Here is a 115,343-nt window from a genome sequence, read left to right as displayed (position 1 = left end):
AGGGCGACATGCTCGGGGAAATCGTCGGGGAATGCCATAAGGAAGGCATTGGCGTCGCCGCTTATTTCAACGTAGGTATCGATCATGAGATGGCCAGAAGGCGCCGGGACTGGACGGTCGTCAATAAGGAAGGACAAGTGATAGGGGGCGACCGCACCGGCAACTTTTTCCGCCTCATGTGCTTGAATTCGGGCTACAAGGACTATTTGCTCGGGATGATCCGGGAAGTGGTGGAGCGGTATCCGATAGACGGCGTCTTTCTCGATTGTCTCGTAACGAATCCATGCTACGGGAACGAATGCCAGGAGGAGCTGCAGGCTTGCGGCAAAGACCCGTTGGACGACCATGCGGTTGAGGCGCTGACGAGACAAAAGGTTATCGATTTGTGCTGGGACGTCAAAAAAATTACCGGAGACGACATCCTGCTTCTGCCGAACGGACTGGGCCATATTCATTGCGACGGACTGGGCTCGCATATCGAGATCGAATGCCTGCCCGGGGCGTGGGGCTATGATTACTTCGCCGCTCAAGCCGCCTACTCGCGCACGCTCGGCAAGCAGGTGCTGTATATGACGGGAAGGTTTCATGCGAGCTGGGGAGATTTCGGAGGGCTGAAGAGCAAAGCTTCCCTGGAGTACGATTGCTGGGATGCGATCAGCAATGCGGTTGCGACCTCGGTCGGCGATCATATGCATCCGCGCGACGGGCTCGATCCGGCTGTCTATAGGCTTATCGGCGAGGTGTACGCGGACATCGAGCGGTATGAGCCATGGACCGACGACGCTCGGGCCGCGGCCGAAGTCGCGGTCGTGCTTCCGGCCGGAAGCGACCTTGGCGCCAACAATCCGAGGTTTCCGAAAGGGCAAAAGGTGCTGTATGCGGCGGCCAGGATGCTCGGCGAATTGAAGTATGCCTTCGATATCGTCGAGGAGCGGAGCGATTTCTCGTCGTACCGGGTTATCATTTTACCGGATGAAGTTACGATAACGCCTCTGCTGAAGGAGAAGCTGGAAAAACACCTCGCCGCGGGCGGCGGTATTATCAGCACCGGCATCTCCGGACTGGACGCCGGGCGGACGAAGTTTGCGCTCGACGACTGGAATATGGAATACGCAGGTACCGACACGCGCAATGCCTCTTACTTCAAAATGCTGGAAAGCTCCACGCGGTTCGATCCTGATTTTACTTACGCCGTATACAAGCAGGGGATTGTACTGAAAGAAAAACCGGGCGCCGTCGCCGTCGCCGCCGACTATGACGCGTATTCGAACAAGCATTGGGACGGCTTCCACGGCTACTTCTACACGCCGCCCGCCCGTGCCTCCGGCGCTCCGGCCGTCTTGCGCTCCGGCCGGATCGTGCAAATCGGTTTCCGGCTGTTTCTGGGCTATGGCGAGAATGCGTTTCCGGAATATAAATATTTGCTGCAGCATTGCCTCGAGCAGCTTTTGCCGACGCCTCTCATCCGGTGCGAGGCAATCCCGTCGACAGCAAGGGTTACCGTTACTCATAAAGACAAGATGGACATCGTGCACGTAAAGACGACCTATCCGGAGCTGCGAGGCAAATACAATGTTATCGAGGAGCATAATGTCGTGCACGGCGGCGTCGTCAGCATTCGCGGAGAGCAAGTGCGCAGCGTCTATGCTGCTCCCGATCGAAGACCGGTTCACTACGACATTGTCGACGGATATACACGCATCCGGCTGCCGGAAATTCCGGGCTACCTGATGGTAGTCGTCGAACGCTAGCCTATAAAACGAAGAAGCGGACTCTCCATTCGGGAGGTCCGCTTTTGTTCGTTTAAGACTCCGATTTGCCGCCCAGCAAATGCTGCATTTTGCCGAGCAGTCTCGTCCAATCGACGGGCTTCGTGTCAAAGTCGTCGCAGCCCGCCTTCAAGGCGCGCTCCCGGTCGCCGGACATCGCATGGGCCGTCAGCGCGATGACCGGGATATGCCCGGTCGAGGGCGATCGCTTGATTTGCCGCGTCGCTTCCCAGCCGTCAATCTCGGGCAGACTCATATCCATCAGGATGAGATCGGGAAGCTCGCGCGACGCCATCTCGATACCTTGCCGGCCATCGATCGCCTCCATCACCTCATAGCCTTTGCGCAGGAGACGGCGGCTCAACATGTCGCGATTCATTTCGTTATCTTCTACCAGCAATATTTTGTGCATAGGAATTACCTCGTTCGTTTACTTGCAGGAGCAGCCCGATATCAACGAACTAATTTCCTGCAGCAGTTCCTGTTTGCTGAACGCGCCCTTCTGGATAATTTTCGATACATATCCGTTCAGGCGCAGCCGGTCTTCCTCGGTAATATGCTTGGCCGTCACGACGATGACGGGGATCGAGGACCATTTCTCGTGCTTGCGCAGCCGGGTGACGAACTCGAAGCCGTCCATCTCCGGCATCATCAGGTCGAGCAGGATGAGCTTGGGGGCGGAGATTTCCAGTCTCTCCAGAGCGATGCGACCGTTTCCCGCGCTGCCGGCCGTGTACCCTTCCCGCTCCAACAGCTTCGTCATCATCTCGCCGGTCGTTTCGTCGTCTTCGATGACGAGAATGGACCCGGCTTCCGGATCCGGCATATATTTGGACAACACCGGAACAAGCCTTTCGCGCTGAATCGGTTTCGTCAAAAATTCCGAGGCTCCGAGCGCATAACCGAGCGACTTGTCGTTCGTCATCGAAAGCATCATGACCGGAATATCCGCCAGCTCGGGATCGTTTTTGAGCGCGGTCAGCACGGACCATCCGTCCATGCCTGGCATGAGCACATCGAGCGTAATCATGTGGGGATGCCATTCCTTGGCAAGGCGCAATCCTTCCTTGCCGTTCATAGCCGTAGCGATTGACCATTTCTCTTTGCCCGCGTACCATTTCATCAGATCGATGATGGCCTGGTCGTCATCGATGACGAGCAGTTTGCAAGAGCCTCCCTCGCCGAAGGAGGAGGGGGAATGCAGCTCCCGCACGTCTTCAAGCGGATCCGTCTGCTTGGGCAGCCATACGTTGAACGTACTGCCCTCGCCGTATACGCTCTCGACCGATATTTTGCCGCCCATCATTTCGCAGAACCGCTGACTGATGGCCAAGCCGAGCCCGGTTCCTCCGTATTTGCGCGTCGTGGAGGAGTCGCCCTGCGTAAACGCCTGAAACAAGCTGTCCAGCTGCTCGGACGTCATGCCGATACCGGTATCGGCGACCGAGATCAGGAACCCTCTGCGATCGCCTTTCATTTGTCGGGATACGCTTACGCGGATCGTGCCGTTAGTCGTAAATTTACTGGCGTTGCTGAGCAGGTTGAGCAAAATTTGCCTAAGCTTCGTAACGTCGGTATTCGTGACGATATCGGGGACCGCATCGACCTCGAGCCGATTATTGTTTTTGACCAGCAGCGGATGGACGGTCGTAAGCACGTCGTGAACGACAGCGGACAAGTCGCAGCGCTCGATGAACATGTCCATCTTGCCCGCTTCGATTTTGGACAGATCGAGTATATCGTTTATGAGCGACAGCAAATGCTTGCCGGCGGTATTGATTTTCTCCAGATCGCCGGCGATCGCCGTATCGCCCGAATCCTCGGCGTCCTCGATCAGCATTTCGCTGTATCCGATAATCGCATTGAGCGGCGTACGCAGCTCGTGGCTCATATTGGCCAGAAATTGGCTCTTGAACAGGCTGGCCTCGATTGCTTCGTCGCGCGCCTTGGCCAGCTCGGCCGTCCGTTCTTTGACGAGCTCCTCCAACGAATCGTTGAACTTCTGGAGCTCCTGGTTGGCAATGAATATTTCCCGCGTCTTCTGCTCGGCGATTTTCTCCGCTTCCTTGCGGGCGCGCTTCTCGCGTTCAAGCTGCCTGCGCAGCACCTCGATATCGCTCACCGGCTATCACTTCTCTCTGGTCAATGTAAATCGTGCGGCTGTTCCTTGTCCGTCGGACAAATCTTCGCGCAGAATCGCGATATTCTCCTCATAGTGCCGGGCGCAGCCGATCAGCAGCCCTTCGGCCAAATCGGCGAAGGGGCGGGAGGAGCGATAGATCAGGATGAGCGTATCCGGTCCGGGAGTCTCGTATTCGAAGCCGGGAAGCTCCGCATCCGGATACAGCTTCCGGACTTCGACATGGATATATTTGTCTACCGACCGGAGCAGCTCGAACGCCGTTGCGGCCTCATCGATGAACTGAGGATGCATCTCGACCAATTGGCCGAACAAATATTCGCCGAACGTCCGGACGAGATCGGATACCGGTATCCCCGACTTTTCGCTGAGCTTGACGACGAGCCGGATCATTTCCCCGTGGTCGTAGGTGCCGACGGAGGTATAGCTGCCGCCCGACGGGAGATCGCTCGTTTCGATCATATGGTCGACCATATCGACGGAAAACTTCTCTTCCACCATTTCGAGAAATGTCGTGAATACCATACCTTTCATGAGCAGGTACCTACCGTTCTATAATTTTCAAAAAGGCGTCCACAATTTCCGGATCGAAGTGGGCTCCCCGCTGCTTGCGGATTTCCTCAACGGTTTCTTCTTTTGTCCACGCCTGCTTGTAAGGGCGCTGATGAGTCAAAGCATCGTAAAAATCGGCGATGGCGACGATTCTGCCGGCAAGCGGAATGTCGCTTCCCTTCAGTCCGCTCGGATATCCGCGTCCGTCCCAACGCTCGTGATGGGTAAGCGCAATCACTTTGGCTACCTGCAGCACCGGAAACAGACTGCCGTCCAGAATGCTCGCCCCGATGCCGGCGTGGGTTTTCATTTCCTCGAATTCTTCCTCGGTAAAGCGGCCCGGCTTCAACAAAATACGATCGGGAATGCCGATTTTGCCGATATCGTGAAGCGGGGAGGCGAGCCGGATCAGCTCGGCTTCGCTAGCAGGCAGCCCCAATTCCCGGGCGATCATGCCCGACAATTGGCCTACCCGCTGGGTATGCTGCTCCGTAACGTCGTCCCTGTATTCCGACGTCCGGCCGAGAAGCTCCAATATTTCGAATTTGGCCTTCTCCAGCTCGCTCGTTCTTTCTTTTACCCGGTCTTCCAGCTGCGCATTATGGTTTTGCAATTGCAAATGGAGGTAGCGCGTCTTAAGCAGATTGGTGATGCGGAGGACGACCTCCGACTTGTCGAACGGCTTCGTCAGAAAGTCGTTTGCGCCGCCGAGCAGCGCTTTTTGTTTGGCTTCGCTCGAGACGTCCGCGGTCAGCACGAGAATCGGCAAATATTGCTGCTCCGGAATTTTGCTTCTTAACAGCTTGAGTGCGGTAAAGCCGTCCATCTCGGGCATATGCAGATCCAGCAGGACGATATCGGGAGCCGATTCGTCGTATAGGGAATCGATCAACAGAGGGTCCGTCGTCGACCGCCAATTCTCAAATCCGGCCCGGATCAATATTCGCTCCAAAAGGCTCACGTTATATTCTTGGTCGTCCACGATAAGAAACTTGGCGCCGCGTATCCATGCGTCTTCCATATGAGTAAGGCTCCTTACGGTCCGGTTCCGGCTTGTATGAGGATAGAACCGGATCTTGTGTCGGTTGTTCGTGTCGTTCTATGTATGTTCGGACCCGATAAGGATATAGTTCTCCCATCCTAATCGTGATGGTCTTTAGCTAGGTTATCCTATTGGATTCCTTAGTGTCAACAACCGTCAAATAGGCATAAAGACGCGATTTATCCGCGAATCTTGGCCATGCTACGCCGCTCTCGCCCGTTGGCAGAAACCCATTTTTTTCCCTTGCGGAACGGCTTGTCGAAATAATGGGAAATAGGGTGCGGGATGTGAGGTTTTTTTCGGGGGGTGGTTTTATAATGGAAGAAGAATCACGGATACGGCATAACGTACAGATTGGGATTGCGATGAAAAATAAACGTTTTCTTGTGATGCTTTGCTGCATTTTCGCCTATTTGCTCCTGAACGGGATCGTCGCCGCCCAACTGCTATTTCCTCCCCGCGAGTTTCCCCAGGCGGTCGGTGGAAGTCTGGACGCGATTGCTTGGGATTTTCAGAACCGGGGAGCGATCCCGTTGCGCGGCGAATGGGAGTTTTACGACGGTCGGCTGCTTGGTCCCGACGATTTCCGGAACGATCCGGCTCTGGCTGCGGGACGCGAGCTCGTTCGGGTGCCCGGGAACTGGAACGGCTTCGTAGCCGGAGGTCGATCGTACGGTTACGGGGCCGGGACGTACCGATTGACCGTTCGGTTGGCGCAGCCCGAAGTATACAGCCTGCGGGCGAAAAAAATCCGCTTGTCCAGCCGCATCTATTTGAACGGGGTCGATAAGGGGGGGAGCGGGACGCCGGCGTTGACGGGATCCGGCTTCGTCGCGAGCAACTTGCCGTTTCTCGGGACGGAGAAGCTGGAGACGGGCTCCGTGGACATTATTATCCAAGTGGCGAACTTCGTGTATTCGAACGGAGGTCTCGTCCAGACGCCCGAATTCGGCTTCGCCTCGGATGTGGCGGACAACCGGGACAAATCGCGGATGATCGATATGGTCCTTATTACGGTCATGCTGACGTTCGGCTTGTATTTCGCCGGGATGTTCCGGCAATGGCGCCAAGAGCGGTATTTGATGCATTTGAGCTTGTTCTGCCTGTTCACCGGTCTGTATTTCACGATCGACAACGAGATTGTCGCGGTGATGCTGTTTCCGGCGTTTCCTTTCGAATGGCTGCAAAAAATGTTGTATTTATGGTCGATCCTCGCTTCGTTTTTTTTCAGTTTGTACGTATACCGCTGCATCGGCGAGGAGGAGCGTGCCGCGCACCGATGGCTGCGCCGTATTTTATACGTTTATATGGCGTTGATCGTGCTTGTCCCCAATTCCGTCCTATCGTACGGTTTGCTGCCGAGCATGTTCATGCAGACGGCGATTTTCCTGCAGATCGTGTACGCCCTTATAAGCAGCCGGAGCAAAGGGACGCCGGGAACGTCCTATGTCGTGCTCGGCGTGCTTTTTATGATCATCAATATCGTCGTCTGCCAGTACCGTTATTTGTTCGCCATCGAAGCTCCGGTCTATGTCGCGGTGACGCCGCTGCTGCTCGTATTCTCGCAAGCGCTCCTGATGTCTCTCAGGCTGCAGCAGGCATTTCTCGAGAAGGAACGGCTGTCCAGGCAGTTGATCGCATACGATCGGCTGAAGGACGAGTTTCTGGCCAAGACGTCTCACGAGCTCAGGACGCCACTGCACGGCATCGTCAATTTGTCGCAAACGATGCTGGATGACGTATCGACGGCGCTGGATCCGAAGCATCGCGAAAACGTATGGCTGCTGAATTCGGTCGGCCGGAGACTGGCCGGGCTCGTTCACGACATTTTGGACATGTCCCAAATCAGGCAAGGTCGGCTTCATATGAATATGACGGCAGTGGATGTACGGATGACGGTCCGTTTCGTCATGGACATGCTTCTCGTCTTTCATACGAACAAGCGGGTCGTCGTAACGTGCGAGCTCGGGGAAGACGTTCCGCTCGTGCGGGCGGATGAGAACAGGCTGCGGCAGGTGCTGCACAATTTGCTGGAAAACGCCTTGAAGTTCACCGATCGGGGAACGGTGCGCATTTTCGCCGATCGGCGCGGCGATCGGCTGGCCATTTCCGTGTCCGATACGGGCAGGGGCATACCGGCCGGGCAGCGGGAACGCATTTTTCGACCGTATGAGCAGCACGGGACGGATGATGGACCTCGAGTCGGCGGCATCGGTTTGGGACTCAGCATTACGAAGCAGCTCATCGAGCTGCAAGGGGGAGAGCTGGAGCTGAAATCCGAGGAAGGCGAAGGATCATGCTTCACGTTTACGCTGCAAATCGCCGGAGGCGGTCAAGCGGCGTCCGCCTCTACCGCTCTTCAGGCGCAGACGGATGTCGCGGGTATTTCCATGGCGATCTCTCTCGAGAGCGGGAAGCGGGGCGAAGCGACCGTACTGCTGGTGGACGACGAGCTGTCCAATTTGAAGGTGCTGATCGATATCGTATCCTCGATGAACTTTGCGTATAGAGCAGTGCACAGCGGAGAAGAAGCTCTGGCTAAGCTGAAGCATGCCCCTTTGCCGGACATCGTGCTGTTGGACGTCATGATGCCGCATATGTCGGGCATCGAAGTGTGCCGGGAAATCCGAGTCCTCCATGGCGTAGCGGAGCTGCCGGTCCTGATGCTGACCGCTTCCGGACAGATCGGCGATATGGTGGCTTCGTTTCAGGCGGGGGCGAACGATATTTTGCAGAAGCCGTTCGAGCCGGCGGAGCTGAAAGCGAGAATGCAATCGCTTCTCTATATGAAGCAATCGGTCGAACGGGCTTCGCGCAAAGAGCTGGACTATTTGCAAGCGCAAATTACGCCCCATTTCCTCTACAACAGCCTGAATGCGATCATGGGACTCAGCTATAAGGACATCGACAAGCTGAGAGAGACGCTACTTAACCTGACGACTTATTTGAGAGCCAAATTCACGTTTACGTTCGACGATCAATCGATTTTGCTCGAGCGGGAGCTCGAACTGGTGCAGGCTTATGCCGCCATCGAGCAGTTGCGCTTCGGCAGCAGACTGCGCGTATGCCTGCATGTGGATGAGACGCATACGTTCCTCCTGCCCCCGCTTACGATTCAGCCGCTCGTGGAAAATGCGATCCGGCACGGTATCGGGCCGAAGCTGGCCGGGGGGACCGTCCATGTTACGGTACGGCGGGCAAACGGTTGCATTCAAATAAGCGTGGAGGACGATGGGGCGGGAATGACCCCCGACACGTTGTCCATGCTGAAATCCGGAGCCGGCAAAGGGGTCGGTATCGGCAATGTGAACCGAAGGCTGCAAATGCTGTACGGGCGGAAGCTGGAAATCGCCAGCGAAATCGGTAAAGGAACGATCGTCAAATTTACGCTCCCGGAGGAACCGCATGATTAATGCCGTTTTGATTGACGACGAGGAGATTGCCCTCGATTTGCTCGAAATATTGCTTGCGGAAATAGGCGGCGTTACCGTCTCGGGAAAATTTCTCCATGCAGCCGACGCTTTGAACCATATGGCGGTTTCGGACGTGGATCTCGTTTTTCTGGACATCGAGATGCCGGGAATGAACGGTTTATATGCCGCTGAGAGGCTGGCGGCGATCCATCCTTCCGTGCAAATCATTTTCGTCACCGCTTATCACGAATATGCCGTCGATGCCTTCGACGTCAACGCGATGGACTACTTATTGAAGCCATTATCGAAAATGAGGCTGGTCAAAGCGCTTGAGCGATACGGGAAGCGGCAGGAGCCGCACCGGGCCGATGCCGCCGAGCATCCGGCTGCCGAGCGGAACGATTCGGCCGTGCTTGCGCCGCTGCGCCTGCGCGTTCTGGGCAGCTTGGAATTGTTCGGCGCGGGGGATAGCTTGGTGGCATGGCGCACGAAAAAAGTGAAGGAGCTGTTCGCCTATCTTTGGCATACCCACGGCGAACCGGTGCATCGCCACCGGATTTTGGCCGATCTGTGGCCGGATACCGAAGCGGTGCGGGCGCAGCAAATATTTCATACGACGATGTATCATTTGAGAAGCCTGCTGAAAAAGCTCGGTTTTCCGAACGCCATTTCGTTCGCCGACGAGAGGTATGTGATGCGGACAGACTGCGTGCATAGCGACGCCCAGACGCTGATGATGCGGTTGCGCAAGCCCGGCAACGAACCGATCGGAGATATGCTGGCTTTGTACCGGGGCGATCTGCTGGAAGCGGAGGCTTACACTTGGGCGGTTCCGCTGCGCCTGCAGCTTCGGGCCGACTATGTGCGGCTGCTCGAACGGAGCGTGCGCGCGGCGACCGACGAGGATCAGGAAGCGATTTGGAGAAAGCTGATCGCGCTCGAGCCTTACTCTGAAATGTATTACGACGAGATGCTCCATCTGCTGGCGGGGAGGGGGGACATCGCTGCGATCCGCAAGCTGTATGAAGAGCTCAAGGACCGATTGAATAAAGAATTGGGCATGCAGCCTTCCGCGCGGATCAGGAGCTTTATGGAGAAATTCGGGCAGTGAGGGCGCGCCTCGCGATTGGTTTGAGAAGCTCCCTTTCGTTTGCCTTTTCGGGATGAAGCGGCCGCGGGGGGCTTTTTTGCTGCTCGCGACCGAAATGCCATCCGGATACCGCCGGGTGCGGGAAATCGGTTCGTTAATCGATATGGCAACGTTAAAAATTTGTAAAGCGGGCTTATGATGAGTCGGGATAAGGGTCTAAAGCCGGCGACGCAAATCAATATCGATTATTTCCCGCTCGATACCGGTAATCGGTCGGGGAGTGCCCCGTGTGAGTCTTATATGCCCGCGAGAAGGCGTACAGATCCGGATAGCCGACGGACAAGGCGATCTCTCCGATCGAAAGCTCCGTATCGCGCAGCAGCTCATTCGCCCGATCCATTCTTAGCCGGAGCAAAAACTTCTGAGGCGATACGCCGATCGTCTTGGCAAAAACGTGAGAGAAATGGGTGCGGTGGACGCCGACCAATTGGGCCAGCTGCTCGATCCGGAGCGGCTCCGTGTAATGCAGGCGCAAATATCGTACCGCCCAATCTAGCCAATCTCCTTCAGCGAAATTGCCGGACTCCGCCTCCTCGGGAACATCCGCTTCCAGCAAAGCGAAGAGGTGGTGAATGAACGCATTCAGCTTCAATTTACCGACCGGCTTGCCTCCGATGAACGATTCCGTCTGCTCGAGCGCCTTTCCGACAGGGCGGCTAATCCCATTATGCCGATAAGGCCGTTGCCGCGTAATGCCGGCCATTTCCAGCATGGCCTCCGTCTGGGGGCCGCTCATCGTCAGCCAGACCATTTCCAGCGGCGGCTTGCCGGAGGCGGTGCGGTACTTGCACGAAATATGCGGATACAAGCAAAATATATCGCCTTTTTGCAGAGATACTGGGTTTCCGTTATATTCCAAGAGGGCGGACCCGTTGATAATAAAATGAAGGCCGAAGCATTCGATTTGTTTCGGTCCGACCTCGTAATTCGGCTTCGCTATATTTTTGCCGGCCCTTACGAGCCAGACGCCCCCGGATTTTTCGAACCCGGAAGGAACGTTGAACCAGTAATCCGCGTATTCGGTGGCATACTCCCGCATATCCGTTCGACTCTCCCGACCCTACATTTTGATAAATACATTATGGTATTTCCTTCAGGTCGGATGCAAGCTACATTGGAGTTATGACTGGCGGATATGGACATACAATGTCGGGAGGAGCTGACTGTAGTTGAAACGACCTAACATTTTGCTCATTACGAGCGATCAGCAGCATTGGAATACGCTGGGGGCGGGCAATCCCGAGCTGAAGACGCCGAATCTGGATCGGCTGGCCGACGAAGGAACGACCTTCACGCGGGCTTACTGTCCGAATCCGACCTGTACGCCGACTCGCGCATCGATTATAACGGGGATGTACCCGAGCCAGCATGGCGCCTGGACGCTCGGAACGAAATTGCTGGAGGACCGGCATACCGTCGGCGAAGATTTCCGCGCAGGCGGCTACAAAACCGCTCTCGTAGGCAAGGCGCATTTTCAACCGACCCGGGCGACGGAAACCTATTCATCGCTGGAATCGATCGGTATTTTGCAGGATTTGGAGTATTGGCGGAAGTTTAACGGACCGTTCTACGGCTTCGATCACGTGGAGCTGGCTCGGAACCATACGAACGAATTTCTCGTAGGACAGCATTACGCGATCTGGATGGAGGAGAAGGGCTGCTCGAACTGGAGAGAGTACTTCTTGCCGCCTACGGGCACGATGAAGCCGACGCTTCACAAATGGGCCATTCCGGAGAAGTATCACTACAATACGTGGATCGCGGAACGTTCCAACACCTTGTTGGAGCAGTATAAGCGGAGCGACGAGCCGTTTTTCCTCTGGTCCAGCTTCTTCGATCCGCATCCCGACTATCTTGTGCCGGAGCCGTGGGATACGATGTACGATCCCGACAGTCTGACGATTCCGTCCGTTACGCCGGGCGAGCATGACCGCAATCCTCCCCACTTCGGGCTGACGCAGCTGGAGAAGCCGGACTTTACTCATCTGAAGGAAAGTGGCTTCGGGACTCACGGCTACCGGTCGCATCTGCTGCCTGAGGACGAGCGGAAGAAGCTTGTCGCGACGTACTATGCGATGGTCAGCCTGATGGACAAGTATATCGGCAGCATACTCGATAAGCTCGAGGAGCTCGGCTTGGCGGATAATACGGTCGTCGTATTTACGACCGACCACGGACATTTCTACGGGCAGCACGGGCTGCAATACAAGGGCGGATTCCACTACGAGGATTTGATCAAGCTGCCCTTTATCGTCCGCTATCCGGGATATGTCCCGGCCGGGAGACGATCGGGTGCGATTCAATCGCTTGTCGATTTGGCCCCGACCTTCTTGAGCCTTGCCGGCATCGAGGTGCCTTGCGCCATGACGGGTGTCGACCAGAGTGCGGTTTGGCAAGGTGCCGAAGAGCGGGCGCGCGATCACGCCCTATGCGAATTCCGTCACGAGCCGACGACGATACACCAGAAAACGTATGTAGGCGAGCGATACAAAATTACCGTATACTACAACCAGACATACGGCGAGCTGTTCGATCTCCGGCAGGATCCCGGGGAAATCCGCAATTTGTGGAACGAATCGGATTACGCTTCGTTGAAATCGGAGCTGCTGCTGAAATATATATGGGCCGAGCTCGGCAAAGAATCGATGCCGATGCCGCGCATCTCCCATGCCTGACGAGCTTTGTGAACAAAAGCGGCCCCGTTTTCCCGGGTAAAGGGAGAACGGGGCTTTTTGCAATCGGGACTTTATTGCGACAGTGTCCGGAAATCGTCGACCCGGTGAAAGGTCAAATAGTTGGCGTTATGGAAATTGTGAGCGCCGTTGATAGCCGTTCTGGAAGCTACATAAATGTCGTCGCCGCTGAAAATCCAATCGACGTATTGGAAGCCGACCTTCTTGGAATCTTCCGGCCACCCATTGTCGTCATAGTTGAGAATGTCCTTGACGATATGCCAATTTTCCAAATCGTCCGAATTGACGAGAGTCAAAATGTTTCGTTGTCCGTTGTTCGGCCCCTTGACCCGGTTGACGAGCGACCAGTATTTGGCCGAGACCGGATCGTGATACACGGTAAACTTGGACAAATTGCCGTAGAAGTCGATGACCTTATGAAATACGAGAGGCTCGGCCGGCCGGTCCGTGTCGGCTGCAAGCATAATGGCCCGCCCGAAGCTCGGCGTACAACCGTTCGTCTGGTAGCGGAGCAAGTTGACGAGCGTCCCGTCAGGCTTGACTACCGCGTTTCCTTCGAGCAGCCCCGCTTTGTTGTCGCCTACGACCGCTCCAGGCCAATTCGGGTCGTAAGGGAGGAACGGCATGATCGTCCAGCTCGCCGAATCCAACAGGTCGGCATCGGCCGGTACGGATACGAGACCGGAGGCATGGGAGCCCGTCGACCAAGACCCGTAGTCGATGCCGGTCCACAGCCTACCCTTGTACTCGATAACCGGCATAGGCGCCTTGTGAGGACCGCCTTTCTCGCGGCTGCCGGCTTCGATCAGGACGGACGGCTCGCTCCATGTTTCGCCTCCGTCGTCCGAACGGCCGATCAGAAGGGCGCCGTACTCGGTGCCGGTCGCGATCATATACAGCCGGTCGCGGTGCAAGAACAGCTTGCCCCAGAAGCACGGATACAGGAACGTCACGTATTCCCACGTAACTCCTTCGTCGCGCGAGCGAAGCACGACGCTCGTATTTTGCCCGGCCAAGCCCCAGTAAATGTCGTGGGAGGCAAGCAAATTCCCGTCGGGAAGACGGACGATCGACGGACTTGCGGGCGAACGGCCGGAGAAGCCGAACGTATAGTCTTCGGGATGGATATAATTGATAACCGTCCCCGGTACGGAACCGGGACGAAACAATCGGGTCGGGCTGACCGACGGCTCCGTGCCAGATTGCGGGTCGCGACCTTCCACGAATACCTCGTAATCCGCGCCGTTAACGAGACCGGATATCGTCGTGCTCCCGAAGGAAGCGCTTAACGACACTCGCTGTGCCGAATCCGGCTCATTGCGCAGCCTGTATTCGAGTACGTACGTCGATGTCTTCGCCTGTGCGTCGTCGAAGTCTTTCCAATCGATCGTCAAGCTTCCGTCGCCGGGAGCGAGGCGGATGACATGCAGCGAGCCGTAATCGCTGCCCTCGTTTGCCACCGTATACAATTGTCGGGGGTCGTTCTGATTCCATGCCGTTCGAATCGCTTGTTCCAAAAGTAACATACTCCCTTCCAAATTCCGTTATTTGTTCCTCAATAAAGAACGTTGTTCAGAATATCTAATCCCAGAATAAGGGATGGTTGAACAGGAAGCAATACTTTTTTTTGCGGAACGACCGGAAATGCGTTAAGATACTAGAAGGGAAGTCAGAACGGAGTATCCGTATAAGGAACGGCGTTTCCCGGTTTCCAAACTATGGCGAAGAGGTTGGTATGATGGCCGAAGAAATCAAAGTAAAATCTTTATATAAAGCGCTGCGCATTATGGATTGCTTTACCGTCCAAAGTCCGGAGCTCGGAATTACCGAGATCAGCGAGCATCTCGGGCTCTATAAGAGCAACGTGCATAACATCGTCGATACGTTCGTGAAGGCGGGGTACCTGGAGCAAAATCCGGAGAACGAGAAGTACCGGCTCGGGATCAAAATATTGGAGCTCGGGAACGTCATCTCGAGCAATATGAACATACGCAGAACGATGCTGCCGTATATGCAGGAGCTTGCGGATTATTCGAACGAGACCGTATATCTTGGCATGCCTAGCGAAAGCGAAGTCATCTATCTCGATTCCTCCTCTCCGAAAAATCAACTCTCGACGAGATCGATGCTCGGCGTCAAAGCGCCGTTGTATTGTACCGGCATCGGCAAAGCGATGATGGCCTTTATGCCCGCCGAGACGGCCGGTGCGGTATGCGCCAAAGGATTGAAGAAATATACCGACCAGACGATTGCGGAGCCGGAGGCGCTGCTTGCGGAGCTGGCGGCTATCCGCTCCCGGGGCTATTCGATCGACAATATGGAGCACGAATACGGAATCAAGTGCGTCGGCATGCCGATTCTGAACCAAAAGAAGCAGGTTGTAGCAGGCATTAGCGTATCGGGTCCGTCGTTGCGGTTCGATGAAGACAAGATCCGGGACTATGCCTTGAAGCTTACGGGAATCGTCCAGTCGATCGAAGGAAAAGTATAACCCGGCGGCCTGCCGTATCGGGAGTTAAACATTAAAAAAGTGTTGTAATCGTTTGAACGATGTAATAAAATAAATGTGATAGATATGGAACAATGTTCTCCAACCAAGAACATATGTTGCATATTTTTTTGGTAGATTACTAGAACGTTGTTCTGTAATTAAGAACTCGCGCGATGCGCAGAACACGCAATCATGATCGGGAAACGGGGAACGAAAATGAGCCATTCGATTCAAAACGGCGTTTGGCCGACGATGATTACTCCATTTACTTCGTCGGGCGAAGTCGATTACGCGGCATTGGAGCAATTGGTGGAATGGTATATCGGTATGGGCGTTCACGGCTTGTTCGCCGTATGCCAGTCGAGCGAGATGTTCAAGCTGTCCTTGGAGGAACGAGTGGAGATCGCCCGTTTCGTCAAGCGTCAGGCGGCGGGGCGCGTTCAGGTGATCGCTTCGGGCCATGTATCCGACGCATTCGAGGATCAGGTCGCCGAATTGCGGCAAATCGCCGCTACCGGAGTGGATGCGGTCGTCTTGATCAGCAACCGGCTGGCCAAGGAGGACGAAGGCGATGAAGTATGGAAAACCGCCGCAAGCAAGCTGCTGGAGGCGATTCCGGACGTGCCGCTCGGCATTTACGAATGCCCGTATCCGTACAAAAGGCTGCTTTCTCCGGAATTGCTCAAATGGTGCGCGGATACGGGAAGATTTTGGTTCCTGAAGGACACGTGCTGCGACCTGCAGCAAATGAAAGCGAAAATCGATGCGGTTGCCGGGAGTGCGCTGAAGCTGTTCAACGCCAATTCCTCCAGCCTGCTCGCTTCGCTTAAGCTTGGCGCGGCCGGATTTAGCGGCGTCATGGCCAACTTTCATCCCGACCTGTACGTGCGGCTTACCGAACGGTGGAAGGAAGACGAGACGGCCGCCGAACAGCTGCAAGCTTATTTGGGAGTGGCATCGCTGATCGAGCTGCAGTACTACCCGGTCAATGCCAAATACCATTTGCAGCAGCTGGGCTTGCCGATTACGACCGCAACTCGCGTCAAAGACGACGCCGGGCTGAAGGCAAACCACAAAATCGAAGTCGGACAGCTCGAACTGTTAACGAATGTCGTACGTACTTTGCTGGTGAGCAGCGAAGCGGGCGAGGTCACGGCAGGACTGAAATAATACTATGCATGACGGATAACGCAAACGGAAGCCCGCTTCGGGCTTCTTTTTGTTTTTTCCAAATCCTTAAAGTGTTGTTATCGATGTTTAGTATTCGTTATATATTGAGAAAATAAGTTCGGGTAATCTGAATGTGGGTCCATTATTCCACTACTGGAGGGTCAAGATGAAACATACAAGCAAACGTTGGATGGGTACCGGCATTGCCGTTATATTGACGACGGCCATGGTTACCGGTTGTGCGGGCGGCGCCAAAAACAACGCCGGAGACGGGACGCAAGGAGGCGGCGCGGGAGCGGGAGCGAAGCCGTTCGAGGGCAAGAGCATTACGCTCGTTACGGCCAACCATCCGTGGGGCGACGCGATCAAGCCGTTGCTGCCGGAGTTCGAAGCGGCTACCGGCATGAAGGTAAACGTGCAAAGCTTCTTCGAGGATCAGCTTACCCAGAAGCTTACCGTACAGTTCACGGCCGGCTCCGCTACGCCCGACGTGTTCATGTATCGCCCGCTGCAGGAGGGCAAGCTGTTCTATAAGAACGGTTGGGTAAATCCGCTGGACGAGTATCCGCAAAAAGACGCGAGCTACGATTTCAACGATTTCTCCAAATCGGCGATCGGCTCCGTGACCGTTGACGGCAAGCTGGCAGGCATTCCGATCATTACGGAGCAGGAAATATTGTATTACCGCAAAGACTTGCTGAAAAACGCCGGCCTTGAAGTGCCGAAGACGATGGACGAGCTGATGGCCGCCGTGAAAAAGCTGCATGACCCGTCCAAGGAAATGTACGGCTTCGTAGCGCGCGGACAGCGTTCGCCGCTCGTAACGCAAGTATCGTCCTTCCTGTATTCGGAAGGAGCGGACTTCATGAATGGCGACAAGGCGACGATCAATACGCCGGAAGCGGTCAAAGCGTTTACGACTTACGGCACGCTGCTGCGCGATTTCGGCCCTCCGGGGGTGCTCAACATGTCTTGGCCGCAGGCGTTCGGTATTTTCGCTCAAGGCAAAATCGCTTTCATGACCGATGCCAACTCGCTGTACGGCAACGTGACCGACAAAGAAAAATCCAAGGTAGCCGATCAGGTCGGATTCGCCATGTTCCCGGGAGGCAAAGCCGGATCGAAGCCGTATAGCATCACCTCGTGGGGGCTCTCGATGAACGCGAAGTCGGCCAACAAGGATGCCGCTTGGGAATTCATCAAGTGGGCGTCGAGCAAGGATGTCGTATTGAAAACGCAGCAAGCCGGCAATCCGGGAGCGCGCGCATCGATTTGGGACAAGGCGGAAGGCACGACCGGCTTCCCGGCCGAGCTCGTTCCGATCATTAAGGAAAGCGCCAAAGTGGGCGTCGACCACGACCGTCCTGTCGTAATCAGCGTCGGCGAAGCACGGGATGCCGTAGGGGAAATCGTCCAGCAGGTGATGGCCGGCCAGACGAACATCCAGGATACCGCCAATAAAGCGAACGCCGCGCTCCAGACGATTGTGGACAAAGACAAAACCAAATAAAAATAAAGCTTAACAAGAACGATGATGGGGAGGGTCATGCGATGGCCCTTTTTCATCATCCTCCAAACGTTTCGACAGAAGAGGGTGAGAACTTCGATGCAATTTAGCTGGTTCGATCGAAATTTGAAATGGATTTATACGCTCCCCGCAGTGCTGTTCGTGCTGATCATGATGCTGTTCCCGATCATCTACACGGTGAGGATCAGCTTCTTCGAATGGAGCATGTCCGCCACGACGCCGCCGAAATGGGTCGGCTTGGACAACTATATTGCGCTTCTGCATGACGGACGGTTCTGGCATGCGGTCGGTGCGACGTTTTATTTCACTTTCGTGGCGCTTGCGGCCGAAGTCGTGCTGGGCGTGGCCATCGCCGTATTGCTGGCGCGCCAATTCCGCGGCAAAAATATCGTGAAGACGGTGTTCCTGCTGCCGATGGTGGCGACTCCGGTCGCGATGGGGCTAGTGTGGATGCTCATCTACGAGCCGACGATCGGCGTGGCCAACATGATGCTGAAATCGCTCGGGTTCGAGCCGCTGCTGTGGCTGGCCTCGACGAGCCAAGTCATTCCGTCTCTCATAATCGTGGACGTCTGGGAGTGGACGCCGATGATCTCGCTGATCGTGATGGCGGGCATCTCTACGCTGCCGAGCGATCCTTACGAGGCGGCCGACGTCGACGGAGCAAACGGCTGGCAGAAATTCACCAACATTACGCTGCCGCTGCTAAGGCCGACCATTCTCGTAGCGGCCATGCTGAGGCTGATCGACGTGCTGAAAACGTTCGATATCATTTATGCTACGACTCAGGGCGGACCGAATTTCGCTTCGGAGACGCTTAATTTGTACGGTTATGTACTCGGGTTTCAATACTTCAAGCTCGGTATGGCCTCGTCGCTGCTCGTCCTGTTTTTCCTGCTCGTCATGGGGCTGACACTGTTTATGATTTGGATGCGGAAACGATTGGAGGTGGCGTCATGAAGAAGAACAAAACGCTTACTATCGTGCTCGGCTTGTTGACGCTCCTCGTGCTGTTCGTTTTCGCGTTTCCGTTCCTGTGGATGCTGATCGCATCGTTCAAGACGCAAGCGCAAATTATGTCTACGGAAAATTTCCTGTTTTTCAAACCGACGGCGAAAAACTATTCGAGCGTATTCCGGGAATACGATTTCATGAAGTTTATCGTGAACAGCCTTGTCGTGGCCGTAGGCTCGACGGTGCTGTCGCTTATTCTGGGACTGCCGGCCGCTTATGCGATCGCCAGACACCATCTGCAGAAGCTCGGGCTCGTCATTTTGGTCGCACGGATTATTCCGGGGATAACGTTTTTGATTCCGTGGTTCATTTTGTTCTCGAAAATCAATTTGGTCGACACCTATACTGCGCTCATCTTGAGCCATATGCTGGTCGGTCTTCCGTTTATTATATGGATCATGATCTCCTTCTTCGAGGCACTGCCTACGGAAATCGAGGAAGCGGGCCTGATCGACGGCTGCAATCACCATCAGGTGTTTCTGCGCATCATTATGCCGATATCCGGCCCGGGTGTCATTACGTCGTCGCTGCTTTCGTTCATTTTCTCCTGGAACAATTTCATGTTCTCGATCATTTTGGCCGGGGACAAGACGAAGACGCTGCCGATCGCCGTATTCAACTTCATGTCCTACTCCGAAATCAACTGGGGCGCCCTGATGGCCGCCGCCTGCATCATTACGCTGCCGGTGCTGATCATCGCGCTGCTGGCCCAGCGGTATGTCGTCAGCGGCTTGGCCGCCGGCGCGGTTAAAGGCTGATCAAGGCGGTGAAGGTCAAGGTCAATATATTCGGGAGAATATTGATCCTGGTCATATTGCTCCTGATTCCTATCATCGTGCTGTACAGCTACTCCAATCGGATCGCGGGCAACGTCGTAGGAGAACAGATCAAGTCCTCCGGCTTGAATCAGCTTACGTTTTTCCTGTACCAATTTGATTCGGTCATAGAAAATTTGTCCATGTTTCCGGTAATTTTGGGACAAGACCCGCATCTCCGGGAGTACCTGGACAAGACGGGAGCTCCTCTGCCGGACGTGCTCGCCGAGCAAGCCCGGATAACCGGGAAGCTCGGCTTGCAAAGCGTATCCAGCGCATGGTCCAACGATTTGACGGTCGTCATACCGGGTCAGTCGAAGGTGCTGTCTTCGAATATTTATGTAAACGGGAGCTCGCAGTGGTCGTGGGACGGGGCGGTCCGGAGCGTTTGGACTTATGAGGAGGACCGTTCACGCGGCCATCCTACGGGTTCGTTCATACGCGAGATCGCCGAGCCGGCGAACGCGAGAAGGGTCAATCAGGCGATTTCGCTATTCCAGGTGCGGTTTCCCGTGCAAAATATTCAAGAGCTGCTCGATTTGTACAAGAAGGATAAAGCGGGCGATCCTTTCCTGTATAGGCAGGGCCAGGACCCGATCCGGACGAGCACGCCAGACACGGCGACGATGCAGCCGATTATTATGGCGCTGGACAATCTTGACTTGAACGAGTCCGGACAGGAGCGTGTTGGTATCGAAGGACAGCAGGTTTTGGTCAGCTATGTGCGATCCGGACAACTGGGAGGCTGGTATTTGGTCGACTACGCCCCGGTCGGCAAAGTGCTCGCTCCGATTACGCAGACGCGCAACCTGTTCTATATTTCCGTCGGGCTTTTGCTGCTCATGAGCGTGCTGGCTTCGTTTTTGCTATACCGCAACGTACAAATTCCGATCGTCAATATGGTCCGCGGCATGCAGAGATTGCAGCTTGGGGATTTGACGGCGAGAATCGGCTACCGGGCCAAAAACGAATTCGGCTACTTGATCAGACGGTTCAACGAAATGGCTGAGCAAATCCAACTGCTGGTCGAGGACGTGTACGTCGAGAAAATACGCTCGCGGGAAGCGACCTTGAAGCAGCTGCAATCGCAGATCAACCCCCATTTTCTGTACAACTCGCTGTTTTTCATTATCAATTCGGCGATGCTGGACGATCGCGATTCGGTCGTGGCGATGTCGCAGCATTTGGCGGAGTATTACAGGTATACGACTCGCGTGGACAATCAGACCGTTACCTTGAAGGATGAGCTCGGGCTGATCGGTCATTATCTGGAAATTCAAAATATGCGCATGCATAGAATCGAGTACGAAATTGACGTTCCGGACTCCATGATGGAAGAAATCGTACCGCGACTGATCATCCAGCCGCTCGTGGAAAATGCGATCGTGCACGGAATCGAGCGAAGAACCGAAGGCGGACGCATAACGATATCACGGGAGCAAGACGAGTCGTACAACCGGATCATCGTTCAGGATAACGGAGCGGGCTTGACCTCAAAAGAGCTGCACCGGCTGCTGGCAGGCTTGCAGGAGCCGATGACCGACCGCATCGGACGCGGCACGTGGAACGTGCACCAGCGTCTATATTACAAATTCGGGGAAGGCTCGGGCCTGACGTTCAGCGAAGTGCCGGAGGGCGGCTTGAAGGCGGTACTGACGTGGAATCGCAAGCACAATGCGAAAGATCCCGCGGTCCTTGGGACGAAGGGGGCGGAAGGAGATCGTTCAGCTGTTGATCGTGGATGACGAAATCCACGTCGTGGAACGTTTTTCCACGACGATCGATTGGGGCGGGATCGGCATCGAGCACGTATACGGCGCTTATTCCGGCGAGAAGGCGCTCGCTCTGCTCGATCGTTTCTCCATCGACATCGTCATCACGGATATCCAGATGCCCGGCATGACGGGCTTGCAATTGATCGCGGAAATTCAACGGCGTTGGCCGAAGACGAAGTGCATTCTTCTCTCGGGCTACTCGGACTTCAACTATGCGAAGGAAGCGATTTTATACCGGACGGAGGATTACCTGCTGAAGCCGGTGACCGAGCAGGCTCTGATCGAAACGGTGCGGAGGGTGATGGAAAAGCTGCGGCTGGAATGGGAAGAGGTCGTTTCCAGACAGCGGCTGGCCTCCGCGCTGAAGGAGCATATGCCGACTCTCAGAGGCAGCTTGCTGGGAGATTTGCTTCAAGGGCGCAAGCTTGCAGGATCGGCTCTCGGAGACAGCATGCAAATGCTCGGTCTGGAGCATTTCAACGACGGGAAGTCGTTCGCCCTTATGATGATCCGGCTGGAGGAATACTTTCTCCGATACGACGCCCACAGCCTGTCGCTGATGGAATACGCGATCGGGAATATGGTGGAGGAGCTGTTCGGCGACCGGCTGGACAGCTGGTATACGAAGGATGCCCACGATTACTTGGTATTCGTCATGACCGGCAAGGAAGGTTCCGTCTGGACGACGGACGACTCCACCTGGTTCGAGCGGACTGCCTCCACGCTGCAGACGGCTGTCAGCAACTATTTGAAGGGAAAAATATCGATTCTCGTCAGTCCGTGGGGCTCGTTCCCGACCGATTTGTCCGACCTGTACGGCCGGTCGGTGGCCGCGTTTCGCCAGACGATCGGGGGAGAGAAGGAGCTGTTCGTCCGGCTGCGGGACGATCCCGGGCGGAAGGACGTTCAGCCTCTGCCGAGCCTGTACGAGCCGCCCACGCTGATCCATCTGCTCGAAGCGGCCCGATGGGACAGCATCGAGGAGAAGCTTGCCCATCTGTTCGGGGAATTGGAGAAGCGGGGCGCGGAATCGCAGGAGCAACTGCTAGAGGTATACTTCAGCATCGCCTCCGCTTATGCCTACATCGTTCATAAGAGCGGGCGGAGCTTGCCCGACCTGATGGGCGAAGATTACGACAAGATGATCAAAGGAATCCCGTACCGCTCCTTGAATCAGCTCAAGGAATGGACGATCGGCACATTGAACCGGATCCGCGACGATATGAATCGGGAGACGAAACATTCGCGCGATTCTCTCATCAACGACATTCGGACATTCGTCGAGCAGCACATGGCCGAGGACGTATCGCTGCAATCGATCGCGGACCACGTCCATCTGCATCCGGTATACGTATCCAAAATATACAAGCTGGAGACGGGCGACAATTTGAGCGATTACGTTCACCGTGTCCGGATGGACAAGGCGGAATATTTGCTCAAGCACGGACAGAGCAAAATATACGAGATCGCGGCGCTGCTCGGCTACTTGCGTCCCCATTCGTTCAACCATGCGTTCAAGAAGCAATTCGGGATAACGCCGCAGGAATACAGGGACCGCTACTCCTAGATGGTCCTAATAGCTCACGGATAGTGAACCGAATTTGCTTATTAGTGAACCTCATTTCGTTATATGGCCCATTCCATGGACCATTGGAGGAATAGTGAAACTCTCGGTAAATATGAAATGAGGCTCACTATTCGCTGAATCCACCTGTATGGCTTACGATTAGCGCAATGAGGTTCACTAATAGCGAAGTTTGGTTCAAACGCAGATAGACAATAGACAGGCAAGAACAAGGGATTCCTGGAGTCATGGAATAACTGTGCAGCTATGCGCAGCTTCGCATTTTTTTCGCAAAGCTTTGGGTATTGCTACCATTTGCATAGCTTATATAGTAAGGTTGTGAGAGCGGGGTCGGCAGCTTGCTTCGCCGGCCGTGGCGCGGATTCAAGCCAATTTTTAGCAGGGGAGACAAGTCTGATGAAAATAACGAAGTTGGAGCTTTTCAAAGTTCCGCCCAGATGGCTGTTCCTGAAAATCGAAACGGACGAAGGCATTTCCGGATGGGGAGAGCCGGTCGTAGAAGGCAAGGCGGATACGGTGCACGCGGCCGTGACCGAGATGAGCGAATATTTGATAGGCAAAGATCCGATGCGCATCGAGGATATTTTCCAGGTGCTGTACCGCGGCGGTTTCTACCGTGGAGGGCCGATTTTGTCCAGTGCGATTTCGGGAATCGAGCAAGCTTTATGGGACATCAAGGGCAAGTTTTACAACGCTCCCGTGTACGATTTGCTTGGCGGCGCCTGTCGCGATAAAATCCGCGTCTACTCGTGGATCGGCGGAGACCGGCCGAGCGACGTCGGCGAAGCGGCCAAGCGTCAGGTGGAGGCCGGGTTTACGGCGGTGAAGATGAACGCGACGGAAGAGCTGCACTATATCGACTCGATTGTCAAAGTGGAAGCGGCCATTGCCCGGATCGCCGCGGTTCGCGAAGCGGTCGGCAAAGAAGTCGGCATCGGCATCGATTTCCACGGACGGGTCCACAAGTCGATGGCCAAAATATTGGCGAAGGAGCTCGAGCCCTACAAGCCGATGTTTATCGAGGAGCCGGTGCTTCCCGAGAACAACGAGGCGCTGAAGGAAATCGCCCGCTATACGTCGTGTCCGATCGCGACGGGAGAACGCATGTATACCCGCTGGGGCTTCAAGGAGCTTCTCGCCCAAGGCGTCGTCGACATTATCCAGCCGGATTTGTCCCATGCCGGCGGCATTCTCGAGACGCGCAAAATCGCCGCGATGGCCGAAGCGTACGACGTGGCCGTGGCGCCGCATTGTCCGCTCGGACCGATTGCGCTCGCTTCCTGCCTGCAGCTCGACACCTGCTCGCCGAATGCCTTTATCCAGGAGCAAAGTCTCGGTATCCACTACAACAAAGGCTCGGATCTGCTCGACTATTTGAAGGATCCTTCCGTATTTGCCTACAAGGACGGTTTTGTCAGCAATCTGACCGCCCCCGGGCTAGGTATCGAAGTCAACGAAGAGAAGGTGCGGGCTATGGCGGCCATCGGACATACGTGGAAAAATCCGGTGTGGCGTCAAGACGACGGTACGGTTGCGGAATGGTAGGGCTTGGACAGCGGCCACTTCGACGGCCGCTTGTTTTTTGTCGCCGAAACTGGGCAAACAGGTACGAATTGGAAGAAGCCGTGTCGATCGCGGCTTTTTTTCTATTTCAGCATAATTCGCGTACAGAAATGCTGTATCGCCTGATCGGTGCAGGCTGACGGCCCTTGCAGGCGCTTGCGAGACCGCGAATCCATAAATAGCGGAACTGGCGTATGTTATTGACCCGAATCCCCGTGTCGACAATAAAATAACGGAAAACAGTTCCTCTACTCCGCTGTTCACGATCATTTTCACCCCGAAAAGTTGATATAACGGCAGCCTGTTCCGTTATATTCAGGAGTGCAACGGAGTTCGGGACAATAACGGAATCCAGTTCCTTTATTCACGGACAACGTGTTGCAAGCGCCTCATCGAAAGGCTTCCGGGTTATTCGCGGATTAGGCTGGCGCAGCTTTTTTGCGATTATCGCCAGAACTGGCCGGAGGACGGGGGCAACCCAAGTATGCCATCTCGGCTCAGCGCTGTCGGACTGGCATGTCGAACGTTGTGTCACATCAACAGCGTACAAAAAAATTACGGCTTTTACTAAAGAATCCGCATTCGATCCTATATACAATTGGAACAGAAGGGAAGGTTGATTCATTACCGACAAAAGGAGCGTGGTCAGCAACCATTACTTGATGGCGCTTACATGATGGCGCCGAACCAGCGGAGTTATCGCCGATACAAGCGACAGGTTTGGAGGAGAACGAACATGACGGTATGGAATAGGAAAGCGGCAAGCGCCGCCTTGCTTGCCGCGGTTATTGCCGTGACGGCAGGCTGCAGCAAAGGGGATTCAGATGCCGAAAGCACCTCTGACCCGGCAAAGTCTACGGAAGCGGGCAAGGAGCCGGTCACTTTAAAAATCATGTGGTTCAACACGTTGGTGGCGAAAGAAGCGGTGGAGCAGTTCATCTCCATCCCCGTCAAGCAGAAATATCCGTATATTACGATCGAATTCATGGACGTCAAGACGGGAGCCGCCCTGCCCGATTTGATTACCACGGGGCAAAGCATACCCGATATCGTCATTACCGACTATTCGAATTTGTCCACCGCGATCGATCTGAAATATCCAACCGACCTGAATGAAGCGTTGAAGAAGGAGAAGGTCGATCTGAACGGTCTGGAAGCGAGCCCGCTTGACGGAGTAAGGGCGCTCGGCGCACAGGGGGAGCTGTACGGTCTGCCCTTCTATATGGACAAATACATGATGTTTTACAACAAAGATATTTTCGATCGATTCGCGATTTCGTATCCGACGGGAGAGATGAGCTATACGGATCTTATCGGCTTGGCCAAAAGGCTGACCCGGTCTGAAGCGGGCGTACAATATTTGGGTTACAGGTGGGCCGACTTATATACATTCGGCTTCCAGTTGGGGTTGCCCGTCATCAATGCCCGGACCGGGAAGGCAGACCTGCAGTCGGACGGCTGGAAACGCGCGCTTTCCATGATCAAGGAAATGGTCGATACGGGCATCGACAATAAAATTACCCACGAGCACTTCTTCAAAGAAAAACGGCTGGCCATCTATCCGCAATGGATGGGAGCCGCTTACGGTCTCATCGCGCAGGAGGGCGGAGCCTTGAACTGGGACATCGCAGCCATGCCGTATTCCTCCGACCAGCCTAAAACGTCCGGACCGACCAAACCGATCTATTTGCTGGCATCCGCAGCCGGCAAACACAAGGAGCAGGCGATTGCCGCGATTTCTTATGTGGCGACTTCGCCCGAAGTGCAGATGCTCCTCTCGCAGAATGGAAGAATCAGCGTATTGAAGGATAAGGCGATCCAGCAGCAATTCGGCACGAAGCTGCAGCTGCTGCAGGGCAAAAATGCGGGTGCCGTATTCAAATATCCGTTCGGCAAGCTTCCGAATACGACCGCATACGAGTCCCAGGCTTGGAACGGATTGGACACGGCACCGGTCGCCATCATCGGGGGGACGGATGTCAACACCGCACTGCGTGCCGCGGATGAGAAAGCGAACAAAGACATCGATACCTACAGGAGCGGCAGAAAGTAATGGATATCGGTTGACAAATGCTGCGCTAATAGGCATGAAGCGGGGGTCACGATGTGGCTCCTTTTTGCATTTGGAAAAATCCGTTCAAGCGTACAGGAGAAGTCGGGTCATCCTATGAAAAAACCTTGTGTTGTAATGTATGTAATGAGATTTAATTTACATTGTGATGTACTTAATTAGTGTTGACTGTAGTTATGTGATGTCTTATATTTATATTGGGCAAACGTTTTCATTGTTATTAATGCTCTTTATGAACATAAAAGTACATCACAACGGACGTAGGTATTGAGAATGGGGAATTACATACGGAAGCGTCCGAATGGAAAAACGAGGTGTCGCAAAATCATGAAAGCAAAACCGACGAGCAAGCAGTTCCGGCTCGAGCTGGAACGGGTGGCCGACGAATTGCGAGAAGATATCGAGAACGGCACGTTTCCCGCCAATTCGTTTTTGCCGCCCGAGTCGGCATTGGCGAAACGGTTCCGATTAAGCAACAAATCGGTGCGCAAAGGGATGGAGAAGCTGGTGGAGGACGGCTTGATCGAGAAAATGCCGCGGGTAGGCAACCGTGTCATCGCGCAGCGCGCGAGAGTGTACTTGACTTTGGCCTGCACATATTCGATCGAGCGGGATTTTTGCCTGAACAGGCTGCTTGACGATTTTCACCTGCTGCACCCGTGGATTCGCGTAGACGCCGTTCCTTACTCCGATTTGTCTCAGTTCTACGGCGAAGGCGAACGACGTCACGCGGATGTATTCGCCATAGATTCGACGCAGTTTCAGGAGCTGAGAGAAGACGGACATGTGGCGATGCTGGAGCCGCTATGCGACTCCCCGGAGGCGTTTCCGTTCCTGAACGAAGCTTTCCGGGCGGACGATCGCCAGTATGTGCTGCCCTCCATTTTCACGCCGATCGTGTTGTGCTACAACCGCTCGCACTTCAAGGAATGCCGGCTGCCCGAGCCGCACGGGGGATGGACGTGGGACGATTTGGCAAGAAGCGCGGCCGTCTTGTCCGGGAGCGGGAACCGGCTCGGGTTCTGCTTCCATATCCTCTCCGAAAACCGTTGGCCGTTGTTTCTGGTGCAAAGCGGCGGGCGCTTCGAATGGGATGGGGGGCGTTTGCGCGATCTCCGAGGCACGATGCTGCTGGAAGGAATGAAGCTGGGCAAGCGGATAATACGCGACCGAGACATCTTTCCGCTCTATTTGTCCGAGAACAACGACGAGATCAACGCCCTGTTCACGGAAGGCAAAGTATCGATGATTCTCACCAGCTATATGGGACTGAACGAGTTCCGGAATGCCGGACTCGAGTATGATATTTCGCCCGTACCTTATATGGGCGAGCCGCGAACGCTGGCGATGGCCATCGGATTCGGGATGAGCCGGGAGTCCGGCAACAAGGAAGCGGCCCGCATCCTGATCGACTATTTCGGCTCCGAACGGGCACAGAAGCTGATCAAGACCAATACGTTAAGCGTACCGGCGCTGCAGCATATTGAAGCGCCCTTCGACCCGGCGATTCACGTTCCGAGCCGGTATCCGCTGTACCGCGAAATCGTCGCATCTTACCGTTTGCACAGCGAATTGAACGTTCCGTGGCGGATGAATCGCATATTGGCCGGACAGTTGAAGGCGTACTGGGCAGGGCTCCTGGATGATGACGAATTGTGCGACAAGCTGACCGAGAAATTATCGGTACGGGAACCGGAGACGGCAGACAAGTAAACCGGCACAGCGAGTAAGACGGCGCGTTCTTGCCCACCGCACGCCAAACCGAGCGGATTGCCGGGGAAGAGGGGATACGGATGAGCTTCCAATCGACAAAAGTACTGTATATCTCGAGGTGCAAGTACCGGTTTGAAAGCCATGTCGTCAATCACTGCCACAACTTCCATCATATTCTGTACGTCGTCGGCGGCAGCGGGACACTGAGCGCCAACGAGATCGCTTACGGCATGAACAAGCACGATTTGTTCGTGATCCCGCCTGGAATGTATCACAGCTTTCTCTCGGATGCGTCCCATCCGCTCGGCACGATCGAAGTGAAGGCGCTTGTCGGCGATCCCCAATTGGAGGCTTATCTCGAGCCGATGTCAATCCGGATAGAGGCGCCGCAAGCGAAGATCAAGCTGCTCCTGGAAGCGATGCTGGACGAGGCGACCTATTGCCGGCCGCAATATAAAGAGATCATAACGGCGAATTTTATCGAGTTTATTTTGAATATCCGGCGGTTATACAGCATGGAGGCGGAGACCGGGGACCCGGAGTCCCGGAATAGGGAAGGCTTGCCCGGGGAACGGGAGTCGTCGGAGAAGCTGCTTCCGGCTAAGGCCGAAGCGGGCGATGACCTTGCCGGCAGGGTGATCCGGTACATTCATGCCAACTATGACAGCAAAATCGTGTTGAAGGAGCTGGCCCGGAAGCTGACGGTAAGCAGCGCTCATCTATGCCGCGTATTTTGCGACAAATACCGGTTGTCGCCGATGCAATATTTGAACAATTGGCGGATTCACGAAGCGAAGGAGCTGCTTAAGAACACGGAAATGTCGATTACGGAAATTTCCGCCAAAGTCGGTTTTCAGAGCGTTCACTATTTAAGCCGCCGCTTTGCCGCGAGAGAACGGATGTCGCCGCTGCAGTACAGACAAAAAATGAAGGAGATCGTCGAGCTGCGGATCGAGGACAAATTCGAAATAATCGACCATAAGATCGTCATACACCGGTAACGCAAGCGTGATGTTCTTTCGTACCCGACATTTCCGCGCCGCATCCCCGGGAAAGCCGAAATCGGCTTTCGTCGGGGCTTTTTTTTGCCCGGAACAGATCAACAACGTACAAAAAAAATACGCGTTTTACTAAAGAAACGTCCGCGGATGGTTAATATAATGATTTTGCAAGCGTAACGCGGAAGGCGCGAAACGGCGTCGTGCGCTTATGAGAGGAAACGGGAGGATGCTGGAGCATGAACTTGCGAGCAGGAGTAGCCAAGATCGACATTACAACCGGCATGCAAGGGGTCGTTATCTCCGACCCGCTGTACGCCAAAGCACTCGTATTGGATGACGGCTCGACGAAGGCGGTCATCGTGGCCATGGACGCTCTGGCGATAGGCGGTCTGGGCGATATTAAGGACGACTTTATGCCGAAGCTGCGCCGCCGCATCGAGAACGAGCTGCATATCCCCGGCGGCAGCGTGATGGTGAACGCTTCGCATACCCATCCGCAAGGAAGACTGCTCTGCGACGATGCCGAGCAGGTCGATCGGACGTTCGAAGCGGTGAGGCAAGCAATGGGGGCCATGGCGGAGGTCCGAGTCGGCTGGGGCGTCGGGCACGAGGATCGGATCGTCGTAAACCGGAATCTGAAAATGAAGGACGGCAAGCATTGGTCGATCCGCTATGCCCATCCTTGTCCGCCGGACGAGGATGTATCGGGTATCGGACCGATCGACCCCGACATTGGCGTAATCCGCATAGACCGGCTGGACGGACAGCCGCTGGCCGTCGTTTACAATTTTGCCTGCCACCTGCTGATCGGCGTCCCTGATAGAGGAGTTACCGCCAATTTCCCGGGCTTCGCGTCGAAGGTGATTGAGGAAACGCTCGGAAACGGAGCGATGGCATTGTTTCTGCAGGGGGCGGGAGGCGACATTCTCGAGCTCTATTTCAAGGATGTCAACCGACCGCGAAATTGCGAGCCGATCGGCACGATGCTCGGACTCGCCGCGTTGAGGGCGGCAAGAAGGATCGAGACCGGGAACGCGCGTCTCAGCGTGCTGTCGGAGACGATCCGGCTTCCGAGAAGAGTCGATATTCCGGAGCGGATCGCCGAGCGGTTGCGGGATCAGGCAGAGCTTCTCGCTGCGATGCGGAGCACGGCACTGAACTTCAAGACTTTTCTGCCGATGTACTTGAAGTATGCGCTTCATCCCGATTATCCTTCGGATTATGGCTATCGGTATATGCAGGAGGCGCAGATCGGCGCGAATGAGCTTGTTGCGATGGATGCGCATAACAGAGGCAATATCGAGCGGTACTTAGGCAATATTCACAAGATGGAGAAGCTGATCCGGATTCAGGAGGATGTGGCTACGCTCAAGCACCATCTCGAGCTGAACGAGGAAGCCGGCGAGCCGGACATTCCCGCGGAGGTGCAAGGGATCAAAATCGGGGATGGCGTACTGATCACGGCTCCGGCCGAGCTGCTGATCGAGGTCGGCTTGAAGCTGAAGGCTTCGTCGCCATACGAGCATACTATTATCTCGGCATTTACCAATGGCTACATGCACTATGCTCCTCCCGTCGAGCATTACGGCAAGGGGGGCTACGAAGTGACGGAATGCTTGCTGGCGCCGGAATGGCAGCGGGCTTATGAGGATAAGGCGAACGAAATTATACGAAGGCTGTAGTGCTCATCCGGCGGCATCCCGGTCTGAGTGGGGCGATTCGAGCGCTGCCTGCCAAGGTCGGGACGCTTTCTTATGCACATGATCCGAAAACGGAGGATGCTATGGATCGAATGTGGACTGCACGATGGATCACCGATCACGTATTCGGCGACCTGCTTCCCCATGATATTTATCGCAAGGAGTTGGCCCCCGACAGCGGAAAGGCGCATGACGCGGAGCTGTACAACCGCCATATGCTGGCGAGGCGTACCTTTTCGCTGGACGGAGATTTGTCTCATAGTTATCTGGATATTACCGGCGACGACTACTATAAGGTTTACATCAACGGCCGATACGTCGGACAAGGTCCGGCGCAAAGCAACTATTTCCACTATTACTACAACCGTTTTCCCGTAACGCCGTATTTGCGCCAAGGCGTAAATGCGATAGCGGTCCACGTCTATTACCACGGAAAGATTTGTCACGCGTATAACAGCGGAGATGGCCGACAAGGCTTTATCGCCGAGCTGAAGGTCGGGGACCGGATGGCGGTCAAGTCGGACCATACATGGAAGTACACGATTACGAACGAATACGGTCGGGGGAGCGCTATCGGCTACGATACGCAATTTTTGGAGCATATCGACAGCCGCCTCGCGGAGCGGGGTTGGAGGGAAAGCGATTTTGACGATTCGCACTGGTATTCGGCCATGGAGCGCGAGCGTGACGATCATCGGCTATTTCTGCAGCCGACGCCGCCTCTATCCGTGTATGAGACGACTCCGGTGCGAGCTTCGGAAATTGGGGGAGGAGGCTACCTCCTCGATTTCGGTCGGGAAATTACCGGCCAGGTTCGTTTGCGGGCGAAGGGCGGCGAAGGGCAGGTCGTCGAAATCCGCTGCGGCGAAGAGCTGACGGACAACGGCCGCGTCCGTTATGAGATGAGGTGCAACTGTACATATAGGGAATATTGGACCTTGTCGGGGCGGGAATACGACGAGCTCGAATTGTACGATTACAAAGCGTTCCGTTACGCGGAGCTGCTGCCGGAAACGGGCGTCTCGCTCGATACCCGCAGCTTCTCGGCGGTTGTTCGGCATTATCCGCTCGATGACGACGCAAGTCTGTTCGAAACGTCGGATTCCCGCTTGGACGCGGTATGGTCGATATGCCGCAACGGCGTCGTATGCGGTTCCCAGGAGACGTATGTCGATTGTCCCTCGAGGGAAAAGGGGCAGTATTTGGGAGACAATACGGTCATCACGCATGCTCACGCATATATCGCGGGGGATTTGCGCTTGTACCGCAAATCGCTTCACGATTTCGCCCTGCTGGCGATGCGCGTATGTCCGGGCTTCATGGCGGTAGCTTCCGGCAGCTATATGCAGGAAATCGCCGATTTTTCCTTGCAATGGCCGATGCAGTTGATCCGATACTACAAGCATAGCGGCGATCTCGACTTTTTGCGGGAAATGTACCCGATAGCCGGGAACATGCTGCGGCATTTCGAGACGTTTCGCCGGGAGGACGGTCTGCTCGCGCAAGTGTCCGACAAATGGAATTTGGTCGATTGGCCGGAGCCCTTGCGCGACGGATACGACTTCGATCTCGGGCCTCCGGCCGGCAAAGGCTGCCACAACGTATTGAACGCGTTTTATTACGGTGCCATGTCCGCCGTATCGGAAATCGAACAAATTTTGCATGGAGCGTGTTCGGAACGACTGGCAGCCCAAATGCTGCGGACGAAATCCTCTTTCCGCAAGGCGTTTTATGACGAAGCCGGAAAGTTGTTCGTCGATGCGGAAGGCTCGGAGCATTCCTCCCTGCATGCCAATGCGCTGCCGCTGTTGTTCGGGCTCGCGCCGAAGGTGGCGGTACCGTCGGTAGTCGCCTTCATTCGCAAAAAACGGCTAAGCTGCGGCGTATATATGGCTTATTTCGTATTGAAAGCTCTTGCGGAAGCCGGAGAAACCGATTTGGTATATGAGCTGATCACTTCGGACGATCTCCATTCCTGGGGCACCATGCTGAAGGAGGGGGCGACAACATGCTTCGAAGTATGGTCCAAAGACTTGAAGCCGAACGCCAGCCTATGCCACCCGTGGGCAAGCGCGCCGATCCCGGTGTTGATCGAACAAATCGTCGGGCTGAAGCCGGCGGCCCCGGGGTGGAAGCGGGTGGCGTTCGCCCCCCGCATACCGGCTGCTCTTCACGAGGTCAAGCTGGCATTCCGCGTACCGACCGGACGAATTACGTTCGAGTACGCCGGCGGGCGGATGAAGCTAGAAGTTCCCGAAGGCGTCCCGGTCGTGCGGAGGCGTTGACTTATTTTTTCAACTCCGAAGGGGCTTTCCCGTAGGCACGACGGAACAGCCGGGTGAAATAAACCGGCTCCATGCCGATGTAGGCGGCGGCTTGACGAACCGTCATGCCCGGATGTTCGGACAGCAGCAGCGCCGCCGTCTTCAGCCGGACCCGCTGCAGGTAGTGCATCGGGGTCATGCCGAGATCGCGACGGAACAGCCGGTTCAGATGCTTCGGCGAATAGCCGACGTGGGAGGCCAGCTCGGTCATGGACAGGTCGCGGTGCAGATGGTCGTGCAGGAAACGGACGGCGCTGTCCACCGAGTCGCGGTAGCGGGCTCCTTTTCCCGAACCGTCTGCATGGGGCGCCTGCCGAGCCGCTTGCTTCTTCACTTCGGCGCAAAAACAAAACAGCTGCTCCATGGAGCTCCACGCATCGAAGTGCGGACCGGAATGGGACCATACGCCTTCCAGCAGCTCCAGCAGCCTTCCCATGTCCCCGAGCCGCAGCCGGTAAGGGTCGTTGCCGAATCCCCAGCTTTCCAATACCACGCCGCGGTTCTCCACGAAAGTCACATAACCGACGAGCCACGGCTCCGGACCTTGCGGAACGTATTCGTGCGGCAGATCGGCAGGGATATACAGCATCGTATTGGAATCGACCGTGTCCCATTTGTCCTGACCCAAAGGTCTGAACTGGCCGGCTCCCGAAAAGGTCAAAAAAAGCTGATTGGCGGAAAAGCCTTTCATCCGGGTAATTGCGGTCTGAACTTCCGTGCCGACCGTATAAACGCTGAACGGAACATCCTCCCCGGCCGGGTGCAGATTCGTTCGCAGTGCGAGCATTTTCATGCGCGTTTTCTCCATTATGTCCTTTTTGTACGGCATGTTGTCCGTTTTGGACGCTATGAACCACCAGTATAGCACAACTATAATGGGGTCATGGAGTGCAAATACGGTCGCGGGCAAAAGCGGCAAGGAGAGATGATTGATGATCCGGATCGACAAATATTGGGAAAACCCGGGCATTCTGCATAAGAACAGGGAGGCGCCTCGGGCGCATTTCATTCCATACGGGGACGTTGCTTCCGCCAAGGACGGCAAAAGAGGCCGCTCGCCTTTCTACCGGACTTTGAACGGAGCATGGAAGTTCCGCTATGTATCCAGCGTCCGTCTGGTAGAAGACGCGTTCTATGAGGAGCATGCAGGGGCAGGACATTGGGACGATCTGATCGTGCCTTCCTGCTGGCAGACGAACGGCTACGACCAGCTGCACTACACGAACATCAAATACCCGATCCCATTCGATCCGCCTTATGTGCCGGACGAAAATCCGGCCGGCCTGTACGTCCGGGACTTCCAAATCGGCAGCGAATGGAGCGGCAAGGACAAGTTCGCCGTGTTCGAAGGCGTCAATTCGTGCATGTACTTGTGGCTGAACGGAACGTTTGTCGGCTACAGCCAAGGCAGCAGAGTTCCGGCGGAGTTCGATCTTACCCCTTATATACGCGAAGGCCGCAACCGGATGGCCGTAATGGTGTTGAAATGGTGCGACGGCACTTATTTGGAGGATCAGGATTTATGGAGACACTCCGGCATTTTCCGCGACGTATACTTGCTCGCGCGAGATCGGATCCGTATCCGGGATGTGTTCAACAGACAGGAGCTGACGCCCGACCTCGCGCAGGCGGCGCTTCGCGTGGAGCTCGAGACGACGGGGCGGCTTGCGATTAAGGCCGAGCTGATGGACGCCGAAGGCAGTACGGTCGGCTCGGCCGACGCGGCCATTGAGGGACAAGGGACGATCGAGCTGTCCATTGCCGACCCTGTGCTGTGGAATGCGGAAGCGCCGTATTTGTACGAGCTGTTCGTATATGGAGGCGAAGAAGTGCTGCGGTTCCCGGTAGGGCTCCGTCGGGTCGAAATCGGCGATGGCGTGTTCCGGATCAACGGACAGCCCGTCAAGTTGAAAGGCGTCAATCGCCATGACTCCCACCCGTCGCTCGGACAGACGATTCCGATCAGCCATATGAGAAAAGATCTCGAGCTGATGAAGCGGCACAATATCAATACGATCCGAGCCTCCCATTATCCGAACGATCCGCGATTTCTCGATCTGTGCGACGAGTACGGCTTCTACGTGATCGACGAAGCGGACCTGGAATGCCATGGGGTCAGCTTGGCGTACAGCGGAACCGAAGGGGCGTTCCATAAACTGTCGGCCGATCCCGACTGGCGGGACGCCTTCGTGGAACGGGCGGTCAGAATGGTGGAGAGGGACAAAAACCATCCGTCGGTCATCATATGGTCGATGGGCAACGAGTCCGGCTATGACGGCAACCATATCGCGATGGCCGAATGGACGAGGAAAAGAGACGGTTCGAGGCCGGTTCATTATGAAGGAGCCGCTCCGCATTACAAAGGCAGCGGCGATGTGGACAGTCTGGACATGGAAAGCCGCATGTACGCTTCCGTTCAGGCGATCGCCGAGTATGCCGCCAACGAAGAAAACAAGAAGCCGCTGTTTCTGTGCGAGTATTCCCACGCGATGGGGAACGGCCCGGGAGATTTGGCGGACTATTGGGACGTCATCTACGCGAATCCGAAGCTGATGGGCGGCTGTGTATGGGAATGGTGCGACCACGGCATTCTAACCGCCACGCCGGAAGGCGTTCCGTTCTTCGCATACGGCGGAGACTTCGGCGACAAGCCGAACGACGGCAATTTCTGCATCGACGGTCTCGTCTCTCCCGACCGCAAGCCGCATACGGGGCTGCTGGAGCTGAAGAAGATTATTGCGCCGATTCGCATCGAAGCCGACAATTTGGCCGACGGCAAATTTAACGTAATCAACTTGTACGATTTCATCGATCTGAGCCATGTCGTGCTCCATTGGGCCGTGGAACGCGACGGCATGGTGGTGAGCCAAGGAGACGTATGGCAGCTTGACGCGAAGCCCCATGGCACGCAGTCGGTGACGATTCCTTACGGAGCTTCATTAACCGGATCGGGACATCCGTTACTCACCCTATCTTTCCGGTTGAAGCGGCAATTCCGTTGGGCGGATTTCGGGTACGAAATCGCCTTCGGGCAGTACGAGCTTCCGATAATCGCCTCTGTGAATGCGGGACCGGGAGGAGGAAGCGTGAGAGCCGTCCGTACGGCGGAAGAAGGCGGCTTGCTGACAATCGACGGCTTCGATTTCCGCCATTCGTTCGATCTGCGGGAAGGGACGTTTGTGCAAATAACGAAGCACGGGGTCCGTATGCTGCATGCACCCGCGCAGTTTGCCATCTGGCGGGCGCCGGCCGACAACGATATGTATATCAAGCGGAAATGGCTAGAGGAAGGCTATGACCGGGTACGGATGAAGGTGTACGAATGCACTTGGTCGAGTTCGGATGACGAAGCCGTGGAAATCGACGTCAAGTTCTCCCTTGGCGGATATTTCAAGCTGCCCCTGCTCCATGGTCGGGCGGTATGGCGAATAGACGGAACGGGACAAATCGTTCTCCGCGCGGATATCGAGGTCAGGGAAAATCTCGACTATTTGCCCCGGTTCGGCTTGCGCCTCGTCATGCCGCAAGGCAACGAAGAAGTGGAATATTTCGGACTCGGACCTCACGAGAGCTATATCGACAAACGGCATAGCGCAAGAAGAGGCAAGTACGCGCTGACCGTCGACGACATGTTCGAGCCGTACATTATGCCGCAGGAGAACGGCTCCCGCTACGGAACGGAATGGGCGATCGTCTCGAATGAGCAGGGGATGGGACTCCGGTTCGCGTCTTCCGGCGGATTTTCGTTCAATGCCTCCCACTATACGGCCGAGGATTTGACCGCGGCGACGCATGCCCACGAGCTGGTCAGGCGCAAAGAAACGGTCGTTCATCTGGATTACAAGATGAGCGGAGTGGGCTCCGGCTCTTGCGGTCCGCAGTTGGCGGAGCCGTATCGTTTGAAGGAGAAGCGGTTTCCGTTCGAGCTCGTCATACGGCCTTTGTTCAAAGAGGACGAATAGCATCTTGGGTTTATGTACGGGTCGAGTCAGGCCCGTACTTTTTTTGGTATTTTGACGGCCGAGGCGCCATATGGCCGGAGCAAGAAATCGAGGTCGGTTAAACTCGGGTAGGCCGGCCATCGGATTAACGCGAGCGCGTATTTTTCGGATATGGCCCTGGCTGCGCGAAATAAGAAGCATGTTGGAGAAGATGGGGGAAAATGCATCGCTAATCGTCCGTGTTGTCGCCATAAGGCCCCTCCCCCCCTTCGGGCAATCTTCACAACTACCGGTCCGTCAATTAAAATGAGTAGGAAAATGTTGGAGTCGACGTGTAAGGTACAAGGGGGGAAGAGGCGTGATAAACGCTGGGGGTTCAGATGACGGAACGAGTAAGAAGAAGCTGGTTAGGCGGTATTTGCAGTTCGTCAAGCCGTATCGGTATTATTTGTACGTGATGTTCGGGCTGGGACTGCTGCAGTATAGCGTGCCGCTCGCAAGTCCGTGGCTGACGAAAATTTTGATCGACGATGTGCTGCCTCAGAAGGATACGGGGTGGACCTTGAAGGGCGTCCTGCTTATTCTGGGATCGTTGTATGCGATGAACCTGATCGTTTCTTTTCTCAAAAATCATGTGGCCGCCAAAATGGGAAGCCGGATGGTGGCAGGCATACGAAGACAGCTGTACGGGCATATGCAGCAGATGTCGCAGCGTTTTTACGATAACCGTCATGTCGGCGGACTTTTGAACCGAATCGTCAACGACGTGAATGGAGCTCAGAACTTGATCGGAACGACGGTAATCAATATCGCGTTCGACTTGATCATGGTTATTTTTGCTGCCGTCTTTCTGTTCACGCTCAACTGGAAGCTTGCCTTGCTGGCGCTCTGGATATTGCCGATCTACTATTTGACCTTCACGAATATGAATGTCCGGATCCGTTATGCTTCACGGGCCGTCAATCGCCAAATGGAACGGATATCGGGCATGCTCGTCGAGCGCATATCCGGCATGAAAATCGTCCAGTCGTTCAACCGCGAGCAAACGGAGCTTGCCCGATTCGATAAACAGACCGAACGTCACATCAACCATTCGCTGGCAGCCCAGCTGCTGTCCAATATGCTCGGTCGGACCAGCGAGTTCGTCAATTACTCCGGTACGATCATCACATGGGCGGTAGGCGGCGCGTTCGTGCTGACCGGCCATATGACCATCGGGGCGCTCATCGCGTTTCTCGCCTACCTGGGACAGCTGTACGGGCCGATTCAGCGGTTTGCCGACGTCAATGTGACGATTCAGAACTCGCTTACGAATATCGAGCGCATTTTCGAGCTTCTGGATGTGGAGCCCGATGTGAAGAACGCGGACAATGCGCTGCCGATGAAAAGCTGCGAGGGAGATATCCGGTTCAAGAACGTCTGCTTCACTTACGAAACCGAGGTGCCTCTTCCGAGAAACGAAGAAACCGGGCACGATCCCGATCTGATAGAGCGGCAGAAGCCGCAAAAGCCGTTCTACTGGCTCCCGGCCCAGACGAACACGCCTCCGCCTCCGACGACGATCGAGTCGCGCAAGGCGCTCGAAGGGATAAGCTTCCATGCGAAGCCGGGGCAGGTTGTCGCGCTGGTAGGTCCGAGCGGCGCGGGGAAATCGACGCTGATCAATTTCATCCCCCGTTTCTACGACGCCGACCGCGGCGCATTATATCTTGACGGCAAGGACATCAAAGAATACGATATACACGATTTGAGAAAGCATATCGCCGTCGTGCTGCAGGAAAATATTTTATTCTCCGGAACCGTGTACGACAATATCGTGTACGGCCGGCCCGACGCGAGCAAAGAAGAAGTGATCGAAGCGGCGACGGCGGCGAACGCCCATGATTTCATCATGACCTGGGAGAAAGGGTACGATACGGTGCTGGGCGAGCGGGGAATGAGGCTGTCGGGCGGACAAAGGCAGCGGCTTGCGATCGCGCGCGCGCTGCTCAAGGATCCGCGGATTCTGATTCTCGACGAGGCGACCTCAGCGCTGGACGCCGAATCCGAAGCGGTCGTGACCGAAGCGCTGGATCGGCTGATGAAGAACCGGACGACGTTCGTCATTGCCCACCGATTGGCAACCGTAGTGCGCGCAGACATGATTTTGGTCATGAATAACGGACAAATCGCCGAATCCGGTACGCACGAGCAGCTGCTGCTGCGCGGCGGATTGTACCGGGAGCTGTATGAGAAGCAGCTGAAGGCGATGCGTCCCGAAGGGCTGGAGCTGGCCGAACGGTCGATCTCCTGAACGGGGTAAACGAATTTATTGGAAACCAGGGAGGATAACGGATGAAGAAATTGCGTTGGGGCGTACTTGGAACCGGCAACATCGTAGGAAAAGGGGGACCGGCCCTGCACCGGTCCGAGAATGGCGAATGGCTCGGCGTAGCCGGCCGTACGATCGAGAACAGCCGCAAGGCCGCGGATACTTACGGGGTTCCCCGGGCGTATGCCGGATACCGGGAGCTGTTGGACGATCCGGAGATCGATGCGGTTTACATTGCGCTGCTCAACCATGTGCACAAGGAGTGGGCGCTCGAGGCGATCAAGGCGGGCAAGCATGTACTGATGGAGAAGCCGTTCGCGCTGAATACGGCGGATGCCGAGGAAATTATCGGGCTGGCCAAGCGGCACGGAGTGCGCGTAGAGGAAGCGTTCATATGGCGTACGATGGAAGGGCACCAATACGCCAAGGAAGCGATTCGCGGCGGAATGATCGGCGAGCCCGTCTTTTTCCGCGGCAGCTTCTCCTTTCAGGCGGCCCAGACCAGCACGCGGTTGAACGAGGCTTGGGGGGGCGGCACTTTATACGATGTAGGCTGCTATTTGGTATCGTGGAGCCGCTTCCAGTTCGGGGAGGAGCCGGAGTTTGCGGATTCCCGGATGTATCGTGCGGACGGGAAAGGCGTCGACGTCCGTTTCGCGGGGACTCTGCTGTTCCCGAGCGGCGGGACTGCCCACATGACGGCCGCCCTGGATATGCCGTACAGCTGCGTCTATCAGATTTTGGGCACAAAAGGGGAGCTTGAGGTCAAGCAGTCCGCGAATGCGCAATCGGTAACGCTTGAAGTGACGGTTAACGGCGAGTCCAAATCGTTTACTACCGACCGCGTCGCTCCGTTTTGTCTGCAGGCCGAGCGGTTCGCCGCTTATGCCCTCGAGGGGGACCTGGCAACCGACAGCGAACAGTCCATTCTTGCGCAAGCTCGCGCGATGGATGCTTTGTTCCGATCGGACAAGGAACGCGCCAGAATCAAGCTGTAAGTCCGGAACGGCTTTTTTCCTTCACACAATCTTCACAGTTTCGCTCCTATAATAAACAAGTCTAGTTCATGTATTCGACGGATGAAGGCCAGATGATGGCAATTACTTTAGCTCGCAGCGGGAAAGGTAGCCGCTCAAGGGGGAGACAGCGTGAAAAACGCGGGTGACTCACAGGAGACGATCGACCAGGACAACAAGAGGCTCGTGCGCCGGTACTTGCAATTCGTGAAGCCGTACCGGTACTACTTGATGGCGATCGTCGCCCTGGGCCTGCTGCAATTCGTAGTTCCGCTTACAGGTCCGTGGTTGACGAAAATTTTGATCGACGACGTACTTGGGCAATCGGATTCCGGATGGACGCTGCAGCGTGTCGTAACGATTTTTGCCAGTCTGTATGCACTCAGCGTCGTTGTGACTTTTGCCCGCAACAATGTCATGTCGCGGCTCGGCGCCCGAATGGTGGCTGGAATTCGCAGGCAGTTGTATGAGCATATCCAGAAGCTGTCGCAGCGGTTTTACGACAGCAGGCAGGTCGGCAGCATTTTGTCCCGGGTGATCAACGATGTGAACGGGGCGCAAAACTTGGTCGGCTCGAACGTCATCAACGTGGCTTTCGATTTGATCATGGTCGTATTCGCCGCCTGTTTTCTGTTTTCCTTGAGCTGGAAGCTGGCTCTGTTGTCCTTATGGATACTCCCGATTTATTATTTGACCTTTACGAACCTGAACGTGCGGATCCGGTTCGCTTCCCGGTCGGTCAACCGGCAGATGGAGCGCATATCCGGCGTGCTCGTGGAGCGCATATCGGGGATGAAGATCGTCCAATCGTTCAACCGCGAGCAGACGGAGCTGGCCCGGTTCGACAAGCAGTCGGACCAGCACGTGAACCATTCGATGTCCGCTCAGATGCTCTCCAATACGCTGGGACGGATCAGCCAGACGGTCGGATACTCGGGTACGCTTATAACGTGGTCCGTGGGCGGAGCACTCGTATTGAAAGGCCATATGACGGTCGGCTCGCTCATTGCTTTCAACGCGTACCTGGGTCAGCTATACGGACCGATCCAACGGTTCGCCGAGGTGAATGTGACGATCCAGAATGCGATGACGAACATCGAGCGGATTTTCGAGGTGCTGGACATCGAGCCCGATGTGAAAAATGCCGACAATCCGGTCCGAATCGGGTCGTGCAAAGGCGACATCCGCTTCGAGAATGTCTCCTTCACTTACGAGACGGAGCTTCCCGTGCCCAAAGACCCGAAAGCCGTGTTCGATCCCGATATTATCGAACGGCAGAAGCCGCCCAAATCGTTTTATTGGCTTCCGCCAAAGACGAAGCCGGACCCGCTGCCGACTACGACCGAATCGAGAATCGCGCTCAAAGGGATCAACTTCCACGCCAAGCCCGGACAGGTGATCGCGCTGGTCGGTCCGAGCGGAGCGGGCAAGTCGACGCTGATCAACTTTATACCGCGATTCTACGATGTGGACGAGGGTGCCGTATACTTGGACGGCCGCAATATCAAGGAGTATGACATCTACGATTTGCGCAAGCAAATAGCGGTCGTGCTGCAGGACAATATCCTGTTCTCCGGCACAGTCTATGAGAATATCGCTTACGGGCGTCCGGATGCTCCCATGCAGGAAGTATACGAAGCGGCCAAAGCGGCCAATGCTCACGATTTCGTCTCGAAATGGGAGAAGGGCTACGATACCGTAATGGGCGAACGGGGTGTGAGACTGTCCGGGGGACAGAAGCAGCGGCTCGCCATCGCCAGGGCGCTGCTCAAAAATCCGCGCATTCTCATACTCGACGAAGCGACCTCGGCTCTCGACGCCGAGTCCGAAGAGCTCGTTACAGAAGCTCTGAACAATTTGATGAAAAACCGTACTACGTTCGTTATCGCCCACCGGCTGGCCACCGTCGTGCGGGCCGATCAGATCATCGTAATGGATAACGGAGAAGTCGCCGAAGCGGGAACTCACGAGCAGCTGCTGAGGAAAGGCGGCTTGTACAAAGATTTGTACGAGAAGCAATTGAAGGCGATGCGTCCCAAAGGGATGAAGCAGATGCTGCTGTCATAACGGATCGGCCGAAAGCCGTCCGGAAACAACTATGTTTCCGGCGGCTTTTTTTGCTTTAATAAAGTAGACGGCCGTAGTAAAAATATTTGACAATGATAATCATTATCACTTAAACTGATTGTAGATTGCGATCGCAGCCATTCGGAAACAATGGAAAGGATGCAGCGTTCGCGGTTTCCGTATGAATCGCAGCAGGCACTGCTACATAGAATGGAGGAATCGCCATGGAATACAGAATCGAGAAAGATACGCTCGGGGAAGTACAGGTACCCGCCGACAAGCTGTGGGCCGCGCAAACCCAACGCAGCTTCGAAAATTTCAAGATCGGCACGGAGCGGATGCCGATCGAGCTTATCCGCGTATTCGCCATGCTGAAGAAAAGCGCGGCTTTGGCCAACCTGAAGCTGGGCAAGCTGGGGGCCGATAAAGCCGAAGCGATCGTCTCGGCCGCGGATGAAATCATAGCGGGACAATGGGACGACCACTTTCCGCTTGTCGTATGGCAGACCGGCAGCGGCACTCAGTCCAACATGAACGTCAACGAAGTCATTGCCAACCGCGCCAACGCTATACTCAAAGATAAAGGAAGCGACGCGAAAATTCATCCGAACGACGATGTGAACAAATCGCAAAGCTCCAACGATACGTTCCCGACGGCGATGCATGCGGCCGCCCTCGTCGCCATCGAAGACCGGGTGCTTCCGGCGATCCAAAAGCTGAAAACGACGCTGCGAGCCAAAAGCGAATCGTTCCGCGATATAATCAAAATCGGCAGAACCCATCTGCAGGACGCCACCCCGCTGACGCTCGGACAGGAAATCAGCGGCTGGCACCGGATGCTCGAGAAGACGGAATCGATGATCCTGGAAAGCTCGAAGTCGCTCTCGGAGCTGGCGATCGGCGGGACGGCAGTCGGAACGGGGATTAACGCGCACCCGAGATTCGGAGCTTTGGTCGCGGAAGAGCTGGGCAAGCAGACGGGCAAAACGTTCGTATCCGCGGATAACAAGTTCCACGCGTTGACCAGCCATGACGAGCTTGTGTACGTTCATGGCGCGCTGAAGGCGCTGGCCGCCGATCTGATGAAAATCGCCAATGACGTGCGCTGGCTGGCAAGCGGACCGCGCAGCGGGCTCGGTGAAATCTCGATTCCGGAAAACGAGCCGGGCAGCTCGATTATGCCGGGGAAAGTGAACCCGACGCAAAGCGAAGCGATGACGATGGTCGTTTGCCAGGTGATGGGAAACGATGCCGCGATCGGCTTCGCGGCAAGCCAGGGCAACTTTGAGCTGAATGTATTCAAGCCGGTCATCATTTACAATTTCCTGCAATCCGCCTGTCTGCTGGCCGATGCGATCCATTCGTTCCATGACCATTGCGCCTTAGGCATCGAGCCGAACCGTGAAGTTATCCGTTCTCATATGGAGCGATCGCTCATGCTCGTAACGGCGCTTAATCCGCATATCGGGTACGAGAATGCGGCGAAGGTCGCCAAGACGGCGCACCTGGAAGGATTGACGCTGAAAGAAGCGGCAATCCGGAGCGGGCTGCTGACCGAGGAGCAGTTCGACCGATTCGTCCGTCCGGAAGAAATGATCCATCCGAGGGGGGATTGAACGGGCATGTGGAACGCGCTCCCGATTACGCGGGATTTGTACGGGTTTCAACTGGAGCACAGCTATTCCAAGCCGTGGACCGCTACCGTTACGGTCAACGAATCGATAGACGGCCTCGAGCTGGCCGCCGACGTATTTTTGTTCGACCTGAAAGGAAGCGACGCATACGAGCAGCTGTTGGAATCGATACGCCGGTTTTCCGTCAACCTGAAGCGGGATAAAGGAAAGCATACGTGCCAGCTGACGTTTCGCTGCAAAGGGATAACGGATGAGGTGCAAGGACTGCCTCTGCCTGCGGAGAGCCTGGAGAACGGATATTTGCTCGTCGATTTGGAATTTTCGGAAGAGCTGTGAACATTCACGAGTCCATATAAGCAGGTCGGGCAAGCTTACGCTGCCCGACTTTTTGCCGTTTCGGGTCCGTGGCGTTATTCGTGCGCAAATGGTAGAATTAAAAAGACAGGTATGCAGCATGGATTGGGAGGGAATACGATTGGAATCTGCGGAAAATGCTACGGTGCTTATCGTCGAGGACGATAACGAAATTCGCGAGCTGCTTCGGCTCTACTTGATTAAACACGGCTACCGCACGGTTGAAGCGACGGACGGCATTACCGCTTTGCGCCAATTTGAAACGGCACGGCCGAACCTGGTCCTTCTGGACATTCAGCTGCCGGGTGTCGACGGACTGGAAGTATGCGAGCAAATTCGCAGCGTGTCCAATGTGCCGATCGTCTTCGTCAGTGCTCGAGGGGAAGCGGAGGACATCGTGCAAGGCCTGAATCTGGGGGCCGACGATTACATTCCGAAACCGTTCGACCCGGCCGTAGTCGTGGCCCGGGTAAAAGCGAATTTGCGCAGAGCGCCGATTTACCGGCGTTATGAAGCTGCCGCTCCCGGTACCCGTATCGCAGAACCGGCGATTCCGGCGGAAGGGATCTATATAGACCCGAAAAAAATGACCGTCCATGCGGACGGTCAAGAAGTACGTCTATCGGCCAAGGAATTCCAGCTGCTCGCGTTTATGGCCAGTCATCCGAACGAAGTATTCGCGGCTTCCGAGCTGTACGAGCAAGTATGGGGCAGCGACAGCAACGACGATCCGAGAACGGTCATGGTGCACATTTACAATATGCGGAAAAAGCTGGAGCATAACCCGGCCGAGCCGCGTTTTATCGTCAGCGTGCGAGGCATGGGTTACCGGTATGAAGGCGGCGCCCACTAATGCCGGTCAGATCGGGCGAGCCTGAATCCGAGAACGGTAATATCGTCCCTTTGCGGTTCGGTTCCCCGATAACGATCCAATTCCGCGAGCAGAAGCTGCTTCTGCTCCTGCAGAGGAGCTCCTCCGTTCGATTCGATCCACTGTTTCCACCTCGTCTTGCCGAAGGAGTAGTTTTTGTCCCCGCCGTTCTGGTCGGCCAATCCATCCGTTGTCAAGTAGACGACATCTTCGGGTCCGATCGTCACGGAAATGCTCTCGTACACATGATCGGACGGTGTCTTCCGATATCCGATCGCTCTCCGGTGCCCATCCACTTCTTGCAGATGGTCAGGCTTCCGGATGTACAGCGTGCATCCCGCCCCGGCGTAAATCGTCTTCTCCGGCGTGATCAGGCACATCCCGATATCGACGCCGTCGTCGGTCAAGCCGTCCTTGCCTTCCTGATTCAGCATTTGCTTGATCGAGCGGTTGAGCTGCGACAAAATAAGGCCGGGATCGTCCGATTCGATGCGATCGACGATTTGATCCAGCAGCGATACGGTCATGATCGACATGAGCGCTCCCGGTACGCCGTGACCCGTACAATCTCCTACCGCAATAATAAACCCTTTCTCGACCCGCTTGATCCAGTAAAAGTCTCCTCCGACCAAGTCTCGCGGCTTCCATAACACGAAGTGGTCGGGCAGCGCTTCCCGAAGCTCGGTTTCGGAGGGGAGCGCCGATATGAGTATTCGGCTGGCGTAATCGATACTGTCGAGTATTTTCACGTTCTGCTCCTCAAGCTCCTTCGTTCTGTGCGAGATTTGCTTCTCCAGCTCCTGGTTGAGGGCAACCGCCCGCTTGAACGGATCGGCCAGCTTGCGGGATGTATAATAGAAGAAAAATACGACGGAAAACAGCGCGATGGCGACGGCAATCGCGGTCTGGGCCTGGATCGTCTTGAGAAACGAGATCGCTTCCTCGCGGTCCACCGACACGACGAGCGTCCATTCCGTAGTCGGGATCGGCAAGGCGACCAGATCGTTCGTTCTGCCGTCCGCAGACCGGTATTCCAGCGCCTCCTGGCTCTGGCCCGTCAAGCTCCGTACTTTCCGCGCCGTATCGGGAGGCAAATAGTCGCTGATGTTCCGGCCGTTCTGGTCCAGCTCGTCCGACAAATAGATCGTGCCCGACTGGTCGGTCAGCCACAAGCTTCCGTCCTTGCCGTATTTGTATTCCTCGAATTTCCCGGACAAATCCCGTAGGCTGAAGCCCACTCCCACGATCGCATGCGGCTTGCCTTCGTTCTTAGACAAGGCGTTGACGAAGACGAACGTGTCGTTTCGCTCCTCGTTGCGGTCGATGTCATACTTGAAGTCTTTGCCGGACTTCAAATAATCGAAAAACCATTTGTCGTCCGGATCATTGACGGACATCACATCGATGACGGCGCCGTCTTCGGACCAGTAGTTGCCGCTCGGAACGCTGACAATGAAGGAATTGTCATAATGAAACTGCTCCTTCAACCTGCGCAGCTTGTCGAGCACGGCTACGCCTGTGGCGTCTTTTTTCTCCCCGCCCGATATCCATTCGCGGACTTCGTGGTCCTCCGCGAAAATACGGCTCGTTTCCGCCGCTCTCTCGATCGTTCCGCTTATTTTGGCGGTTATGGAGGCCGCTATATAATCGAGATCGTTTTCCTTCAGTTTTTTGACCGATTGTCCTTTGGTTATGTAATAAGATAGTACGCCTGTTAATATAATCGATACGACAAGCAATCCGGCGGCAAATGCGGACACCTTCGCAACCCCGGAATCGTAGAGCGGGTCGTTGCGTATCGCGGAGCGTCGGGAGGCGACAGCCCGTTTCATTATCAACCTACCTCTTTGGTCAGGATGTCGAACGGCAGACTCAGGTCTTCCTTCAGCTCTTCCGCGCATTCGAATTCGCTCTCGTTGTCGGCGTTGCAAATCCAACGGACGGCCACTCGTTTGCCTTGCGAATAGGCGGAATCGAACTTGTCCAGAAGCATCATGAGGCATTTCGTGCTGCTCGTGTTCATATACGGCATCTGAAACTCGAGGATCGCCTCTACGTCAGGCGACAGCTGAGCCAAATAACCGTCAGCCCATTCGAGAATAGGTTCATAAAATTTGAATGCGTTCTCGGGGTAAGATTGCCCGATCAAGGCAAGCAGGTTTGTTGCAGGGTCGAAATCGATGGCAGGGGAGCTTTTCGTCTCGGAAATAAAGTATCGTTGCATGTTGTTCACTCCTATAGGACCGCCTTCAAGGTGAAAAACGACAAATGTTCGTTCAGCTCCGTAACCGAATATTCGAGCGGATCCCGCGCTTTGCGGGCGATATCGATCAAACCGAGTCCGGCGCTGTCCGACCCCTCGGGGAGTTCCTGGCGAAGCTTTTCTTTGTACAGCTGTTTCAACGCAGCTTTATCCATCGCGGTCAATAGGTCGATTCTGCCGGTAAGCTTGGCGAGATCCTCCTTCTCAACGACGTTGCCGGAGCAGATGAAATGGCCGTTGCCGGTTTTGCCGATCGTAACGATGCTGGATAGGGCTATCGTATCGGAGAATAGGCTGTCCTGCTTGATGGAGCAGTAATCTTTAATATTTTGCGTCTGCTCGATAAAGATCGAGAAAATATGGAATATTTCGTTTTGCGGCCGTTCCTCCGACTCCAGGTACGACTTGACGGCTGCGCCATATTCCTCGATCAAGCCCTGCGACAGCTTTCCGGCAAAGCTGATCAAAATTCCGTATTCCCTCAACATGTTCTGGACGGTCAATAAATTTAGCTGCAAAGCATCTTCCTCCCGGTAACAGTATGATCCTTACTAGTGTATCAGGAAAAGGGACGAATGGGGAGAGCATTTCCTTCGGTCAAGAGCCGGCGGGTAGTGCAATCGTTCCGTCAGCCGACATCGAACCGTCATACGCCGGAACGGAGAAGTGAAACCGGCTTCCTCTGCCCGCCTCGCTGTCGGCGCCGATTTGGCCGTTGTGCTGGCTGACAATTTCCCTGGAGATGGCCAAGCCCAGTCCGGCTCCCGACACGGCATGCGAATCCGCATTGCCGGCACGGAAAAACCGTTCGAATATGAACGGGAGATCGTTCGGCTCGATGCCCTTGCCCGTATCTTCCACCGTCAAGGTGAACCAGTACGGCGGGGTGTTCGCCTTGGCGGACTTGAATGCCGTAACCGAATCGGGAGGCTGTGCGGACAGTCGTCCGGATAGCCGAACCGTCCCTCCTTGGGGCGTAAATTTGAGAGCGTTGTCCAGCAAATTCGTTACGACCTGCTCCATCCTTACCGTATCGATAAACAGGATGGCGCTCTCGGGTCTGATCCCGAGGCTTTCCTCCACGGAGATGGATGAATCGAGGATCAGCGCCACGCCTTGGCGGTTGGCCTCCAATTCGTACTTCCGGGGAATCGACATCAACCATTGAAGGATGGACGTACGTTTGAAATGAAGCGGAAGCTGATTCGCTTTCAAGGTAGAGAGCTGGAACAGATCGGAGATCAGCTGGTTGATCGTCAGCAGCTTCTGATAAATCATCGTCAAATATACGGGATCGGGCTGTATGACATTGTCCAGAAATGCTTTTATGTATCCTTGCACGGAAGTAATCGGAGTTCGAAGCTCATGCGAAATATCGGAGATCAATTGCCTTCGCAGCTGTTCGAGGTTTTGAAGATCGGCGGAGGCGGTCCTCAGGTCCTGCTCCTGCTCTTTCAGCGTCCGGCCCTGGATGTCGCTGATGCGGGACAGCTTCATCGTCGTTTTCAGCAGTTTCTCGTAATGCTGGGCCAGCTGTTCGAACTGCCGCTGATCCGGCTGCTTGCCGCTCGCGACGTCCGTTTTGGCCGCTCTCAAAATATGCAGTTCTTCGGTAAACACGTCTTGCTCGGAAGTCGTTCCGAAATCCACCAGCGCTCTCTCCCCGGTACTAGAGTTGTGAATCATTATAGCACAGCCTTAAGAAAACTTTTAGAATTTCGGTGCATAAAAGTTAATCTTCTTTTTGTATAATTCGTATAAGGATTGAATTGCTGCCGGAGCGGGGTCCAGGGATAAGAACTGGACTTTGGTATGGGATGGACTACGGCGACGGTCTGTATCATATATCGATCGGCGGCGTTATGATATAGCCATAAGCTGCTGAATAGGGCGGGTGTCTGGCATGAGTGGAAAAATATTATTGTTATCCGGGCCGTTCGGGGAAGGTCATAAGCAGGCGGCGCAAGCGCTGCTGGAAACTTGCAGGCTGGCAAGACCCGATGCCGAGCCCGTTATCGTAGATTTCATGGAGTGGACGCTGCCGAGGCTGCATGGGATCAGCAAAGCCGTCTTTCATCAAGGCGTGCAGAAATTTCCTTCGGTGTACGGATATTTGTTCCGTCATACCCGCAAAGGGTCCACGTTATCCTCGCTGCCGGGACGTCTTCGCTGGTACGGTTTGAAGCGCATCGTCAAGCTGCTTGACGAAGTGGACCCGTCCGTCGTCGTTTGTACGTTCCCGCTGGCGGCCGCGGCCATGTCGGCATTGAAGATGGCAGGTTTGACCGATATTCCGACCGTCACGGTCATTACGGATCATACGGATCACAGCTATTGGGTTCATCCCGGCACCGATCTGTATGTCGTAGGTTCGGAGAAGGTCAGACGCGGACTGTCGAAGTCCGGCGTACCCGACAGTCGCGTAGAAGTAACCGGAATTCCGGTCAGACCTCCTTTTTGTGCGGGAACGGCGGGGGCGAGGCGAATGGCGCTCCGCACGAAGCTCGGCTTGTCTGCGGACAAACCCGTTCTGCTTCTCATGGGAGGCGGATACGGGATGATGCATGAGGGAATGATCCGTCTGATGGTTAACGCGGCCCGCACGGGCTCGATGCAGGTCGTCGTTGTATGCGGCCACAATGACAAGCTTCGCCGCAAGCTGGAGGAACGGCTCCACAGCGAGTCCGCCTCCGCGGCCAACGGGGTCCGCTTGACCGGCTTCGTAAGAAATATGGAGGAGTATATGGGAGCGGCGGATCTGGTCGTTACGAAGCCCGGCGGCCTCACGACCTCGGAAGCGATCGCCATGCGTCTGCCGATGGTGCTGTATAGACCGCTGCCGGGTCAAGAGGAAGACAACGCCGATTTTTTGACAGGGGTTCAGGTAGCCGTTCGCGCATCGGATGAAGGGGAATTGGAGCAGCTGGTAGGGGCGTTGATCCGCCAACCGGACAGACTGGCGTTCATGAGACGGAACATGGAAAGGATGCATATGGAACGAGCGTCAGACCGGGCATTGGAGGCGATTTTCGCGGCTCGCCATTGTCCGATCCCGCGCTGGGAGAGATCGCCGGTTCGCGTTGGCGTATAGCCGCCATGCGGATGGGCGGATGTATATGGCGGAACGGACGCATCGGCATACAATAAAGAGCAACGCTCATTACGAATAGGATGGGGCGGTTTCCATGCCGAGCGGCTCTTGGGGTGTAATGGTACTGGTTTTGTATATTTTGCTCGTGATCGTGCTCATGGGATTCGTATAATGCGGGAAACAAACAAAAGCAGCCGTCAAGATGTCGGGAGACATTTGGCGGCTGTTCCGTTTCATATCGTTTCGTTTGGATGCAGCGCAGCGCTGAATTAGAAGCCTTTGTATTGAGGCTCTTCGTTTTCCAGTTGGCTCACGCGGGAGCTGATTTGGTCGACGACTTGCTGCGTCGTTTGGGCGCATTGCTCGAACACGCTCTTCGCTTCCTGATTTTGCGTGCTCAGAGCAAACGTTTCGAGGCTTGCTTGCGCGCTCTTCAGGGAGGCCAGACAAGTTTTTACTTGCGATGATACGGTCATGTAGGTCACCTCCTTTGCCAATACATACTATTCCCGTTTGCCGGGTTCTCATATCTGTAAAAAACTGTCATGAAAGGTGCTGCCTGTTTTACGAATAATAAGCTTGTCAAACTTTGAATTGCCGAGGATTCGGAAAGCATAAGCAACACCAAACCATCGACAGAAAGAACCGGTGATAGAGATGCCGCTATGGACACAAATTGTCGTGAGATCGGTCGCCGCCGTTGCGGTGCTGTTCCTGATGACCAGGCTGCTCGGCAAAAAGCAGCTTTCCCAGTTAAACTTTTTTCACTACATCGCAGGCATTACGATCGGCAACATCGCTGGCTTTATTTCCCTGGAAATCGAGAACCATTTTATGCTGGGCGTATCGGCCATTCTTGTCTGGACGCTTATTCCTGTCGGGATGGAATGGCTGCAGTTGAAAAGCAAGAGGGTTCGCAAATGGTTCGACGGAGAATCGACCGTACTGATCAAGGACGGCAAAGTGCTGGAAGATAACCTGAAGAAAGCGTCGTTCACCTCGGACGAGCTTCTGGAAGAGCTGCGGCAAAAAAATGCGTTCCGCCTGGCCGACGTCGAATTCGCCGTATTGGAGACGGACGGGGAGGTCAGCGTGCTGCTGACGAAGGAAAACCAGCCGATTACGCCGAAAAGCTTGGGCCTCAAGGTACCTAACGAGCAGGAGCCGCAGACGGTTATCATGGACGGCGAAATATTGGACGAGCCGTTATCCACCGCGGGCCTCAGCCGCGGATGGTTAACGACCGAGCTGGAGAAGATAGGTGTTACAAGGGAGAACGTCTATTTGGCTCAAGTCGATTCTTACGGCGGATTGACGGTCGATCTGTACGACGATTTGCTGAAAACGCCGCAGCCCAGCCAGCGCGAGCTGCTGTGGGCCACCTTGCGCAAGTGCGAGGCCGACCTGGAGCTGTTCGCACTCGCCACGAAAAACCGCAAAGCGAAAAAAACGTACGAGAGCTGCGTGCGTTCGCTGAAAAGCGTCGTCGGACAAGTGGAGCCCTATTTAAAGCGATGACGGACGAATAAAGGAGAGATGAGAATGGCAACGATGGCCGCACAGAAAAAGAAGAAGCTCACTCCCGTCCAGCAGGAGTACCAGGTGCTCGCGAAGAAGAAGGAGCCGCCTCGGCCGGTCGCCAAAAACTGCCTGCTCGCCTTCGTGAGCGGCGGAGCGATATGCTTGATCGGACAGCTGTTTATGGAAATGTTCATCCATTGGTTCGGCTTTACCGAGAAAACGGCCGGAAGCCCGACCGTTGCCGTGCTCATTTTCATATCCGTCGTGCTCACCAGTATGGGCGTATACGATAAAATCGCCCAATGGGCGGGAGCGGGAACCGCCGTTCCCGTCACCGGCTTCGCCAATTCGATGTGCTCGGCGGCGATCGAGCACCGCAGCGAAGGTCTCGTGCTGGGCACGGGCGGGAATATGTTCAAGCTTGCCGGATCGGTAATCGTCTTCGGGACGGTAGCCGCCTTCATCATCGGCATTATCCATATGCTGCTCGATTGGGGAGGACGATGACATGCTGGTCGGACATCAAACCTGGAAATTCCCGAATCCGCCCGTCATTATGTCCACCGCGACCGTCGTCGGCCCGGACGAAGGCGAGGGACCGCTTGCGAACGATTTCGACATCGTGCACGGCGATCTGATGCTTGGCCAAGACAGCTGGGAAAAGGCCGAGCGGAAGCTGCTCGAGGAATCGACCAAGCTGGCGGTGGAGAACGCGGGACTGACCAGCGGAGATATACAATGCTTCGTCGCCGGCGATCTGATGAATCAAATTATCAGCGCCACCTTCGCCGCGAGAACGTTGTCGGTTCCCTACTTGGGCGTGTTCGGAGCGTGCTCCACCTCGATGGAAAGCTTGGCCGTCGCCTCGCTGCTCGTCAGCTCCGGCTCGGCCAAGCATGCGCTTGCGGCAACGGCGAGCCATAACTGCACGGTGGAGAAGCAGTTCCGTTACCCGACCGAATACGGCTCCCAGAAGCCGCCTACGGCGCAATATACCGTGACCGGATCGGGCGCCGCGGTGCTCGGGCTTAAAGGGGACGGACCGAGGGTTACGGCCGCCACGATCGGCCGGGTGGTCGACATGGGGATTAAAGATCCGTTCAACATGGGAGCGGCGATGGCCCCGGCCGCGGTGGATACGATTCAGGCGCATTTGCGGGATCTGGCCATAGAACCGGGGCACTACGACATGATCGTCACAGGAGACCTTGCCTCGGTCGGTTATTCGATCGCCTGCGAGCTGCTCGAGAAGCATAAGGTGCCGATCAAGCAAACGAATTATTACGATTGCGGTCTGCTTATCTATGACGTTAACCGCCAGTCGGTGCAAGCGGGAGGAAGCGGGTGCGCGTGCTCGGCGGTCGTCACGTACGGGCATTTGCTGAAGCGGCTGCGGGACGGGCATATGAAGCGGCTGCTTGTCGTGGCGACCGGCGCGCTGCTCTCCCCGCTTTCATTCCAGCAAGGGGAAAGCATCCCGTGCATCGCCCATGCGGTGGCAATCGAAAGCGGAAGGGGCGTTTAAGATGGATGTGATGCAGTTCGTATGGGCATTCGTAATCGGCGGCGCGATTTGCGTAATCGGCCAGTTGATGATGGATGTAGTAAAACTGACACCCGCGCATACAATGAGTACCCTCGTCGTTCTAGGAGCCGTCGTGGACGGGATCGTGATCGGCGGCAAAAGCCTGTACGACCGATTTATCGAGTTCGCCGGGGCGGGCGCTACGGTGCCGATTACCAGCTTCGGCAATTCTCTCGTGCACGGCGCGCTTCAGGAGTACAAGCTGCACGGCGGGATCGGGATTATTACGGGCATCTTCGAGGTGACGAGCGCAGGCATATCGGCGGCGATCATTTTCTCGTTTTTGGCCGCGACGTTCGTGAAGCCGAAGGGCTGACCGCTTGGTACGATTTGCGCCGCATATCCCGTGTCCGCTCTCCCCGGAGAGATTCGTTAAGCGAGCCGCTTAACGGTCCTTTCCGGGGATTCGTTTTGTCTGGAATAGGACTGCAGTTATGCCGCAAAATATAGCTTTGTGGCCTGTTTGATCTCATGATATAATGGCAAAGGTCTTTTTTTCGTTCATAGCAGACTATTCAATCAATGATATGGAGCGGGCGGATTGGGAGAATGAGCAGGATGTGGAATGGGCTGATCGCGGCGGGCCGTTATTTGGGAAAGCGGTATTTCGTATTGCTGTTATCCGGCTGGCTCGTATTGTTTATGGAAGCGTTGAGCAGGAATCGTGCATGGGGCGCGATGGAGTGGAGCGTCCAGCACGTACCCGCCTTGTTGTTGAACGGCATTTTTTTGTCGGGAGCCTGGCTCGTGTTGACAGCCTTTACCGGTAAAATCAGGCTGTCCTTCTGGATCGTCTCCGCCATCGGCTTTGCGCTGGCGCTTATTACCGGAGTCAAATCGAAAATGCTCGGAGTGCCGCTTCTGCCATGGGATTTCGTGCTGACCGGCGAAGCCGGGGACATGATCGAATATGTGAAAAATATCGTAACGGTCCAGCTCGTGCTGGATGTGACGGCGTTTGTCGCCGTAAGCTGGCTGCTGCTCTATAAGGCGAATTCAGCACAAGCGATCCGTTGGAAGGAACGTTGCGGGATGGCGATCTTCGCGATCGTTATTACCTGCATCGCCTATACGGACAAACCGTTTCCCATAAAAAGCGTATTTGGCATAAGCGCAATCACGTACGATCAATCCGCCAATGTGGACACGAACGGCTGGCTGCTCGCGACCGTCATGAATCTCGAATATTTGGGCGTGACGAAGCTGGAAGATTATAGCGATAGGGCGGTTGCCGATATCGTAGCGGTCAACGGCCACAGGAGCGGCGGGGCGGAGGCTGCCGAGAGCGATAACGTCAAGCCGAACGTCATCGTCGTGCTGAGCGAGTCGTTATGGGATCCGACGCAATTGGAGGGGATTGCGTTCAGCAGGGATCCGATGCCGTTTTATCACGAGCTTCGGCAAACGACTGCTGCGGGGACGCTGCTGTCTCCCCAATTCGGCGGAGGCACCGCCAATGTCGAGTTCGAAATATTGACCGGGAATTCAATGCGCTTTTTGCCGCAGGGAACGATTCCTTACAACCAGCACATTACGCGGAGCATCGATTCGCTCGCCAGCATCCTGGCCCGGCAAGGATACTATTCGACCGCGATCAGTCCGTTTCACCGCTGGTATTTCAACAGCGACAAAGTATACAAAAATTTCGGCTTCTCCCAATATATCCCTCTCGAGTTTTTCGAGCCCGTGTACGAAGGCGCCTATATAGCCGATAGCGAAGTAGCGAGAATGATCATCGGGCAGACGGGCAAAACCGACGAGCGCGATTTCATTTTCGCGAATACGATGGAAAACCATTTCCACTACTATCCCGGAAAATTTAAACAAAATACGATCGAGGTCGAAGGCGACATCCCCAAGGAGACGAAAGGGCTTCTGGAAACGTACGCGCAGGGCGTGCAGGATGCGGACAATATGCTCCGGACGCTCGTAGAGCATTACCGGGATTCCGGCGAACCGACGATCATCGCGTTTTTCGGCGATCATCTGCCTTATTTGGGAGACGGGTACAAAGCATACAAGGACGCGAAATGGATTCGCGGGGACGACGATCCGGATTTCCTGAACAAAATGCATCGGACGCCCGTTGTCGTATGGAACAATTTCCTTCCGGAGCAGCAGGAAACGATCGATATGAGCCCGTCGTTTCTAGGCTCGTACGTGCTGGACAAGGCCAAGCTTCCGGGGACGTACTACACCGATTTTTTACGGGAATTGTCCCTCAAAACGCCGGTTATCCCACCCAAAAAATATTTCGGGGAAATGCATATAGACGAGGCCGATATGAAGCGCTACGAGCTGCTTCAGTACGATAGCTTGTTCGGGGAACGTCATGCTTACGGCGAAATGAAGAACCGAATCGTCAATCCGGACTATTTTCTCGGAGCGGGCCCGATCGAGATCGAGGAAGTAAAGCTAGACACGCCAAAGGCCGGGGCCGATGCGGAAATTACCGTTGCCGGACAAAATATTCCGGCGCAAGGAAAGCTGTTCGCGAACGGCAAAGCTTTGGAGACGAAGCGGGATTCAGGCGGCGGACTGACGGCCAAAGCGCCGGCCGACTCGTTCAAGTCGGGCAGCTGCGAAGTACAGGTGAAAGTTTTCGACTCCAAGGATATTATCGTAGGGCAATCCAACGTCAAGAAGATTGCCATCGCGACCAAATAATGAGACCGGCTTCTTTGCGAGTTGCGAGAGGCCGTTTTTTTTTGCGCATCAGAATGTTCAAACTCTTTATCGCACTAAAGCGAAGAGGGAGGTTTCTGTATAGGGAAAATCCATTTTTTTATATATAATGGAAGAAATGTTTCGTTCGAATCGTCGTGAAACCTTTTTGTCCTGCAAGCGTATACAATATATTGCGGAACGGGCGAACCATTTGGCGAAATCTGCCGTTTCCTCTATTGTCCGACTGCATTTTTTGTAATCTATTTGTAATGATCGAGGGGCTATACGACGTTTTTCAATTCTTGTAGAATAGGAATAAGGCCCCTAAAAGGCAGAAATCATCAGGTTGGAACGGAACTACGGATCATGGAGAGGAGCAGGACGAGATGGATGCATCATTCGTGGAAGATTTAACCATTATAAGACAACTTAAGGCAAATTTGGAATCCTGCATTCTGGGTAAGACCGCCGAAGTCGAATTGCTCTTGACCGCTATGCTCGCCGGCGGACACGTTCTGCTCGAAGACGTGCCGGGAACAGGCAAAACGGTTCTCATCAAAGCGTTGGCCAAATCCGTCGAGGGCCAGTTCCGGCGCATTCAGTGCAATCCGGACTTGCTGCCCACGGACATAACCGGCGTAGCGATCTACCATCCGAAACAAGAAACGTTTTTATTCCGGCCAGGTCCGGTTATGACGAATATTTTGCTCGCGGACGAAATCAACCGCGCGACGACGAAAACACAGTCCGCTCTGCTCGAGGCGATGGAAGAGCGCCATGTGACGGTGGACGGGGAACGCCATCCGCTGCCTTCGCCGTTTCTTCTGCTGGCGACGCAAAATCCGATCGATTTCGAAGGCACTTACGTGCTTCCGGAAGCGCAGCTTGACCGCTTCATGATGAAGTTCAGCCTGGGCTATCCGGATCACGAGACGGAGAAGAAAATGCTGTTCTCCCAAGCCAGCGGACATCCTGTCGACCGATTGGAGCAGGTAGCCGACATAGAGCGGGTGACGGAGATGCAGGGGCGGGTCAGGGAAGTGCACGTCGACGAGGCGGTTGCCGATTACGTCGTATCGATTACGCGGAAGACGCGCGAGCACTCCTCCGTCTTTCTGGGAGCAAGTCCGCGGGCGACGATCGCCCTCTTGCAGGCGGCGAAGGCGTTGGCTTATTTGCGCGAGCGGCAATACGTCATCCCCGACGATATTAAGTATTTGGCGCCGTTTGTGCTGGGCCATCGGATGATTTTGCATTCGGAGGCGAGAATCGAAGGCTTGACCGTCGATTCGGTGTTCCAGTCCATTTTTGGGCAGATCAGGGTGCCCGTTCGTCTCGAGAAATAATGGGATGGAAGGAAACGGGGTGAGCAAACGATGGGCATTCTATCCAGATATTCGGCCCGATTCTGGGGCATCGCATCACTATTCGCGTTCAGCTTCCTGTTTTTGTTGTTTCAAGGCGGCAAGCTTGCCTTCATGGTTTTTATTATCGTAGCCGTTCTATGCTTGTATTTGGCCTTGAGCCGCTGGAGCGGCATTTCCAAGACGCAGGGCGGACGGACGCTTCTCAACGCGGAGCACGAGGCGGTGCTCGAGGCGGGGACGTCGCTAGCGGTGCAAATCCAAGTGCAAGTACCCGGCTTTTGGCCGATTCCGTACGTTTCGGTCAAGGACCGTCTCGTTCGCCGCGGCGGGGAAGAGCACGTATTCGAAACGTTTCTGATCCCGGATTGGAAGAGGCGCGGGGAAGTATCTTACCGGACTCCTCCATTGCGGCGCGGCTTCTACCAATTCGGAGATACCGATTGCGCAACGGAAGATATTTTCGGCTTGTTCCGGCATAAAGGACGGCTCGAGCTTCCCCACACGTTCGGCGTTTTACCCCAGAAAACCCATATCCGCGATTGGAATCAGCTCCACCAGCTGTTCCGCGGCATGCACCACCATTCGGCGACAACCCGTTCCCATCGGGAAACGACTCAAATCAACGGTGTACGCGAATATATTTACGGAGACCGGCTGTCCCGTATTCATTGGAACGCTACGGCCAAGACCGGCACTTGGAAGTCCAAGGAATTCGAACGGGAGTCATTGCCGAAGACGGTCATATTGCTCGATCGCAATATGCGCGCCTATCGCAGCAAAGAGCATTTCGAGCTGGCGGTTTCCATTGCGGCTTCGTTGATCGATTACGCGGGGAGCCGGGATTTGGCGCTGGGACTTCTGTCGGTGGGCAAAGATTCCAAATATTTCGAACCGAGGCTGAGCGCGAACCATCAGAAGGTTATCGTTAACCATCTGATCGACGTAGAGCCCGACGGTCAATATTCGCTTATGGATGTATTGAGGGACCGCTCCAGATTGTTTATGCCGGGAGTTTTCTTCACGATCATATCCCCTCAATTCGGGGAAGCGATGTCGCAGTCGCTCGGATGGATCGAGCAAAGGCAAATGAATCCATGCCATATTTGGGTGTCGTGCGACGTTCCCGATGCCGATCAGGAGCGCTGGAAACGGCAAATGCAGGCGAAAGGCGTCATGGGCTACGCCGTTTCTTCGCTTGACGAGCTGGCGCTTGTGTTGGGAGGGCGGAAATAAATGGAGCAGCGATTATGGCAGAGGCTGCTGCTGCAGGATTGGCATGACCGATTGACGGCCATTCTGACCGGCTTGTTCCTGCTGCAGTTTGTCCAATGGATTCATAAGGAAGATCAAGTGTGGCTGCCCGAGACGGTAGCGATCGTAAAGCTTACCCTACTAGTCGTGTTTGTCGTCGAATTGTTCCCTCGTCTGCACTGGGGATTGCGTCGGCTGCTGCAGGCAATCGGTATTTTCTATGTACTGGGCACGATGCTGGATTATGTGCCGGTCGGTCGGCAATTTCATTCGATTCGCGACTTTAGCGCATTCGCCGTAGATTTGGGGCAGTTATTCCGCGCCAACTTCATGCAGCTCGATCCGTTCGTATGGTTTGCCTTGACCGCATGGCTTCTGTCTCTATTCACTTTCTGGTGGATGAAAGCGAAATGGCGAATTATGGTAGCGCTCATTTTATCGGTCGGCGCATTCGCGTTCCGCGACTCGTTCAGTTTTCTCGTTCTTTGGCTGCAAGTGGCCATCCTCATCTTCTGCGGACTGTTCTTATTGATCATTCGCCACTTCGCGGGCTTGAAGAAACGGAATCCGGCGGGCTGGGCGCATTTATCCGATTATCCGTTGAACGTGTCCCTTCCGATCGTCTTTCTAGTATCGCTCGTCGTGTTTATCGGCACGCTTGCGCCGGACGTCCGCGCGCTGGTGACCGACCCGTACACGATGTGGAAAAATATTCGAGGCGAGCAAATTACGTTTTTCAACAAAGGATTCGGTACGAGCTCCGTACTCGGAGGAGAGTCATCCTCTGGCTACAGTCGCAACGATTCGACGCTTGGCGGGGAATTTTCGTTCGACTTCACGCCGGTCATGTCCATTTCGACTTCGCACCGCAGCTATTGGCGGGGGGAAACGCGCTCGCTATATACGGGGAAAGGGTGGATCGCGAGCGATGTGGAGCGCCGGACGCCGCTCGTTCCCGTAGCTGCGGAAACCTCGCTTCCGCAGGATACCAGATTGGCGCCTACGCTCGCGAAGACGGTGGATGTGACGCAGACGGTTACGGTGCTCGGTGAAGCGGAGCAGGATTACCCGGTGCTGTTCGGAGCCTATGCGATCGACAAAGTCACCGCCCTCGGCGGCACGAACACGAACATGGCTTCCCTGCAATGGGCGGCCCGTTTGGGCGAATTGCGTTGGGTCCCGAACGGACGTCAAGCCTATCCGCAAACGTACATGATTACTTCCAAAGTACCGATCGTCGACGAGGCGGAACTGCGCAAGGTGCCCGCAGAGCTGCCGACGCGAGCCGGACTGGAAGAAAATTTGTTTCTGCCGGAAACGCTGCCGAACCGGGTGAGAGAACTGGCCCAGCAGGTTACCGCATCGGGAACGAACATGTATGACAAAGTCAAGCTGCTCGAACGGTATTTGTCCGCGACATTCCCGTACACGAACACGCCGGACTTGAGCAAAGGCAGAAGCCGCGATTTTGTCGACCGGTTCCTGTTCGAAGTCAAGGAAGGGTATTGCGATTACTATTCGACGGCGATGGCGGTTATGGCCCGCTCGCTGGGCATTCCGGCTCGCTGGGTGAAAGGCTACACCCCGGGCGCCAACGCGATGGCCGAAGATATGCTCAGCTTTCCGGAGGAGCTTCTTGATCCGGACGGAGCGGGGGAATATACGGTTCGCAACTCGGATGCGCATTCTTGGGTAGAGATTTATTTCCCGGGCTATGGCTGGATCCCGTTCGAGCCGACGGCCGGCTTCGCGCTTCCGATCTTCGCTCCCGAGGTTGAAATATCGACCGAACTGCTGCCGGCAACGTCCGGAGAGACATCGTCCGAGGCAGCCGATGAAAGCGTAATGCCGCGTGCGATCGGTTGGGGTGCCGGTGCCATTGCCGCTGCGATCTTGCTCGCGTTTTTGTGGGCCAACCGCCACAGCTTCCGCAAGTTCCGACCGTTCGGTCCGCTTGGCCGGCAGTTGGATTCGAATCAGCGCGCGGTGCTCGAGTTCGAGCGTCTGATCCGTTTCGCCAAGCGAAAGGGCTACTCCCGCAAAGAGCACGAGACGGCGAGAGAGATGGCGAACCGGTGGATCGACAAGGACAAATGGCTGCAAAAAGATTTGGATTCGTTGCTGTTCGTCTTCGAGAAGGCGAAATACAGCAGCTCTCGTATAACCGACGAGGAGCTTTCCTCCTTCTCGAGAATCGTGAGCAAGCTGCGTGAGGAAATGTAAGGAGAGGGCAAACAGCCGCGACCGACAATGGTCGCGGCTGTTTGCGTTGAAGGGGAAGAGCACTTTAAAGTCAACCGCTCCGCTTCCCGCGTACTCTCCTCGGCTCTATTCTCTTTTTCTTGAGCAAGCTTGCTCCAAAAAAAATTGACGGCAGCAGCAGCCCGAAGGTAGCGCTGAATCCCCACCACATGTTCAGAATGTTATCGTTGAAATAGACGACATTCGGTACTAGCAATAGCGATGCGGGAATAAGGAGCGCGGCAACCGGAAGCGAAAGCGCTTTGCCGTCCTTCAGCTTCAGCAGTTGAGCCGCCCCTTCGACGGTCGCGTAAAAACAAACGTACAGCTTAAAAAATAAGGTGAAAAACCAGATCGAAGCCATGACGACTTCGATGCGCTCCAAAAAATTGGCTATACTTATTTTTTTGGCCAGCACATACGTAGAGAAGAGTTGAAGCTCCGTCAAATCGGTTCCGAGAACCAAAATGCATAGCATCACCGTTACGCTCAGAATGAAGCTTCCCGCCGCTATGCCTAGCAAGTAAGCACCGGTAATTCCGTGATATTTCCGCAAAGTCGGAAGTACCATCATCAGCGTGACCGCTTCGAAATAATAGCCGGCGAGCTGCAAAGTTCCCCGCAGCACGGGGTTAGGCCCTTTATCAAAAAAAGGCTTCAGATGTTTCGGGTCTATTTGGGGGGTCAGCATGACGACCAGCATCGCAAAGAGGACGACGACCCAGAAAAAGAGCAATTCGGCCGAGCGGACGACCGTACCGATGCCAAGCCTGAACCCCATTAGCACGACTAGCATAAACAAAATAAGGAATGCTTGGATCGGCGTTTCCGGCATAATGTGGGTTGCCATAAAATCGCCCACTTGCCATAAAACAATCGCCGAATCGATCAGGAAGAAGGCGACGAACAGCACACCGACCGACTTCCCGAGCCACGTGCCGAGTGTCCGGCTGCCGATATCGATCAGTGTCATACGGGGAAACCGGCTGGCCAACACGCCATACAACGCAGCGGCGCACAGCCCGGCAACCATCGCCAAAAAACCCGACAGCCATGCGCTTTCCTTTCCTACACCGATCACTTTTGCGGGTATATACAAAATCGTATCTCCGATCACGAACAATGCGGTCAATATGACGTACTGCCGTATCGAAACGGTACCTCTCTCCAGAATGCCGCCCCCCAGCTGTCTTTGACTGCCATTTCTGTCTTTTCAATTTTTTCCTAATTTGAATGCGATATACCCCGTGATTATAAAGCTGGGGCTAGTCGTCCATAATGGTTATAAAACGTCAGCAAGGGGTGCCGTCTCGTGAACATTTCTTCCAGCCTTGCGGAAAATATATCCCAACTGACCAAGAGCTTCGGTAACAGCAAAGATTTGATCGTACGGGACATCGTATTCGGAAAGGATCATGAAATCCGATTGGCTCTTTCGTATATGGAAGGGCTTGTCGATAAGGACTCCATCTTTCGTCTAATGGAATCGCTGCTTCTCCATTCGGGCAAAGTCGGCCGAAACGAATTCGAGGAGTTCGCCCGTCATCTCGTCATAACCGTTGGCGATATTGGCTGGAAGACCGCTTTTGCCGATATCCAGAAGTCCATCTTGGCAGGCGATTCCGTCATTTGGACGGAAAACGTGCCGATGGCTATTGTAGTCGCTACCCGTGGCGGTGAACAAAGGCAGGTGACCGAGCCGGTATCGCAGACGGTCGTACGCGGACCGCAGGACGGCTTTACCGAAGCGCTGCATACGAACATTTCGCTTGTAAGACGGCGGATCAAGGATCCGAATTTGTGGGTGGAGACGAAGGAAATCGGCCGGGTGACGAAAACCGACACGGCGCTCATGTACATAAACGGACTCGTGAAGGAGGACGTACTCGGGAAGCTTCGGGATAGACTCGCCAACATTAAGATCGACGGGATTTTGGAAAGCAGCTACATTGAAGAATTTATCCAGGATGAAACGTATACGGTATTTCCGACCGTCAACAATACGGAGCGCCCCGATGTCGTCGCTGCCGCCCTTCTGGAGGGCAGAGTAGCGATTTTCATTGACGGCACCCCGTTTGTTCTGCTCGTTCCGGGTCTGTTCACGCAATTTCTCCAATCACCGGAGGACTACTATCATCGATCGGACTTCGGACTGCTGCGCCTTCTGAGATATCTCGCTTTTTTTATTTCTTTGCTTGCTCCGGCATTGTATATCGCCATTACGACTTTCCATCAGGAGATGATTCCGACCTCTCTCTTGATCAGTCTGGCCGCGCAGCGGGAAGGAATCCCGTTTCCCGCCTTCATCGAAGCGTTAATGATGGAAATTACCTTCGAGCTATTGCGCGAAGCGGGCGTGCGCATGCCGAGGGCGGTAGGGACATCGATCTCCATCGTTGGCGCGCTCGTTCTGGGACAAGCCTCCGTGGAAGCGGGACTTGTATCTCCGGCGATGGTCATAATCGTGTCCATTACGGCAATTACCGGCTTTATTTTTCCCAGCTTCGAGATCGGCATCTCTATCCGGATGCTGAGGTTCGCCTTTATGGGACTTGCGGCTTCCTTCGGCTTTTTCGGCATCATTATCGGATTGATCGCGCTAGTGCTGCATTTATGCCATTTGCAATCGTTCGGCGTGCCCTACATGACCCCCTTCGCGCCGTTTCGGGCATCCGGACAAAAGGATAATATCGTCCGGGTGCCCTGGTGGCAAATGTATTCGCACATGGCCGCTTCCCGACAGCCGAATAACGGTAAGGAACAGTTTTCAAAAGGCAATCGGAACAAGGAGCCGTCCGGACAGACGGGACAAGATCGGCCGGAACAAACATAAGGTGGTTGGACATGAAGCGAAAGACGGTCGTATTCGTCGCTTGTATAAGTATGCTGCTGATGCTCAGCGGATGCTGGAACCGAAGGGAGCTGAACGATCTCGCTATTGCCCTGGGAATCGGAATCGATAAACAGGGAGACCAGTACCGGCTGTCCGTACAAATCGTAAATCCGCAAGAAATCGCCGCCAAAAAAGGCGGAGCCAACAATTCGCCGATTACGATATACGAAGAGACGGGACGCACCATCTTCGAATGCTTTCGTCGAATGACCACAAGCGCACCCCGTAAAATCTATATGTCCCACCTGCGCATCCTTGTGATCAGCGAAGAAGTGGCCCGGGAAGGGATTAAAAACCTTCTCGATTTTTTTGCCAGGGATCATGAGCTGCGAACCGATTTTTACGTGGTCATAGCCAGGGAAGCGAAGGCGAAGCAGGTGATGGGCATTCTGCAGCCGATCGAGAAAGTTCCGGCCAACAATATGTTTAAAATGCTGCAAACCTCGGAGAGGGTATGGGCGCCGACCACAAGCGTATTTCTCGACGATCTGCTGTCCGATTTAATGAGCAAGGGCAAGGAGCCGACGCTGACGGGAATTCGGATATTGGGCGACGTCCAATCGGGCAGCTCTGTCGACAATCTGAAAACGGCAGAGACGAATGCCTCCATCAAATATTCCAATATCGGCGTTTTTCGGGAAGACAAGCTGGTCGGGTGGCTTAACGAAGAAGAGAGCAAGGCCTACAATTACATTGTCGATAAAATACAAAGCACGATCGGCACAATCCCTTGTCCGGACGGCGGGATGTTGAATTTCGAAGTCATCCGTTCCAAAACGGAAATGAAGGGCATTGTAAATAACGGCAAGCCGGCAATCCATCTGACTGTTCGCGTCGAGCAGAATATCGGAGAGGTCGCATGCACGATCGATTTAAACAAAGTAGAGATGTTGGACTTGCTCGAGCGGCAGTCCGAGGAGAAAATCAAAGGGTTTATTGCGAAGACCATACAAAATACACAAAAGGAATTTGGCGCTGACATATTCGGCTTTGGCGAGGCGATTCACCGCGACGAGCCAAAAGCGTGGGAAAAGCTGCAAAGCAGCTGGAATACGATATTTCCCGAACTGCCGGTACAAGTCCGTGTCGAAGTCAAAATTAAGCGCACGGGGACGCAGAGCAACTCATTCCTGAACAAAATGGAGAGATAGCCGACATGCTGGGTGTTATCGGGATTATGGCGGCGGGAGCCGGGATTATTTTGATCGAGCTTCCGCTGCTGCGAAAGCGGAGCAAGAAGGAAATTTGGGCATTTTCCATCACGCTGGCGCTTGCTCTCGGACTCGGAATAGCAAAGAGCGTCCGGATACCGATACCGAATCCGCTGGACTGGATCGCTTTCGTATACAAGCCTTTCAGCGATGCGGTTTTCCGGTGGCTGAGCTGAAGCGCGGGAAGGGAAAAACGAACGATGAATAACGACGTAGTTAACGTTCGCCAATTTATGCAGCTCGTCGCATTGTTTACGATCGGAAGCTCCATTTTGTTCATCCCGCTCAGCTCGGCCTCCTCCGCGAAGCAGGACAGCTGGATGGCCATCTTGGCCGGCATGGCGGTTACATTGGGACTCGTCTGGTTGTATGTTCGATTGGCAAGACAAGCTCCCGGCTGCACGCTGGTTGAAATGAACCGCAAATGGCTGGGGAAGTGGCTTGGTTCAATTGTCTCCTTGCTTTATATCGCAACCACGCTCTTTTTGGGCGCTCCTTCGCTCCTGTTTTACATGGGAGAATTTATGGCAACCCAAATTATGACGCAGACGCCGATGCCGGTCCTCAACGCATTGTTTATGCTCGTAGTCGTCATGGGGCTCAAGCTCGGTTTGGGAACGCTGGCCCGTGCCGCCGAGGTGCTGTTCCCCATATTCGCCGCCCTGTTCGTCGCGCTGGCCCTACTGGCCTCTCCCGAAATAAAGCCGGAGCATTTGCAGCCTGCATTCGCGATCGGAGCGAAGCCGTTTTTGCGTGCTGTAGTCGATTATGTCGGCTTTTCCGGCATGCCGCTCGTTTTTATTCTAATGCTCCATCCGTCTGTAGTCGGGGATACTCCCAAGGCCGAAAAAGCTTTCTTTCTGGGCTCCGTCATCGGCGGAGCTTTCCTGCTGGTCATTACCATGGTATGCATTTCCGTTCTCGGAGTCGAGAACACGGTCCAGCAAGCTTATCCCAGCTATGCGCTGGCCAAGAAAATCAATGTCGGCAATATATTGTCGCGCATGGAAGTATTTATGGCCACTCTATGGATTATTTCGCTGTATTTCAAGATGATCTTATATTCGTACGCCGGCTTGAGGGGGATCGCCCAGCTTCTCCGGATCGGGAACGAGCGGTTGCTCGTATTGCCGCTGGGGGCGACGATGGTCGTTTTGTCCCTCATTATGTACCCCGATACCGCATATCGCGATTGGTGGGATTCGAAAATATGGCCGACGTATATCGCTACGTTCGGTTTTCTGATTCCCGTCGTGCTGCTCTTAGTAGCCAAGCTGCGCGGGAAAGGACGTGCTTCCGCATGATTCGCCGCACCCGGACGCATCACGCTTTCCCTTTTGCAGGGTATGGACATCTATGGTATAGTTTGTCGTATATAAGGATGCAAAGGAGCTTGAGTGACGTTTGCTGAAAAAATTGATTCCGCAAAAAAACGTCCGTTCGATTTATGAAATCGACGTTCAGGCATTATGGGACGCCGGGATTCGGGGCATTATTACCGATCTGGACAACACGCTGGTCGGGGCGAAGCATCCGCAGGCGACCCCGGAGCTGCTCGTCTGGCTCAAGCAGCTGCAGACGATCGGCTTCAAAGTGGTTATCGTTTCGAACAATAACAAGCTTCGCGTGTCCCGATTTTCCGAACCGCTCTCGATACCTTACATATTCCGCGCGAAGAAGCCCGGAAACTCGGCGTTCCGCAAAGCGATGGGAATGATGTCGCTTGCTCCGCAGCAAACCGTCGTCATCGGCGACCAGATGCTTACGGACGTCTTGGGCGGCAACCGGCTCGGCCTGTATACGATTCTCGTACTGCCGATCGAGCTGCGTGACGAAGGCTTTTTTACAAAAATAAACCGGCGTATCGAAAAAGCGGCGTTATCTTGGATGAAACGCAAAGGCTTTATGGGATGGGAGGACTCGTAACATGGCAACGGCTGACGATTTGCGTTGTTCCGGGTGCGGTGTTCCGATCCAGACGGAATCGCCGGATAGACTCGGATATGCGCCCGCTGCGGCACTGAAGAAGGAGCCGGCACTATGCCAGCGCTGCTTCCGGATCAAGCACTACAATGAAATATCGAGCGTGACGCCCAATCAGGACGATTTTCTGAAAATATTGAGCGGGATCGGCCGGACGGAATCGCTCGTCGTCCATATCGTCGACCTGTTCGATTTCGAGGGAAGCTTGATCAACGGACTTCACCGGTTCGTCGGACATAATCCGGTCGTGCTGGTCGTAAACAAAATCGATCTGCTGCCCAAGGCGATCAATGTGAACCGGATATTGAATTGGGTCCAGAAGCAGGTAAAGGAGCACGGTCTGAAAACGGCCGAGATCGTCCTTTGCAGCGCCAAAAAAAATATCGGGTTCGACCGCGTGGTCGAGGCGATCGCGGGGCACCGCGGAACGAAGGACGTATACGTGGTCGGTGCGACAAACGTCGGCAAGTCCACGCTTATTAACCGGCTTATCGGAGATTACAGCGATTTGGAGGCGGAACTGACGACATCGCCGTATCCCGGAACGACGCTTGATCTCGTGCAGATTCCTTTGGACGACGGACGGCATATTATCGATACGCCGGGAATCGTATATGCGCATCGTTTGACGGAATTGGCAGACAAGCGCGATTTGCAGAAGCTGCTGCCGGATAAGCCGATCAAGCCGGCCGTTTTCCAGCTTAACGAGAAGCAGACCCTTTTCTTCGGAGGATATGCCCGTTTCGATTTCACGCAAGGGGCAAGACAATCGTTTACATGCTATATGTCCAATGCGCTGCCGATCCACCGGACGAAGCTGGAACGGGCGGAGGAGCTGTACGCCGAGCACAAGGGTGAGATGCTGTCTCCTCCGGCCAAGGAAGGGCTGGATGCGATTCCTCCTCTTACGAAGCATGCATTCCGCATTCCGAAAGGAAGCTCGAGCGAAGTGCTCATCTCCGGGCTTGGCTGGATCGCCATCAACAGCGATGCGGGAGCCCAAATCGTCGTTCACGCCCCGAAAGGCGTAAAGGTAGCGGTGCGCGACTCATTGATCTAAAGGACATATCGTCATCGGCAATATGGGAGCGGGGAGAAGGAACGGATCATGGTACAATGGCAAATGGATACCGGTACGGTCATGCACGGCGTATTCGGCGACCCGATCAAGCATTCCAAATCGCCGATCATGCATAATCGGGCGTTTCGCGTATTAGGCTTGAATGCGGCTTATGCGGCGTTTCATATTTTGCCGGGACAGCTGAAGGATGCGGTCGCGGGCATACGGGCGATGCAGTTCCGCGGGGTTAATGTGACGATTCCCCACAAGCTGGAAGTGATGGACTACTTGGACGAGATCGACGAGGGCGCGAAGGCGATCGGAGCGGTCAATACGATTGTCAACGAAGATGGCCGGTTGATCGGCCATAACACGGACGGAATCGGGTACGTCCGTTCGTTGAAGGAAGAGGCCGGATTCGGCGTCGCCGGGAAAAAAGTGCTTATTCTCGGGGCGGGAGGAGCCGCTCGGGGCGTCTCCTATGCGCTGGCGAAGGAAGGCGCGGCCGCCGTATACATCGCCAACCGGACGGTATCCAAGGCGCTGGAGCTGGCGGAAGCGGTCCGTCCGTTTACGAAATCGGACGGTATGGGCTACGAATCGATCCAAGACGTGCGCGATGAAGTGGATTTGATCGTCCATAACACTTCGGTAGGCATGCATCCGAACGTAGACGATGTGCTGATCGATACGTCCTGGTTTCACGAAGGCTTGACGGTGAGCGAGACGGTGTACAATCCGCTCGTGACCCGCCTTCTGCGGGAAGCGGAAGCGAAAGGCGCCAAGACGCACGGCGGGCTCGGCATGTTTATTTATCAAGGCGCGTACGCCTTCGAATATTGGACCGGCCGCGAGGCGCCTGTCGCGGCGATGCGGGAAGCGGTTCTGGAAGCTTTTTAAACCTATATGAGCAAGACGAAGAAGGGGAAAGATAACAACATGTTGACGGGTAAACAAAAAAGGCATTTGCGGTCTCTGGCACACCATCTCGATCCGATTTTTCAAGTTGGCAAGGGCGGCGTGAACGATCATCTGGTCAAGCATATCGAAGAAGCGATAGAAGTGCGCGAGCTGATCAAGGTGTCCATCTTGAACAACTGCACGGATGACAGCGACGAGATTGCCGGCGAGCTGGCAGTCAAATCGGGATCGGAGCTTGTGCAACGAATCGGCAAAACGATCGTCCTGTACAAGCAATCCAAGGACAATAAGCAAATCGTGCTCCCGTAAGGGGTGTCGGATATGAAGGTCGGGATTATGGGAGGAACGTTCGATCCGATCCACCAAGGGCATTTGTTGGCGGCGGAGCGGGCGAGGGAAGAGGCCGGTTTGGACGAGGTGTGGTTTATGCCTTCCAGTACGCCCCCGCACAAGCCGAACGCCCCCAAGGCGTCGGCGGAGCAGCGGCTGCGGATGGTCGAAGCGGCGATCGCGGACAACCGGTATTTTCGCGCGGAGACGCTGGAGATTCGCCGCGGAGGCACGTCCTACACCGTGGATACGGTCCGCGAGCTTAAGCTGCAGTACCCCGGCATCGATTTTTTTTACATTATCGGAGCGGATATGGTGCAATATTTGCCGAATTGGGTGCGCATCGGCGAGCTGGTCGGCATGATCAAGTTTATCGGGCTTGCCCGGCCGGGCTACTCGTCGGAAGTGGGCCTGCTCCCAATATCGATCCGCGGCAGCGTCTTATCCGCGTCGATGCCTCAAGTCGGCATTTCCTCCACGATGATCCGGGATATGCGCAAGTCCGGGAAATCGGTCCGTTATCTGGTGCCGGACCCGGTTTTATTCTATATCGAGGAGAACCGGCTGTATGAATCGTGAACGGTTGATGGAAGAGACGCGCGGCCAGATGCCCTTGAAGCGCTGGGATCATACGATAGGCGTCATGGGGGCCGCAGTCGAGCTTGCGAAACGGTTCGGAGGCGATCCGGATAAGGCGGAATTGGCGGCATTGCTTCACGATTATTGCAAATATTGGCCGATTGAAGAGCAGCGTCGCGAATATGCGGCGGAAGAGCTCGATCCGGATCTGTTCAACTACGATCCCCAGCTGCTCCACGGGCCTCTTGCCGCTGAAGTGGTCCGCAAGCGGTACGGCATAACCGACTGCGAGGTGTTGGACGCCATCCGGTATCATACGTCCGGCAGGGAACGGATGACGCTGCTGGATAAAATCGTATGTCTGGCCGATTACATCGAGCCGGGCCGGGATTTTCCGACCGTGCCTGTCATTCGGGAAATGGCCGAACATAGCTTGGAGAGAGCGCTTGTTGCCGGCTTCGATTCGACGGTGCAATTTCTCGTGGAGAAAGGGAAGAAAGTATTTCCCCTTACGATCGTCGCCCGGAATTCCCTGATCGACGAAATAGGCGGCCGCACAGGGCCGAAGGACTGAAGACCGGAAGCACTGATTGTGTTCCGCATCTAACGGATGTTTACAGCTGTTATTTTGGGTAATCTAACTTTATACGAATGAATTTTCGGAATTATATTATTGAGGGGGAATGCAGATGAATCCATCACCGGACCATATTATGAACGAAGTCGTCAAAGCGGTAGAGGACAAAAAAGCGCACAACCTCGTTGTGCTGAATTTGAAGGGCATATCGCTGGTAGCCGACTATTTCGTCATTTGTCACGGCAACTCGGATACGCAGGTGCAGGCAATCGCGCAGGAAGTGCGCAAAAAAGCCGAGGAGTTGGGCGTACCGATGCGCGGCTTGGAAGGGTTCGATACGGCGCGCTGGGTGCTCGTCGATTTGGGCGACGTGGTCGTCCACGTGTTCCATCGCGACGAGCGGGAATATTATAACATCGAGCGGTTATGGTCCGATGCTAAGGTGGTCGAGCTCGTATGATGTCGGCCGAGGATCGGTTGGAGGCCGGTACGGTGGCGAAGCTGCAGGTGGCGCGGGAAGTGCCGCCTAACGGCTTTTTTTTGACCAACGGTACGCGCGATGTGCTGCTGCATTATAGCGAGATTGTCGGTTCGGTGAAGCCGGGGGACGAGGTGGAAGCGTTTTTGTTCCACGATACCGAGGATCGGTTATCCGCGACAATGAAGAAGCCGAACATTCGGCTCGGCGAAATAGGACTGCTCGAAGTGGCCGACATTCATCCGAGATTCGGCTGTTTTCTCGAGATGGGGCTCGGGCGGCAGCTGCTGCTGCCGGCTTCGGAGCTCCCCGAATCGAAGGAGCTGCACCCGAAGCCGGGGGACCGGGTATACGTCATGCTGAACCATGACAGACAAGGCCGGATGACGGCCAAACTGGCCGGCGAGAAGGAATTGACCGCGCTTGCGTTCCGTGCGCCGGATTCCTGGAAAAACAGCTGGGTGGACGCAATCGTCTACAAGCCTCTCCAAATGGGGACGTTCGTCGTATGCGAAGGCGGGGTGCTCGGCTTCGGCGCCATCGGGATGGTGCACGAGAAGGAACGTACGCGACCGCTGCGCCTTGGCGAACGGGTAAACGTCCGAGTCGTCTTCGTCCGCGAAGACGGCAGAGTCAATTTATCGACGCGTCAGCCGAAGCAAGTCGGCCGCGTCGAGGATGCGGACCGCATCCTCGCCTTTTTGCGGGATCGTCCGAACGGGGCGATGCCTTATTCCGACGAGACGCCGGCCGATGTTATCGCATCGAAGTTCGGCATCAGCAAGGCGGCGTTCAAGCGGGCGCTGGGCAAGCTGATGAAGGAAGGGCTGATTACGCAGCAAGGCAGCTGGACGCATTTGAAAGAGAAGCTGGAGTAGCCGCGCCTTTGCCGTTTCGTGACTGGAGCGGGACGAAGTCGAATGGATTAGGGCTTAGCGGAGGGATCTGATGCGTTACGGTCAATTTGCGTACATTTATGACAGACTGATGGAGGATATGCCTTATCCGCGCTGGATCAGCTTTCTCCGGCAATGCTGGGACGGCACCGGCAAACCGGCAACATTAGTCGATCTCGGCTGCGGCACCGGGAACATATCCATTCCTCTCGCACAGTCCGGCCTTCGCGTATTCGGCATAGACTTGTCGGACGACATGCTGGCGGTAGCCCAAGAGAAAACCGAGCAGCAGCAGCGGACGTTCCCGTTCGCGCCGGGGGGCTCGGTAACATGGCTGCAGCAGGACATGCGGGAATGGGTGCTGCCGGAGCCGGTCGATGCGGTCATATCCTGCTGCGATTGCATCAACTATTTGACCGAGGAAGCCGATCTGGCGGAAACGTTCCGGCATACGTATGCCGGATTGAAGCCCGGAGGCACCTTTATATTCGACGTGCATACGGAAGGCCAACTGCGGTCTTATGCCGAGATGCAGCCTTTTACGCTCAACGACGACGACATCTCCTATATTTGGACGAGCGATCTCGACGAGGAGCGATGCGAGATCGAGCATGATCTGGCCATTTTCGTGCGGGAATCCGAGTGGTTCGCTTCGGACGAATCTGCGGACAGAGATCCTTCCTTCTCCCCGGATGCTCGCCGTTATTTGCGTATTGATGAAACGCACGTGCAACGTGCCTATCCGCTCCGGCGAATCGAGGCGCTGTTGAGAGAAAGCGGCTTCTCGCAAGTGTCGCAATTTGCGGACTTCGTGCGCAAAGCCCCGACCCCCGAGACGGAACGCGCTTTTTTCGTCTGCGTCAAACAAGCGGAAGGATCCGTTGCCGATGGAGCGTAATGTCGTTCTGCGGCACGCGGGGGAATTCGCCAGATCGGTTCATGGGGGGGAAGCTTCCGGACACGATTGGCCCCATATCGAACGGGTAGTCCGGATGACTAGAAAGCTGTGCGCCTCGGAGCGCGCCGATCCGTTCGTGTGCGAGCTCGCGGCTCTTCTGCACGATGTTGCCGACGAGAAGCTGAACCCCTCCAAAGAGGCGGGTATGGCCAAAGTAGGGCAATGGCTGCGAACCGAGTCGGTCGAGCCGTCCGTACAAAGCCATGTTCTGGATATTATTTCGACGATGTCTTTCGGTTCCGGCCCGGCTTCGCCCATGCGGACGCTGGAAGGCATGGTTGTCCGGGATGCGGACAGGCTCGATGCGATAGGCGCGATCGCGATCGCGCGAACGTTCGTGTATGCGGGCTGGAAAGGGCATCCGATTTACGATCCGGCGCTGCCTCCCCGGACGGAGATGACCAAGGAACAGTACCGGCTGGGCCGGACGACCGCGATCAACCATTTTCATGAAAAGCTGCTGAAGCTGAAAGGCTTGCTCCATACCGAAGCTGCGCGCGCCATTGCGGAAGAGCGGCACAGGTTTATGGAAATTTACTTGGAGCAGTTTCATAAGGAGTGGAATGGGGAAGTCTAAATGGATTGAACCAATTGGTTTGAACCTGTATAATCTTTGGAGGGGCCGCGGGAAAGGCGCCGTCCGTTTCCCTATTGTTAATCCATATCAAAATTAGATCAAATTGATCGAAAATAGATTGTTTTTAATATGATTCATTTCGTTTATACTGGTCTTACTAGTAGTATGCGCTTCGACGGAAAGACGACAGTCTCCACGCGAGAGCATGAGGAGGTTACATCCATGAATACCGGGAATGCCAACAGGGATCAGCTGTGGCGAACGTACTACGGCCCCAATCTCGGATACGTGCAGGAGCAGTACGAACAATACTTGATCAATCCCGATTCGGTAGATCTTTCCTTCCGGGAATTGTTTCAGCGCTGGGGGGCCCCCCCTTCCGCAGAGCTGGCGCCGGAGCAAGCGCAAAATTCGGCCCCGGGCCGGAACGTAAACGAGTCGGTCGACCCGCGGTTGTTGCATAAAGCGGTGGCGGCCGGCAAATTGGTATGGAACATTCGCACATACGGACATCTCGCCGCGGATATCGATCCGCTTCATTTGGGCTCTGCCGCGAATACCCGGCTGCTCGATCCCGAAACGTTCGGACTCGGCAAGGAGGATCTTCTGGCTCTCCCCGCTTCGCTTATTTGGGAGAATGCGCCGGACGACGTCGCAACGGGATGGGACGCTATCGAGAGATTGCGCCGGACTTACACGCAATCGACCGCTTACGAATTCAGCCATGTTCATGAGGAGCGCGAACGCGATTGGCTGAACAAAAATGTGGAGAAGGGCGTGGCCGTGGCCGAGGCGCTGACCGCGCAGGAGCGGGAAGCGCTATTGGGCAGGCTTATCCAGACCGAGCAATTCGAAACGTTTCTGCATCGCACGTTCGTCGGTCAGAAGCGCTTTTCCGTGGAAGGCAACGATGCGCTCATTCCGATGCTCGACGAGCTGGTTCGCACGGTTGCGCGGCAAGGGGGCAAACACGTCCTGATGGGTATGGCCCACCGGGGACGTCTGAATGTGCTCGCTCACGTTCTCGGTAAACCTTACGGTAAAATATTCGCGGAATTCCACCATTCTCCGAACCGGGATCTTGTGCCGTCCGAAGGCTCGATCGGCATCAACTATGGTTGGACGGGAGACGTGAAATATCATTTGGGAGCGGACCGGTCCGTGGAGGAGAGCGAAGGCCGGAAAATTCGCCTGACTTTGGCGAATAATCCGAGTCATCTGGAGTTCGTCAATCCGGTCGTCGAAGGCTTCACAAGAGCGGCGCAGGAAGAACGCGGCGCCCGGGGCAACCCCGTACAGGACGAGAGCGCGGCCGCTGCGGTCATCATGCACGGGGATGCCGCATTCGCCGGAGAAGGCATCGTGCCGGAGACGTTGAACTTCAACAGGCTTCCGGGCTACCGGAACGGCGGAACGGTGCATGTGATCGTCAATAACCGGATCGGGTTCACGACTGAAAGCCATGATGCCCGCTCCACTTATTATGCCAGCGACTTGGCGAAAGGGTTCGAAATTCCGATCGTCCATGTGAACGCCGACGATCCTGAAGCTTGCATAGCGGCGGTTCGGATGGCTTGCGAGTTCCGCGAGCGGTTCAATAAAGATTTCTTGATCGATCTGATCGGATACCGCCGTTACGGCCATAATGAATCGGACGACCCCGAGACGACCCAGCCGGTCATATACGAGGCTGTCAAAAACCACAAGACGGTCGCGACGCTTTATGCGAACAAGCTCGTGGCGGAAGGCGTATTGACCCAAGAACGCGTAGAAGCGTTGAAGCGGGATTCTCTGGCCGCCCTTCAGGAAGCTTACGAGGAAATGCTGCGCAGCGGCGAAAGAGAAGCGAACGGCAAACGCGGCGCCGTCACCGTCGTCCGTGAAGAGGCTGCACAGCCACCGGTTACCGCAGTGCCGTTGGAAAAGCTGAAGGACATCAACGTGGAACTCTTGAAACGGCCGGATAGCTTCCATACGTATCCGAAGCTGCAGCGCATATTGGAACGCCGTGCCAAAGCGTTGGACGAAGGCGAGAAGGTCGATTGGGCGCTGGCCGAGACACTGGCGTTCGCGACGATTTTGGCCGACGGGAAACCGATTCGCGTCAGCGGACAAGATTCCCAGCGGGGGACCTTCGCCCACCGCAACCTTGTCCTGCACGATTCCGCAACGGGGGACACGTTCTGCCCGCTGCACGCGCTGCCCCAGGCGAAAGCTTCGTTTGCGATCCATAACAGTCCATTGTCGGAGGCGTCCGTGCTCGGCTTCGAATACGGCTACAATGTGTTCGCGCCGGAAACGTTCGTCATATGGGAAGCGCAGTATGGAGATTTTGCCAATGCGGGACAAGTTATCATCGATCAGTTTCTTGCCGCAGGACGCGGCAAATGGCGGCAAAAATCGAGCCTGACCTTGCTGTTGCCGCATGGCTATGAAGGTCAAGGTCCCGAGCACTCCAGCGCCCGTCTGGAACGTTATTTGCAGCTGGCGGGCGAAGACAACTGGACGGTCGTCAATCTGACCCGGGCTTCGCAATATTTCCACCTGCTGCGCAGACAAGCCGCGCTGACGCAAAGCGAGGAAGCCCGTCCGCTTATCGTGATGGCACCGAAAAGCCTGATCCGGAATCCGCGCGTCGCATCTCCGGGTACGGAGTTGAGCTCGGGACAGTTCCAGCCCATATTGGAACAGCCGGGATTGGGCACGCAGCCCGCTCGGGTGGAAAGACTCGTATTGTGCTGCGGCAAAGTGGCCGTCGATTTGGAAGAAGCGATCCAGGCGGACGGGGGAGCGGACTGGAGCTGGCTTCATATCGTCCGGACGGAGCAGCTGTATCCGTTCCCGGCGGAAGAAATCCGGTCCGTTCTCCGTCGGTTCCCGAATTTGCGGGAAATCGTATGGATGCAGGAAGAACCGCGCAACATGGGAGCCTGGAGCTTCATGGAGCCGCGCATTCGCGAATTGGCGCCGGAAGGGGCCATCGTCCGTTACGTCGGCCGCCGCGAGCGGTCCAGCACGGCGAGCGGCTATCAGAACGTACACAGCTTCGAGCAGCGGCAATTGATCGCGAATGCGATGGATCGAAGCTTTTTCCAAACGGAACGTCAAGGAGGAGCGGTTCATGTCTGACATTAAAATACCCGAGATGGGCGAGTCGATAACGGAAGGCGCGATTGCCAAATGGCTGGTTAAGGTCGGCGATACGGTCAATCAGGGAGATATGTTATTGGAGCTCGAAACGGATAAAGTCAATTTGGAAGTAAATGCGGAACGTTCCGGCGTGGTCGCGGAAATACGCAAAAGCGAAGGGGACGTCGTGCAAGTAGGGGAAGTCGTAGGTACGATTCAAGAAGGAGCGGTTGCTCCTGCAAGCGGTCAACCGGCGGGCACCCAGTTGGCGGATGATGCCGAGCTGGTCCGTACGGCGTCCGCCACGCCTCCGTCGTCGGCACCTGCATCCGTACCTGCACCGGCAGCCGAACCGGAGTCCGGTTCCGCCTATACCGCTTCTCCGTCGGTGCGCAAGCTGGCGAGAGAGCGTGGGATCGATCTGCAGAGCGTCGTTCCGGTGGACCCGAACGGGCGTATTCATCGCAACGAGGTATCCGCTCCGCGCAGCGCCGAACCTCAAGCGGCAGCGTCTGCCGTCAAGGAACAGTCAGAGCCGAATCCGGCCCGTTCGTCGGGCGGAACGGTTCTTGACGATCCGGCGAAGCCGATCGAGACGATCCGCATGTCCAGACGCCGCCAGACGATCGCCACGCGACTGGTCGAAGCCCAACGGACGGCCGCCATGCTGACCACCTTCAATGAAGTCGATATGACGAAAATTCTCGACATCCGCAAACGTCGCAAGCAGTCGTTCCAAGAGAAAAACGACGTCGGACTCGGCTTCATGTCCTTCTTCACGAAGGCGGTTGTCGGAGCGTTGAAAAAATTCCCGCTGCTGAATGCGGAAATTGACGGCGACCGGATTTTGGCGAAAAAGTATTACGATATCGGCATCGCGGTATCGGCGAAGGAAGGGCTGGTCGTACCGGTAGTAAGGGATGCGGACCGGCTCGGATTCGCCGAAATCGAGCGCACGATCGCCGACTTGGCCGGGAAAGCGCGTTCCAACACGCTGCAATTGTCCGATTTGCAGGGAGGAACCTTCTCGATCACGAACGGTGGCGTTTTCGGATCGCTTCTGTCGACGCCGATTTTGAATACGCCTCAGGTCGGCATTCTGGGCATGCACAAAATCCAGTGGAGACCGATCGCTCTCGACGAGCAGCGGATGGAAAACCGCCCGATGATGTACATCGCCCTATCGTACGACCATCGTATCGTGGACGGAAGCGAAGCCGTACGTTTCCTTGTCACGGTCAAAGAACTGCTCGAAGATCCGGAATCGCTGCTGCTGGAAGGATAAGCGGCAAGTCGGATCAGGACATGCCGGTTTATGGAATAATCGAAGAGAGACTGTTCCGGGAACGATCCGTTCCTGGACAGTCTCTTTTGGGTTTTTAATGAAGTTCGCCCCAGGCTGCGAAGCTCGGGGTTGCCCCCCCGAAGAGGATCGGCGGCGCCATACTCGTCCCAATCCGCTTTCCTATGCATAAGGGAGTTCCTTGCCCTCCGTCAAAGCTTTCAGATTAGCCAATGACTCGTCATACCCTCCCATGTTGGCCATAACTTTTATTCCGTCCTGTTGCCTCTCCAATGAGAAAGAGATGAAGGTTTGCTGCGCATCCACATAAAACGAAAACTCCCGATACGGGTCAATCTTCCCGATCGTCAAGGTCATGGGAAGCTTCTCGGCGAGGTTGTTGTAGCGGTTGGGCATCAAGGTAAACAACATTTTCTGTCCGGCGCTCAGCTCGGGAATTTCCCAAGGAGATCCGGGTGCGTACCATTGCGTTAGCTTGTTCTCGTCTGTCAGCGCGCTCCACACGTCTTCGATATCCGCATGGATGACGATAAAACTATTCATTTCCGCATTACCCACGTTTCGTGCCTCCTTTGGCTACTATTTCTTATTCCGTTGTCTGAATGTAGCAGAAAAATTGTCGAAACAGATGAATTGCGATGTTGAATCCTCTCCAAACGGGGTATTCATATGGTGTATGTCTTTTTATTCTCCAAATTATATGGTTTATCCTTTTCCCGGCTTTTGCATTTGCCACCCGATTGAAGACAAACAAGCGATGATACAAAGGATTGGCATAGTTGGAGTGCTTTCCGTATTTATCCATATAGACTATTGCTGCGGAAAATCGTTGCGTATGCACCTTTGTGTGAGGAATTATGTCGTATCGTGATAGGAGATGTAAGAAGAAGGCGATAAAATGACTAGGTGACCATCTATTTTTGGTGAAATGGCTCGAATTGATAAAATATTTAGAAAACTTGGATGAAAAACGTTTTGTTTTCCTCTATAATAAGAATTGTAAGTTGCATTCGTTGTTAGGTATCTTTACAAAACTTTAACATTATAAGTTGGCTGTTCATCATTCTCGGTCCAAGGAGGTGCCCCGAGGCATGGCAACACTTTCACCGTACGTCACTTCCGACGATCTGTATTTGTACAATCACGGCCAATTGTTTCGCGCCTACCGGACCTTCGGCGCACATCTTTGCCGGGTCGGGGGAGGCGCGGGCGTACGGTTCACCGTTTGGGCGCCGCATGCCGCTGAAGTAAGCGTAGTGGGGGATTTTAACGCTTGGAACGGGGCAGGGCACCATCTGCAGCGGAACGGAACGACAGGCGTATGGAGCGGATTCGTGCCCGATATCGCGGAAGGAACGATTTACAAATACGAGCTTGTCGACAGGCATGGCGGCAAAAGGCTGAAAGCCGACCCGTTTGCCTTTCGGGCGGAGCTCAGGCCCGGGACCGCCTCGATCGTTGCACGGCTGGACGGTTACCGTTGGAACGACGCCGGCTGGTTCAGGCGGAAACGCAATCGTCCTCCTTACGAACGGCCGATGCTCGTTTATGAGGTGCATCTGGGCTCTTGGAGACTGGACGCTCCCGAGCAGTTCCGCACATACGGCCAGCTAGCCGAGGAATTGGCCGACTATGTCGATTCCAGAGGCTTTACGCACATCGAGATACTCCCGCTGATGGAGCATCCGCTGGACCGTTCATGGGGCTATCAGACGACCGGATATTATGCGGCAACGAGTCGATACGGTCCGCCGGAAGGGTTGAAGACGCTCGTCGATTGCTGCCATCGGCGGGGCATTGGGGTATTGCTGGATTGGGTGCCCGGACATTTTTGCAAAGACGATCACGGTCTGCGATTGTTCGACGGCACGCCCCTGTATGAAAGCGCCGATCCCCGCAAAGCGGAGAAGCCGCTGTGGGGCACGCTCGCCTTCGACTTCGCGAAGCCTGAGGTGCACAGCTTCCTCATCTCGAACGCATTGTTTTGGCTCGACGTGTATCATATCGACGGATTGCGGGTGGACGCGGTAGCCAGCATGATCGACCTGCATTTCGACAAGCCGCCCGAGATGCATGCGTTTAACCGGCATGGCGGGAGCGAGCACCTCGAAGCGCTCGAATTTTTGCGCAAGCTGAACGAAACCGTTTTTCGCTTTTACCCCGATACCTTGATGATCGCCGAAGACTCGTCCTCCTGGCCCGGCGTGACCGCGCCTACCTACAAGGGCGGCTTAGGCTTCAATTACAAATGGAATATGGGCTGGATGAACGACATGCTCCGCTACATGGAGACCGATCCCGTTCACCGACCGGCCCGGCATTCGCTAGTCACCTTCTCGATGATGTACGCCTACTCCGAAAATTACATGCTGCCTCTGTCGCATGACGAAGTCGTTCACGGTAAACGCTCCCTGCTTAACAAAATGCCCGGCACCTATGAGGAGAAATTTGCCAACCTGCGTTTGTTCTACGGATATTGGATGACATTTCCGGGAAAAAAGCTGCTGTTCATGGGCGGCGAATTCGGCCAGTTCGACGAATGGAAGGACGCGGAAGCGCTCGACTGGATGCTGCTGGATTATCCGATGCACGGTGCGATGCACGGCTACATGCGGGATTTGAGCGCCCTATACGCCAAAAAATCCGCCCTCTGGGAATGCGACCACGCGCCCGAAGGCTTTCAATGGATCGATGCGGACAACGCGGCCCAAAGCGTAATTACGTTTATTCGTTGGGGGAAGCAAGCGAAAAGCCACTTTATCGCCATATGCAATTTTTCCAATCATTTCTATCCGGTTTTCCGGCTGGGGGTGCCGTCGGCATCGTCGTATCGGCTTCTCTTCAACAGCGACGCCCCCGAATACGGCGGCTCCGGCCACGAGATGCCGCGCAGGATGAAAGCCGAACGCCGGAAGCTGCACGGCCAGCCCTGCAGCGTCGAGCTCCCCGTTCCTCCTTTATCGTTTCTGCTGCTCGAACCGGTGCGGAATGCCGTCGTAGGGTAGCGTACGCCGAGCAAAACCAACTTACAACCGAGAGGGGAAATGGATTATGCGCAACGAATGCATCGCGATGCTGCTGGCTGGTGGAGAAGGTCGCCGTCTCGGCATTTTGACGAAAGATTTGGCCAAACCGGCCGTTCATTTTGGAGGCAAATACCGGATTATCGACTTCACGCTGAGCAACTGCGTCAACTCCGGAATCGATACCGTAGGGGTGCTGACCCAATACCAACCGCTCGTGCTGAATCAATATCTCGGAATCGGAAGTCCGTGGGGGCTCGACCGCCGGGAAGGCGGGATGCATGTGCTTCCCCCATATGTCCGCCAGAAAGGCGGGGTTTGGTACAAAGGAACGGCCAATGCGATCTATCAAAATATCGGGTTTATCGAACGCTACAACCCCGAATACGTACTCGTCATATCCGGCGACCATATCTATAAAATGGACTATGACCTGTTGCTGGAATCGCATAAGCGGAACCGGGCCGACGCGACGATCGCGGTCATATCGGTGCCGTGGGCCGACGCGAGCCGGTTCGGCATCATGAGCGTCGACGAGGAGAGCCGGATCGTCGAGTTTGCCGAGAAGCCGAAGCAGCCGACCAGCAATCTCGCCTCGATGGGCGTCTACATGTTCTCCTGGCCCGTGCTGCGCGAAGCTTTGATGCAAGATGAGGCCGACAACGGGTCCTCGAACGATTTCGGCAAAGATATTATTCCGAAAATGCTCCGCGACGGGGCGAGACTGTTTTCCCACCGGTTCGCGGGCTACTGGAAAGATGTAGGCACGATCGAAAGCTTGTGGGAAGCAAACATGGACTTGCTCGACGATGAGCCGGCTTTGAACTTGAACGACCGTTCATGGCGCATCTACTCGGTGAATCCGAACCGCCCCGCGCATTACGTATCTCCGGAAGCGAGCATTCAAAGCTCGCTTATCAACGAAGGCTGCATCGTGGAAGGCAGAGTCAACCGTTCCGTGCTGTTCCACGGCGTGAAAACCGGCAAAGACAGCCTGGTCGAGGATTCCGTCATTATGCCCCATGCGATCATCGGCAAAGGAGCGAGAATCGTCCGTGCGATCGTCGGAGAAGGTGCCGTCGTAGGCGAAGGCATGCAGATCGGAAGCTTCGATTCCGATGAAATCGCCGTAGTCGGAAGCTGCGAAGGAATATCGGCGGAGCAATCACTGGAGGAGGCGAAAACGGTATGAAGCTGCCAATGATGGGCGTGATCAACCTGATTCATGAGACGGAGGAAATGGGTCCTTTGACCGCGAACCGCTGCTTGGCTTCGGTGCCGTTCGGCGCGAGGTACAGGCTGATCGATTTCGTCCTTTCCTCGATGGTGAACTCCGGCATTCCGAAGGTGGCCGTGTTCGCGCATACGAAGTTCCGTTCGTTGATGGATCACCTCGGCTCCGGAAGCAATTGGGATTTGCACCGCAAGCAGAACGGCTTGTTCGTGCTCCCTCCGGCGATGGAGGATCAGAGCGATTTCGGCAAAGGAGACCTGCATCATTTTTACCGGAACCGCGATTATTTCGCCCGCAGTACGGCCGAGTATATCGTCGTGACCCGCAGCCATATGGTGTGCAACATCGATTTTGCACGCGTGCTCGAGCATCACCGGGCCAAGGAAGCGGATATTACCGTCGTCTGCAAACATTGGCCGAGGGCGGAAACCGGCTTGACCCGCAAAGCCCGGCTGGACGCCGACGGACGCGTGCTCGAAATGCAGGACCATTTCGGGCGTCTCGAAAGCGATATCGTCTCGATGGAAATGTACGTGCTCCGCAAAGAGTTGCTGATCGAGCTTGTCGAGACGACGCTGGCGCAAGGCCGCGACCATTTTTTCCGGCATGCCATTTTGTCCCGATTGGGCGAGCTTAAAGTGAACGCTTATTTGCACGACGGGGCGCTCGGGGTCGTCAACACGATTCCGGCGTATTACCGGCACAATATGGATCTGCTGGATCCGGACGTATGGAACGACCTGTTTTTCCAGCCGAACCCGATATTTACGAAGGTAAAGGACGAACCGCCAACCCGTTACCGCAGCGGCGCGCAAGCCGTCCATTCGTTGATCGCCAACGGCTGCGAGATCGAAGGAACGGTGGAACGCAGCATTTTGTTCCGGGGAGTGAAGGTGCGACGGGGCGCTTACGTCCGCAACAGCATCGTCATGCAGAACGGCGTCGTCGGCGAAGGCGGTTTTCTCGAAAACTGCATTCTGGACAAAGAAGTGGAAATCCGGCCGCTGCGGGAATTGAAGGGCTCCATTCAAGTGCCCTTCGTCGCCTTGAAGCGGAATGTCATATAGAGGGCGGGTCCCTATCGGACCTGCCGCAATGGAAAATGAGTTTCGTCGCGAATGGAATGCTTACTTTAGGAGGGGAACTGATGAACGTCTGGTTCGCGGCGTCCGAAGCGGCGCCTCTCGTCAAGACGGGCGGATTGGCCGACGTCGTCGGCGCGCTGCCGAAATCGCTGCTCAAGCGGGGCGTCGACGTTACGGTCGTGCTGCCGAAATACGGGGAAATTCCGGCGTCCTATACGGAGGACGCGGTAACGCTCGAAACGTTTCACGTCTCGCTCGGCTGGCGCAGCCAATATTGCGGGCTGCAGGAAATAACGGTCGACGGGGTGCGGTTTCTGCTGATCGACAACGAGTATTATTTCAACAGGGGAAGCTTGTACGGGTACGGGGACGAGGCGGAGAGGTTCGCTTTTTACTGTTTCGCCTTCATGGAGGCGTTGGGACGCTCGGAACGGCTTCCCGATATTATCCACTGCCACGATTGGCAAACCGGACTCATTCCGTTTCTGCTGCGCACCCGCTATGCCTACAATCCGGCTCTGCACCGCATCCGGACCGTGTTTACGATTCATAATTTGATGTATCAAGGGGTATTTTCCCAAGATTTGCTGAAGGATTTGCTCTCGGCGGGCGACGATTTGTTCGGCGAAGAAGGCTTGGAGTTCTACGGGGCGGGCAGCTGCATGAAAGCGGCCCTCCGCTATGCGGACAAGCTGACGACGGTTAGCCCTACTTACGCGCTGGAAATTCAGACGGGCGAGTATGGCGAAAGGCTGGACGGGGTGCTGCGCCAACGCTCCGAAGATTTGCGCGGGATCGTGAACGGGATCGATACGGATATTTACGACCCGATGAACGATTCCCACTTGAAGGTGCCTTACCGGAATTCCTTGGCGAAGAAGCGGCAAAACAAAACGGTGCTTCAAGAGGAGCTGGGGCTATCGCTGGACGAGAACGTGCCGCTAATCGGCATCGTGTCCCGGCTTGTCGGGCAAAAAGGGTTCGACCTGATCGGCGAGGCGCTTCCCGGGCTCATGGAGGAGTCGCTGCAAATTGCCGTGCTCGGGGCGGGCGATCCCGGCTTCGAAGCGATGCTCCGCGATGCCGTGCAGCGTTATCCGGGCAGGATCGCGGTCTGGTTCGGCTTCAACGAGGGGCTTGCCCGCCGCATATACGCCGCATCCGACATGTTCCTCATGCCTTCGCGCTTCGAGCCGTGTGGGCTCAGCCAGCTCATCTCGCTGCGCTATCGCACCGTGCCGATCGTCCGGGAGACCGGAGGACTTCGCGATACGGTGGAAGCCTATAACGAGATTACGGGCGAAGGGGACGGCTTCAGCTTCGGTCCGGCCTCCGCTCACGATCTGCTGTACACGGTTCGCCGCGCATTGTCGTTTTACGGCAATCCGGAGGCATGGAAGCAGATCGTGCTGAACGGGGCGAAGAAGGATTGCGGATGGGACGCCTCCTCCAAGCAATACCACCTGTTGTATCGGGAGCTTGCGACCGGATAAATTACTTGCGGAAGGGACTGTGCGCATGGCCCGACATCTAGTCATCGGAAACGGAAAATTTTTGATCAATCTGGACAGCCGCTGCTTCATCCGGGATATTTATTATCCTTATGTCGGGCAGGTGAACCATACCGGCGGACAAGCTTGCCGGTTCGGCGTATGGAGCAACGGGGCGTTCGTTTGGCTGGACGATCCGGAGTGGAATATCGAGCTCGGCTATATCGAGAACTCGCTGGTGACGAACATTACCGCCCGTCACGAAGGACTGGGGCTCGAGCTGCAAATGAACGACGGCGTGCATCAGCGCGAGTGCATCTATATCAAGCGGGTATTTATTCGCAATTTGACCGGCGAGCCGAAGGAGGTCAGGCTGTTCTTCCATCAGGATCTGATGATCGACGGCAACGAGGTCGGCGATACGGCCGCTTATTATCCGGACAACCGGACCGTGTTCCATTACAAGAAAAAGTATTATTTCATGTTCAACGGGTGCTCGAAGCTCGGCGGCATCCATCAGTACACGACGGGGATCAAGCGATTCCACTCCGCGGAAGGGACTTGGCGGGACGCGGAGGACGGCGAGCTGATGGGGAACGCCATCGCGCAAGGCTCGGTCGACAGCACGATCAGCCTGCGCGCGATATTGCCTCCGAGAGGCGAAGGAACGGTCTATTACTGGATGTCGGTCGGACCGCATCTGGAAGACGTCAAGCGTCTCGACCAATACGTTCAGGAAAGCCAGCCCGAGAAGCTGCTCAGCCGGATCGTCATCTACTGGAACCATTGGCTGTCGCGAGTAGGGAGCGATTTCGGGGATTTGCCGGGAAATATCGTACGGCTGTTCAAGCACAGTCTGCTGATCGTCCGTACGCAGATCGACGAGCACGGAGCGATTCTCGCGGCGAACGATACCGATATTTTGCAGTACAACCGCGACCACTACAGCTACATGTGGCCTCGAGATGGCGCGCTTATTGCCGACGCGATGTCGCTGGCCGGGTATCACGGGACGGTTGCGCCGTTTTTCCATTTCTGCAACCGCGCGCTGTCTCCCGAAGGGTATTTGTATCACAAATACAATCCCGACGGAACGGTCGGGTCCAGCTGGCACCCCTACATAGTCGAAGGAATCCCGCGGCTTCCGATTCAGGAGGACGAGACGGCGCTCGTCTTGTTCGCGTTATGGAAAGACTACGAGCGGCACGGGGAAATCGAGCTGCCGCAGGCGCTGTACCCGACCTTGGTGCGCAAGGCGGCCTCGTTTTTGTGCGACTACGTGGAGCCGACGCTCGGACTGCCGCTGCCGAGCTACGATCTGTGGGAGGAACGGTACGGCATATGGACCTACACCGTAGCCAGCGTGTACGGGGGGCTGATGGCGGCTTCCTACTTTGCCGACTTGTTCGGGGACTACGAGCGCAGCGACAACTACCGCGGCACGGCCGAACGGATGAAGCGCGGCATGCTGGCCCATCTGTGGGACGAGGAATCGGGGCGGTTCGCCAGAGGGCTCGTTCAGCGCGAGTACGGCTGGGAGAAGGATATGACGCTGGAAAGCAGCCTGTTCGGCCTGTTCGAGTTCGGGGTGCTCCCCGCGAGCGACGATCGGGTAAGCCGCACGATGCAGGCGATTGCCCGCGATTTGGCCGTACGTACGGAGGTGGGCGGCATCGCCCGCTATACGAACGATTATTATTTCCAGCAGAGCGGCGATATCGAACACGTTCCCGGCAATCCGTGGATCATCTGTACATTGTGGGTAGCCAACTTTCAAATCGAGACGGCGCTAATGCTTAAAGATTTGGACGAGCCTCGGACGACGCTTGAGAAGGTGGCGGGATGGACTCTATCCGGAGGAAACTTGCCAGAGCAGCTTCATCCGTCGGAGGGCACTGCGTTGTCGGTTGCCCCGCTCACATGGTCGCATGCGACATACGTGGAAACCGTATGCAAATATGTTCGCAAGCGCGAGCAGCTGCTGGCCGCATTTAACGGGTAACCGAGCAACCGACGGGAGATGGAAGCGAGCAACGCGGCGCTTTTGTTCTTCCGTCGGTTTTCTTTTTAATGCGGCGTCATATCGGGCGGGGCCGCGAGGCTTCCCCCAATCGGCTCATCAGCCGCTTCATCTTCGTTTCCGTATCGGAGCCGATCGACGGCGTGTAGACGCTGCAGCGCAGATCGGCCCGTTCCTGCACCTGCATCGATGTAAGGTCGAACAGCATTTTGCCCGCCTTGGCGTGACGGAATTCGATGAATACCTCCGGCGCGGAGCTTACGTCGTTAATGTCCCATAGTTTGCGGAACTCCCCGTTTTGCCCGCTCAGCCGTTCGATAAAATCCCCATACCAAGCATCTCCGACATATTTGCCGTAGTAGTAGCGGAAAATCGCGAGGAAACCGCGGACAAAGTCCTCCCAATTGACCGCGAGCGTCCGCAGTTCTTTTCTCGTAAACAGCAGCCAGATCAAATTCCGTTCCTCGGCCGGTACATGGGCAAAATCCATAAACACCGCCGCAGCCGCATTGTTCCAGCCTACGATATCGCATCTTCGATCGGAAACGATCGTGGGGCAATACCGCAGCTCTCCCAGAATGATATCCAGCGCGGGCGACAGTCCGGCTGCGCGTTCCTCGACGGGCGCGGAGGCGGGCTGCTCGAACGCGAGCGCAAACATATATTTGCGCTCTTCCTCGTTCAATTGCAGCGCGTAGGCGATCCGATCCAGCACTTGTGCCGACATGCGGATGTCGCGGCCTTGCTCGAGCCAAGTGTACCAGGTCGTGCTGACCCCCGCGATTTGCGCCACCTCCTCCCGCCGCAGTCCCGGCGTTCTTCGGCGTCCCCCTGCCGGAAGTCCGACCGACTGGGGGTGAAGTCTGGCCCGGTGTGCGGTCAAAAATTCGGATAGCGCCGTCAGCCGATGATCGTCGTTCATGGTAGTTTCCGCTCCTTTCATTCCTATCAGTCATTATACCAGGATAAGCTATAACTTGTAATAGGATAAAACCTGTGACATGCTAACAATATCGGATAGCCGTGGAGAAGGTATGGCAGCATGCAAAAAGCTGTGATTAGTCCCCTTCGCGGCTTTAACCATATACTCGGAAAAGGGATGATATCGTATGAAACGGGTCGTTATTACCGGAATGGGCGTCATTACGCCCACAGGACATGATGTGGATACGTTTTGGACGGCATTGACCTCCGGCAAGTCGGGGATTTCTCCTATTGACACGTTGGACGTTTCGGCCTATAAAACGAAAATCGCCGGAATCGTACGCGATTTCGATCCGGATGCCGCGATAGGACGCAAGGAGGTTCGCCGCATGGACCGTTACTGCCAGCTTGCGGTGGCGGCGGCGAAGCAGGCGCTTGAGGATGCGGCTCTCGATTTGGACAAGGCGGATACGGAAAGGATCGGAGTCTATATCGGTTCCGGCGTCGGAGGGATCCAGACGATGCTGGATAATTACCGGACTTTGCTGGAACGGGGGCCCGGACGCGTCAGTCCGACGCTCGTTCCGATGATGATCGCCAACATGGCCGCGGCACAGGTGAGCATTCTGTACGGCTTGAAGGGCCCCGTGCTGGCGCCGGTTACCGCATGCGCGACCGGCAATAACGCGATCGGCGAAGCGTTCAAGCTGATCCAGCGCGGAGGAGCCGATGCGGTCGTCGCCGGGGGCTCGGAAGCGACGATCGCGGATTTGCCGCTGGCCGGCTTCATCAGTGCAGGCGCGATGTCGACCCGCAATGGCGAACCGGAGCGTGCGAGCCGCCCGTTCGATGCGGAGCGGGACGGCTTCGTGGCCGCGGAAGGGGCGGGCGTCGTCGTGCTGGAATCGCTGGAGCATGCCTTGCGGCGAGGGGCAGCCATCCATGCGGAAATTGTCGGGTATGGCGCCAGCTCCGATGCTTATCATATGGTCGCCACGGATCCGGAAGGCGGCGGCGCGTACCGGGCGATGAAGGAGGCGCTGGCGGACGCCGGTCTGCGTCCCGATGAAATCGATACGATCAATGCGCATGCAACCGGGACGCAGCTGGGCGACGTTTCCGAGACGAAAGCGATCAAGCGGCTGTTCGGCGACAAAGCTTACGATATCCCGATCAGCGCCATCAAATCGATGACCGGGCACGCTCTCGGCGCGGCGGGCGGGATCGAGGCGGTAGCGCTTATCAAGACGATCCAGGAGGGCGTTATTCCGCCAACCATCAATCTGGAGCATCCCGATCCGGAATGCGACCTCGATTACGTGCCGAACAAAGCCAGAGTGGCGCAAGTCCGGACCGGCTTGTCCAATTCGTTCGGCTTCGGAGGTCACAATGCGGTAATCGTACTGCGCAAGTACGAGGCGTGAGGAGGAGCTAATCCGAATCGGGTATTCCAAGAAGAGCGCATTTTTGCTAAAGTATAGGTCTGGGCTTTTTCCGACTGCAGGAGATAGGCAACCGAAGAAGGAGCGTTATAGCCGTGGACTTTTCCATCCAATACTTGTCGTTCTTCGTTATTCAAACCGACGATCAATCGTCCAAATCGTTTAAGCATTACCAGACGCTGGACCGTGAAGCGTACGAGCTGAGCGAGCTCAAAAAGTTTCTGGACGGCGAATTCGCCCGTATCGTCAAGCGAAAGGCCGAAAGAAATCCGTTTACCGAGCAAGTGCCGACCAAGATCGGCCGGTTCATCGTGGAGCCGGGCTTCGAGCTGGCGGGCAATCCGAATTATGCGTTGTTTCAACGGATCCGGTTCGCGGAGAACGAACAGGATTTTCATTATGCCGGCGATGAGCTTGTGCGGGCTTATATGGATACGAGCGCCGTACGGGGCGGAGCGCTTATCGTGGCGGCGGCGAAGCTGAGCAAATGGTTCGACGATCCGATCCTGTTCGTCATGAAGTGCGATTTCGAGCCGAAAATCGCTTCGGTCGCGGACGAGAAAAGCTTGGTGCGCCACGTCGACATGGCCATCAGCGCCAAAAACATCAAGGCGATCCAATATCCGCACATGCCCGAGGAAGGGATGCTGGAGGAATGGGAGCTGAAGCTGCACCAGTCGTCACACGCCCGATATTTCGAGGATTTCCTGAAATTCGTTTCCTACGAGCCGTCGGTTCCGGAGCTGATCAACGAGCAGGTCATGGGCATGGTCCAAGATTATATCGAACAGAAATGGCAGGACCAACCGGCCGAGCACGAAGGAAAGCAGCGCGAGGAGGAGGAAATCGAACTGTGGGCCGCGAGCGAGCAGCGGGAGCTGCAGCAGAAGTGGAGCCACGAGCAGGTGGCGGAGGCGACGATGCGCATCGTCGAGAGCCAGCCGGAGGTCGAGCTGAAGTTCAAGCTCGACGGCGTATCGGTCAAGGCGCTGCTCGCCGATTACGGCGAATCGGTGCATGTGGCGCAGCTGAACGGGCGATATATTTTGCTGATCGAGGGCGATACGTTTCAGTTCGAGAAAGGCTTTTCACCGGTCGAGCTGCTCCATCCGGAGTCGTTCGAGGACGTGACGCGCAAGCTGATCGACAAGCCCGTACCGCCTCCTGACGGCGGACACGGCGATGACGGCGTGCCTTGGTAATGAAAGAAATGGCTATCGCTGCGGGAACAATCCAGTGGTCGGGGGCCGTCCGGAATCTACCTGCAAATGCGCATCTTGTTTGGCCTCAATTCTTCCTGTTGACGCTTTTACCTGCAAATGTGCAGGCTGATCGCACCATTACTCGTTTAAATCGGCTTTTTCCGGGAAAATACATGCACTTTTGCAGGCAGATAGCCGGATGGGGCATATTTGAACCGAATCTACCTGCATTTATGCAGGTCAGCTTAAGGGACCGCCGGCTCCGCTATTCTCCATCGCTGTCGGAGATGTCGAAGCCCGGTTCCGGACGTTCCCGCCGAAATCTGGCACTCCTGCAAAGGGCTTGATCCAGTGCTGAAACGCAACGGTGGAGCAGCGGAGATCCATACCTGTCTTACCTGTCTTACCTGTCTGGGCGACCTTAGCCAATCGCATTCCCAATCCCGTGAAGTCTCTCCGTAAAAGGGAATGGACTTCTGAGCTGAATCGCTGTATTAGATACCTTCCTGATACTACTAGCAGCCTGCCAGGCTGCTTTTTTCGGCTTATCGGATAGGTAACGGTTACACTGCTGTTGACCTTCCCGAATTACGTTGATGGACGTTCTTATCGTTTGTAAGGTATACTTGTCTTATTATTCATATAGGGGTCGAGAGCTGATGAATCCATTCGGAGATTTTGGAAGTATGGGCCGTTTTTATTTGGAGAACGATTCTTACGGCGCGGCCGCTTTTTCTTTCTACCGCGCTGTCGCGCAAGAGAATACGAACGCCAATGCATGGAACGGGCTTATTATGTCTTTCAGCCTGATGAGGCGCGAAGAGGACGCGCAGACGGCGTTGGCGCGGTTCGCGCTGCAGGAAGGTTTGCCGTTCGACAAAAATTTGGTTACGTTTGCAATGATGATGTTCCAAAGAAGCCCTCTCGCGCTCGCCCAATGGTTCCGCGCGATGACGAAACGATTCGGGCTCGGCAGCCAGGACCGGGAAAATTACGCGCAGCTGGCCGACGAAATGGAGCAAGGCTACCGGAAGCTGGAAGAGCAGCAGGGAGAAGCGCTGCTTAAGCTGCAAGGCATGTTCAGCTTGGAGGAGTTCGCGGGAAGAACGACGGAGCTCGACTGGGTGTCCAAGGAGCCGATCGATTCCGTATACAAGCAGATACAGCTTTGGCTGGAGGAAGGAACGGATAAGGCGCTGACCGCCGTCAGGCTGCTGTGCATGATACCGGACCCGAGAAGCGAGAAGCTGCTGCGCAGAGTTTGCCGCAATGAAGATTTGAATGGCAAGGTCATTACGCAGGCGCTGCTGTCGCTCCGTTGGCTGGGAGTGCGGGGCAATATTAAAATTCACAAAATGGGGGAGCCGTTCGTCATCAATCTGGACGACCCGACGCCGGAGCTCACCATCTCGGTGCCGGCCGCCTTTAAGCCGGCGCTGGACCGGATGAAGCTGTGGATGGCGAAGGAGCAGGGAGTCGTAGCAAACGAGGATTACGAGCGGCATGCGGCGACGGATGAGCAGGAGCTGCCGCCCGAGCTGGCCGAGAAGCTCGCGGAGGCCGAGATTCCGGCCACGCTGCAGGAGGTCGTCCATACGCTTATCCGTGCGGCATACGATCATTACTATCCGTTCGTTCCGACCGTTGAAGAATCCCGGCAATGGAGCAGCGCGTTTTTGATGCTGATGAAGCAATATGCCGTCGGGGTCGGCGACAAATGGCCGTACGGGGAACCGGAAGCCGACGATACGGCACTGCTGCACCGCAATTGGCTGCTGAGCGCAAGCCCGGATTTTCAGGCGTCGATCGAGGCGGCCGGCAAATTCCGGACAGGCATAGCACAGCTGAGCCAAGCCTCCGACAGCAATTGAACGAGGTGTAGCCGCATGGCATAATGCGTCTGCCGCAGGTCGAATGGAGTCGCATCTTGACTTTGACTACAGCTTGCATTTATAATGTTTGAAAGTTCCATATCGATTACAGGCTTGGAAAAGGAACAGTAGTGAATTCTCATTTCGCAGAGAGCCGGCGCTTCGGTGCAAGCCGGTAAATGGGAGCAGCGAACTCGCCTTGGAGCCAACGGTATGACCCGGAGAGCGTACGCGCATTTCCCGGAAAACCGGATCGTCACCCCCGCGTTAAGGGGCAGAGTGGGCATAGGCCGAAGTACGGTCCGTGCCAACTAGGGTGGTACCACGGGAAAATAAACCTCTCGTCCCTAGCGAATGCGCTAGCGACTTGAGGTTTTTTGTTTTGTTATGTTATGAGTCGGGCGAGCCGCTCGGCAATAGAAGCGGTTTGCGACTCTTATTCGGGATATTTCGCCGCAGTAATGCCGATTCTCGGCATTTGGGCGAAATAAGGGTCAGAACCATCTACCCGGACTTAGCTGCAAAGGTACCACTTCACTTTTTGGGGAAGGTTTCGGGGTCCCCGAAAAGTACCCGGACTAAGCTGCAAAGGCTTCACTTCACTTTTTGGGGAAAGAGATTAGGGAGGAATTGCACATGACGCAGGAGCATAAAGAAGCGCAAAGAGAAGGTCAAGGCTACAACCCGCTCGCCATTGAACCGAAATGGCAGCAATACTGGGATCGCAACAAAACGTTCAAGGTGCTGGAGAACTCCGCCAAGCCGAAGTTTTACGCGCTCGACATGTTCCCGTACCCGTCCGGGGCTGGGCTGCACGTGGGCCATCCGGAAGGCTATACGGCGACCGACATCGTCTCCCGCTTCAAGCGGATGAGAGGGTTCAACGTGCTTCATCCGATGGGCTGGGACGCATTCGGACTTCCTGCCGAGCAGCATGCGCTCGATACGGGCAAGCACCCGCGGGACATTACGTTTACTAACATCGACAACTTCCGGCGTCAAATCAAATCGCTCGGCTTCTCGTACGACTGGGACCGCGAGCTGAGCACGACCGATCCGGACTATTACAAATGGACGCAGTGGATCTTTATCCAGCTGTACAACAAAGGACTGGCGTATGTGGCTGAAGTGCCCGTCAACTGGTGTCCGGCTCTCGGCACCGTATTGGCCAACGAGGAAGTTATCGACGGCTTGAGCGAGCGCGGCAACCATCCGGTCATTCGCAAGCCGATGCGCCAATGGGTGCTCAAAATTACCGAGTATGCGGAAAGACTGCTGGAAGATCTCGAGGAGCTCGACTGGTCGGAAAGCATCAAAGATATGCAGCGCAACTGGATCGGCAAATCGAAGGGCGCCGAAGTCGTGTTCGAAATCGAAGGGCATGCCGGCAGCAGCCTGACGGTATTCACGACGCGTCCCGACACGCTGTTCGGAGCTACGTACTGCGTGCTGGCGCCGGAGCACGAGCTTGTCGCCAAAATCGCCACGGCGGAGCAGGCCGCAGCAGTGAAAACTTACCAGGACAAAGCGGCGACGAAAAGCGATTTGGAGCGCACCGATTTGGCCAAAGAAAAAACCGGCGTATTCACGGGCGCTTATGCGATCAACCCGGTCAACGGCTCGAAGGCGCCGATCTGGATCGCAGACTATGTATTGGGCGGTTACGGCACCGGAGCCATTATGGCCGTACCGGGACATGACCAGCGCGACTGGGAGTTTGCGAAGCAATACGATTTACCGATCATCGAGGTCGTGCAGGGCGGCGATTTGGCGAAAGAAGCGTTTGCCGGCGACGGCGCGCACGTCAACTCCGGCTTCATCGACGGCTTGAACAATGAGCAGGCGATCGCCAAAATGATCGAATGGCTCGAGTCGAACGGCAAAGGGCAAGGCAAAGTGACTTACCGTCTGCGCGATTGGCTGTTCAGCCGCCAAAGGTATTGGGGAGAGCCGATTCCGATTCTCCACTTGGAGGACGGAACGATGAAGCCTGTCCCGGAAGACCAGCTGCCGCTGCTCTTGCCGGAAGTCGACGAAATCCGTCCGTCTGGCACGGGCGAGTCGCCGCTGGCCAACGTCACCGAATGGGTGAATACGGTCGATCCGGAGACGGGCAAGCCGGCCAAGCGCGAGACGAACACGATGCCGCAATGGGCGGGAAGCTGCTGGTATTATTTGCGCTTTATCGATCCGCATAACGACAAGGCGCTCTGCTCGCCCGAGCTGCAAAAAGAGTGGCTGCCCGTCGATTTGTACATCGGCGGCGCGGAGCACGCGGTGCTTCACTTGCTGTATGCCCGCTTCTGGCACAAAGTGCTGTACGACCTCGGCGTCGTTTCCACGAAGGAGCCGTTCTACAAGCTGGTCAATCAGGGCATGATTCTCGGCGAAAACATGGAGAAGATGAGCAAGTCGCGCGGCAACGTCGTCAATCCGGACGATATCGTTGGCGAATACGGAGCGGATACGCTGCGCCTGTACGAAATGTTCATGGGGCCGCTTGAGGCGACGAAGCCATGGAACACGAATGGAGTGGAAGGGTCGTTCCGTTTCCTGAATCGGATTTGGCGGTTGTTCGTCAATGAAGACGGTACGCTGAATGCGAAAATCGGCGGAGAAGCGAGCGAAGCGTTCAAACGGACTTGGCACCGGAGCATCAAGAAGGTTACGGAAGACTACGAAGCGCTCCGTTTCAACACCGCGATCAGCCAACTGATGATTTTCGTCAACGAGGCGTATAAAGCGGATGCGCTTCCTGCGGAAGCGATGAACCATTTCGTGCAATTGCTGTCCCCGATCGCGCCGCATATCGCGGAAGAACTGTGGCAGAAGCTCGGCCACGGCGAGTCGATCACCTATGCCGCTTGGCCGACATACGACGAAGCGCTCACGGTGGACGACGAAGTCGAAATCGTCGTACAGGTGAACGGCAAAATCGCCGATCGCGTCAAGATCGCGAACGGCATCGATGAAGCTGCCATGCAGGACATCGCACTGGGACTCGATAAGGTGAAGGACGCCATGAACGGCAAAACCGTGCGCAAGGTTATCGCGGTCAAAGGAAAACTGGTCAACATCGTAGTCGGGTAGTCGAGATAACGAGATACACGAGAATCGGACATCATGTGCCCGCATAACAAAAACGGTCGGCCTCGCCAAGGAACAAGCAGTTCCTTCAGGCGCTGGGCCGGCCGTTTATTCTACGATGGGACCGTAAAACTGATGCTCGACTTTTTCCACGTCTTCGTCGTATTTCGCATGGGTGGCTTGGAGCAGCCGTATGAACGTCGTATCGAGCTCCCGTTCCATCAGCTCGAGCCCCGCTTCGATTATGCCGCCGGGGACCGCGACCCGCTGACGCAGCGTTTCCGGGCTAAAGCCGCCTTCGTTCAGCAGTTTCCCGGTTCCGAGCACCATTTCCGAGGCTAACCGGGTCGCTTCTTCCCGCGATACGCCGGTTACCTGTACCGCGGCGTCGACGAGCTTTTGCACGAAATAGGCGAGGAACGCGGGACCGCAGCTGGAAATGTCCGAGGTAACGCGGGTAAACCGCTCGGATACGCGAACCGGCTTGCCTATCATGCCGAGCATCCACTCGAGCGATAGCCGGTCTTGTTCGTCGATACGTTCCCCGTAAATGCACAATACCGCACCGCTCAGCACGCCGTTCGTAATGCTGGGGATGACTTTGGCTACTTTGCAGGGAAGAGCGGACTCCAGATGCTTAAGCAGCACCGGACTCGTAATCGAGATGACGGTCGTATCCGGTGTGACGAAAGGCTTGATTTCGTCGATTACGGCTTTGAAAACGAGCGGTCTCACGCACACGAAGACAGTCCCGCAAGTCGAAGCGACTTGCAGGTTCGAGCGGGCGACCGTCAAACCCGGGTATTTGGCGGCAAGGCGTTCCGCTTTATCCTGCGACCGGTTGCTTGCTATGATCGACGACGGCTGCAGCGCCCCGGATCGTATGAATGATTCGATAAGCACGGTACCCATGCTGCCCGTTCCGATAAATCCAATCTTCATGCCGCGATCCCTCCCGAAGAAGTAGACAGTATCTTTCATTTATGGATATGCGAAGGTCGCCGCCGTTATGACGCGATCCACAAATCGTACGAGGAGGGAATGAATGGGAGAGACAAAACTTGCTCCGCGCATTACGGCCGCGGCGATTTGGGCCGCTTTGGCGCTGCTGCTGTGGACGACGGGGTGGCTGATTCAGGGAAGAGGCGGCAGCGGGGACGCTTGGCCGGTGCGAAACGCCGAATTGTCAGCCCTCTTTGCCTTCCATGACCAGGCGGAAGCCGCCGCCGCCATTCCCGCTCCGCCGAATTCGGGTCCGGGGAAGGCTGCGGAACCTGCTGCAGCCGCAGAGGTCCAAGCCAAAGTCGCGGATTCGACCGCGCAAGAGAAAATGATCGATCTTAATCGGGCATCGGTATCCGAGCTCGACAAGCTTCCCGGGATCGGCCCGTCGAAAGCGAAGGCGATCGTGGAATACAGGGAGAAGCAAGGGGCTTTCCGGACGATCGAGGAGCTGAAGCAAGTAAAAGGGATCGGCGACAAAACGTTCGATTCGTTGCTACCTTTTATTACAGTAGAGAAGTAAACCGCTTTACCTTTTATTTTGGCAAAAAATATGAGACAATGATAACGTTATTATTATCGGATATCCATAAGGAGGAACCCGTTACCCATGACCGAAGAACGCAAGCTTTCCTTGGAAACGTTGGCCGTCCATGCCGGCCAGGAAATTGATCCTACCACCCAATCGCGCGCGGTTCCGATTTATCAAACGACTTCATACGGCTTCCGCGACACCGAGCACGCAGCCAATCTGTTCGCGCTGAAAGAATTCGGCAACATTTACACCCGACTGATGAATCCGACCTCGGACGTATTCGAGAAGCGGATCGCCGCGCTGGAAGGCGGAGTCGGTGCGCTTTCCACGTCTTCCGGACAAGCTGCCATCACGTATTCGATCATCAACATCGCCGGAGCCGGCGACGAGATCGTAGCGGCCAGCAGCCTGTATGGCGGTACATACAATTTATTCGCGATTACGCTGCCGAAGCTCGGCATCAACGTCAAATTCGTGGATGCGTCCGATCCGGAAAATTTCCGCAAGGCGATTACGCCGAATACGAAAGCCTTGTTCGCCGAAACGATCGGCAATCCGAAGGGCGACGTCCTCGATATCGAAGCGGTCGCCAACGTAGCGCACGAGAACGGCATTCCGCTAATTGTAGACAATACGTTCCCGAGCCCTTATTTGCTTCGTCCGATCGAGCACGGAGCGGATATCGTCGTCCATTCGGCGACGAAGTTCATCGGCGGGCACGGTACGTCGATCGGAGGCGTGATCGTCGACGGCGGCAAGTTCGATTGGAAGGCGAGCGGTAAATTCCCGGGACTGACCGAGCCCGATCCAAGCTATCACGGCGTAGTGTATGCCGATGCAGTCGGTCCGATCGCATACATCATCAAAGCCCGCGTCCAATTGGCCCGCGATATCGGCGCGACGATTTCGCCGTTCAACTCGTTCCTGCTGCTGCAAGGGCTGGAGACGCTCCACCTGCGGATGGAACGGCACAGCTCGAATGCATTGGCCGTTGCCAAGTTTCTGGAAACCCACCCCGGCGTGGAATGGGTCAGCTATACCGGCTTGGAAAGCCATCCTTCGTACAAGCTCGGACAAAAATATTTGCCGAAAGGGCAAGGCGCGATCATGACGTTCGGCATCAAAGGCGGCGTGGAAGCCGGCCAGAAGGTGATCAACAACGTGAAGCTGTTCTCGCATCTCGCCAACGTCGGCGATTCGAAATCACTCATCATCCATCCGGCGAGCACGACACACAGCCAGCTGGAAGGCGACGAATTGCTCTCGACCGGCGTAACGCCGGGCATGATCCGTTTGTCCGTCGGTACGGAAGGCATCGACGACATTTTGCACGATTTGGATCAAGCGATCCGGGCCAGCCAGCAGTAATGGGTACCCGGCCATGAGCAGACGCAAAGATTGGGACACCTACTTCATGGATATCGCCTATATGGCTTCCACCCGCTCGCAATGCTCGCGCCGCCGCGTCGGAGCCGTTCTCGTGCAAGGCAAGAAGCTGCTCGGTTCGGCCTACAACGGCGCGCCGATGGGCGTACCGGACTGCTCCGAAGCCGGCTGCATGCTTGTGGAGGAGTTCGAGGTGAAGCTGGTGGAGGGCCGCGAAGAAATGGTGAAGAAGCAGCGGTGCATACGTACCATTCATGCGGAGCAAAATCTGCTGCTGTTCACCGATCGTAGCGACCGGGAAGGCTCGACCGTATACGTCACCGATCAGCCATGCTGGACGTGCGCCAACATGCTGGCGAACAGCGGCGTGGTCGAAATCGTCTACCATCGGCCCTACCCGAAAGACAAGGAAAAGGTAACCGAAATGATGGTTACGCGAGGGATCCGGTTTCGCCAATTGGCGGACTACGCGCCCCCGGCCGGCACGATCAGCGAGGTTACGAACTAGTCCAATAATTATAGCTGTAAAGTGGGGAAGCACCTCCTTCTAGCGAAAGGGGTGCTTTTTGCTTTGAATCCGTATAGCGTCACGAAGCGTCCGTTGACCGTATTGGCCATTGTTTGGGTTGCGGGTACGGCGATCGGAAGCAGACTGCCTCCCGGCATGCTCTCATGGAAAATGGCCGTGCTTGCTGCAGCGCTCGCCATTATGATGGCGCTGCTAGCGATTCCGGGCCGGCGTACGATCGGCTTGCTGCTGCTTCTGGTGGCGGCCGCGGCTTATTATCAGGGCTACGACGCGAAAAATGTGTCGACCATTCCGCATACTCCGCTCGTTGCCGGGGATGAAGGCGCGGCCGAGACTTCGATGGAGCGGCAGGCGATTATTTACGGTTCGATCGCCGGGCGGGTCAATGTGGACGGGGACAAAGTTTCATTTGCCCTGAAAGCCCATACGATCGGATTCGAGGGGACGGATTCGGCTAGCGTGAACGATACGGTACAAGTTTCGATTCGTTTGCTGAAGCAGGAAGAGCAGGCACGGGCCGCCGGATGGGGGCGGGGCGACGAGATTGCGCTGCCGGGGACTCTGAAGCGGCCGGAGCCGCCCCGGAATTTCGGGGGCTTCGATTACCGGCTGTATTTATACCGCAAGCATACCCATTGGCTGCTGTCCGTTAAAGGTCTGGATGACGTACGAACCGGACAGATTGAAACGCCGGAGGTATCCTCTGAGCGGCAGGCAGACATACCGGGAGGTAGAACGGCATTTGACGCGGCCATTCCCGACGTTACCCGCCTACTCCGCTGGAACGACGATTTGCGCTATCGATTGGGCAACGTATTCGATCGGCTGTTCGGGAAAGAAGGAACCGATTCCGGCTACTTGAAAAGCTTGGTATTAGGTCTGACCGACGATATGGACCCGGAGCTGTACCAGCAGTTTTCGCAGCTTGGGCTGACCCATATATTGGCCATATCCGGACTTCACGTCGCGGTTTTCGTGGCGGGCTGCATGTGGCTGCTGAGACTGTCCGGATTGACTCGCGAGAAAATCATAGTGATAACTATGGTGCTCGTCCCTTTTTATATCGCCGTTTCCGGAAGTTCGCCATCCGCGGTCCGTGCCGGAATCATGGCCATGATCGGTCTATATATGGCCCGACGGCGAATATGGAAGGATGCATTGAACGTCATCGGGCTGGCCGCTGTCGTCATGCTGCTGTGGGAGCCGTACTATTTGTACGACGTCAGCTTTCAGCTGTCATTTCTCGTGACGCTTGGCTTGATCGTAGGGGTGCCCCGGTTCTCGTCGCTGCTCCCGATCCGATCCCCTTCCGCGAACTCGCTGCTGTCCGTGACGATCGTCGCCCAGCTCATTTCGTTTCCGATTACCGTTTATTATTTCAACGGCGTGTCGCTGCTTTCCGCATTCGCCAATTTGCTGCTGGTCCCGTTCATAAGCCTTGTTGTGCTGCCTATAGGGACATTCGCGTTGATAGCCGGTCTCGTATCCGTACATGCGGGCGCTCCGATCGGATGGATCGTATCCAAAATCAACGCCGCGACCTTTTGGCTGATCGATTTTGCCGCGACACACGATCCGCTACGGCTTGTATGGCCAAAGCCTTCTTTGCTGTGGGTTGGCGCTTACTACTTGCTGCTGTGGGGCGTATATGCAGGTACGGTCAAATGGAAGGAAGAAAACAAGCCGCCTGCCGCCTGCGCCGCAGTGGCCGTAATGATCGTTTTCCTATGGTACGGATATGATCCGCATCGGTTCGATCGTACGGGAAAAGTCCAATTTATCGATGTCGGCCAAGGCGATGCCATTCTCGTACGAACGCCTCAAGGACGCCATATGCTGATCGACGGAGGAGGGACATTGATGTTCCGGAAGCCGGGAGAGGAGTGGAAGGAGCGGAAGGACCCTTACGAGGTCGGGAAAAAGCTGCTCGTTCCGCTGCTGAAGCAGCGAGGCGTCCACCGTATCGATCTGCTTGTCGTCAGCCACCAGGATCAGGATCATATGGGCGGTCTGCAAGCTGTCGTCGAACAGATCCCGGTGCGTAAAGTGCTCATGAACGGGACGTGGAAAGGGAATGAGTCGTCGCGCAATCTGTTTGAGACGGCAATGACCAAAGGGGCCGATGTCATTACGGCCCCGGAGGGAGGCCGTTTAGCGCTGGATCGATTTACGGAGCTGTTCGCGTTAAATGTGGGAGGAGAACGGTCACTCCGGCTGGCGAAGGAACAAAACAGCGAGTCCGTCGTACTGCTTATGCGAATGTACGACTCCCGGTTTCTGTTCACGGGGGACATGAGGGCGGACAACGAGGAGAGCTTGCTTGCCCATCTGCAAGGAGCTGGAAAAGCGGGTCTTGGCGCCGGTGACGTCGGTGTAAAACCTCCGGTAGACGTGCTGAAAGTAGCCCACCACGGCAGCAAAACATCGACGACCGACGAATGGCTGACTTATTGGAAGCCGAAAGCTTCCGTTATTTCCGTCGGTCTGAAGAACGTATACGGCCATCCGAATCCGGGGGTATTGGAACGGCTCGAGCGGTCCGGGACCGATATACGCCGCACGGATCGCGATGGCGAGATCGTATTTACAGTAACGGATAAAGGATTGAACATCGATAAGAAGCTCTAACAATGGGAACGTCGGGAGTTCGATCTTGCCGCCCGATAGGTTGCGAAACCGGAATTTCTGTCCGGGCGAATAGCGACCAGAGAAACGTACGGTACTGGGGGTGTCCTTGACCAGCAAGGTAAAGCCATATAAATTTGAAAGGGGCCCTTTTAAAGTCATTACGGCCGGACAGCTGCAAGAAGGGTTCGATATTGCCGGCGTCGGCCGAATTGAGGAACGGGGGAGAGCCATGATAAAACATTTATACATCAACGGACAATGGAAAGAGGCGGCTTCCAATATGGAGCTTACCTCTCCATTTACAGGCGAGGTAATAGCGAAGGTCGCGCAAGCGGATGAAGCGGATACGGATGAAGCCATTCAGGCCGCAAGGGCGGCCGCGGTCGCAATGGCATCCATGCCGGCCCATCGACGTTCCGCTATTCTGGAAAAAGCCGCCTCGCTGCTCGAGGATCGCAAAGAGGAAATGTCGCGCATTCTGGCTTTGGAGGCGGCCAAGCCGATTAAAACAGCACGCGGTGAAATCGCCAGAACGATCCAAACCTATACATTTTCCGCTATGGAAGCATGCCGGATTCATGGGGAAACGGTACCTTTGGACGCGGCGCCGGGCGGGGAAGGGCGTATCGCCTTTACTTTGCGCAAGCCGATCGGCGTAGTCGGGGCGATTACTCCGTTTAACTTCCCGTTCAATCTGGTAGCACACAAGGTCGGTCCGGCTATTGCGGCGGGGAATACGGTAGTGTTGAAGCCGGCAAGCCAAACGCCGCTTTCCGCTCTTGCGCTCGCCGACATATTCGCGGAAGCGGGACTTCCCGCAGGAGCGCTCAATATCATTCCCGGCAAAGGCTCCATTGTGGGCGAGAAGCTGGTCAAGGACCCCCGCATTGCCGCGATTACGTTCACGGGCAGCCCGGATGTCGGTATCGCCATGAAAAACAAAGCCGGCTTGAAGCGCGTCACGCTTGAACTCGGCTCCAACTCCGGCTTGATTATCGATGATACGGCAGACATTACGCAAGATCTGGTCGACCGCTGCGTTCTTGGAGCTTTCGCATTCAGCGGGCAGGTGTGTATATCGATCCAGCGTATTTTCGTTCACGCGGTCAAATTCAATGAATTTGCCGAGCGGTTCAAGGAAGCGACGGAAAAACTCATTGTGGGCGATCCGTTCGATGAGCATACCGACTTGTCCGCGATGATTTCGGTCAAGGAAGCGGAGCGCATGCAGGAGTGGGTTGACAGCGCCGTTGCCCGGGGTTCTGTCGTGCTCACAGGAGGGGAAGCCATACGGCCCGGTGTTTTTCCGCCGACGATATTGACGAATGTGCCAAAGCAAGAACCGGTATCGTGTCAGGAAGTGTTCGGCCCGATTGTTACGCTGTCCGCATTCGATACTTTGGATGAAGCCATTCATGCCGTCAATGACTCCCGCTACGGCCTTCAGGCGGGTATTTACACCCGTGACATCCAAGCCGCGATGCGTGCTGCGGAGCAGCTTGAAGTCGGCGGAGTGATGATTAACGACTTTCCCACGTTCCGTGTCGATCATATGCCGTACGGCGGCGTAAAGGAAAGCGGCTTCGGCCGAGAAGGCATCAAGTATGCGATAGAAGAGATGACGGAGTTAAAGCTGATCAGCATCAAATTGTAGAAGCTGCCACACCGCAAAGATTGCCCAGGACATGGTTCGTCCTGCGGCAATCTTTTTTCGTTCAAGAAATGCAAACAAAACGGCTGTGCGTGCAAAGACTGGCAGCGGGGAAATCAAGTATTTTATTGGTGTACCGGTACTGCATTTATTGGGACGAGGGAGTGGAACAGCGAATGAAAGTTCGGATAGGCGTAATCGGGGTAGGGGGACAAGGAAAAAGTCATATCGACAAATTGCTCCAGGTCGAGAACGCGGAGGTGGCGTCTGTCTACGATGTGAATCGGGAAACGGCCGAACGGGTCGCGCGCGAAATCGGCGCAACCGCAGCAAACAGCAGCGACGAGCTGCTGGATAGCGGAAGGATTGATGCCGTCATCATCTGCGCACCGCAGTTTGCGAGGGAGGGCTTGGAAGAAACCGCGGCCGCCAGAGGCATTCACCTTATGGCAGAGAAGCCGTTGGGGCTCGATCTGGACACGGTTCGGGCCAAGGCGAAGGTCATCCGCGAAGCGGGGGTCATTCATGCCGCCGGCTACTGTCTTCGTTATCTGGACACGGTGCAACGGGCCAAGAAATATTTAGAGAGCCGGCCCGCGCATATGATACAGGTGCATCGAATCGGCAGCGCCAAAAATTGGCCGAAATGGATGCGGCAACAGCATTTATCGGGGGGCAACATGGTAGCCGGCGTGACCCATCAGATCGACCTTGTCCGGTTTCTGGGGGGAGAATTTCGCCAAATGTCCGCCCAGTTTAACCGGCTGCCGCACCATTCGAAAGATCCGGAGGATACGATTATCGACTCGGGAGCAGCCGCTTTCACGATGGAGAGCGGAAGCATCGGCACGATCGGCGAATCGGTAGCGTCGCTTTTCTATTCGAATGCGGAAGTTAATTTCATCGGCTATGATTATTTCCTGCAGCTTAGCAGCAACGGAACCGTAATGACGATCGTCGACGAAAACGGGAGCAGAACGGAAAAAGCAGCCGTTAATATGATGTACGAGCAAAGCAAGGCGTTTGTCGACGCCGTGGCAAACAACTCCCAGGAGCTTGTGCTAAGCAGCTATACGGATGCGGTGCGGACGATGGCGGTTACGATTGCGGCGACGCAATCGGCTGAGGATCAAACCTTATTTACGCTGCAATACGACGATATGCAGCCATGAAAGGGAACCGGAGGGGATCCAAATGACATTGCGGTTTGTTGTAGCAGGCACCGGCTGGGTGGCAGGAGAGTATTGGAAGGCCATCACGGCTTGCAAGGATGCGGAACTATACGGGGTATTCAGTGGCAATGCGGACTATGCGCGGTCCAGAATGACCGAACAAGGCATCGACGCCCGGCTCTTCACCCGTTTCGAGGATGCGGTTCAAGATCCGCTTGTCGATGCCGTCGTGCTTTGTTCGATGCCCGACGTCCGAATGGAGCAAGCCGTATTGGCCGCACGGCACGGCAAGCACCTTGTGATCGAGAAGCCGATTGCGATGAACCGGCTGGAGCTCCGGAAGATGGCCGAAACATTGGAGAAGCACCCGGTACGTACGGTCGTCAGCTTCGTTCTGCGTTGGAACGAGTCGTTCGATACGACGAAGGCGCTGATCGATGACGATGCGATCGGCCGTATCGTTATGGCGCAGATCGACTATTGGCACCACGTCGGTCCGCAGTATGGGCTGTACAAATGGTGCCGTACGAAACAATATGGCGGCAGCAGCATGATAGCCGCAGGCTGCCATGCAGTCGATGCCATCCGCTACTTTGCAGGCGAAATAATGGAAGTGAGCGCTTACGGCTGCCAGTCGCGTACAAATTCCGAGTATGAATTCGATCCGAATACGATCGCCGTATTCAAGCTGAAGAACGGCGGTATAGGAAAGGTATCGGTTTCGATCGAATGCGCGACGCCGTACAAATTCAACGTTCACCTGCTTGGGGAAAAAGGGACGATTCTCAACAATCAATTGTACAGCCATAAATTTCCCGGTCAGACGGATTACGCGACGATTCCGACCGTTCTTCCGGATAACGGAGATGTAGCGCACCATCCGTTCTCGCGCGAGATCGATGAATTCGTAGAAGCGATAGCCGCGGGAACGAAAACGCGCTGCGACTTTTTCGATGCTTACAAAACGATGGAGGTTTGTTTCGCCGTCGACGAATCGATAGCGACAGGCGCAAGCGTGAAGCTTCCGATGGAAAGGATGGGATCGCTATCGTGAAATTGGCATGCATGACGCTTCCTTATTCCCAGTTTTCGTTTGAGCGGGCATTGGATGGAATTGCCCGGGCCGGCTTTCGTTACGTCGGCTTCGGTTGGCCTCATGAAGGCAAGGACGTCCCTGACGAAACCGGCGAGGGAACGGTGCCGGAATTGCAGAGGCTGTTTGCGGCTTATAAGCTGGAGCCTGTCATGTTGAGCGGGTTTCGGCAATTTGCCCCGGGTCAGCCGCTCGAACGGGCGCTCCGATGTTTGCAGACGGCCAAAGATCTGGGAATCAAGGAAGTGCTCTCGGCGGGTACTTGGAACTACCGCGCATTTCCGGACGAGCCTTTGCCGGAAGCGGACGCGGAACGTATGCACCGAGAATATGTAGCCCAGTACAAGCAAGTCGGGGCTATGGCCGAGGCTCTGGACATGATCGTCACTGTCAAACCGCATTCCGGCAATACCGCAACAGCGGCGCATATTATGCAAACGCTGCGGCAAATCGGTTCGCCGAATATAAGAGCCGGCTACGATCCCGGCAATGTGCACTATTACGAAGGCATCGACGCCGAGGCCGATTTCCGGCAGATCGCCGGGCAAGCGTACTCGATCATTGCCAAAGACCATCGCGGAGCGAAGGCCGATCTCGACTTCCCCGTACCCGGCACCGGAGATGTCGGCTTTCCCGGAATGTTCCGCATGTTGCGTGCAGCCGGTTTCGACGGCACCGTGATGGTAGAGCGAGTCGATGGTCCGAACGATCCGGAATTAATCGACCGACGATTGTCCGAAACGCGGAGAAGCCTGCGGCAGCTGTTGGTCAACGCCGGCTTCGAGCCGGATTAATCAGGTCGCTAGCCATAGCGGAGGAGGAATTATATGGATCGATGGAGATTCTGCAGGCTGCCTCTGGTAAGCATGAGCTTGATTATGCTTGCAACGGCCGGCTGTTCGGGCAAAAACGGAACCGACGTCGTCGCGACTAATCCGGATAAGCCGCCGGAACCGGTAACGTTAAAGCTGTACGATGCCGGAGGCTATTTTACCGATCAGGATTTTCAGGAATTGATTGCGGGACCGACTAAGCGAAAATACCCTCATCTCACAGTGGAAAGAACGGTGAACGGGGACCTGCCCAAGCTGGTGGCGGCGGGGGAAACGATCGATTTCTTCGTTACTTGGCATGGCGCAATGAATACGCTCAAACCGCTCGGTCTGTACGGGGATATAACTCCGTTGGCGAAAAAACATAATTTCGACTTAAACCGGTTTATTCCCCAAGGCTTGGAGCAGCTGAGGGAAATTTCGGACAAAGGGGAATTGTACGCCCTTCCGTATGCAACGATAATAAGCGTACTCTACTACAATAAAGATATATTCGATAAATTCGGTGTTGCTTATCCGCAGGACGGCATGACCTGGGACAATGCGATCGACTTGGCGAGAAAGGTCACGCGGCACGATGGCGGTGTCGATTATCAAGGAATGGACGTTCCCGGACTGTATATGCTGTACCCGCTGTCTCCCAATTTCGTCGATCCGAAAACGGATAAAGCGATGCTTCCCGACTTGGAGACGTACAAAAAAGCGTTCGAAATGGGCAAACGACTGTATGCGATACCGGGGAACGCTTACGAACCGGGAAGGGCATCGAGCCAATTTATCAAAAAAAGAAATTTGGCGATGCTGGCGGACGAAAACCGTTTCCTGCTATTGAGGGAGACGGCCGGCTTGAACTGGGACGTCGCCCAGTACCCGAGTTATAAGGAACAGCCGAATACAGGCCTGTGGAATACGATGCACGTCATTATTCCGATCCAGACGAGCAAGCACCGCGATGATCAGATGCGCGTCATGGAAGTGCTGTTCTCGGATGAGGTGCAGGAGATATTGGTCAGGAAAACGGCTAGAGTATCCGCATTGAAAGATCCGAAGTTCAAGCAAATGTTCGGCATGGATATACCCGAGCTGCGAGGCAAGCGGCTCGAGAGCATATTCAAAAGCACGAATGCCCCGATTCCTTTGACTTCCATATACTACTCCAAGGCAAGCAGCCTGCTGACTGCCGAATACATCAACGCGGTGACCGATAAAAAAGATGTCAACACTGCGCTGAGAGACGCTCAGGAGCAAATCCAGAAATATGTGGAGTCGGAGAAAAAGAAGTAGTACCGTATGGCATCCTCCGATCAAACGATACAAAATGAAATCGCTTACATGTTGTACTGATGATGTACGATCAGGGCCCCGAATGGCGAATGATTGCCGGGGCTCTCTTTTAATTGCTCCCGGACTCCCTTCATGATTCAGAACGCTCTCGCTTTAACCGTCTTGGCGTATTCGGTCGGCGTCATTCCGATTTCATTCTTGAAATGCCTGGAGAAATAATGGACGCTGCTGTAGCCCAGCACTTCCGATATTTGCGTCATGTTGTATTTCTCGTCCCGAACCATAATTTTTGCTTGTTCGATTTTCAGCCGATTCCAATATTGTTTAATGCCCATCCCGGCTTTCTCCTTAAACAGTTTCTTCAGGTGGGATTTGCCGATATGGAATTTATTGCTCAGTTCCTCCAAATTAAAGTCGGCGGAAAGGGAGTTCTGCAAATAACAACGGATATCGGCAAACAATTCCCCTTCCATTTTTTCTCGTGCGGGCGAAGAAAGGGTATGCGCGGTCTCCATTAAAGAATATCTGCGAATTAACGAAATCAATAGTTTTTCGAATCCTATTTTGATTAGCTGCTCGCTGCCGAACGGGGTTTCGCCTTTTCTGAGAAGGGTGTGCTCGGTAGGGGAGGTGGTATCGATGCGAGGTTCGAACGTACGCAAGCCTTCATTGACGACCTCGGATAAAATGTTGCGTTCCTGCTCGGTCAAACGAAAAACCTTGTCTTCGAAGAAGCTCATATGAGGGGAAACGCAATAAAAACAAACATTCACTGCATTGGGAGCTGCGTCGTTTACAGTCTGAATACTATGAAACATGTTCGGCTTATGCAGCATCATATCGCCCTGCTTGAGATGGAAATCCCGATTGTAGGCGAAGATCTGGACTTCTCCCTTATCGATGTAGCAGAGCTCCCAGAAATCATGCGCCTCTCCGGAAAAAATAAAATCTTTGGACAGCTCATGATAATGGAATGAAATCAATTTCTTGACGACCACCGCTTCCTGCAAGGTGAACGTTAGGAACTCCATGACTATCCCCCCATGTAAATCGATTCGACATAAGAGCCTGGTTTCCTCGGAAAAAGTTGGAAGTGTCAGTCGCTTTTCCATCTTCTGGATAGGATATTTAAGCTTATTGTACTGGAGCGGCGAACGTCCATCAACATATATTTCAACGGTCAGACGGGGGGGCGCGCGGCGTGGACGAACCGAAGCCGTCATATGTAGTAGTCCCGACTGGATGCGAAACGGAACCGCAAAGACCCTGACCGATCGGCCAGGGTTTTTGCTTATTTACTGTAACGCTTCTTTTATGCCTCGAAGCCGTCTTCCGTCTCCGAATCTTGTTCCCGGCTTGCGGCCACTACTTTCGGGTCCGCTTCGCTTCCGCCTATTATTTCTTCAGCAGCCTCGGTTTGCCGGGCAAGCTGTTCCTCGATTTGGCCGATTCCGTGTGCTTCCTGCTGTTGTTTGTTTCTTGTCACGGATAGATCTCCTCCTTCGTTCGTCGGTTATGGAAATGACCCTACATACGATGTGCAGAACGAGCCGGATGTATGCAGCTATATGTATCGGGGATTGTAAAAACTGTTTTCCGCTCGAGGTTAATAATGGTAACGGTGGAGAATAGTAAAGGGGAGATGAAGACAACACGAATCCATCGAAGGAGGGGCCCTCTATGAGCTATCGAATGACTTTGCAGGCGGATGCAGGCCAGTTGACCGGGCATTTCGGCGTCACTCAGGTGCTGGCCTATTATGAAAGAGGCCTCGAACGGTGCCCGACCGAGTACATTGCCGCCATCTGCGCGAAAGGAAAAGAACGGGTACTGGACGAATTCCGTTGGGGACTGCTGCCTTTCTGGGCAAGAAATAGCGTGCAGGCGGACGGATTGTCGATCCTGACCAACCGATCGTTCGACTATTTGTTGAGGCGTCAGCGCTGCGTCATCCCGTGCAGCTCCTATTACCGGTTCGTACCCGAGCAGCGGAAACGGAAGGCGGAGCGAATTTTGCTCCATAAAGGGATTTCGCTCCCTATGGCGGGGGTTTACGATGTCCGGATCAGCCCTCTGGGAGAAGAGTTGCGCACCTGCACGATTTTGACAACAAGATCTTCGGCCCCCGGACGGGAGGAGGACGTACCGATGCTGCTCGGACCGGAGCAAATCGATGCATGGCTCTCCTCGGATCATTTGGACAAGAGGAGCATTCGAGATCTGGTGGAACGTGTAGCCGATGCCCAACCGAAATCGTTGCTGTATGCAGCAGGAGAACCCGTCGATGCCGGTGGAGATGGCGAATTGCAGCCATTCCCGGCATGATGTGCCATATCCCGTCCCTAATGCACGAGGGGCGGGATATTTTTCATGACTGCATCACGCATTGTCCTTCAGAGCAGAACAGGCAAGTTTTTCGTTCTGATGGCCGGCGGGTATGGTATAATGAGATTACTTCCTTGGGCCGAACATACACGAAGGTATCCTAGCGTGAAACGGATTGATCTCAGTATGAGCGAAGCTAATCGGCGCAGACGTGAAAGCATAAAGCTGGATCAAATGATGCGCGTTTTGTTCGGTTTATCCAAAAAAGTTATGGTTCCGCTGCTTGGTGGCTTATTTGGCGAACGATTCGCCAGCGATCAGGTGACGATCCAGTATGGCAACGGGAAATTTGTCGACCATAAGCTCGGCCAGATTGAAGGGAACCTATTCATTACGGTACGTACGGCGGATGGCAAACAGTATTCCTAACACATTGAATTTCAGACGCATAACGACGGGCAAATGGTTATTCGCATGTTCCGATACAGTTTCGAGAAAGCGGTCGAGCTGGCGCAAGCCGAAGGTCGGATAGATGCCGGAGATAAGACGACGGCAAATGGAAAGAGCTTGCCTGTCATCGAATTTCCGCGGCAGCTTGTCATTTTTATAGAAGAAAATCAAAGCATCGATGACCATCTTGCCTTTCTGCTGCGAATGCCGGACGGTCAAGAGATGGAGTACCGCGTGCCTGTATTGAAGTATTGGACATATAGTGCCGAACAGCTAAAAAATCATAACTTGTATGCATTGCTGCCCCTGCAAGTATTCAACTCTCGAAAGCGGATGAACGCTATTTATGAAAGCAGCCGTTTGGACAGCGAGAAAAGCGTTTTGATGACCGAGCAATTTCAGCAGCTGAAGGTTACGATTCAAAACACGTTGGACGTTCTGAAAGACGTGCAGCAGGAACAGAAAATCGGTACAGGCGATATGGATCGAATATTACGCGTTTTGCATAGTATTACCGACTATTTGTATACCCGTTACGGCCAATACGAAGCCGTTCGCGAGGAGGTGCACGCGATGATCAAAACCTGGATCGACCCGAAGGTCAGGGAAGAAGGGATCAAGGAAGGAATCAAGGAAGGAATCAAGGAAGGAATCAAGGAAGGTAAGCATCAGAAATCGGTAGAGATTGCCCGAAACTTGTTTTCTCTCGGAGCCAGTACCGAAATGATCGTCAAAGCGACGGGCTTGACTGAAGAGGACGTAGTGAAACTGAACAAATGAACCGCTCGTACATTTGACACCGAGGCGCGGAAATGATATAAAATGATCAAACGTAATCCCCTGAACATGCGAGGAAGGGAACCAGTAGCGCTTCGAATTCGGAGTCTCAGAGAGCCGGCGGTGTGGTGCAAGCCGGTACACGAACGAACGCGAAATACGTCCCGGAGCATCCGAACCGAAACCGTGCAAGCGGAAGGGAAGGACGGACAATCGGCCGTTACCCGATTCGAGCGGAAAATGCCTCCGAGCAGAGGTGTTTTCAATTAGGGTGGTACCGCGATGACTCGTCCCTGTCAACAACAGGAGACGGGTCTTTTTGTTGCTCAACAAAAGTGATGAGGAGAGATGCAAGTTGACTGAAACGCGATTGACCGTTGTGGCATTGCTAGAGGATTTGGAGTACCGGGGACTGATCTACCAAATGACCGATCGCGAAGGCTTGAAGCAGAAGCTGGAATCGGAACGCGTCGTCTTATACTGCGGCTTCGACCCGACTGCGGACAGCCTTCATATCGGCAGCCTTTTGCCGATCTTATGTTTGCGCCGTTTCCAATTGGCCGGACATCACTCGATTGCCCTTGTAGGCGGCGGAACCGGCTTGATCGGCGACCCGAGCGGTCGTTCCACGGAACGTTCGCTCAATACGGCCGACACGGTAGCCCAGTGGACCGACAGCTTGAAGCGGCAGCTGTCCCGGTTTCTCGATTTCGACTTGTCGGACAACCCGGCCAAGCTGATGAGCAACTACGATTGGCTCGCTCCGCTGGACGCGATCTCGTTTCTCCGCGATGTCGGCAAAAACTTCACGGTAAACTACATGCTGGCGAAAGATTCTGTCGACTCCCGTCTCGCGAACGGCATCTCGTTCACCGAGTTCAGCTACATGATTCTCCAGGCTTACGATTTCCATAAGCTGCACCAGGAGCATGGCTGTTCGCTGCAGCTCGGGGGCAGCGATCAATGGGGCAACATTACTGCCGGTCTCGATCTCATAGGCAAAATGGGCGGCGGGGACGCCTACGGCATTACGATGCCGCTCGTAACGAAAAGCGACGGCAAAAAATTCGGCAAATCCGAGTCGGGCGCAATCTGGCTCGACAGAAGCAAAACGTCCGCTTACCAGTTTTATCAGTTCTGGATTAATACCGACGATCAGGATGTAATCAAGTTTCTTAAATATTTCACCTTCCTGACTCGCGAGCAGATCGCCGAGCTGGAGTCTGAGCTGAAGGAGCATCCGGAAAAACGCGTCGCCCAGCGAGAGCTGGCCCGCGAGGTCACCCGGCTCGTTCATGGCGACGAAGCGGTGGAAAGTGCAGAGAACATTACGCAAGCCCTATTCTCCGGGGATGTGACGCAGCTGAACGAAGCCGAGCTCGTCGAGGCGCTGCAGGACATGCCTACGACCGTGCTGGACAATCAGCCGGAAGCCGGCCTGATCGACCTGCTCGTTTCGGTCAAAGCGGCGCCGTCCCGCCGTCAGGCGAAGCAGGATATCGAGAGCGGCGCGGTGTATGTCAACGGCGAACGCATGAGCGGAATCGACAGCATGATCAAAGAGGAGCACCGACTGCACGGCAAATATGTCGTTTTGCGGCGCGGGAAAAAAAATTATTATTTGGTCCGGTTTCAATAAATAGCGATTGAAGAGGAGCTCTCCTAAGCGGAGGGCTCTTGCTGCATTTGAACGATTTAGAATGCTTAAGTTCATTAAAGCGACACAACTTAAAAGCAATGCATGGTTAAAGCGAACAGCGACAGTCTGAACCAAAAAAACTACCGCTGAACCGGGGTCCCTCATCCTCGTTATTCGTCGATAGACGGTTTTCTTAACTTATAAGATTGCATATGTTTTGTTGGGACTGAAGGGTTATCCCGGTTATCCCTTCTAATGCGACATTAAAGACTTCTTATCTACATCGCGCGGAACATGTACTTCCGTTATTTTTTGAGAAGGGAACGATGAGTTCCTTTATTGCTTGCGAAAGGCGGGGAAACAGCAGAAACGGAACGATGAGTTCCTTTATTGGTGAAAAATGGCCCTCAAATGACCTTCAATCTGCCGATAAAGGAACTAATCGTTCCTCTACGCCCCATTTTAGCTGCTCTCCGAAGGAATAGCGGAACTTTTTGTTCCGCTTTGCTTGACCGATCAGAACGAATACCGACTCGAAGCGCGGTTGGAGCGGAATGAAGTCGAAGGAAGTTCGTAAGAGGTCAAGGGGAGTGGGTATTGGAGCGTAAAGTTCACGGTCCGCCTTTGAAATCGGGATGTTACCATTCAGTTCATCAAAACAACACGAAGGTTTTTCTTATTTGTTTTACAAACCCGTGAAAATAAACTAACATATAGGTCAGGAGCATACAATTAGAGTTTTGGCAGCCCGGAGGAGCAGGAAAGTGGAACAAATCATAAGCGACGATTATATGCTGAAAAATATGGCATGCTACAAAATCAAAGATTATGTGGCCGCCAATCGGCTTAAGCCCGGAGACAAGCTGCCGACCGAGAGAGACTTGGCATTGACCCTGGGGGTCAGCCGCCCCGTAATCAGGGAAGCGCTCGGTACGCTGGAAGCGCTCGGTTATATATACAAGAAGCGCGGAAAAGGGATTTTCGTTAAAGAAGCCGATCTCTCTTCTTTGTTTCAGGAAATGCTGTTTTTGTGGAGCAACATAGACAATCAATCGGACAACCTTCTTGAATTCAGAATCATACTAGAGCAAGCGGCGGTTGGACAAATCGTGGACCGGGCGGGCGCCGGGGAGCTGAAGCTGGATCGGATAGCCGGCCTGATCGAAGAAGCGGAACGAGCGCCTTTATCGAAAAAAGAGTTCGCCAAGCATGAATATAATTTTCACCGGGAGCTTCTCAGCCTGACCGGAAACCCCATGTTCATCCAATTGACCGATGTTATCAATAAATATTTCCAGATGATCGCAACGAAAAATATGGACAACGATAGTACGGTTGGGGTAGCGGAAAGCATCCAAGATCATCGTGCCATCGTGGAACTATTGAAAAGGAAAGACAAGAATGGCGCGGCCGGCAAAATTCGCGACCACTTAATGAAGCCGCTTATGGCAAAGTAGAAGGAACCCGAGGGCAGCTGATGCCGTGCTTCTCTGTAAAAGCCGTCTTCGGGCCATAAATCTGATACGGAAGAAACGGGTTGAATTTCACAACGCGATGTATTATATTAGGTAATACCATAGTATATATGAAAGGGGGTGAGCAGAACGCATGGAAACCTTGATCCGGAAATCGCTTAAAGATGTCGCGATCGAGAAAATCAAACAGTATATCGTCGAGCATAATCTGAAGTCGGGAGATCCGTTTCCGAACGAGAAAGAAATTATCGAGCTTCTTGGCGTAAGCCGAACCGTTGTACGGGAAGCTTTGAAATCGTTGGAGACGGTTGGCATACTCAAGCTTAAACCGGGAGACGGCATATTCGTAAGCGACGCGTCTCTGGAGCAATTGATGGATCAGTTCTATTTCCGCTGGTTTGGCAATCAGCAGAAGATGATGGAACTTCAAGAAATACGTACCATTCTGGAGGTTGTCGCCGTCGAGCTTGTTATACTGCGCGCTGATCCGAAGGCGCTGGAAGAGCTGGACGGATGGAACGATAAGATGGAGCAAGCGATCCGAAAATCACTGCCGCTTGTCGAGCAAGATATCGGATTCCACCGCACCTTGTTCAAGTTGA

General features: G+C 55.1%; 91 protein-coding genes and 2 other annotated features (2 of these 93 cut by a window edge). Of the genes, 73 read left to right on the top strand and 18 right to left on the bottom strand.

The features are described from left to right. A protein-coding gene (locus FE784_RS02320) for an alpha-amylase family protein (RefSeq protein ID WP_139600500.1) crosses the window boundary here: on the top strand, positions 1–1,751 show its 3' portion. 199 nt of this gene lie to the left of the window's left edge; the window shows 1,751 of its 1,950 coding nt (coding positions 200–1,950); the start codon falls outside the window, past its left edge; the stop codon is at positions 1,749–1,751. A gap of 52 nt (positions 1,752–1,803) precedes the next feature. On the opposite strand, the gene FE784_RS02315 is transcribed toward FE784_RS02320, so the two are convergent. Genes FE784_RS02315 through FE784_RS02300 form a run of 4 tightly spaced genes read right to left on the bottom strand, consistent with a single transcriptional unit; the run spans position 1,804 to position 5,482 of the window. Next, positions 1,804–2,181 carry a response regulator gene (locus FE784_RS02315; RefSeq protein WP_139600499.1) on the bottom strand — a complete coding sequence of 126 codons (378 nt, stop codon included), beginning with the start codon at positions 2,179–2,181 and terminating at the stop codon, positions 1,804–1,806. 18 nt (positions 2,182–2,199) lie between these two features. Beyond that, the gene (locus FE784_RS02310) at positions 2,200–3,891 is read right to left on the bottom strand and encodes a hybrid sensor histidine kinase/response regulator (protein ID WP_139600498.1); all 1,692 of its coding nucleotides are present in this window, start codon (positions 3,889–3,891) and stop codon (positions 2,200–2,202) included. A gap of 6 nt (positions 3,892–3,897) precedes the next feature. Beyond that, positions 3,898–4,443, bottom strand: a complete 546-nt coding sequence (locus tag FE784_RS02305) for a heme NO-binding domain-containing protein (protein ID WP_139600497.1) — start codon at positions 4,441–4,443, stop codon at positions 3,898–3,900. Positions 4,444–4,453: 10 nt separating this feature from the next. Beyond that, positions 4,454–5,482: an HD domain-containing phosphohydrolase gene (locus FE784_RS02300; RefSeq protein ID WP_139600496.1), complete on the bottom strand. Its 1,029-nt coding sequence runs from the start codon at positions 5,480–5,482 to the stop codon at positions 4,454–4,456. 338 nt (positions 5,483–5,820) lie between these two features. On the opposite strand from FE784_RS02300, the gene FE784_RS02295 reads away from it, so the two are divergent. Then, positions 5,821–8,916, top strand: coding sequence for an ATP-binding protein (locus FE784_RS02295; protein WP_176705904.1), 3,096 nt, complete (start codon positions 5,821–5,823; stop codon positions 8,914–8,916). Further along, positions 8,909–10,027: a response regulator gene (locus FE784_RS02290; protein ID WP_139600494.1), complete on the top strand. Its 1,119-nt coding sequence runs from the start codon at positions 8,909–8,911 to the stop codon at positions 10,025–10,027. Before FE784_RS02295 ends, FE784_RS02290 begins: the two co-directional genes overlap by 8 nt. A 214-nt stretch (positions 10,028–10,241) precedes the next feature. Here the strand turns inward: FE784_RS02290 and FE784_RS02285 are convergent, their stop codons facing one another. Continuing rightward, positions 10,242–11,105: an AraC family transcriptional regulator gene (locus tag FE784_RS02285; RefSeq protein ID WP_139600493.1), complete on the bottom strand. Its 864-nt coding sequence runs from the start codon at positions 11,103–11,105 to the stop codon at positions 10,242–10,244. A gap of 130 nt (positions 11,106–11,235) precedes the next feature. Between FE784_RS02285 and FE784_RS02280 the strand changes: the two genes are divergently transcribed. Beyond that, positions 11,236–12,741 (top strand): sulfatase family protein, encoded by a 1,506-nt coding sequence (locus tag FE784_RS02280; protein ID WP_139600492.1) that lies wholly within the window; start codon positions 11,236–11,238, stop codon positions 12,739–12,741. A 71-nt stretch (positions 12,742–12,812) separates the two neighbouring features. On the opposite strand, the gene FE784_RS02275 is transcribed toward FE784_RS02280, so the two are convergent. Continuing rightward, positions 12,813–14,276: a hypothetical protein gene (locus FE784_RS02275; RefSeq protein ID WP_139600491.1), complete on the bottom strand. Its 1,464-nt coding sequence runs from the start codon at positions 14,274–14,276 to the stop codon at positions 12,813–12,815. 221 nt (positions 14,277–14,497) lie between these two features. Between FE784_RS02275 and FE784_RS02270 the strand changes: the two genes are divergently transcribed. The 13 genes from FE784_RS02270 to FE784_RS02210 all read left to right on the top strand — a co-directional run bounded on the left by FE784_RS02270 (position 14,498) and on the right by FE784_RS02210 (position 33,470). Further along, a complete protein-coding gene (locus FE784_RS02270; protein ID WP_139600588.1) occupies positions 14,498–15,250 on the top strand; it encodes an IclR family transcriptional regulator in 753 nt (250 codons plus the stop codon). 216 nt (positions 15,251–15,466) lie between these two features. Beyond that, on the top strand, positions 15,467–16,420 hold the full coding sequence (locus tag FE784_RS02265) for a dihydrodipicolinate synthase family protein (protein WP_139600587.1): 954 nt from the start codon (positions 15,467–15,469) through the stop codon (positions 16,418–16,420). 166 nt (positions 16,421–16,586) lie between these two features. Then, positions 16,587–17,930 (top strand): ABC transporter substrate-binding protein, encoded by a 1,344-nt coding sequence (locus tag FE784_RS02260; RefSeq protein ID WP_139600490.1) that lies wholly within the window; start codon positions 16,587–16,589, stop codon positions 17,928–17,930. Positions 17,931–18,026: 96 nt separating this feature from the next. After that, the gene (locus FE784_RS02255; RefSeq protein ID WP_139600489.1) at positions 18,027–18,908 is read left to right on the top strand and encodes a carbohydrate ABC transporter permease; all 882 of its coding nucleotides are present in this window, start codon (positions 18,027–18,029) and stop codon (positions 18,906–18,908) included. Next, entirely contained in the window at positions 18,905–19,720 is an 816-nt protein-coding gene (locus FE784_RS02250; protein ID WP_139600488.1) for a carbohydrate ABC transporter permease, read from the top strand. The genes FE784_RS02255 and FE784_RS02250 overlap by 4 nt, the downstream gene beginning before the upstream one ends. 8 nt (positions 19,721–19,728) lie before the next feature. Beyond that, the gene (locus FE784_RS02245; RefSeq protein ID WP_246131868.1) at positions 19,729–21,522 is read left to right on the top strand and encodes a sensor histidine kinase; all 1,794 of its coding nucleotides are present in this window, start codon (positions 19,729–19,731) and stop codon (positions 21,520–21,522) included. Further along, on the top strand, positions 21,515–23,119 hold the full coding sequence (locus FE784_RS02240; RefSeq protein WP_246131875.1) for a response regulator transcription factor: 1,605 nt from the start codon (positions 21,515–21,517) through the stop codon (positions 23,117–23,119). The genes FE784_RS02245 and FE784_RS02240 overlap by 8 nt, the downstream gene beginning before the upstream one ends. Positions 23,120–23,533: 414 nt before the next feature. Continuing rightward, positions 23,534–24,682 (top strand): galactonate dehydratase, encoded by a 1,149-nt coding sequence (gene dgoD, locus FE784_RS02235; protein WP_139600486.1) that lies wholly within the window; start codon positions 23,534–23,536, stop codon positions 24,680–24,682. A 754-nt stretch (positions 24,683–25,436) separates the two neighbouring features. Next, positions 25,437–26,753 carry an ABC transporter substrate-binding protein gene (locus tag FE784_RS02230; protein WP_176705903.1) on the top strand — a complete coding sequence of 439 codons (1,317 nt, stop codon included), beginning with the start codon at positions 25,437–25,439 and terminating at the stop codon, positions 26,751–26,753. 345 nt (positions 26,754–27,098) lie between these two features. Continuing rightward, a complete protein-coding gene (locus tag FE784_RS02225; RefSeq protein ID WP_176705902.1) occupies positions 27,099–28,484 on the top strand; it encodes an extracellular solute-binding protein in 1,386 nt (461 codons plus the stop codon). An 80-nt stretch (positions 28,485–28,564) separates the two neighbouring features. Further along, entirely contained in the window at positions 28,565–29,485 is a 921-nt protein-coding gene (locus FE784_RS02220) for an AraC family transcriptional regulator (protein WP_139600483.1), read from the top strand. A 236-nt stretch (positions 29,486–29,721) separates the two neighbouring features. Further along, on the top strand, positions 29,722–31,167 hold the full coding sequence (locus FE784_RS02215) for a hypothetical protein (protein WP_139600482.1): 1,446 nt from the start codon (positions 29,722–29,724) through the stop codon (positions 31,165–31,167). A gap of 101 nt (positions 31,168–31,268) precedes the next feature. Continuing rightward, a complete protein-coding gene (locus tag FE784_RS02210; protein WP_139600481.1) occupies positions 31,269–33,470 on the top strand; it encodes a family 78 glycoside hydrolase catalytic domain in 2,202 nt (733 codons plus the stop codon). A gap of 1 nt (position 33,471) precedes the next feature. On the opposite strand, the gene FE784_RS02205 is transcribed toward FE784_RS02210, so the two are convergent. Continuing rightward, a complete protein-coding gene (locus FE784_RS02205) occupies positions 33,472–34,302 on the bottom strand; it encodes a helix-turn-helix domain-containing protein (protein WP_139600480.1) in 831 nt (276 codons plus the stop codon). Between the two features lie 139 nt (positions 34,303–34,441). On the opposite strand from FE784_RS02205, the gene FE784_RS02200 reads away from it, so the two are divergent. From FE784_RS02200 to FE784_RS02170, 7 genes are all read left to right on the top strand, one after another. Next, positions 34,442–37,471 carry a glycoside hydrolase family 2 TIM barrel-domain containing protein gene (locus FE784_RS02200; protein ID WP_139600479.1) on the top strand — a complete coding sequence of 1,010 codons (3,030 nt, stop codon included), beginning with the start codon at positions 34,442–34,444 and terminating at the stop codon, positions 37,469–37,471. Between the two features lie 337 nt (positions 37,472–37,808). Next, positions 37,809–39,743 (top strand): ABC transporter ATP-binding protein, encoded by a 1,935-nt coding sequence (locus tag FE784_RS02195; RefSeq protein ID WP_246131867.1) that lies wholly within the window; start codon positions 37,809–37,811, stop codon positions 39,741–39,743. Positions 39,744–39,784: 41 nt separating this feature from the next. After that, positions 39,785–40,759, top strand: a complete 975-nt coding sequence (locus FE784_RS02190) for a Gfo/Idh/MocA family protein (protein ID WP_139600478.1) — start codon at positions 39,785–39,787, stop codon at positions 40,757–40,759. A 150-nt stretch (positions 40,760–40,909) separates the two neighbouring features. After that, entirely contained in the window at positions 40,910–42,844 is a 1,935-nt protein-coding gene (locus FE784_RS42325; RefSeq protein ID WP_281287004.1) for an ABC transporter ATP-binding protein, read from the top strand. Positions 42,845–43,068: 224 nt separating this feature from the next. Then, positions 43,069–44,460, top strand: a complete 1,392-nt coding sequence (gene fumC, locus FE784_RS02180; protein WP_139600477.1) for a class II fumarate hydratase — start codon at positions 43,069–43,071, stop codon at positions 44,458–44,460. Between the two features lie 6 nt (positions 44,461–44,466). Continuing rightward, complete coding sequence (locus tag FE784_RS02175; RefSeq protein WP_139600476.1) at positions 44,467–44,814, top strand: hypothetical protein; 348 nt, start codon at positions 44,467–44,469, stop codon at positions 44,812–44,814. A gap of 139 nt (positions 44,815–44,953) precedes the next feature. After that, complete coding sequence (locus FE784_RS02170) at positions 44,954–45,685, top strand: response regulator transcription factor (protein ID WP_246131866.1); 732 nt, start codon at positions 44,954–44,956, stop codon at positions 45,683–45,685. Here the strand turns inward: FE784_RS02170 and FE784_RS02165 are convergent. The 4 genes from FE784_RS02165 to FE784_RS02150 form a co-directional block, all read right to left on the bottom strand. Further along, entirely contained in the window at positions 45,682–47,535 is a 1,854-nt protein-coding gene (locus FE784_RS02165; protein WP_176705901.1) for a SpoIIE family protein phosphatase, read from the bottom strand. The two genes, FE784_RS02170 and FE784_RS02165, sit on opposite strands and share 4 nt — an antisense overlap. Positions 47,536–47,537: 2 nt before the next feature. Beyond that, a complete protein-coding gene (locus FE784_RS02160; protein WP_139600473.1) occupies positions 47,538–47,927 on the bottom strand; it encodes a DUF1987 domain-containing protein in 390 nt (129 codons plus the stop codon). Positions 47,928–47,938: 11 nt separating this feature from the next. Next, positions 47,939–48,484: a SiaB family protein kinase gene (locus FE784_RS02155; protein WP_218103736.1), complete on the bottom strand. Its 546-nt coding sequence runs from the start codon at positions 48,482–48,484 to the stop codon at positions 47,939–47,941. Between the two features lie 79 nt (positions 48,485–48,563). Then, a complete protein-coding gene (locus tag FE784_RS02150) occupies positions 48,564–49,616 on the bottom strand; it encodes a sensor histidine kinase (protein ID WP_176705900.1) in 1,053 nt (350 codons plus the stop codon). 253 nt (positions 49,617–49,869) lie between these two features. Between FE784_RS02150 and FE784_RS02145 the strand changes: the two genes are divergently transcribed. Beyond that, positions 49,870–51,057, top strand: coding sequence for an MGDG synthase family glycosyltransferase (locus FE784_RS02145; RefSeq protein WP_139600471.1), 1,188 nt, complete (start codon positions 49,870–49,872; stop codon positions 51,055–51,057). Between the two features lie 269 nt (positions 51,058–51,326). Here the strand turns inward: FE784_RS02145 and FE784_RS02140 are convergent, their stop codons facing one another. Next, positions 51,327–51,533 carry a DUF1657 domain-containing protein gene (locus FE784_RS02140; protein ID WP_139600470.1) on the bottom strand — a complete coding sequence of 69 codons (207 nt, stop codon included), beginning with the start codon at positions 51,531–51,533 and terminating at the stop codon, positions 51,327–51,329. A gap of 181 nt (positions 51,534–51,714) precedes the next feature. On the opposite strand from FE784_RS02140, the gene FE784_RS02135 reads away from it, so the two are divergent. The 8 genes from FE784_RS02135 to FE784_RS02100 all read left to right on the top strand — a co-directional run bounded on the left by FE784_RS02135 (position 51,715) and on the right by FE784_RS02100 (position 61,671). Then, positions 51,715–52,575: a DUF421 domain-containing protein gene (locus tag FE784_RS02135; protein WP_139600469.1), complete on the top strand. Its 861-nt coding sequence runs from the start codon at positions 51,715–51,717 to the stop codon at positions 52,573–52,575. 33 nt (positions 52,576–52,608) lie between these two features. Further along, complete coding sequence (gene spoVAC, locus FE784_RS02130) at positions 52,609–53,085, top strand: stage V sporulation protein AC (RefSeq protein ID WP_139600582.1); 477 nt, start codon at positions 52,609–52,611, stop codon at positions 53,083–53,085. A 1-nt stretch (position 53,086) separates the two neighbouring features. After that, positions 53,087–54,103 (top strand): stage V sporulation protein AD, encoded by a 1,017-nt coding sequence (spoVAD, locus tag FE784_RS02125; protein WP_139600468.1) that lies wholly within the window; start codon positions 53,087–53,089, stop codon positions 54,101–54,103. Between the two features lie 10 nt (positions 54,104–54,113). After that, the gene (gene spoVAE, locus FE784_RS02120; RefSeq protein WP_139600581.1) at positions 54,114–54,479 is read left to right on the top strand and encodes a stage V sporulation protein AE; all 366 of its coding nucleotides are present in this window, start codon (positions 54,114–54,116) and stop codon (positions 54,477–54,479) included. 242 nt (positions 54,480–54,721) lie between these two features. Continuing rightward, positions 54,722–56,830 carry an LTA synthase family protein gene (locus tag FE784_RS02115; protein WP_139600467.1) on the top strand — a complete coding sequence of 703 codons (2,109 nt, stop codon included), beginning with the start codon at positions 54,722–54,724 and terminating at the stop codon, positions 56,828–56,830. Between the two features lie 386 nt (positions 56,831–57,216). Then, positions 57,217–58,176, top strand: coding sequence for an AAA family ATPase (locus FE784_RS02110; protein WP_139600466.1), 960 nt, complete (start codon positions 57,217–57,219; stop codon positions 58,174–58,176). Between the two features lie 30 nt (positions 58,177–58,206). Then, positions 58,207–59,430 (top strand): DUF58 domain-containing protein, encoded by a 1,224-nt coding sequence (locus tag FE784_RS02105; protein WP_139600465.1) that lies wholly within the window; start codon positions 58,207–58,209, stop codon positions 59,428–59,430. Continuing rightward, entirely contained in the window at positions 59,431–61,671 is a 2,241-nt protein-coding gene (locus FE784_RS02100; RefSeq protein WP_139600464.1) for a transglutaminase-like domain-containing protein, read from the top strand. Between the two features lie 70 nt (positions 61,672–61,741). Here FE784_RS02100 and FE784_RS02095 read toward each other — a convergent pair whose 3' ends face one another. Then, complete coding sequence (locus tag FE784_RS02095) at positions 61,742–62,839, bottom strand: GerAB/ArcD/ProY family transporter (RefSeq protein WP_281287006.1); 1,098 nt, start codon at positions 62,837–62,839, stop codon at positions 61,742–61,744. Positions 62,840–63,001: 162 nt separating this feature from the next. Here FE784_RS02095 and FE784_RS02090 point away from each other — a divergent pair, with 162 nt between their 5' ends. The 16 genes from FE784_RS02090 (at position 63,002) to odhB (ending at position 78,566) form a co-directional block, all read left to right on the top strand. Continuing rightward, the gene (locus tag FE784_RS02090) at positions 63,002–64,522 is read left to right on the top strand and encodes a spore germination protein (RefSeq protein ID WP_139600462.1); all 1,521 of its coding nucleotides are present in this window, start codon (positions 63,002–63,004) and stop codon (positions 64,520–64,522) included. An 11-nt stretch (positions 64,523–64,533) separates the two neighbouring features. Then, positions 64,534–65,733 carry a Ger(x)C family spore germination protein gene (locus tag FE784_RS02085; protein WP_139600461.1) on the top strand — a complete coding sequence of 400 codons (1,200 nt, stop codon included), beginning with the start codon at positions 64,534–64,536 and terminating at the stop codon, positions 65,731–65,733. A 5-nt stretch (positions 65,734–65,738) separates the two neighbouring features. Next, positions 65,739–65,969 carry a hypothetical protein gene (locus FE784_RS02080; protein WP_139600460.1) on the top strand — a complete coding sequence of 77 codons (231 nt, stop codon included), beginning with the start codon at positions 65,739–65,741 and terminating at the stop codon, positions 65,967–65,969. Positions 65,970–65,993: 24 nt separating this feature from the next. Further along, a complete protein-coding gene (locus tag FE784_RS02075) occupies positions 65,994–67,097 on the top strand; it encodes a GerAB/ArcD/ProY family transporter (RefSeq protein ID WP_139600459.1) in 1,104 nt (367 codons plus the stop codon). A gap of 100 nt (positions 67,098–67,197) precedes the next feature. Beyond that, positions 67,198–67,719, top strand: coding sequence for a YqeG family HAD IIIA-type phosphatase (locus FE784_RS02070; RefSeq protein WP_176705898.1), 522 nt, complete (start codon positions 67,198–67,200; stop codon positions 67,717–67,719). Between the two features lies 1 nt (position 67,720). Continuing rightward, entirely contained in the window at positions 67,721–68,836 is a 1,116-nt protein-coding gene (gene yqeH, locus FE784_RS02065) for a ribosome biogenesis GTPase YqeH (RefSeq protein WP_139600458.1), read from the top strand. Between the two features lie 48 nt (positions 68,837–68,884). Beyond that, a complete protein-coding gene (gene aroE / locus FE784_RS02060) occupies positions 68,885–69,736 on the top strand; it encodes a shikimate dehydrogenase (RefSeq protein ID WP_139600457.1) in 852 nt (283 codons plus the stop codon). A 39-nt stretch (positions 69,737–69,775) separates the two neighbouring features. After that, positions 69,776–70,066 (top strand): ribosome assembly RNA-binding protein YhbY, encoded by a 291-nt coding sequence (gene yhbY, locus FE784_RS02055; protein ID WP_139600456.1) that lies wholly within the window; start codon positions 69,776–69,778, stop codon positions 70,064–70,066. A gap of 12 nt (positions 70,067–70,078) precedes the next feature. Then, a complete protein-coding gene (locus tag FE784_RS02050) occupies positions 70,079–70,666 on the top strand; it encodes a nicotinate-nucleotide adenylyltransferase (protein WP_139600455.1) in 588 nt (195 codons plus the stop codon). Then, complete coding sequence (gene yqeK, locus FE784_RS02045) at positions 70,656–71,240, top strand: bis(5'-nucleosyl)-tetraphosphatase (symmetrical) YqeK (protein ID WP_139600454.1); 585 nt, start codon at positions 70,656–70,658, stop codon at positions 71,238–71,240. Before FE784_RS02050 ends, yqeK begins: the two co-directional genes overlap by 11 nt. A gap of 115 nt (positions 71,241–71,355) precedes the next feature. Then, entirely contained in the window at positions 71,356–71,703 is a 348-nt protein-coding gene (gene rsfS, locus FE784_RS02040) for a ribosome silencing factor (RefSeq protein WP_139600453.1), read from the top strand. Next, a complete protein-coding gene (locus FE784_RS02035) occupies positions 71,700–72,599 on the top strand; it encodes a CvfB family protein (protein ID WP_246131865.1) in 900 nt (299 codons plus the stop codon). Before rsfS ends, FE784_RS02035 begins: the two co-directional genes overlap by 4 nt. Before the next feature lie 67 nt (positions 72,600–72,666). Continuing rightward, complete coding sequence (locus FE784_RS02030) at positions 72,667–73,515, top strand: class I SAM-dependent DNA methyltransferase (protein WP_176705915.1); 849 nt, start codon at positions 72,667–72,669, stop codon at positions 73,513–73,515. Continuing rightward, positions 73,505–74,152, top strand: coding sequence for an HD domain-containing protein (locus tag FE784_RS02025; protein ID WP_139600451.1), 648 nt, complete (start codon positions 73,505–73,507; stop codon positions 74,150–74,152). Before FE784_RS02030 ends, FE784_RS02025 begins: the two co-directional genes overlap by 11 nt. Before the next feature lie 252 nt (positions 74,153–74,404). Then, on the top strand, positions 74,405–77,281 hold the full coding sequence (locus FE784_RS02020; protein ID WP_425465524.1) for a 2-oxoglutarate dehydrogenase E1 component: 2,877 nt from the start codon (positions 74,405–74,407) through the stop codon (positions 77,279–77,281). Then, positions 77,274–78,566, top strand: a complete 1,293-nt coding sequence (odhB, locus tag FE784_RS02015; RefSeq protein ID WP_139600449.1) for a 2-oxoglutarate dehydrogenase complex dihydrolipoyllysine-residue succinyltransferase — start codon at positions 77,274–77,276, stop codon at positions 78,564–78,566. The genes FE784_RS02020 and odhB overlap by 8 nt, the downstream gene beginning before the upstream one ends. A gap of 180 nt (positions 78,567–78,746) precedes the next feature. On the opposite strand, the gene FE784_RS02010 is transcribed toward odhB, so the two are convergent. Continuing rightward, the gene (locus FE784_RS02010; RefSeq protein WP_246131864.1) at positions 78,747–79,142 is read right to left on the bottom strand and encodes an SRPBCC domain-containing protein; all 396 of its coding nucleotides are present in this window, start codon (positions 79,140–79,142) and stop codon (positions 78,747–78,749) included. 533 nt (positions 79,143–79,675) lie between these two features. Here FE784_RS02010 and glgB point away from each other — a divergent pair. The 5 genes from glgB (at position 79,676) to FE784_RS01985 (ending at position 87,418) form a co-directional block, all read left to right on the top strand. Continuing rightward, positions 79,676–81,589: a 1,4-alpha-glucan branching protein GlgB gene (gene glgB / locus FE784_RS02005; protein ID WP_139600448.1), complete on the top strand. Its 1,914-nt coding sequence runs from the start codon at positions 79,676–79,678 to the stop codon at positions 81,587–81,589. Between the two features lie 46 nt (positions 81,590–81,635). Next, positions 81,636–82,799: a glucose-1-phosphate adenylyltransferase gene (locus FE784_RS02000; RefSeq protein ID WP_139600447.1), complete on the top strand. Its 1,164-nt coding sequence runs from the start codon at positions 81,636–81,638 to the stop codon at positions 82,797–82,799. Beyond that, positions 82,796–83,908, top strand: a complete 1,113-nt coding sequence (glgD, locus tag FE784_RS01995; RefSeq protein ID WP_176705897.1) for a glucose-1-phosphate adenylyltransferase subunit GlgD — start codon at positions 82,796–82,798, stop codon at positions 83,906–83,908. The genes FE784_RS02000 and glgD overlap by 4 nt, the downstream gene beginning before the upstream one ends. 80 nt (positions 83,909–83,988) lie before the next feature. Next, positions 83,989–85,419, top strand: coding sequence for a glycogen synthase GlgA (gene glgA / locus FE784_RS01990; protein WP_139600446.1), 1,431 nt, complete (start codon positions 83,989–83,991; stop codon positions 85,417–85,419). A 25-nt stretch (positions 85,420–85,444) separates the two neighbouring features. Next, a complete protein-coding gene (locus tag FE784_RS01985; RefSeq protein WP_139600445.1) occupies positions 85,445–87,418 on the top strand; it encodes a glycoside hydrolase family 15 protein in 1,974 nt (657 codons plus the stop codon). Positions 87,419–87,494: 76 nt separating this feature from the next. On the opposite strand, the gene FE784_RS01980 is transcribed toward FE784_RS01985, so the two are convergent. Beyond that, on the bottom strand, positions 87,495–88,358 hold the full coding sequence (locus tag FE784_RS01980; RefSeq protein WP_139600444.1) for a helix-turn-helix transcriptional regulator: 864 nt from the start codon (positions 88,356–88,358) through the stop codon (positions 87,495–87,497). A gap of 187 nt (positions 88,359–88,545) precedes the next feature. On the opposite strand from FE784_RS01980, the gene fabF reads away from it, so the two are divergent. The 4 genes from fabF (at position 88,546) to leuS (ending at position 95,965) form a co-directional block, all read left to right on the top strand. Beyond that, the gene (fabF, locus tag FE784_RS01975) at positions 88,546–89,784 is read left to right on the top strand and encodes a beta-ketoacyl-ACP synthase II (protein ID WP_139600443.1); all 1,239 of its coding nucleotides are present in this window, start codon (positions 88,546–88,548) and stop codon (positions 89,782–89,784) included. A 113-nt stretch (positions 89,785–89,897) separates the two neighbouring features. Continuing rightward, positions 89,898–91,004: a DUF3900 domain-containing protein gene (locus FE784_RS01970; RefSeq protein ID WP_139600442.1), complete on the top strand. Its 1,107-nt coding sequence runs from the start codon at positions 89,898–89,900 to the stop codon at positions 91,002–91,004. Between the two features lie 659 nt (positions 91,005–91,663). Further along, on the top strand, positions 91,664–92,875 hold the full coding sequence (locus FE784_RS01965) for a HEAT repeat domain-containing protein (protein WP_139600441.1): 1,212 nt from the start codon (positions 91,664–91,666) through the stop codon (positions 92,873–92,875). A 106-nt stretch (positions 92,876–92,981) separates the two neighbouring features. Beyond that, positions 92,982–93,227, top strand: a binding site (T-box leader). Positions 93,228–93,511: 284 nt separating this feature from the next. Then, complete coding sequence (gene leuS, locus FE784_RS01960) at positions 93,512–95,965, top strand: leucine--tRNA ligase (protein ID WP_139600440.1); 2,454 nt, start codon at positions 93,512–93,514, stop codon at positions 95,963–95,965. 105 nt (positions 95,966–96,070) lie between these two features. Here leuS and comER read toward each other — a convergent pair whose 3' ends face one another. Continuing rightward, entirely contained in the window at positions 96,071–96,904 is an 834-nt protein-coding gene (comER, locus tag FE784_RS01955) for a late competence protein ComER (protein WP_139600439.1), read from the bottom strand. Positions 96,905–97,007: 103 nt separating this feature from the next. Between comER and FE784_RS01950 the strand changes: the two genes are divergently transcribed. From FE784_RS01950 to FE784_RS01910, 9 genes are all read left to right on the top strand, one after another. Then, positions 97,008–97,487 (top strand): ComEA family DNA-binding protein, encoded by a 480-nt coding sequence (locus FE784_RS01950; RefSeq protein ID WP_139600438.1) that lies wholly within the window; start codon positions 97,008–97,010, stop codon positions 97,485–97,487. An 87-nt stretch (positions 97,488–97,574) separates the two neighbouring features. Beyond that, positions 97,575–98,867 (top strand): homocysteine synthase, encoded by a 1,293-nt coding sequence (locus tag FE784_RS01945; protein WP_139600437.1) that lies wholly within the window; start codon positions 97,575–97,577, stop codon positions 98,865–98,867. Between the two features lie 13 nt (positions 98,868–98,880). Then, on the top strand, positions 98,881–99,393 hold the full coding sequence (locus FE784_RS01940; protein WP_139600436.1) for a deoxycytidylate deaminase: 513 nt from the start codon (positions 98,881–98,883) through the stop codon (positions 99,391–99,393). Positions 99,394–99,456: 63 nt separating this feature from the next. Further along, the gene (locus FE784_RS01935) at positions 99,457–102,042 is read left to right on the top strand and encodes a DNA internalization-related competence protein ComEC/Rec2 (protein WP_246131863.1); all 2,586 of its coding nucleotides are present in this window, start codon (positions 99,457–99,459) and stop codon (positions 102,040–102,042) included. A gap of 229 nt (positions 102,043–102,271) precedes the next feature. Next, positions 102,272–103,696: an aldehyde dehydrogenase family protein gene (locus FE784_RS01930; RefSeq protein ID WP_139600435.1), complete on the top strand. Its 1,425-nt coding sequence runs from the start codon at positions 102,272–102,274 to the stop codon at positions 103,694–103,696. A 173-nt stretch (positions 103,697–103,869) separates the two neighbouring features. After that, positions 103,870–104,865, top strand: a complete 996-nt coding sequence (locus FE784_RS01925; protein ID WP_176705896.1) for a Gfo/Idh/MocA family protein — start codon at positions 103,870–103,872, stop codon at positions 104,863–104,865. A 22-nt stretch (positions 104,866–104,887) separates the two neighbouring features. Beyond that, positions 104,888–105,919: a Gfo/Idh/MocA family protein gene (locus FE784_RS01920; RefSeq protein WP_139600433.1), complete on the top strand. Its 1,032-nt coding sequence runs from the start codon at positions 104,888–104,890 to the stop codon at positions 105,917–105,919. After that, a complete protein-coding gene (locus tag FE784_RS01915; protein ID WP_139600432.1) occupies positions 105,916–106,752 on the top strand; it encodes a sugar phosphate isomerase/epimerase family protein in 837 nt (278 codons plus the stop codon). Before FE784_RS01920 ends, FE784_RS01915 begins: the two co-directional genes overlap by 4 nt. Positions 106,753–106,785: 33 nt before the next feature. Further along, a complete protein-coding gene (locus FE784_RS01910; RefSeq protein WP_139600431.1) occupies positions 106,786–108,075 on the top strand; it encodes an ABC transporter substrate-binding protein in 1,290 nt (429 codons plus the stop codon). A gap of 137 nt (positions 108,076–108,212) precedes the next feature. Here FE784_RS01910 and FE784_RS01905 read toward each other — a convergent pair whose 3' ends face one another. Next, a complete protein-coding gene (locus tag FE784_RS01905) occupies positions 108,213–109,106 on the bottom strand; it encodes an AraC family transcriptional regulator (protein WP_176705895.1) in 894 nt (297 codons plus the stop codon). A 281-nt stretch (positions 109,107–109,387) separates the two neighbouring features. After that, positions 109,388–109,561 (bottom strand): hypothetical protein, encoded by a 174-nt coding sequence (locus tag FE784_RS40635; RefSeq protein WP_176705894.1) that lies wholly within the window; start codon positions 109,559–109,561, stop codon positions 109,388–109,390. Positions 109,562–109,755: 194 nt separating this feature from the next. Here FE784_RS40635 and FE784_RS01900 point away from each other — a divergent pair, with 194 nt between their 5' ends. From FE784_RS01900 to FE784_RS01875, 6 genes are all read left to right on the top strand, one after another. Further along, positions 109,756–110,400 carry an SOS response-associated peptidase family protein gene (locus tag FE784_RS01900; protein ID WP_139600429.1) on the top strand — a complete coding sequence of 215 codons (645 nt, stop codon included), beginning with the start codon at positions 109,756–109,758 and terminating at the stop codon, positions 110,398–110,400. Between the two features lie 165 nt (positions 110,401–110,565). Beyond that, positions 110,566–110,829 (top strand): hypothetical protein, encoded by a 264-nt coding sequence (locus tag FE784_RS01895; RefSeq protein WP_139600428.1) that lies wholly within the window; start codon positions 110,566–110,568, stop codon positions 110,827–110,829. Between the two features lie 45 nt (positions 110,830–110,874). Then, on the top strand, positions 110,875–111,630 hold the full coding sequence (locus tag FE784_RS01890; protein ID WP_139600427.1) for an RpnC/YadD family protein: 756 nt from the start codon (positions 110,875–110,877) through the stop codon (positions 111,628–111,630). A 62-nt stretch (positions 111,631–111,692) separates the two neighbouring features. After that, positions 111,693–111,925, top strand: a binding site (T-box leader). 81 nt (positions 111,926–112,006) lie between these two features. After that, positions 112,007–113,266: a tyrosine--tRNA ligase gene (gene tyrS, locus FE784_RS01885; RefSeq protein WP_139600575.1), complete on the top strand. Its 1,260-nt coding sequence runs from the start codon at positions 112,007–112,009 to the stop codon at positions 113,264–113,266. A 764-nt stretch (positions 113,267–114,030) separates the two neighbouring features. Beyond that, a complete protein-coding gene (locus FE784_RS01880; RefSeq protein ID WP_139600426.1) occupies positions 114,031–114,723 on the top strand; it encodes a FadR/GntR family transcriptional regulator in 693 nt (230 codons plus the stop codon). A 151-nt stretch (positions 114,724–114,874) separates the two neighbouring features. Continuing rightward, positions 114,875–115,343: the 5' portion of a FadR/GntR family transcriptional regulator gene (locus tag FE784_RS01875; RefSeq protein ID WP_139600425.1), read on the top strand. Its footprint extends 212 nt past the window's final position; 469 of the gene's 681 nt are visible here — the first part of the coding sequence; it begins with the start codon at positions 114,875–114,877; the stop codon falls past the right edge of the window.

Origin of the sequence: Paenibacillus hemerocallicola (genome assembly GCF_006265175.1) — a bacterium.
GTDB lineage: Bacteria > Bacillota > Bacilli > Paenibacillales > NBRC-103111 > Paenibacillus_AB > Paenibacillus_AB hemerocallicola.
Note: the sequence above shows the minus strand (reverse complement) of the source record. Positions and strands in the feature narration are given on the sequence as shown.

Excerpts from the sequence above, each read along its gene's own strand:
- FE784_RS02315 (WP_139600499.1), bottom strand. The coding sequence starts at position 2,181 with ATGCACAAAATATTGCTGGTAGAAGATAACGAAATGAATCGCGACATG.
- FE784_RS02305 (WP_139600497.1), bottom strand. The coding sequence starts at position 4,443 with ATGAAAGGTATGGTATTCACGACATTTCTCGAAATGGTGGAAGAGAAG.
- FE784_RS02300 (WP_139600496.1), bottom strand. The coding sequence starts at position 5,482 with ATGGAAGACGCATGGATACGCGGCGCCAAGTTTCTTATCGTGGACGAC.
- FE784_RS02295 (WP_176705904.1), top strand. The coding sequence starts at position 5,821 with ATGGAAGAAGAATCACGGATACGGCATAACGTACAGATTGGGATTGCG.
- FE784_RS02290 (WP_139600494.1), top strand. The coding sequence starts at position 8,909 with ATGATTAATGCCGTTTTGATTGACGACGAGGAGATTGCCCTCGATTTG.
- FE784_RS02285 (WP_139600493.1), bottom strand. The coding sequence starts at position 11,105 with ATGCGGGAGTATGCCACCGAATACGCGGATTACTGGTTCAACGTTCCT.
- FE784_RS02270 (WP_139600588.1), top strand. The coding sequence starts at position 14,498 with ATGGCCGAAGAAATCAAAGTAAAATCTTTATATAAAGCGCTGCGCATT.
- FE784_RS02265 (WP_139600587.1), top strand. The coding sequence starts at position 15,467 with ATGAGCCATTCGATTCAAAACGGCGTTTGGCCGACGATGATTACTCCA.
- FE784_RS02260 (WP_139600490.1), top strand. The coding sequence starts at position 16,587 with ATGAAACATACAAGCAAACGTTGGATGGGTACCGGCATTGCCGTTATA.
- FE784_RS02255 (WP_139600489.1), top strand. The coding sequence starts at position 18,027 with ATGCAATTTAGCTGGTTCGATCGAAATTTGAAATGGATTTATACGCTC.
- FE784_RS02250 (WP_139600488.1), top strand. The coding sequence starts at position 18,905 with ATGAAGAAGAACAAAACGCTTACTATCGTGCTCGGCTTGTTGACGCTC.
- dgoD (WP_139600486.1), top strand. The coding sequence starts at position 23,534 with ATGAAAATAACGAAGTTGGAGCTTTTCAAAGTTCCGCCCAGATGGCTG.
- FE784_RS02230 (WP_176705903.1), top strand. The coding sequence starts at position 25,437 with ATGACGGTATGGAATAGGAAAGCGGCAAGCGCCGCCTTGCTTGCCGCG.
- FE784_RS02225 (WP_176705902.1), top strand. The coding sequence starts at position 27,099 with ATGAAAGCAAAACCGACGAGCAAGCAGTTCCGGCTCGAGCTGGAACGG.
- FE784_RS02220 (WP_139600483.1), top strand. The coding sequence starts at position 28,565 with ATGAGCTTCCAATCGACAAAAGTACTGTATATCTCGAGGTGCAAGTAC.
- FE784_RS02215 (WP_139600482.1), top strand. The coding sequence starts at position 29,722 with ATGAACTTGCGAGCAGGAGTAGCCAAGATCGACATTACAACCGGCATG.
- FE784_RS02210 (WP_139600481.1), top strand. The coding sequence starts at position 31,269 with ATGGATCGAATGTGGACTGCACGATGGATCACCGATCACGTATTCGGC.
- FE784_RS02205 (WP_139600480.1), bottom strand. The coding sequence starts at position 34,302 with ATGAAAATGCTCGCACTGCGAACGAATCTGCACCCGGCCGGGGAGGAT.
- FE784_RS02200 (WP_139600479.1), top strand. The coding sequence starts at position 34,442 with ATGATCCGGATCGACAAATATTGGGAAAACCCGGGCATTCTGCATAAG.
- FE784_RS02190 (WP_139600478.1), top strand. The coding sequence starts at position 39,785 with ATGAAGAAATTGCGTTGGGGCGTACTTGGAACCGGCAACATCGTAGGA.
- fumC (WP_139600477.1), top strand. The coding sequence starts at position 43,069 with ATGGAATACAGAATCGAGAAAGATACGCTCGGGGAAGTACAGGTACCC.
- FE784_RS02175 (WP_139600476.1), top strand. The coding sequence starts at position 44,467 with ATGTGGAACGCGCTCCCGATTACGCGGGATTTGTACGGGTTTCAACTG.
- FE784_RS02165 (WP_176705901.1), bottom strand. The coding sequence starts at position 47,535 with ATGAAACGGGCTGTCGCCTCCCGACGCTCCGCGATACGCAACGACCCG.
- FE784_RS02160 (WP_139600473.1), bottom strand. The coding sequence starts at position 47,927 with ATGCAACGATACTTTATTTCCGAGACGAAAAGCTCCCCTGCCATCGAT.
- FE784_RS02145 (WP_139600471.1), top strand. The coding sequence starts at position 49,870 with ATGAGTGGAAAAATATTATTGTTATCCGGGCCGTTCGGGGAAGGTCAT.
- FE784_RS02140 (WP_139600470.1), bottom strand. The coding sequence starts at position 51,533 with ATGACCGTATCATCGCAAGTAAAAACTTGTCTGGCCTCCCTGAAGAGC.
- FE784_RS02135 (WP_139600469.1), top strand. The coding sequence starts at position 51,715 with ATGCCGCTATGGACACAAATTGTCGTGAGATCGGTCGCCGCCGTTGCG.
- spoVAC (WP_139600582.1), top strand. The coding sequence starts at position 52,609 with ATGGCCGCACAGAAAAAGAAGAAGCTCACTCCCGTCCAGCAGGAGTAC.
- spoVAD (WP_139600468.1), top strand. The coding sequence starts at position 53,087 with ATGCTGGTCGGACATCAAACCTGGAAATTCCCGAATCCGCCCGTCATT.
- spoVAE (WP_139600581.1), top strand. The coding sequence starts at position 54,114 with ATGCAGTTCGTATGGGCATTCGTAATCGGCGGCGCGATTTGCGTAATC.
- FE784_RS02115 (WP_139600467.1), top strand. The coding sequence starts at position 54,722 with ATGTGGAATGGGCTGATCGCGGCGGGCCGTTATTTGGGAAAGCGGTAT.
- FE784_RS02110 (WP_139600466.1), top strand. The coding sequence starts at position 57,217 with ATGGATGCATCATTCGTGGAAGATTTAACCATTATAAGACAACTTAAG.
- FE784_RS02105 (WP_139600465.1), top strand. The coding sequence starts at position 58,207 with ATGGGCATTCTATCCAGATATTCGGCCCGATTCTGGGGCATCGCATCA.
- FE784_RS02100 (WP_139600464.1), top strand. The coding sequence starts at position 59,431 with ATGGAGCAGCGATTATGGCAGAGGCTGCTGCTGCAGGATTGGCATGAC.
- FE784_RS02085 (WP_139600461.1), top strand. The coding sequence starts at position 64,534 with ATGAAGCGAAAGACGGTCGTATTCGTCGCTTGTATAAGTATGCTGCTG.
- FE784_RS02080 (WP_139600460.1), top strand. The coding sequence starts at position 65,739 with ATGCTGGGTGTTATCGGGATTATGGCGGCGGGAGCCGGGATTATTTTG.
- FE784_RS02075 (WP_139600459.1), top strand. The coding sequence starts at position 65,994 with ATGAATAACGACGTAGTTAACGTTCGCCAATTTATGCAGCTCGTCGCA.
- yqeH (WP_139600458.1), top strand. The coding sequence starts at position 67,721 with ATGGCAACGGCTGACGATTTGCGTTGTTCCGGGTGCGGTGTTCCGATC.
- aroE (WP_139600457.1), top strand. The coding sequence starts at position 68,885 with ATGGTACAATGGCAAATGGATACCGGTACGGTCATGCACGGCGTATTC.
- yhbY (WP_139600456.1), top strand. The coding sequence starts at position 69,776 with ATGTTGACGGGTAAACAAAAAAGGCATTTGCGGTCTCTGGCACACCAT.
- FE784_RS02050 (WP_139600455.1), top strand. The coding sequence starts at position 70,079 with ATGAAGGTCGGGATTATGGGAGGAACGTTCGATCCGATCCACCAAGGG.
- yqeK (WP_139600454.1), top strand. The coding sequence starts at position 70,656 with ATGAATCGTGAACGGTTGATGGAAGAGACGCGCGGCCAGATGCCCTTG.
- rsfS (WP_139600453.1), top strand. The coding sequence starts at position 71,356 with ATGAATCCATCACCGGACCATATTATGAACGAAGTCGTCAAAGCGGTA.
- FE784_RS02035 (WP_246131865.1), top strand. The coding sequence starts at position 71,700 with ATGATGTCGGCCGAGGATCGGTTGGAGGCCGGTACGGTGGCGAAGCTG.
- FE784_RS02025 (WP_139600451.1), top strand. The coding sequence starts at position 73,505 with ATGGAGCGTAATGTCGTTCTGCGGCACGCGGGGGAATTCGCCAGATCG.
- odhB (WP_139600449.1), top strand. The coding sequence starts at position 77,274 with ATGTCTGACATTAAAATACCCGAGATGGGCGAGTCGATAACGGAAGGC.
- glgB (WP_139600448.1), top strand. The coding sequence starts at position 79,676 with ATGGCAACACTTTCACCGTACGTCACTTCCGACGATCTGTATTTGTAC.
- FE784_RS02000 (WP_139600447.1), top strand. The coding sequence starts at position 81,636 with ATGCGCAACGAATGCATCGCGATGCTGCTGGCTGGTGGAGAAGGTCGC.
- glgD (WP_176705897.1), top strand. The coding sequence starts at position 82,796 with ATGAAGCTGCCAATGATGGGCGTGATCAACCTGATTCATGAGACGGAG.
- glgA (WP_139600446.1), top strand. The coding sequence starts at position 83,989 with ATGAACGTCTGGTTCGCGGCGTCCGAAGCGGCGCCTCTCGTCAAGACG.
- FE784_RS01985 (WP_139600445.1), top strand. The coding sequence starts at position 85,445 with ATGGCCCGACATCTAGTCATCGGAAACGGAAAATTTTTGATCAATCTG.
- FE784_RS01980 (WP_139600444.1), bottom strand. The coding sequence starts at position 88,358 with ATGAACGACGATCATCGGCTGACGGCGCTATCCGAATTTTTGACCGCA.
- fabF (WP_139600443.1), top strand. The coding sequence starts at position 88,546 with ATGAAACGGGTCGTTATTACCGGAATGGGCGTCATTACGCCCACAGGA.
- FE784_RS01965 (WP_139600441.1), top strand. The coding sequence starts at position 91,664 with ATGAATCCATTCGGAGATTTTGGAAGTATGGGCCGTTTTTATTTGGAG.
- leuS (WP_139600440.1), top strand. The coding sequence starts at position 93,512 with ATGACGCAGGAGCATAAAGAAGCGCAAAGAGAAGGTCAAGGCTACAAC.
- comER (WP_139600439.1), bottom strand. The coding sequence starts at position 96,904 with ATGAAGATTGGATTTATCGGAACGGGCAGCATGGGTACCGTGCTTATC.
- FE784_RS01950 (WP_139600438.1), top strand. The coding sequence starts at position 97,008 with ATGGGAGAGACAAAACTTGCTCCGCGCATTACGGCCGCGGCGATTTGG.
- FE784_RS01945 (WP_139600437.1), top strand. The coding sequence starts at position 97,575 with ATGACCGAAGAACGCAAGCTTTCCTTGGAAACGTTGGCCGTCCATGCC.
- FE784_RS01940 (WP_139600436.1), top strand. The coding sequence starts at position 98,881 with ATGAGCAGACGCAAAGATTGGGACACCTACTTCATGGATATCGCCTAT.
- FE784_RS01930 (WP_139600435.1), top strand. The coding sequence starts at position 102,272 with ATGATAAAACATTTATACATCAACGGACAATGGAAAGAGGCGGCTTCC.
- FE784_RS01925 (WP_176705896.1), top strand. The coding sequence starts at position 103,870 with ATGAAAGTTCGGATAGGCGTAATCGGGGTAGGGGGACAAGGAAAAAGT.
- FE784_RS01920 (WP_139600433.1), top strand. The coding sequence starts at position 104,888 with ATGACATTGCGGTTTGTTGTAGCAGGCACCGGCTGGGTGGCAGGAGAG.
- FE784_RS01910 (WP_139600431.1), top strand. The coding sequence starts at position 106,786 with ATGGATCGATGGAGATTCTGCAGGCTGCCTCTGGTAAGCATGAGCTTG.
- FE784_RS01905 (WP_176705895.1), bottom strand. The coding sequence starts at position 109,106 with ATGGAGTTCCTAACGTTCACCTTGCAGGAAGCGGTGGTCGTCAAGAAA.
- FE784_RS01900 (WP_139600429.1), top strand. The coding sequence starts at position 109,756 with ATGAGCTATCGAATGACTTTGCAGGCGGATGCAGGCCAGTTGACCGGG.
- FE784_RS01890 (WP_139600427.1), top strand. The coding sequence starts at position 110,875 with ATGTTCCGATACAGTTTCGAGAAAGCGGTCGAGCTGGCGCAAGCCGAA.